Source organism: Kitasatospora sp. NPDC057015 (assembly GCF_042673745.1).
GTDB lineage: Bacteria > Actinomycetota > Actinomycetes > Streptomycetales > Streptomycetaceae > Kitasatospora.
Window position 1 is genome coordinate 13,842 of record NZ_JBHUSG010000017.1, and the last position, 112,672, is coordinate 126,513.

The window sequence follows — 112,672 nt, forward strand, 5'->3', positions numbered from 1 at the left end:
GCCCCGACACCCCCGCCCCGGGCCTGGTGGCCGCGCGGGGCGGCCCCCCCCCCCCCCCCCGCCCGCCCCCCCCCCCCCCCCCGGGGGGGGCGGCGCGGCCGTCGTGCTGTCGGGCGGGAGGCGCGGCGTCCTCACGACCCGTCGAGGAAGGCCAGAACCGCGCTGTCCAGCTCCTTCGCCCGCACGAACGGGATGCCGTGGTGCGTGAGACCGGGCAGCACCGCCGTTGCCACCGTGCGGAGTCGGCTCCGTGCCGCGGCCTCCACCCGCCGGCTGTCGTGCGCCCGACTGTCCGCCGCGAGCAGGACCAGCGTCGGCACGGCCGACTCCCGTAGCAGCCGGCCCGCCGGACGCCGGCCCACCACCACCTTGGCCCGCGGGAGTTCGGCGCCGAGCCCGTACAACTCCAGCCACCGCGGGTCGAGTTCGGCGCCCCCGGTCTCCCAGGCGATGAACCCGCGGGCCCGCCGCGCGGTGGGCCGCAGCAGCAACGGCAGGGCGCGCAGCAGATAGCCCGCCCGGAACCCGGCGAAGCACCCGGTGGGGTCGAGCAGCGCGAGCCGACGCACCCGGCGCGGGGTGCGCAGCGCGTAGGTGAGGGCGATCCAGCCGCCGTAGGAGTGGCCGCAGAGGTCGGTCCGCTCCAGGCCGAGGGCGTCGAGCACGCCGTCCAGCCACTCGTACAGGTCCTCGGCCGAGCGGATCGCCCGCCCGCCGGGCCGACTGCGCCCCGGTTCGCCGATCCGGTCGACGGCGAACACCCGCCGGGTCCGGCTCAGTTCGGCCGCGTTGGCGGACCACACCGCGGCGGTGGCGCCGCCGCCGTGCAGCAGCACCAGCGGTTCGCCGCCCTCGGGGCCGCAGGCGAGGACGCGGGTGGTGCCGAACGCCGAGGGCAGGTCCAGCCGGTCGACGGGCACCGGCCAGGCGTCGACGGCGGCGTCGTAGGCCGCGAGGAATCGGGTCAGGTCGTCGGTCATGGAACGCCCCCAGCACAGTAGGTTCCCCAGCGAGTATCTCGTTCGGCGAGATACTATGCACCTCCAACCCGCCCCCGGAAGCCCGCCACGCATGGGAGACCGCCCGATGGACGAGACCGAGCCCGGCCTGCGGCTGGTGCACCAACTGCGCGCGCTGACCGTGGAACTCCACCTGCTCGGAGGCGAGTTCGCCCGGCACAACGGGCTGCACCCGACCGACCTGCGAGCTCTGATCTGCCTGCTGGACGCCGCCAGGTCCGGCGTCCCCGCCACACCCGGCAGTCTCGGGGCGGAGCTCGGCCTCAACTCCGCCGGCACGACCGCGCTGCTCGACCGGCTGGAGCGGCTCGGGCACGTCCGCCGGGTGCGCGACACCCGCGACCGGCGGCGGGTGCTGCTGGAGGTCGACGACCGGGCGGTGGCCCTCGGCCAGTCGTTCTTCGGCCCGCTGATCTCGGAGGTGGTGGCAGCGAGCCGGACCTTCGACCGGGAGGAGCTGGCGACCGTCCGGCGCTTCCTCGACCAGGTGGCGGAGATCGTCGCCGTCCGGCGCGCGGCCCCGCCGGAGGGATCGGCGCCCGCCCCGCCCGGACGGGACGGCGACCGCTAGCCCGGCAACCGGCGGGGCGGCCACCGGTGGAGCGGGGACGGGCAGGGGCGGCCGTGCCGCCGCGGTGCGTCAGGCGGCCGGGCCGCGCTCCAGCCGGACCAGCGTGTCGATCGCCTCCGCCGGCTCGCCCTCGGCCGTGACGACCGGCCGTCGGACGTGCTCGGCGCGGACCGTCCGCAGCCCGCGGCCGTCCAGGTCGGCCAGGACGTCCTGCGGGCTGTAGAGCACCCGGGCGTCCTGCGGGCCGCCGACACCGCGGGTCAGGTTCTCGGTGGCGTGGCCGACCACCAGCAGGGTCGCGCCGGGGGCGAGGGCGCTCGCCGCGTGGTCGAGCACGATCCGCCGCTGGTCCGCCGGAAGGTGCAGGTAGACCACCATCACGAGGTCGTAGCCGGCCGGCCCGGGCCGGTGGCCGAGGGCGTCCGCGCGGACCCAGGTCAGCCGCTCCGCGACCTCCGGCAGCCCCGCCGCGGCCAGGCGCCGGCCGCGCTCCACCGCGACCTCCGAGTAGTCGACCGCCGTGACCCGCCAGCCGCGCGCGGCGAGCCAGATGCTGTTGCGGCCCTCGCCGGCCGCCAGGTCGAGCGCCCGGCCGGCCGGCAGCCCGGAGGCCTCCCGCACCACCCACCGGTTGGGGTCGGTGCCCCAGACGAGTTCGGTGGCTCCGTACCGCGCGTCCCAGTCGTGACTGTCCATCGGGTCCTCCTCGTCGGGTCGGGTCGGGTCGGGTCGGGTCGGGTCGGGTCGGGCGGCTCCGGTCGGCCAGCGCCGGGACCAACCGACTCCGGGCACCGGGCCCCGAGCCGCAGCCCCGGACGGGCCCCCGCGGCCCCTCAGGCAGGGTAGTCCGGGACGGCACTCCGGCGCGGCACCTCCCCCGCCCCGCCGACGAGCTCGGGCCCGCACCCGGAGGCACCCACACACCCGAGCCGACCGTCACCCGTACGCCCCGGCGTCGGCTGCCGCCCCACCGGCCGTCCGGCCGGGAGAATCCGGAGCAGAGCCCCGATCCCACCGGCGCGCCGGCGCCCGCGCCCGGAAGGCAGCACCCGATGCGACCCCACCCCCGCCGCCGCCCAGGCCCGCCCACCGACGCACCGGTCGCGGCCGTCGGACGCACCGGCGGGCGAGCACGGGCCGCACGGGCGGCCGTGGTCGTCCTCGCCGTCCTGACCGTCCTGGCGACCTCCGGCGGGCTCGGGCCGGCGGCCGCCTCCGACCGGAAGGCCGCGCCACGGGACTCGACCCGCGCGGCCCCACCCTTCGACACCGCGCCCGCGCTCGCCGCCCTGGGCCGGCTGCTGCCCGCGCACGCGGCCCAGTTCAGCCTCACGCCCGTCCCGAAGGACACCGGCGCCGACTCCTATTCGGTGTCCGGCACGGCGGGATCGATCGCCGTCCGCGGCACCTCCCCCGCCGCCCTCCTCACCGGCGTCGGCTGGTACCTCGCGGAGGTGGCCGGCGTCGACATCGGCCTGCCCGGTGACTCCACGGCCGCACTGCCCGCCGTGCTGCCCGCGGTGCCCTCGCCGGTCACCCGCGCCGCCGTCGTCCCGCACCGCTACGCGCTCAACGACACGGACGCCGGATACTCCGGCGCGTACCGGGACTTCGCCGCCCACCAGCGCGAGATCGACGTGCTGGCGCTGCACGGCGTCAACGAGGTCTTCGTGCAGACCGGCGCCGAGTACCCGTACTACCGGGCCCTGCAGGAGTTCGGCTACAGCCCGGCGGAGCTGCGCGACTGGATCCCCGCACCGGCGCACCAGAGTTGGTGGCTGCTGCAGAACATGAGCGGCTTCGGCGGCCCGGTGTCCGAGCAACTCATGCTCGCCAGGGTCGCGTTGGGGCGCCAGATCGCCGACCGGCTGCGCTCGCTGGGCATGACGCCGGTGCTGCCCGGCTACTTCGGCACCGTCCCCGCCGGGTTCGCCGCCCGCAACCGGACGGCCCGGACGGTCCCGCAGGGCGACTGGGTCGGCTTCACCCGGCCGGACTGGCTGGACCCGACCGGGCCCGTCTTCACCCGGCTCGCCGCCTCCTACTACCGGGCCCAGCGCGAGGCGTTCGGCGACAGCACGATGTACAAGATGGACCTGCTGCACGAGGGCGGCACCGCCGGGCCGGTGGACGTCTCCGCCGCCGCGAACGCCGTCCAGCACGCGCTGCTCACCGCCCACCCCGAGGCCACCTGGGCCATCCTCGGCTGGCAGGACAACCCCTCGGGTGCCCTGCTCGCCGGTGTCGACACATCGAGAATGCTGATCCTGGACGGCCTCTCCGACCGCTACGAGGGCCTCGACCGGGACGCCGACTGGCGCGGCACCCCGTACGCCTTCGGCAGCATCGCCAACTTCGGCGGCCACACCACGATCGGCGCCAACGCGGGGGTCTGGGCCGAACGCATCCGACAGTGGCTGGCCCGGCCCGGCAGCGCCCTGCGGGGCATCGCCTACCTCCCGGAGGGCACCGGCACCGATCCGGCTGCCTTCGACCTCCTCACCCGGCTGGCCTGGCAGGGCGCGCCGACCGACCTGGCCGGATGGTCCGCCGGCTACCCGGCCCGGCGCTTCGGCGGCGCCGACCCGCACGCCGCGGCGGCCTGGGACGCCCTGCGCCGGGGGCCGTACGGCATGCCGTCCGACTCCTGGAGCGAGACCCAGGACAGCCTGTTCACCGCGCGCCCGAGCCTGACCGTCACGAGTGCGGCCAGCTGGAGCCCGCCGGCGATCCGCTACGACCCCGCCCTGGTCCGCCGCGCGCTGGACGAACTACTGGCGGTGGCACCGGCGTTGCGGAGCACGGACGCGTACCGCTTCGATCTGGTCAACCTCGCCCGGCAGGCCCTCGCCGACCACGGGCGCGACCTGCTGCCCCGGATCGGGGACGCGTACCGGGACGGTGACCTGTCGTTGTTCCGCCGGCTCACCGCGCAGTGGCGCGACGACCTCGGCCTGCTGGACCGACTGCTCGGCTCGGACCGCAGGTTCATGCTCGGGCCATGGGTGGCCGACGCCCGCGCCCAGGGGGCGACACCGGCCGAGCGGGACCGACTGGAGTACGACGCGCGGTCGATCCTCACCACCTGGGGATCCCGCGGCCCCAGCGACGGCGGCGGGCTGCACGACTACGCCGCCCGGGAGTGGTCCGGTCTGGTCTCGGGCCTCTACGCCGAGCGGTGGGCGCTGTTCTTCGCCTCCCTCGACACCGCGTTGTCGACCGGCCGGGCGCCGGCCCCGATCGACTGGTTCGCCCTGGACGACGGCTGGGCCCGGCGGACCGACCCCCTGCCGACCGCCCCCGCGGTCGACCCGGTGGAGCTGGCACGGGCCGTGGCCACCGCGGCCCGACCCGCCTGACCGGGCGCACTCCCCGACCGGCGGACCGATCCCACCGCCCGACCGGGAAATCGACTGACCGGCCCGGGCCGCGCGCCTACCCTGAGCGAATGGACACCACCGAACGGCTGTTGAACGTCGTGGACGTCGAGGCGACCTGCTGGGACGGCCCGCCACCGCCGGGTGCGGTCAGCGAGATCATCGAGATCGGGCTGACCGTGGTCGACCTCGCCGGCGGTGAGCGGATCGGGCGCCACCGCGTGCTGGTCCGACCGGTGCGGTCCACCGTCAGCGGGTTCTGCACCGAACTGACCGGACTGACCCAGGCCGAGGTCGACACCGGCCTCGGATTCGCCGAGGCCTGCCGGCTGCTGGCCGCCGAGCACCGGGCCGGCGTTCGCCCGTGGGCCAGTTGGGGCGACTACGACCGCCACCAGTTCACCCGCCAGTGCGCGGCCGCCGGGGCGCAGTACCCCTTCGGACGCCTGCACACCAACGCCAAGGCGGCGTTCACCGCGGCTCACGGACTGCGCCGGCGCCCCGGCATGGACCAGGCACTGGAGATCGCCGGGCTGCCGCTGGAGGGCCGCCACCACCGGGGCGAGGACGACGCCTGGAACATCGCCGCACTGGTCCTCGACCTGGCCGCGCGCGGGGCCTGGCCGACGGCGGACCCGGCCCACGGGTAGCCGGGCGGACGGCCCGGCCGGCGGCCCGCCCTGCTGCGGCGCCCTGCTGCGAAGGCCCTGAAGCGGGAGCACCGGCGCCCGCCGGCGGTTTCAGGCGCCGACCGCGCCGTCGATGCCCTCGCGAAGGAAGTCCGCGTGCCCGTTGTGCCGGGCGTACTCGTGCAGCATGTGCAGCATCACCAGGCGCAGCGACACGTCCTCGCCCCAGCGGGCCTGATGGCCCGTCACATCGAGCGACTCGGCGGCGGCCTCGATCCGGCGGGAGTGCTCGACCTCCGCCTCCCAGGCTTCGAAGGCCTCCGCCCGGGTCGACGAACCCGCCTGGTACGCGGCCTGGTAGTCCTGCTCCTCGGACCAGACCAGCGGGACGTCCTCGGCGTTGATCACCCGCCGGAACCAGGCGCGTTCGACCTCGGCCATGTGCCGCACCAGGCCCAGCAGCGAGAGCGTCGAGGGCGGGCTCGACCGTCGGCGCAGCTCCTCGTCGGAGAGGCCCTCGCACTTCATGGCCAGCGTGGCGCGGTGGAAGTCGAGGAAGGCGCGCAGCGTCTCCCGCTCGCCGCCGGTGAGGGGCGGTCCGATTCGTTCGACGGCCACTGCCGATCCCTCCACCCGTGGCGACCCACGGCGCTCCGTGGTGGCCGGCCCACCCGCGCCACGGGCCGGCCGACTTGACGTGGTCAGGCTACCCGGTGCGCCCGCCCGGCGATCAGGCGGCCGTCCGCCCACCCAGGTGGGCGGGCGGGGCCCGCGCCGCGAGTGACCGCGGGAGACCGGGCTCAGGAGGCCGCCCGCAGGTGCCGCCGCGGCTTCGCACCCTTCCGCTCGGTGCCCTCGGCCACCGCCGCGGCCTCCTCCAGGGCGGCCTGGAGCTGGTCGCGGGTCATCGTCGAGCGGTGCGGGATCTCCAATTCCCCTGCTCGCCGGTAGAGTTCGGCCTTCGTCAGCGCGGAGAGATCCTCCGGCACGGCCGCCGGAGCCTTGCCAGCTGCGCTCTTCGCCCCGCCGGCCGGGGCCTTGCCGCCGGCGCTGCTCCGGCCTCCCGCGGCGGCCTTGGAGCGGCTCGCCGCAGCCGGGCGGGTGGGCTCCGCCGACGCGGTGGACCGGGCCGGCGCACCGGACGTGCCGCCCTTGCCCGCCTTCCCGGAGTCCGCGGGTCGACCGGCGCTTTCGAGGCTGCGGCTGAGGATGTCCATCAGGTCGATGACGTTGCTCGGCTTCGGCGCGGCCTCGGGGGCGGCGACGTCCTGCCCCGACTGCTTGGCGGCGATGAGGTCGTGCACCTTCTGCTCGAAGGTGTCGTGGTAGTCGTCCGGGTTCCAGTCGACGGCGAGCATCTCGATCAGCTGCTCGGCCATGCCGAGTTCGCGGTCGCTGACCACGGCGTCGCCGGTCGGCAGGTTGCCGATCTCGCGGTGCGGGTCGCGGACCTCGTCGGCGAAGTGCATGGTGTGGGCGGTGAGGATCCCGTTCTCGGCGCGGACCGCCGTCAGGTACTCCTTGCCGCGCATGGAGAACATCGCGATCCCGGCCCGGTTCGCCTGCTCCAGCGCGCGCTGGAGCAGTGTGTAGACCTTGCCGTACTCCTTGCCCTTGGGGCCCAGGTAGTAGGTCTTGTCGAAGAAGATCGGCTCGACCTGCTCCAGGTCGACGAAGCCGGTGATCTCGATGGTCTTGGACCGGCCCGGGGAGATCTGGTCCAGCTCCTCCGGCTCGACCACCACGTACTCCCCCTCGGCGGTCTCGAAACCCTTCACGATGTCGCCGAAGGCGACCTCCTCGCCGGTGCGCTCGTTGACCCGCAGGTTGCGCACCCGGTCGGAGGTGCCGCGCTGGATCTGCCGGAAGTGCACGGTGTGGTCCTCGGTCGCGGCGTACAGCGACACCGGTACCGACACCAGGCCGAAGCTCAGGATCCCGCTCCAGATCGGTCGGGCCATCACTGGCCTCCTCTCCACACGACCGCCCGGCACGCGGCGAGGCGCGTCACCGTGGTCCTCCATCCATGGGACCACTTTCGGTGCGGGCGGCGCACCTGTCCGTCCGGGCTGGTCCGTCGGTGGCGGCGCCGGCGCCGGGCACCGGGCCCGCACCGGACGGGGCTGGTAGCGGCCGGCACCGGCCGGGCGCCCGCCGACGCCGGGCACCGTCAGTCGCCGCGCAGCCGGACGAACCGGGCGCGCAGCACCCGTCCGGTGTCGATCCGGACCTCGGCGCGCAGCGGGGCGGTCAGCGGGTGCACCGGACCGTGCTCGGGATCGGTCACCGGCTCGCCGAGCCGGCCGGCCGCCGCCTCGGCCACCCGGCGGGCCTGGACCGGGGTGAGCTGCGGGGCGCTCAGGACGCTCCGCCCGTCGTCGAGTGCCAGCAGCAGCGCACGCGGCCGGGTGGCCGTCCCGGTGAGGGCGGTGACGGTGGCGTCCACGGTGTCGTGCGGGCGGTACTTCACCCACACCTGCCCCGCGCCCCTGGCCCGGTAGGTCGAGGCCGCGCTCTTGCAGACCAGGCCCTCCACCCCGGCGTCGGCGAGCCGCTCGACCCAGCCGAGCGCCTCGGCCCGCTCCGTGGTGGCCAGTACCGGCTGGATCGGCGGCGGCACGCCGTCCAGCACCTCGGCGAGCAGCCGGCGCCGCTCGGCCAGCGGCAGCCCGCGGACGTCGCGCCCGCCCGGGAGCGCCAGCACGTCGAAGGCGATCAGCCCGAGGACGATCCGGTCCGCCTCGCGGGCGGCGCGGGTGCGCAGCAGCTCCTCGAACGCGAACCGTCCGTCCCGCCAGGCGACCAGTTCGGCGTCCAGTACGAGCCCGCCGGGCAGCCGGGAGACGGCCTGCGCGACGGGCGGGAAGTCGGCGGAGAGGTCGCGGCCGGAGCGGGACTGCAGGTACGGCGGGCCGTCCCCGCGGGCGAAGGCGAGGCAGCGGAAGCCGTCCAGTTTGAGCTCGTAGAGCACCCCTGAGCCGCCGAGGCCGTCCTCGGGCGGGACGTCGTCGACCGGGGCCGGCCGCATCACGTCGAGGGGCGGCTCCAGCCACCGCGAGGTGTCGCCCGACGTCGTCCGCGTCCGCTCCGGCGCGGCCCGCCCCGACGTGGCCCGCGGTGGAGCGGACGCCCCCGCCGTCTCCCGCCCCGCCCGCACGGTCCGCTCCAACCCTGCGGTCCGCTCCGCCGCGGGCCCGGCCGTCGGGGTCGGCCGCGCCCTGGCGGGCCGCGAGGGCGCGGACGAGGATGCCGACGGGGGCGGCGGCGCGGGCAGCGGGCGGGCTCGGGAGGGCAGCAGCAGGGGCGCCAGCAGATCGCCCTGCGCACGGATCCGGTCGGGGACGTCGGCGATGGTGAACTCCAGGTCCGCGGGCGATCCGGCCGCGTCGAGCTCGTCCCAGCCGATCGGGGTGGACACGGTGGGCCGGGTCCGGGCCCGGACGGTGTAGGGCGCCGCCGTGGTCTTCCTCGCCGCGTTCTGGGACCAGTCGACCAGCACCCGGCCCACCCGACGGGCCTTGGCCATGGTGTGCACCACGAGATCGGGGTGGAGCCGTTCGAGTTCGGCCGCCACGGCCTTGGCGTACGCGGAGACGGCCTCGCCGGGCGTCGGGGTGATCGGCACCAGCAGGTGCAGCCCCTTGGATCCCGAGGTCTTGGCCCAGGTGGTGAGGCCGTCGGCGGCCAGCCGCTCGCGCAGCAGCCGGGCGACCGCGCGGCAGGTCAGGATGTCGGCGCCCTCGCCCGGGTCGAGGTCGAGCACCAGCCGGTCGGCCACCGCCGGTTCGGCGCCGTGCCACTGCGGCACGTGGAACTCGACGCAGCCGAGGTTGGCCGCCCAGACCAGGGTGGCGCCGTCCTCCACCACCACCTGCCGCAGCCCGCCGGCGGTGCTCGGCACGGCCACCGTGCGCACCCAGCCGGGGGTGCCGGCCGGCGGGCTCTTGGCGAAGAACCGCTCGCCCTCGACGCCCTCGGGGCAGCGCAGGAAGGACAGCGGCCGGTCCCGCAGGTGCGGCAGGAACGCCGACTGGACGGTGGCGTAGTAGCCGAGCACCTCGCCCTTCAGCGTCCCGGTCTCCGGGAAGTACACCTTGTCGAGGTGGGACAGGTTGAGCCTGCGCCCCTCCACCACCGCCATCGGCACCGCTGCCGCCTCTCACGCGCGCCGGCCGCCGGCCCGGGGCCGCCCGCCGAGGCGACCGTCCGGCCGGCGGCCCGGTCCACGGGGGGAACCGCCAGCTCGTGGACCGGTGGTCGGCCGAGGGCCGGTCGGCCCGGCGCGGCGGTTGCGGCCGGTCGATGGGTGGACCGGTCACTGGGTGGACCGGTCAGTGGGTGCGGTCCTGGAGGTCGGCCATCGCGACCGCCCAGCGGATGTACTTGTTGCGGCCGAGGTCGCCGACCGTCTTGATCTTCAGCGCGGCGAGCGCCTCGCCGTGGGCGTCGGTGACGCCGGCCAGCGCCGCGACCGGCGCGTCGAGCACCTCCGGCAGGCTCAGGTTCTCGTACTTCTTGTCCAGCACCTTGTCGAGGTCGGCGGTGACGGTCATGAGGGGGCTCCTCGTCGCGTAGGGGTGGTGCCCCCAGGCTCGGGCCGGCCGGGCCCCGCTGCCATCCCCGTCGACCGATCGGGCGACGGGGACGGACTGCCTACCCGCCGGCCGGGCGGCCCCAGCGGACGTTCCAGCGGCCGGCCCGGCCGGTCAACTCCGTGACGGAGAGCGGGGTGACGTCCAGGCGCCAGAACGCCGGCCCGGGTGTGCCCAGGGCGTGCAGCGCGGCGGCGCGGACGACGTCCGGTTCGACCACGGCGTGCACCGGCCCGCGTTCGGCGGGGGCCAGGGCGTCCAGCCAGGCCCCGATCCGGGCGAGGAACTCCAGCAGGCTCTCCCCGCCGTGCGGGGCGGCGGCCGGGTCGGCCAGCCAGCTGGCCACCGCCGGACCCTCCGCGGCCGCCACCTCCTCCAGCGTCCGGCCGGTCCACCGGCCCATCGCGCAGCCGGCGAGGGCGGGCGCCGGCTCGGCCCGCAGGCCGAGGGCCGCGGCCGTGGCGGCGCAGCGCTGCGACGGGGAGGCGTACGCCCGGCCGGCGGTCGCGAACGCGCCGGCCGCCTCCTCGGCCTGCCGAAGGCCCGCGGGCTCCAACGGCCCACCGTCGTCGAAGCGGGCCTGCCGCAGAGCCGTGCTCAACGCGGCTGAGACCAAGGTCACGCGAACGGTCAACGCCTGCTCCATCCTGTCCAACTCCTCGGGCCCGGGGGCGAATCCCCCCGCGTACCGGGCGCTTCGGGGCGGCGCCCCGCCGTCGGTCCGTCAAGAGCGCCGTCCGCACGCCCTTGGCGGACTCGACGCCAGACGGTACCTTCGAGCCCGATACGACGACGGTATGACGGAAGTCCGGTGAGAATCCGGCACGGTCGCGCCACTGTAAGCCCGCAACTCCGGCCCACCTCGGGCCGGTGTCCGCCGGGGAGTCAGACCCGATGCCGTCGTTTCTGCACCATCTAGCGGGACGCGAGTTCCCGAGGAGGTTCCGTCATGGCACAGTCCGCTGCCCCCGCGGCCATCCCCGCCGCCCCTCTCACCCTGCCCGTCAAGGCGATCGCGCCCTGGGCGATCTTCTTCGGCATCCTGATGCTGGCGCTGATCTACTTCGTCGGCGCCGAGCAGGGCGCCACCTCCCTCATCTCCGGCGAGAGCGTGCACGAATGGGTGCACGACGGCCGCCACCTGCTCGGTTTCCCCTGCCACTGAACTCCGGGGGAACCCTCTTCATGAACTCCACAGCTGTCAGAACCCTGCTCGTGCGCGGCATGCTCGCGGGCCTCGCGGCGGGGCTGCTCGCCCTGCTCGTCGCCTACCTGATGGGTGAACCGCACATCGACGCGGCGATCGCGTTCGAGGAGGCGCACGCCCACGAGCACGGCGAGGTCGAACTCGTCAGCCGTGCCATGCAGTCCACCGGCGGTCTCGCCACGGGTGTTCTCGTCTACGGCATCTCGCTGGGCGGTTTCGGCGCGCTCGCGTTCTGCTTCGCGCTCGGCCGGATCGGCCGGATCGGCCCGCGGGCGACCGCCGCCCTGCTCTCCGGGGCGGCGCTGGTCGCGGTCTACGTCGTCCCGTTCCTGAAGTACCCGGCGAACCCGCCGTCGGTCGGCGACCCCGAGACGATCGGCAAGCGGACCACGCTGTACTTCCTGATGATGGCGCTCAGCATCCTGCTGGCCGTCGCCGCCGTGATCGTCGGCCGGCGCCTGGCGCCGCGTCTGGGCAACTGGTACGCCTCCGTGGTGGCGGCGGCCGGCTTCGCCCTGGCCGTCGGCCTCGCGTACGTCTTCCTGCCCGCCGTCAACGAGGTGCCCGAGGACTTCCCCGCCACGCTGCTCTGGCAGTTCCGGCTCTCGGCCCTCGCCATCCAGGTCACCCTGTGGGCGTCCTTCGGTCTGCTCTTCGGCCACCTCGCCGAGCGGGCCCTGAACCCGAAGCCGGTGACCGCCGCCGAGCGGACCGCCGCGCCGGAGGCCACCGCCTCGGCGGCCTGACGTCCGGATCCCACGCGGAAGGGGCCGGTGGAGACGATGCTCGTCGTCTCCACCGGCCCCTTCCGTCGTTACCGCCTCCCCGCCGGGCCGTCGGCGGCACGGCCGTCGGACGGCGCGGGCCGCTCAGGCGAGGGTGAGGAACAGCTTCTCCAGCTCCGCCTCGGACATCGGCGGGGTGTCACCCTCGGCGGTGGCCAGGCACTGGCGCATCCCACTCGCCACGATCTTGAATCCGGCCCGGTCCAGGGCCCTTGAGACGGCCGCGAGTTGGGTGACCACGTCCTTGCAGTCGCGCCCGGCCTCGATCATGGCGATCACACCGTTCAGCTGCCCCTGGGCCCGGCGCAGGCGGTTCAGGACGGCACCGGTGGCTTCCTCGTCGACGGTCACGGACGTCTCCTCCTCGCGATGGTGGATCCATTGTACCCCCTGGGGTATCTGCCGGACCGGGCCGCGGCCCCCGTCACCACGGGCCGGCCCAGCCGGGGCGAGCCGCTCAGTCGTGCGAGAAGCGGATGTCCGGCAGCACCCTGCGCAGCCAGGCCGGCGACCACCAGGCGGCCCGGCCGGTCAGCCGCAGCAGGACCGGCAGCAGCACCAGTCGCACCAGCGCCGCGTCCAGCAGCACCGCCAGGCCGAGGACGATGCCCATCTCCTTGGGCGGCAGCGGACCGGAGAGCGCGAAGGTGAAGAACACCGCGACCATCACGGCGGCCGCGGCGAAGATCACCCGCCCGGAGTGGGCCAGCGCCCCGACGACGGCCAGGCGCGGGTCGCCCGTCCGCTCGTGGTGCTCCTTGGCGGAGGAGAGCAGGAAGACCGTGTAGTCCATCGCGATCGCGAAGATCATGGCGAAGAAGAACACCGGCGCCCAGCCGTCCAGGAAGCCCTGCGGTTCGAATCCGAGCAGTCCGGCGCCGTGGCCGTCCTGGAAGACCAGCCGCGCGGCGCCGAAGGCGGCGGCGGTGGCGAGCAGGTTGGTGACCGTACCGAGCAGGGCGACCAGCGGCGCCTGCAGGGCCAGCAGCAGGAGCACGAACCCCATCGCCAGCACCACGCCGATCACCAGCGGGGTCTTCTCGTCCAGCATGCTCTGCAGATCGAGGTTCTCCACCGCCGCGCCGCCGACGAGTGCCTGCTCCGGCAGTCGCTCGCGCAGGGCGTCGACGGTGGCCGCCAGGCCCGGGTCCGAGGGGTCGACCGCCGGAACGGCCTGCAGCATCGTGAACCCGGAGCCGTCCGCGGCCTGCTGAGCGGGCATCACCGCGGCGATGCCGGCCGAGTCGCGCAGCACGGCGGCGGCCGCCCCGGCCTGCCCGGCGGGCGTCACGATCTGCAGGGTGCCGGGCGCGCCGGGGCCGAAGGCCCGCTGCACGGCGGTGTACCCGGTACGGGCCGCGGAGTCCTCGGGGACGACGGTGATGGAGGGCATCGCCGTCCGCAGCCCGATCACGGGTGCGGCCAGCGCGAGGAGCAGCAGCAGCGCCGGGACGCCGTACCGCAGCGGGTGCGCCCACAGGCGTTCGCCCCACGCGGCGAAGCGGGCCGAGCCCTCGGCCCGGCCGGCGGCCCGGCGGGAGCGGGGCAGCGCGCCGGCGTTCACCCGGTGCCCGAGCCGGCCGAGCACGGCGGGCAGCAGGGTGAGGGTGGCAGCGAGCACGAAGGCGACCGCCAGCATGATGCCGAGCGCCATCGAGCGGAACGCCGGCGCGGGCACCAGCAGGACGGCGGAGAGGCTGACCAGCACGGTGGCCCCCGAGAGGGCGACGGCCTTGCCGGCGGTGTCCATGGTCTCGCCGACCGCGCGGCGGGCGTCGCCGTACCGGGCGAGGGCCAACCGGAAGCGGACCACCAGGAACAACGCGTAGTCGATGCCGAGCGCCAGCGCGAACATCATGGCGAAGTTCATCGCCCAGACCGAGGTCGGGGTGAGGTGGTTGAGCAGGACGAGCGCACCGGCCGAGGCGGCCAGGCCCGCCAGGGTGAGCAGCAGGGGGAGCCCGGCGGCCACCAGCGAGCCGAAGGCGAGGACCAGGATGGCCAGGGTAACCGGCCAGGACAGCATCTCGGACTTCATCATGGCGTCGTGGTTGGCGGCGTTGAAGTCGCTCCACAGCACCGAGGCCCCGGTGGCGCCGACCTGGACTCCGTCACCGGAGAGCGCGGCGAGCGGGCCCTTCAGGTCGTCCGCGGCGCGGACCATGTCGTCGGTGTCCGCCCCGGCTCCGGCCAGCAGGATCGCGGTCCGGCCGTCGGGGCTGACCGTGACGCCCGGTTGCGGCGGGACGACCCGCTCGATCCGCGGGTCGGCCGCCAGCAGGGCTCCGGCGCGCTCGATCACGGACGTCACCGCGGGGTCGGTGATCGGCCGGTCGGCGGCGACCACGACCTGGAGGGCGGAGGAGGCGTTGCCGCCGAAGTGGGCGCCGGCGAGCTCCCGGACCTTGACCGACTCCGAGCCGTTGGCCTGCCAGCCGGCGCCCGCCAGCGAGGAGGTCACCTGCGGCGCGAACGCGCCGAGTCCGGCCACCACGGCGAGCCAGAGCACCACGACGAGTCGCAGCCGCGCGCTCGCCCATCGGCCGAGCCGGCCCAACCGGCCGTAGCGTTCGGGCGGTTCGGGAAGGCCCTGGCCGGGCGGGATGGTCGGCGGGGGCACGCGGGTCTGGTCGGCGGTGGTCATGGAGAGCCTCCTCTTGGATACCCCGGGGGGTACGAATGGAATCGAGCCTAACCGATACCCCCACCGGTATCCCGGGAGGCGTACCTCACCCCCGGGGCGCGGGTCGAACGGACGCGCCGAAAGTACCCTGGGGGGTATAGGCTCACGGTACACCGATACCCACGGGGGTATCGTGGAGCGAACCGGCACCCCGCCGCGGGCACCCCACCCGGCGCCCGGCCCCGACCCGCGGCGGCCCACCCGCCGCCCCACCCACCGCCCCACCCGCAAGGAGCGCACCATGAGCTACGACCGCACCGTCCGCGTGAGCGGCGACTTCGCCGACACCGTCACCCGCGTCCGGGAGGCGCTCGCCGACCAGGGATTCGGCATCCTCACCGAGATCGACGTGGCCGCCACCCTCAAGGCCAAGCTCGACCACAGCATGGAGGACTACCTGATCCTGGGGGCCTGCAACCCGCCGCTGGCCCGCCGCGCGCTGGACGCCGACCGGACCGTCGGGCTCCTGCTGCCCTGCAACGTGGTGGTCCGCCGCGACGGCGACGAGACCCTCGTCCAGGCCCTCGACCCGAACACCATGGTCGCGTTCACCGGACTGCCCGCCCTGGAGCCGGTCGCGGCGGAGGCGACGGCGCGCCTGGACGCCGCCCTCGCGGCCGTCGCCGGCCGGGCCTGACCGGCCGGGGACCGACCCGCGTCGGAGCCGACCCGGGCCGACCCGGACCGACCTGACCCCGACCCGGCCGGGCCGCCCTGCGGCGGCTCAGCGACCGGTCGGGTCGTCCGGCCGGACGGCGATGTGGTCGGCACCCAGCTCGACCGCCACCCGGTGCTCCATACCCAGTGCCGCCAGGAACTTGGCGGGCAGCTGGACCCGCCCGGTACGGTCCAGCATCACGTACTCGCGCTCGCTGACCGACTCCTCGCCGTGCTCGTCGGTGACCGTACGACGCAGCACCTCGCTGCTGGTGCGCCCGTCCCGGACGGCGACCGTACGCCGCACCTCGCCGGCCACCAGCGGGTCGTGGGTGACGATGACCACCGTGGCGCCCAGCTCGCGGTTGACCGCGCGGAAGGCCTCGAAGACGCCGGCGCCGGTCTCGGAGTCGAGTTCGCCGGTGGGCTCGTCGGCGAGCAGCACCGTCGGGTCGTTGGCCATCGCCACCGCGATCGCCGCCCGTTGCTGCTGCCCGCCGGAGAGTTCGGCCGGGCGGCGGGCCGCGAGGTCGCCGATGTCGAGGGCCTCCAGCAGCTCGCCGACCCGGGCGGCACGCGCCGCCTTGCGGGCCCGGCCGCCCCGCTCGCCGCGCAACTGCATCGGCAGGGCGATGTTCTGAGCCACCGTCAGGAACGGCAGGAGGTTGCGGGCGGTCTGCTGCCAGATGAAGCCGACCACGTCCCGGCGGTAGGCCAGCCGCTCCTTCGCGGACATCCCCAGCAGGTCCCGGCCGGCCACCGCGGCGGTGCCGGCGGTCGGCACGTCCAGGCCGGCCAGGATGTTGAGCAGGGTGGACTTGCCGCTGCCGGAGGCGCCGACCAGGGCCACCAGGTCCCCCTGGTCCACCACCAGGTCGAGGCCCTGCAGTGCCTGCACCTCGACACCGTCCGCACTGAAGATCCGGACCAGCCGCTCGCAGACGATCGCCGTACCGGCGCCGTGCGTGCGCGGGGCCGCGGCCGCCAGTGCCCGTTGCCGCAACTCCTGCAGGGTGGGCGGGCGGTGGGCGGGCGCCTGCTCGGTGGCCGGGCCGTGCGACGCGCTGTTCATCGGCTGTCCCCTGCTCTCAACTCGGTGGTGATCTGTCGCCGCCCGGAGACGACGGCCTCGGCCAGCACCCCGGCGGACACCAGCGCGGCCAGGCCCAGGGCCTGGGTGAGCACCGGCAGCGCGGCCGGCCGCAGTCCGGCCGGCACCGCGGCGCCGACCAGCGAGGTCAGGTCGACGGCGGGCCCGAGCAGGGCCACGGCGGCGAGCGCCAGCAGCATCCCGCCGACTGCCGCCACCAGGGTCTGCGGCAGGGTCTCGGCCAGGATCAGCGCCAGCCCCTGTCGCGGTCGCAGTCCCATGGTGCGCAACCTGGCCAGCAGCGCGGCCCGTTCGGGCGCCGAGCGGACGAGGGTCAGCAGCACGGCCAGCAGCGCGAGACCGGCGGCGCCGGCCACCGAGGCCTGGAACAGCCGGCCGGCGGCGTGCTGCAGCGGGTCGGCGCCGAGCTTCGCCGTCATGGCGGCGCTGGTCAGCACCGTCGGGCCGGCCGGCGCACGTCGGGCAGCCGGTGCCGGCCGTGCACCGGCGGGCGGCTCCGGGGGCGCGACCGTGTCGCGGACCAGGGCCCGCAGCGGCGCGTCCTCGACGCTCCCGGTCGCGTACCAGCGGTTCGGGAGGCCCACCGCGGGCACCCTGAGCGCCGTCGGGCCGGTCGGCAGCACGATCAGCGCCTTCGTCGCGTTCGGCCGGGCCGGCGTGCCGTCGACCACCCCGACGACGGTGGCCAGGAACTCGGTCCCGCCCGCCAGCCGCAGGGGGAAGGCGGCCGGGCCGAGCGACCCGGCGAGGTCGGCGCTCACCAGGGCGGGTACCGGCGCGCCCGGCACCGCGCCGGCCAGCAGCGCCGGGTCGAAGCGCCCGTGTCCGACCGTCCGGGCCAGCTCGGCGTACCCGGCCGGGTCCGCGACCACCACGGTGGCCCGGTCGGGGCCGGCGGCGGGCAGCGCGATGTCGTCGTCCGTCCAGAGCGCGGTGGCGGTCCGTACGCCGGGCAGCCCGGCCGCCGCCCGGGTGAAGGCCTCCGGCAGGGTGCCCCGGACGGGCGCGGCGACGGCGGCGTCACCACCGACGGCGAGCCGGGCGACCCGCAGCCGGGAGTGGTCCACCGCGTCGAGCACGGTGGCGCCGAAACCCGCCGTGGTCACGGCGAGCAGCAGGGCGAGCAGCGGCAGCACCGGGGTGCCGGGGCGGGCCCCGGTGCCCCGGGCGGCGCGGGCCAGCCCGAGGAAGCCGATCGCGCCGGGGCCGCGTCCGGCGGCCCGGGCCAGCGCCCCGACCAGCACCGGCTGGAGCCGGGCCAGCAGCAGTGCACCGGTCAGGGCCAGCAACAGCGGGGCGGCGACCAGCAGCGGGTCCAGGCCCTCGCCGGGCGGGGCGACGCCCCGGCGGCGGACTTCGGTCACGGCGGCCACGGTGGCGGCCAGCACGGCGAGTTCGGCGACCACGCGGCGCCGGCCACCGGCCTGCCGGGGGGCGGCGAGCAGCACGGCCGCCCGGACCGGCAGGGCCAGCAGGGCGAGCAGCGTGGTGGCGAGGGCTCCCAGCAGGGCGGCCGTCCAGCGCGGTGCGGGGAGCAGCACGAATGCGAGCAGGGTGGCGGCGGCGGCCGCGGGCAGCACGGTCACCGCGCCCTCGCCGAGCAGCCGGCCGAGGATGCCGACGCGTGATCCGCCGCGGGCCCGGAGCAGCTGCAGCTCCCCGGCGCGGCGGTCGGCCGTGAGTCCGGCCGCCAGGCAGAGCACCACCAGGGCGACCCCGGCCACGCCGGCCGGGCCGACGGCGGTCAGCGGCGCGGCGGCGGACCGGCGGGCCTGTGCCCGGGTGAGGAGGTCCGGCAGGTCGGAGGCGATGCGCAGTTCGCTGCGGCCGGTGGCGGAGGCCAGTTCGGCGGCCCGCGGGCCGGTCACGAAGGAGGCCAGCTCCGCGCCGGTGCCGGCCAACCGGTCGGCCCGCATCCCGGCGGGGTCGAGCGGCAGCCGCCAGAAGACCTCGGCCCGGACGCCCCAGTCGAGCAGCCGATCCACGGATTCCGGCCCGACCAGGCCGGCGGTCGTCCAGAAGGACTCGGCGGGCAGGACGTTGGTCAGGCTGAGGCAGGCCTCGGTGAGGCAGGACAGGCCGGTCCAGTAGTCCTCCGTCGGATCGCCGGCGCGGTAGAGGCCGACCACCTCCGCCCGCAGCGGGATCCCGACCGAGGAGGGGGCCACCAGGACCGTACCGACCCGCGCGCCGAGGGTCTCGGCGGCCTCGGCGGCCAGCGCGACGGGGATGGGGCCGTCGGCCGTGCCACCGGCGGGCCACTGCCCCTCGACCAGCCGGACGTGGTCGCCGGCGGCGGGCAGGAAGTACAGGCCGAGTTGGGGCGGCACCGTTTCGGGGCGGGCGAGTTCGGGGTTGGAGAGGCTGCGCGGGTGCAGCGCGCGAGCGCCGTGCACCGGCCCGCTCGGGTCGAGCCGGAACGCGGATCCGACCCGGCCCCGGAGGGTGGCGAGCGCCGTGTCGAGGCTCGCGGGCGAGTCCTGGCCGGGCCTCGCCGGGGCGCTGACCAGCAGGCTGGTCGCCGCCGGGCCGGCGTCGCGCAGGTAGCCGCGCAGCGCGCTGTCGGCGCCGCGGTCGAGGGCGCGCGGCAGGGCCGCGGCGAGCAGGACCAGGCCGAAGGCGAGGGCCGCGCCGAGCAGGACGGCCGGCGGCGCCGCGCGCAGCCGGGTGCGCACCCAAGGCGCGGGCCGCCGGGCGCGGTCGGCCCGTCCGGCGTGGTCGCGGGTGCTCACATCTCCTCCACGAGTCTCAGCCGGGCGGCCGGACCGCGGCGGTGGCGACCGCCGAGGAGGGCCGACAGCAGGGGGACGGCGGCGATCGTGGCCGCGAGCAGCAGGGACGCGCCGACGGGTGGTCCGGCCAGCACGTCCGGTACGGGCCGGCCGGCGGCCGGGGTGAGCACCACCAGCGGGACGATCAGACGGACCGTCAGGGTGCCCAGGCCGATCCCGACCACCGTGCCGAGGCCCACCAGGACGGCCTGCTCGGCGGCGACCGTGCGGGTCAGCCGGCGCCGTGGCACTCCGAGCGCCAGCAGCACGGCGAACTCCCCCGCCCGTTCGGCCGACGCGGCGGCCGCGGCCGCCGCGAACCCGATCGCGGCGAGCACCGCCGTGGCGACGGCCAGCGCGGCCAGCGCGGTCTGCGGGGCGGCGCTCACCGGGTCCGCCAGCAGCCCGGCGACGATCTCCTCGCGCAGGTGCAGGAGTTGGGTGCCGGGTGCGGAGCGGAGCGCGGCGGCGGCCGCCGCGGGTGCGGGGTCGTGCTCGGCGGCGGCGGGGAGCCACCATTCGTTCGGGACGGGGGTCTCCACCCCGCCGTCGGCCAGCAGCCGCCCGGCGGAGCCGAGGTCGAGGACGAGCGCGGTGCGGCCGGCCACCGGCACCGAGTCCACGGCGGCGGTGATCCGGACCGGCAGGCGGGCCCCGCCGAAGGGCACCCGGACGAGGTCGCCGACGGAGGCCCCGACGGCCGCCAGGTAGTCGTGGGTGGCGAGGCCGGGCAGTTCACCGCCGGCGGACGCCACCGGGTCGCCGCCCGCCGGGACCAGCGGGACCCGGACGCCGCGGAAGTCCGCGGGGCCGCTGCGGTAGCGCAGCCGGAGCAGGGTGCCGGCGACCCGCTGGTCCGCCGGGATGCTCTCCACGGTCGCGGCCGCGGCGGCGCCGCCCGGCGCGGGTGCCGGTGACCAGTCCGGCCCGGCGGGGAGGGGCACCGCCGGGCCGTCCGGGGTGTCGGCCGCCGCGATCCGGCCCACCGTCAGCTCGCCGTCGATCCGTTCGCCGCCCGCCCAGCCGTAGCCGACCACCAGGCCGGTCAGGGTCAGCGGCGCGGCGACGGCGCCGAGCGGGGCGTCCGTCAGCGCGGCCAGGTCGACGGAGACCTTCGCCTCGCCCTCGGCCGGCAGGCCGGGGACGAGGGTGCGGTAGGTGGTGCCGAAGCGGTCGCTCAGCATCAGCCACAGGCCCGGGCGGGCGGGCGCGCCGTCGGACGGCGGCCCGGTCGCGGCCGAGCGTTGCAGCACCCGGACGCCCACCTCCAGGTCGATCCGCGCCGGGTGGCCCGGCAGGGGGATGCCGGCCGCCCGGCCGGACGGTTCGGGGCGTACCAGCGGCGCCAGCAGCTCGCGGGCGCCGCGCCCGTCGAACAGGTCGGGACGGACCCGCAGGTGCTCGGCCGCGCCCGCCGCGTCCAGCGCCAGCAGCCGGCCGGTGCCGCCGCCGGGCAGCGACTGGTCGGCCCGGACGACGGGGATCAGCCGCTCGCCGCCGGGCAGCGCCGCGTAGCGTCCGCCCTGGCCCATCGCGGCCAGGCCGGAGCCGGTGATCCGCAGCCCCCCGGCGGTCGCGAAGTCGGCCTGGTCGCGCTGCGAGGCGGACCACGCGCTGTGCTGGCCGAGCGCCAGGACCCCGGTGGCGACGGCGAGCACCAGGAGCAGGACCGGTCCGGTGGCCCGACCGGGCCGGCGCGCGAACTGCCAGCCCACCAGGGCCGGGCCCAGGCCCCGGCCGCGGGCCGCCAGCCGGCCGCCCAGCCGGGCGGCGAACGGCAGCAGACGCAGGACGAGCAGGGTGCCGGCGCAGAGCGCCAGGGTCGGCGCGGCGACCAGGACGGGATCGACGCCGAGCCGGTCGGCGCTCTCCGCCGCGAGTGTGCCGCCGCTCTGCCGGGCCAGTTGCCGGTAGGCCAGGACGGCGAGGGCGAGCAGGGCGAGGTCGGCGCCGGAGCGGGCCGCGCCGGCCACCACGGCCTGCCGCCGGCCGGCGCGGCGCAGCGCGGCGGCGCCGGCCCCGCGGACCAACCCGGGCAGGGTGGTGAGCAGCACGCAGGCCAGCGCGCAGGCGGCGGCCACGGGCCACAGGATCCACGGCAGGGAGGTGTCCAGCGGGACTCGGGAGAGCGGTCCGAAGCGGCCCAGCAGGTGCAGCAGCGGCGGGGTGAGCAGCGGTGCGAGCACGGCTGCGGGTAGGGCGAGCAGGACGGATTCGGCGGCGGTGAGCAGGCCGATCCGCGCGCGGGAGGCGCCGCGGGCGGCCAGCAGGGCGTTCTCGCCCTCCTGGCGGCCGGTCAGCAGGGAGACGACCAGCAGCAGGGCCGCCGCGCCGAGCACGGCGAGTTGCAGGGCGCCGATCAGTACGGTCGACCGGGCCACCACCGCACCCGATTTCAACTCGCCGAGCAAGTCCGCGAGTTCGGTCTGCACTCGGAGCGCGGCGGTGTGCTGCAGGGCGGCGGCGACGGTGTCGGCCCGCAGCCGCAGGGCCTCCGCCTCCGCGGGCCGGACGGCACCGAAGTCGGCCCGGACCAGCCAGCTCCGGCCGCTCTGGACCAGCCTGCCGGAGGTGAACACGGCGTCGTCCACCAGCATGGGCCCGTAGGTGGTGAAGCTGCTGACCTGCACCTCCGCGCCGCCGAGCGGGTCGAGCCGCCAGAACGGGTCGGTGCGGTCGGTGGCCTGGTAGACGCCGGTGACCAGCACCGTCTGCGGGCTCCCCTGGAGCCGGTCGGCCAGGGTCACCGGGGCGGGCAGGGCCGCGGCCGTCAGGCCCAGGCGGGCCAGCGCGGCCGGCGGAACCGCGGCCTCGACGGCGCCACTCGTACCCGCGGATCCGCCGACCTGGAGCGCCGGTCGGTCGGACGGCTGCGGCCATCGACCGGCCAGCAGGTGCGCCCGGTCGCGGTCGAGGGCCACCAGGACGGTGAGGTCGGGATCCTTGCCGGCGGCGCCCCGCTCGTCGGTGGCCCTGACCGCCTCGGCTCCGGCGGCGGGCAGCCCGTACGAGCGGCTGCGGGCGGCGCTCTCGACCCGGGCCGGGAGCGGGCCGAAGAGGTCGTCGGCGAAGGCCCGGACGGCCGCGTCATCGGCATTGCGGTCCTGCGCGGCGCGCTCTCCGGTGACCAGGACGGTGGTCCGGCTCCGGCCCGGCCCCTGGAGCGCCTGGCGCAGACCGGCCTCGCCCACGGTGCGGTTGAACGCCACGATCGCGGTGAGCATCGCCGTGGTGATCAGCATCGTGACCAGGACGGCCGCGGCGAGCGGGAGTCGCCCGCGCAGGCGGCGAAGGACGAAGCCGAGCATCCCGTTCCTCCCCCAAGGCCGGTTGCTTGGCACCGGATAGCGGACGATCCTGTCAGATTCGATCATCGTATGGAAGGGTCTTGCGCAGTTCGCGCAAAGGATGAGCAAATTCAAACCCTCACGAACATCGCACCGACAACGACCGGCCTGCGGGCCGACCCGGGGGGACTCAGCATGAGCCAGCGAGCGGCGAGCACACCGGCGGCTGCAACGGCGGCGGCTGCGGCGGCGGCTGCCGACCCGGCACCCATGGTGCTGGTGGAGGACCTGCGGCGGAGCTTCGGCAGCGGGCCGCAGGCCGTGCACGCCCTGCGCGGGGTCGGCTTCTCCGCCGCCCGCGGCGAACTCACCGCGCTCAAGGGCCGGTCGGGCTCCGGCAAGACCACCCTGCTCAACCTGGTGGGCGGCCTGGACACCCCGACCGGCGGACGGGTCGAGCTGGAGGGCGTCGACCTGGCCGGGCTCGACGAGGACGGCCGGCTCGCGCTGCGCCGGGACCGGATCGGCTTCGTGTTCCAGTCCTTCGGCCTGATCCCCGTGCTCACCGCCGCCGAAAACGTCGGCGTCCCGATGCGCCTGCGCCGCATGCCCGCCCGGCAGCGCGAGGAGCGGGCCCACACCCTGCTGGCCCTGGTCGGCCTGGCCGACCACGCCGGCCGGCGGCCGGGCGAACTCTCCGGCGGCCAGCAGCAACGCGTGGCCATCGCCCGGGCGTTGGCCAACGAACCCGCCCTGATCATCGCGGACGAGCCGACCGGCCAGCTGGACTCCGAGACCGGCCACTCGGTCATGGAGCTGCTCCGCGCGGTCGTCCGCAGCGAGGGCGTCACCGCCCTGGTCGCCACCCACGACCCCACCCTGATGGAACTCGCCGACCGGGTGGTGGAGCTGCGCGACGGCCTGATCGTCGACCAGGTGTGCTGACCCGTGAGCTTGACCGCCGGCGACCCCGCACGACCGGGGCCCCGGCCGCCGGCGCCGACCGTGACCGGAAGGCGTCGACCGGCAGGCGTCAGCCGGCAGGCGTCGGCCGGCAGTTGTCAGCCGGCAGCGCTGAACGCGACCGCGTCAGTCGAAGACGATGACGGAGCGTCCGCCGCCGCGCCCCGCGGCCATCGCGTCGAGCGCGGCCTGAGCCCCGTCCAGGGCGATCGGTCTGACCGAGGGCAGGATGCCGTGCGCGGCCGAGAAGGCGAGGGTGTCGCGCAGGTCGTGCGGGGAGCCGGACGGCGAGGCCATCACCCGCAGCCGGTTGAGCACCATCGGCTGGGCGGGCAGGACGAGCGGCTCGCTGCCGTAGCCGCAGAGCAACAGGGTGCCGTCCGGGGCCAGCCCGCCCAGTGCGGCCGCGGCGGCGCTGGTGGACGGGGCCGCGTTCAGCACCAGGTCCGCACCGCCGCCCCAGGCCCTGAGGCTCACCGCCGGATCGCTCTCGTCGGTGGCGACGAAGAGCTCGGCACCGAGCTCCCGTGCCAGGTCCGCACCGCGCCGGGACCGGCCGACCACGGCGACCCTGGCCCCCATCGCGACGGCGTACCGGACGGCGAGGGCGCCGATCCCGCCCGCGCCGATCACCGCCACCCGGGAGCCGGCCGTGGCTCCGCCCCTGCGCAGGCCGTTGAAGGCGGTGATGCCCGCGCACATCAGCGGGGCCGCGGCCACCGGGTCGAGGCCGGATGGCAGCGGGGTGACGAACCCGGCCCTGAGGACGGCGTACTCGGCGTAGCCGCCGTCGACGACGACGCCCGTGATCCGCTTCTCCGGGCAGAGGATCTGCCCGCCCCGCACGCACTGGTCACAGTGCCCGCAGGAGTCGTGCAGGAACTGGGCCCCGACCGGGGTGCCGACCTCGGGCCGGTCAACGCCCGGCCCGAGGGCTACGACCGTCCCGGTGATCTCGTGGCCCGGGACGACCGGGAAGCGGGCGAACGGGTAGTGGCCGCGCAGCAGGTTCAGCTCCGAGAAGCACACCCCGCACGCGGTGATCCGCACCAGCACCTCCCCCGGGCCCGGCTCGGGGACGGGGCGCTCGACCTGTGAGAGCGGCGCGTCGGTGGCGGTCGCGATGGCAGCACGCATGATGCGGATCCCTTGCCTCGTCGGTACGTGTCCGGCCGGCGCCCGACCCCGTGGTGGCGGCCCCGGCGGAGGGGTTTCCCGGTTGCGGGCGCGGTCTTCCCCCGTGTGGGGAGCGGTCTTCCCCGTTGCGGGGCGGTCGGACGTGCGGGCGGTCAGCCGGCGGTGGCTCGCGCCCAGCCGTCGACGCCCGGGTCGCCGCCCTCCGCGCGGACGACCAGCCGGTCCAGGTAGTGCACCCAGCCCTCGTGGTGCGGGACGCAGGCCTCCGGCGGCAGGTCCCGGTGGACCAGGCGGAGGTAGGTGCCCTCGCCCTCGGGTTCGAGCGTGATCTCCACCGTGCTGGACCCGGGCGGGACGGCGATGCCACCGCTCTCCCAGCCCCAGGTGAAGACCACCCGCTTGGGCGGGTCCAGCTCCACGAAGTGGCCGGCGGCGTGGTTGTCCGCCGCCACGTCGGTCCGGAAGGCGCCGCCCGGGACGAAGGCGAAGTCGCCCGCCCGGCCCATCCAGGAGAGCCAGCGGTCACGGTCGGTGAAGAAGGAGAACACCGTCTCGGGCCGTGCTGCGATCCGCCGTTCCACGGTCACCACGGGGTCGCTCATGGGTCGGGTCCTTCCGTCGGGCCGGTCCGTCCGGTTCGGTCCACCGCGCGTCACGCCCGGTCGGCCTGATCCCCCTGAGCCGCCCGTTCCGCCTGTTCCGCCTGATCCCCCTGAGCCGCCCGTTCCGCCTGTTCGGCGAGCTCGGCCAGGGCGTCCAGCCGGGTGGCCCACATGGTCTGCAGGTAGGTGGCCAGCGGGCCCATCGCCTCCCGGTCCGCCCGGTAGTAGCGCTTGCGGCCGTCCTGGCGCAGCGTAACCAGCCCGGCATCGCGCAGCACCTTGAGATGCTGCGACACGGCACCGAACGTGACGTCGAACCGTTCGGCTATCTCGCCGGCGGACAGCTCCTCGTCCCAGACCAGCCGCAGGATCTCGCGCCGTCTGGGTTCGGCGACCACGCGCACCGCATCCATATAGACATTTTAGTCATGGCTTCAATTTGCGGAGGGTGGCATGTCGTTTTAGTCTCGACTTAAGCGATTTGTCCATACCCCCGCCACCGGGACCGCCTGACGGCGCCGGCACCCACTCCCCCGCGCTCGGGGCCGCCCGCCCTCCCCCACCAGCACGGATCCAGCACCAAAGGAGCACCCGCCATGCAAGCCGCACTCAGCGAACTCGCCACCCGGTTCGCCGACATCGCCGAACGGATCACCCCCGAGCAGCTCGACCGCCCCACCCCCTGCCCCGACTACACCGTCGGCGCCCTGCTCGCCCACCTCGGCGGCGTCCTGTCCGACTCGGAGCGCGCCGCCCGCAGGGAGCCGCGCCCCGCCGCGCCCGTCGCACCGCCGACCGACCCGGTCGCGGTCGCCCGCGCCGCCGAGCGCGCCTCCGCCGCCTGGCTCGCCCCCGAGGCCCTGGGCGGCACCACCGAGTTCGGCTCCGGCACCCTGCCCGCGGAGGTCGCCGCCGCCATCACCCTGCAGGAGATGGCCCTGCACGGTTGGGACCTCGCCCAGGGCACCGGCCTGGAGTTCCGGATCGGCGAGCAGAGCGCCAAGACCGTCCTCGGCGTCGTCGAACAACTCGCCGAACAGGCCCGCGCCAACGGCTCGTACGGGCCGCCGGTCGACGTGCCGGCCGGCGCCGCACCCTTCGACCGCGCCCTCGGCGCCAGCGGGCGCCGCCCCGACTGGCCGGCCTGACCGCCCGTCCACCCGGTGCCGACGGGCCCTTCCCGAACCCCTCCGCCGGCCGGCACCGGCAACCCGCCCGGGCCCGCACCCGGCGATTCCCGCACGTGAATTCCGCGCGTGAATTCCGGTGAGTGAATTCCGTGAGTGAATCCCTCGCGCGGATGCACCCCGCGGATGCCCGTGCGGACCGGCGGGATAATTCGGTTGCCCGCCCGGCGGCCCTGGTGCAGAGTATGGCCATCGACACCGAACGACTCGGAAGGGAACGCCTCATGAACACCGTCACCAGTGCCCGGTCGTATCAGCGTTCCTCGACCTCCCAGCGCAGTACGGGACTTCCTGAGGCGTAGCGCCGGCCGCCCCCTGCCGAGCCGCCCCGGGGAGACCCGTGAGGGCGGCTTCTTCGTGCGCCCCCGTGCCGGATGGTGCAACTGGTAGCACGCCTGACTCTGACTCAGGAGACTCGGGGTTCGAATCCTCGTCCGGCAGCGTTGGAGAGTTGGCCGAGTGGTAAGGCAGCGGCTTGCTAAGCCGTAGTCGGGTGAAAGCCCGCGCGCGTTCGATCCGCGCACTCTCCGCGCAGTGAAATGCCATCGGCGTGCCATGCGCGTGCCGGGAAACGAAGCACGCAGCCACGCCCCGTTCGTGGCAGACATCCTGACTCCTTCATCGAGGGCGAGCTGGGCACTGGTGAGCCCAAGGGCCTGTAAAGCCCCCGCTTCGGCTGTGACGGTTCGAGTCCGTCCTCGCCCACCCCCGACCGGACGAGCACCCGGCACGGCCACCCGTGACGTGGCGCCGGCACCCGACGGTGCCGTCCTCCTAGCGGGCGGCGCCGTCGTCGTGGCCGGGGGCGCCCGCGTCGTACCCGGTGGTGCCCGCGTCCAGCAGCGGGGCCGGCCGGGGGTCTCGCAGATGGGCCGGGGCCAGCGCCCGCAGTCCGTGGTAGCCGATCACCACGATCAGCGTGCCGAGGGCGATGCCGGAGAGCTCGAAGTCGTGGGTGAAGGTGAGGGTGACGTTCCCGATGCCGATGATCACACCGGCGGCGACCGGGACGAGGTGCAGCGGGTTGGTCAGGTCCACCCGGTTGTGGATCCAGATCTGCGCACCGAGCAGGCCGATCATGCCGTACAGGACGACGGTGATCCCGCCGAGGACACCGCCCGGGATCGCGGCGACGACGGCTCCGAACTTCGGGCAGAGGCCGAAGAGGATCGCGAAGCCGGCCGCGCACCAGTACGCGGCCGTCGAGTAGACCCGGGTCGCCGCCATCACCCCGATGTTCTCCGCGTAGGTGGTGGTGGCCGGGCCGCCGACCGCCGTCGACATCACGGTGGCCGCGCCGTCCGCCATGATCGCCCCGCCGAGCCGGTCGTCCAGCGGATCGCCCGTCATCTCCCCGACCGCCTTCACGTGCCCGGCGTTCTCGGCGATCAGCGCCACCACCACCGGCAGCGCCACCAGGATGGCCGAGGCGGAGAAGCTGGGACCGTGCAGGGTGGGGAATCCGATCCAGTCCGCCCCGGCGACCCCCGACAGGTCCAGCCGCCAGTGGTCCGTCACCTCACCGGCCCCGTTCGCCGAGTGGATCCGGCCGAGGACCCGGTCGAACAGCCAGGACACCGCGTACCCGAAGAGCAGGCCCAGGAAGATCGCGATCCGCGACCAGAAGCCCCGCAGGACGACCAGCGCGAGCGCCGTGAAGCTCATCGTCAGCAGCGCCGTCCACTGGTCCTGCGGCCAGTAGGTGCCGGCCGCCACCGGTGCCAGGTTGAAGCCGATCAGCATGACCACCGCACCCGTCACCACCGGCGGCAGCACCGTGTGGATCACCCGGGCGCCCAGCGCCCTCACCACCGCGCCGCAGGCCGCCAGCACCGCGCCGACCACCAGCAGCGCGCCGGTCAGCGTCGCGGAGTCGCCGCCCTGTGCGCGGATCACCGCCGCCACCCCGACGAAGGAGAGACTGCTGCCCAGGTAGGAGGGGATCCGCCCGCCGGTGGCCAGCAGGAAGAAGATCGTCGCCGCCCCGGAGACCAGCACCGCGAGGTTGGGATCCAGACCCATCAGAATCGGCGCGACGAAGGTGGCCCCGAACATCGCCACCACGTGCTGCGCACCCAGGCCGACCGTCCGCCCCCAGGTGAGCCGCTCGCCCGGTCCGACCACCTGGCCGGGGGCGGGGTTGCGGCCGTCCCCGTGCAGCGTCCACCCGAGTCGCACGATCGGCACTCCTCACACCTGCCCGGCACCCCGCCGTCGGAACGACGCGGACGAGCCGGAGGGACAGACCCCGGAAGGGATCACCGAACAGGATCACTGGAAGGGACCGCTGAGGTGACCGCCGAAGGGACCACGGGAAAGGATCAACAGCCCACCACGCGGGCGGGCCCGCCGCAAGGCGGCGCACCAGCCGTTCGAGCGACGTCTCCGCGCACTCACCCGGCCGTCCCAGCGCAGCCGGGCCCGAGGGCTCCCAAGGCTCCGAGGGGCGGCGCGGGCGGATCACGGGGGCGGCGCGGACGGGCCCCGGTCAGTCCAGCCGGGCCCCGGGCTCGGGCCGGGTCAGGTCCTGCTGCCCCACCACCCCCAGCAACTCCAGCCGCCGGGCGGACTCGCTGCCCGGGCGGGCGGTGTAGACCAGCAGCAACTGGTCGTGCGCGGCCACGCCGAGGACCTCGCACTCCAGTTCGATCCGCCCGACCAGCGGATGCAGCACGGTCTTGCGGCCCTCCCGGCGGACGGCGACGTCGTGCCGCTCCCAGTACCCCGCGAACTCCGTACTGGCCGCCAGCAGCTCGTCGACCAGCGCGGCGGCCTGGCGGTCGGCCGGCCTGGCGGCGCGGATGGCGCGCAGGGCGGCGACATGGGAGCGGGCCATCGCCTCGTGCTCCTCCGGCGGGAACTTCGCGCGCGAGTCCGGGCTGGTGAACCACCGGCGGACCACGTTGCGCTCCCGCGGCGCGTACTCCGAGACGTCGCCCAACAGGGCGGCGGCCATCGGGTTCTGCGCCAGGACGTCCCCGAGGTCGGAGACCACCTGGGCGGGCGTGTCGTGCAGCCGGTCGAGGATGAGCAGCAGGCCCGGCCGCAGGTGGGCAAGGCCCCGGTGCTCGCGCGGCGGCTCGTGCCCGGCCAGGTGGAACAGGTGGTCGCGCTCGACCTCGGTGAGGCGCAGCGCGCGGGCCAGCGCCGCGAGCAGTTGCGGGGACGGTTGCGGGCCGCGCCGCTGCTCGATCCGTGCGTAGTAGTCCACCGAAAGGCCCGCGAGTTGGGCCACCTCCTCCCGACGCAGGCCCGGAGTGCGGCGCCGGGCCCCGGGGGGAAGGCCGACGTCCGCCGGGGTGAGGCGGGCGCGGCGGCGGCTGAGGAAGTCGGCCAGGGCCGGTCGGTCGATCACGCGTCCAGCATGCCCCGCGCGCCGCGGCCCAGCCAGGGATCGCCGATCCCCTGGTAAGCCGGTCCCTCCCGGATCCGCCGCCCCGCGGCCATCGTTGGGGCGCGGCCCCTGGGCGGGGCCGGGAGCGGGAGGCAAGGCGATGACGACGATTCTGGTGACCGGGGCGACCGGGCAGGTGGGCCGGCGGTTCGTACCGCGACTGGCACGGTGGGCCGGCGCGGACTCGGTGCGGGTGCTGGTCCGGGACGAGGCGCGGGCCGCCGCCCTGGCCGCGCTCGGGGTGCGGGTGGTGGTCGGCGACCTGCGGGATCCCGCCGACCGGGCGCGGGCGCTCCGGGGGGCCGAGGCCGTGGTCAACGTGGCCGCCGCCCTGCGCGGGGTGCCGGACGAGGAGGCGTACGCGGTGAACCGGGACGCGGCGGTGGCACTCGGCCGCGACGCCGCCCGGGCCGGCGTGCGGCGGTTCGTGCAGACCAGCACCAACCTGGTGTACGGGGGCGGGGCAGGGCGCCCGGCGGTGGAGTCCGATCCGCTGCGGCCCGCCCCCGAGTGGGGCGCGTACGCGCGCTCCAAGGCGCAGGCGGAGGCCGGGTTGGGCGAACTCGGCGGCGAACTGCCGCTGGTCGTCGTCCGGTTGGCCTTCGTCTACGGGGAGGGTGATCCGCACCTGGCGCAGTCCCTGCGCTGGGCCGCGCACTGGCCCTCGCACCGGCGGCTGCCCGTGGTGCACCATGCGGACGCCGGGCAGGCGCTCTGGCGGGCGCTGAGCACCCCCGGCATCGAGGGCCGGACCTACAACGCGGCCGACGACGCGCCGATCACCGCGTACGACCTGCACGAGATCCACGGTGCCCCGCAGCCGGCGGGCGCGGCGGAGCGCGAGCTCGCCGACCCCTGGGACGGGCAGGTCAGCACCGCCCTGATCCGCCGGGACCTGGGCTGGCGCCCGCTGCACCCCTCGGTGCGGGCCGCCGCCGAGGCCGGGGCGCTCTGAGAGCCGCCGCGCCGCCGTGCCGGCCGGTGTGGGCGGGCGGCGCCTGCCCCACCGCGCCCGGCCGGGGGGAATTCCCTTGCCGGACCCGGGAACAGCGGCGACGATCGCGGGATGGTGGACAACCTCTTCCCGGACGGCCGATTCCGGGACGACGAATTCCGGGACGACCTCCTGCGGGACGACCTCCCGCGGGACGGCCGCGCGGGGATCGACGCGGCACTGGTCGGGCGGCTGGTGCGCGCGCAGTTCCCGCAGTGGGGCGCGCTGCCGGTACGGCCGGTCGCGGTCGACGGATGGGACAACCGCACCTACCGGCTGGGCGACACGATGACGGTGCGCCTGCCGACCGCGGCGGCCTACGACCCCGCGGTGGAGAAGGAGCACCGGTGGTTGCCGGTGCTCGCCGCCGAGCTCCCGGTGGCCGTGCCCCCGGTGCTGGCGCTGGGGGCGCCGGGTGAGGGGTACCCGCACCCCTGGTCGGTCCGCGGCTGGCTGGAGGGCGAGAGCGCGAACCGCCGGCCACTCGACGACCTACCCGGATTCGCGGTCGGAGTGGGCGAGTTCGTGCTCGCCCTGCAACGGGTCGACGCGACCGGCGGCCCCGGGGCGGGGGCGCACAGCTTCCACCGGGGGGCGCCGCCGGCCCACTACGACGGCGAGACCAGGCGGGCGCTCGCCGCCCTGGCCGGCCGGGTCGACACCGTGCGGGCCGAGGCCGTCTGGGAGGCCGCCCTGGCGGCCACCCGGCAGGGCTCGCCGGTCTGGTTCCACGGGGACATCGCCGGCGGGAACCTGCTGGTCAGGGACGGGAAGCTGGCCGCGGTCATCGACTTCGGCACCTCCGGCACGGGTGACCCCGCCTGCGACCTGGTGATCGCCTGGACGATGTTCGCGGACGGCAGCCGACAGGCGTTCCGCGAGACGGTCGGCCAGGACCGCGGCACGTGGGCGCGGGCCCGCGGGTGGGCCCTGTGGAAGTCCCTGATCTGCCTGGCACAGTTCCTCGACGAGGATCCCGCGCAGGCGGCCGAGCACCGCCGGGTGCTGGACGAGGTCCTGGCCGACCACGAGCTCTTCGGGTGACCGCGGGCCCGAGGCCGACCAGACGGCGGGTGGCGGGCGGGGGAGGTCGGACGGCGGGCGGGGGAGGTCGACTCAGTCCGGCAGGAGGAGGTTGACGTCGCCGAACTCGTGCCAGAGGTAACGGTGTTCGAGCGCCTCCGCGTAGCAGCGTTCGAGCAGCGCGTGGCCGGCGACGGCCTCCAGCATCAGCAGGTGCGAGGCCCGGGGCTCGTGCCAGCCGGTGAGCAGACCGTCCACGGCGCGCACGCCCCGCTCCGGCGTGATCACCAACTCCGTCCAGCCGTCGGCCTCCCGGACCACCCCGTCCGGGTCGGCGGCCGACTCCAGGGCCCGGACCACGGTGGTGCCGACCGCGATCACCCGCCCGCCGCTCGCGCGGACGTGCCCGGTGAGTGCCGCGGTGGCCGCGGGCACGGTGAACCGCTCCGGGTACGGGGCCTCGTGGGCCTCGGGCGAGGCGACGCCGGTGTGCAGGGTGACCGGCGCGACCAGGACGCCCCGGCCGGCCAGCCGGGCCACCACCTCGGCCGTGAACGGCCGTGCCGCGCTGGGCATCTCGCTGCTCCCCGGCACGGTGGCGAAGACCGTCTGGTACGCCTCGATGGGCCAGTCCCGGTCCACGTACCCGTAGCGGATCGCCCGGCCGTGGCGGGACAGGTAGGCCGGCAGGGCCGTCGGCACGGTCAGCCGGGCGTGCCGGAGCCGGGCGGTGAACGGCTCGCCCAGGACGGCGGCGGCGCCGCCGGGCAGCCCGATCCGCAGCCCGGTCCGGGCCGGGGTCAGCTCCGGCGGGTAGGGGCCGGCGGCGCCGTGCGGCGTCTCGGGGGCCCGGCGCAGTTCGACCAGGTGCGTCCCGTGCGGGCCCGGCTCGGCGGAGGACAGGTGCAGGGCGACCGGCGTGCCGTCGGGGAGGCGGCCGGGCAGGGCGGCCGGCAGGGTGGCGGAGTTGTTGACCACCAACAGGTCTCCGGCGCGCAGCAGGTGCGGCAGGTCGCCGAAGCGGTGGTGCTCGACCGCGCCGCCGGGCCGGCCGACCAGCATCCGTACGCCGTCCCGGGCGACCCCCCTGGCCTCGGCCGGCGCGCGGGCGGACAGTTCGGGCGGGACGGTGAAGTCGAAGCGGTCCTCGAGGGCGGTGTTCATCGGGGCTCCCCGTCGTCGTCGGGCGCGGCCGTGCCGGTGCCGGGGGGCCGGGCGGCCGCCAGGTCCGCCGCCCGGTAGCGGCCGGACGCGGGGCGTTCGCGCAGCAGGGTCAGGAAGGCGGGGACGACGGTGCGCGGCAGCGGTCGGTCGGAGATGTCCTCGCCGGGAAAGGCCTCCTGGTGCATCCGGGTACGCATGTCGCCGGGGTCGACGGCCCACACCCGCACCGCCTGCTCCTCGGCCGCGAGCACCGCGGAGGCGTGGTCCAGCGCGGCCTTGGACGCGCCGTAGCCGCCCCAGCCGGGATAGGCCTCGACGGCCGCGTCGGAGCTGAGGTTGACGATCGCGCCGGCCCGGGCCCGCAGTTGCGGCAGGAGCAGCTGGGTGAGCGCGATCGGCCCGAGGACGTTGACCTCGAAGGTCTCCAGCAGGCCCGGCAGCGGGAACTCGGCGAGGCCGGGCAGCGCGGCGCCCGCCAGGTCGTAACCGGTGAGCGTGGAGGCGTTGTTGACCAGGAGGTCCGCTCCGCCAAGGTCGGCGGCGGCCCGGGCGAGCCGCTCACGGTGCGCGTCGTCGACCACCGATCCGGCGAGCGCGACGACCTTGGTGAGGTTCGCCAGTTCGGCTTCGGCGGCGGCGAGTTCGTCCCGGTGCCGGGCGGTCAGTACGAGCGGTCGGCCCTCGGCGGCGAGGGCCCGGGCCAGTTCGAGGCCCAGTCCGCGCGAGGCACCGGTGATCAGGGCCACCTGCGGACCGTCGGCGGGCCGGGCCGGGGGCGTCTGCGACGGGAGCGTCTGCGAAGCGTTCATGGCACCACTGTGGCTCCGGAACGGCCCCGCCCGGATCGGCCGTCGGCCGGTCCACGGGGTGGTCCCTTGGCCCTAGGGCCTGTCCGGCGGGGCACGGGCACGGCCTAGGACCGGCCGGGAACTCCCGGGACGCCCTTGTCCCGGACCGGCTTCAGAGCGCCCGGGCCTGCTCCTGGTCCGGCTTCACAGCGCCCGGGCCTGCTCCTGGTCCGCCTCCGGCAGCCAGTCGCGCTCGGGCCGGTACTCCAGCCAGCGCCGCCGCCGGCCGGTCTCGGCGAAGGCGCACAGCAGCGCGTCCACGCCGGGGGCGGGGTGCTGGCGGGCCCGGAGCAGCGACCAGGCGTAGAGCGGGGTCGGCTCGACGAGCGGGACGGCCAGCAGTCCGCAGCCGTCCGGTAGCGGCATCTCGGCAGGGAAGAGCGTGAAGCCTCCCGGGGTCGAGCGGATCCGCGCCAGCAGGTGCTCGAACCCGAGGTTGGCCTCGCCCGGCAGCATCGGAACGGCGAACTCCTCGGCGAACCGCCGTAGGAAGTCCAGCCGTTCGGCCGCGGCGGGCAGGACCAGCCGGCCGGTGGCCAGCTCGGCCGGTCGCAGCGCCTGCCGGTGCGCGAGCGGATGATCGACGGCGAGCACCGCGTCCACCGGCTCCAGCCGGACCAGGCGGTGGGCCAGCGCCTCGTCGCGGTGGTCGCCGAACGGGTGGTACCGGCCGAATCCGGCGTCGCTGTCGCCGCGCAGCAGCCCGGCCGCGACCGCGGCGAGGTCCCGGGCCGGGCCGACCTCCGCGTGCACGCCGCCGGCCGCCGGGCCGTCCAGCACCTCCCGTACGGTGCGCAGCGGGGCGAACAGGTGGCCCCAGACGTCGAGCCGGACGGGACGCCCGCGCTCGCCGACGGCGGCGACGGCGGCCTCGCCCGCGGCGATCAGGGCCCGGGCCGGGCCGAGGAACCGGGCTCCGGCCGGGGTGAGGGCGACGCCGGCCGGGCCGCGGTCGAACAGGACGGCGCCGAGGCCCTCCTCCAGTCTGGCGATCCGCTTGGACAGGGCCTGCTGGGTCAGTGCGAGGTCCTGGGCCGCCCGGCGGAAGTGCAGGTGTTCGGCCGTCAGCACGAAGGCGCGCACCTGGGCGAGATCGAGATCCACGGGCGCCATCCTGGCCGACAACCGACGGTTGTCACCACCGGTATCCGGTTGTTGGACCGCCCGTTGGCCCCGGCGGTTTGCTGGTGACCAGCCGGGGAGCACCGGCGGAACCGACGAGGAGCAGGGCGATGAAGGCATTTGTGGCGACGGGTGACCCCACCCGGGCCGGTTCGGCGTACCGAGGTCGCGGAGCCGGTGCAGCGGCCCGACGAGGCACTGGTGAAGGTGGACGCGTTCTCGGTGAACCGTGGCGAGATCTTCCAGTTGGAGGGCCCGGCGGGTGAGCTGCGGCCGGGCAAGGACCTCGCCGGGCTGGTCGTCCAGGCGGCGCCGGACGGCTCGGGGCCCGCGGTGGGGCAGCGGGTGGTCGGCCACCCGGCGGGCGGGAGCTGGGCCGAGTACGCGGCGGTGCCGACCGGCTCGCTGGCGGTCCTCCCCCGTTCGGTGACCGCGGCGCAGGCGGCCGCGCTGCCGCTGGCGGGTCTGACCGCACTGCGGCTGCTGCGAACGGCCGGATCGGTGGCCGGCCGACGGATCCTGCTCACCGGGGCCTCCGGCGGCGTCGGCCACTACGTGACCGAACTGGCGGCGGCAGCCGGCGCCGAGGTCACGGCGGTCACCGCCTCCGCCGAGCGCGGCGAGCGGCTCACCGCGCTCGGCGCGGCGGCGGTGGTGCGGGAGATCGGGGAAGCGCAGGGCACCTTCGACCTCGTCCTGGAGTCCACCGGTGGGAAGAACCTGCCGCTCGCGCTGTCCCGGCTGGCGCCGCGCGGCGAGCTGGTCTGGTTCGGCCAGGCGAGCCGCGAGCCGGCCGTCCTGGACTTCTTCGAGTTCTTCGCCGGCCCGGTCTCGGCCACGCTGCGGCACTTCAGCTACGCCGACCACGACGGCCCGGACGCCGCCGACCTGGAGACGCTGGTACGGCTGGTCGCGGAGGGCAGGCTGCACCCCGAGATCGGTCTGACCGCCGACTGGCTGCGGACCTCGGACGTCCTCGCCGACCTGCGGGACCGCAAGGTCCGCGGCAACGCCGTCCTGACCGTGTCCTGAGCGGCCCGAAGCCCTGGCCCGAGCGGCCGAAACCCGGGCACGACCTGCGCGAAGCCTGCCGTGCCGGGGCGGCGTACCCGCCCCGGCACGGTACCCACACACACCCCAGGAGTCGTCATGAGCACCAGTGATCCACGCACCGGCGATCCGGAGGCCACCCGTCCGGAGGTCACCGACCCGACGGCGGCGGTCGACCCCCGTGAGGTCGTCGTCCGCTACGTCACCGCCGTGGCCGAGGGCGACCTCGACACGATCCGGGCGAGCTTCGCCGAGGACGTCACCTGGACGTACCCCGGTGATCTGCCGTTGACCGGGGTGTACCGCGGCCGGGACACCGTCGTCGACGAGTTCCTCGGCGGGGCCGGCGTGCTGTTCGCGCCCGGCGGCGCCCCCGCCGTGACGCTCACCGGCGTGATCGCCGACGGCTGCCGGGTGGTCGCGGAGTGGACGTCCAGGGGTCTGTCCGCCACCGGCCGGGTCTACGACAACGCCTGCCTGGGCGTCTTCACCGTCCGGGACGGCGTGATCACCTCCGTCCGCGAGTACACCGACACCCAGCACGTGCAGTGGAGCCTGTTCGGCGGTGGTGAGGACCGGTGAGGACGGGTGAGGACGGGTGAGGCGGCGGCGCCCGCCCGGGCTCCGGAGCGGCCTCGCGGCCGACCCGGGCGGGGTGGCCGGGCTCGCCCTACCGAGCGGGCCCCGGCTCGGGAGCCAGCCTCCGCCGGCTCTCGAAGCGACGCTCCCCGCCCGTCACCGGATCGGTGAACTCCAATACGGCGGAGAGCAGTTGCAGGGGACTTCCGAAGTCGTCCGGAGCCGGCTCGTCGAGCAGCACCGGGTAGATCGGGTCGCCCAGGATCGGGATGCCGAGGCTGTTCATGTGCAGCCGCAGCTGGTGGGTGCGCCCGGTGCGGGGGCGCAGCCGGTAGTGGCCGACCCCGCCGGTCCGGCCGGTCAGCTCGATCAGGCTCTCGCTGTTCGGCGGGCCCGCCACCTCCTGCGCGGCGATCACCCCGCGCTCCTTCACGATCCGACTGCGGACGGTGCGCGGCAGCTCCAGACCGGGCTCGTAGCGCGCCAACGCCCGGTACTCCTTGCGGACCAGCCGGTCGCGGAAGAGGTTCTGGTACGCCGCGCGTTCGTCGGGCCGGACGACGAACATGGCCAGCCCCGCGGTGAGGCGGTCGAGCCGGTGCGCGGGGCTGAGGGCGGGCAGGCCGAGCCCGTGCCGCAGCCGGGAGAGAGCGGTCTGGGTGACGTGCCGGCCACGGGGGGTGGTGGCCAGGAAGTGCGGCTTGTCCGCGACCACCAGGTGCTCGTCCCGGTACAGCACCTCGATCTCGAACGGGACGTGGACCTCCGCGGGCAGGTCCCGGTAGAACCACAGGTGGGCGCCGGGGGCGAAGGGCGCGTCCGGGGCCAACGGCCCGTCCGTACCGAGGATCTCGCGCCCGCACAGCATCGCGTCGATCCTCGCCGGGTCCACCGCGGGCAGCCGGTGCACCAGGTACTCGCGCACGGTGGACCAGGCGCCGGTACCGGGCAGCCGTAGCCGCACCGGGTCGACGCCGTGGCGCTGCGGCAGCGGTGCGGGCGGTATCGCGGTCTTGCGTCTCATCGCTGCTCAGCCTAGACGGCTCCGGTGGTCCGGCCGCCCGGCCTGGCCGCCCGGCCGCGGGCGGTGGACAGTGGACGGTGAAGGCAGCCGGCGGGGCGCGGCCGGCGGCGGACCGAGCCGGTCCCCGCCCCGCGGCCCGCCCGCCCGACCACCCGGCCCGGAGGAGGGAGCCTTGACCAGCGGCGCCCGCAAGGACGTGACGCTGCCGCCCACCGTGCTGCCCCGGCGGGCCCGGCGGCTGCTGGCCGGCGCCTACCTGCTGCTGACGGCCGCGGTCGTCACCGACGCGGTGTCCGGCCCGGGCAGCACGGTGTCCCCCGTCCTGGCGGCGGTGCCGGTACTGGCCGGTGCGACCAGCCGGCTGGCCCGGGTGCCGCTGCTGGCGGGCGTCGCCGCCACCGCCTCGGTCGGGCTGCTCGCTCTCACCAACCGGGGGATCTCGCCCTCGGTGCACCTCACGGCGCTGATCGCGGTGCTGGCGGCGACGCTGGCCAGTGTCGCCAACGTCGTGCTGGTCTCGGCCCGCGAGCGCGAGCTGGTGCAGGTCCGGACCGTCTCCGAGGCGGCCCAGCGCGCCCTGCTGCGCCCGCCGCCGACGCACGTCGGGCGGGTGCGGATCGCCGTACGGTACGCGGCCGCCGCAGCCGAGGCCCGGATCGGCGGCGACCTGTACGACGTGGTGGAGACACCGCTGGGCCTGCGGATCATCCTCGGCGACGTCCAGGGCAGCGGCCTGGGCGTGGTGGAGACGGCGGCCGACGTGCTGGGGGTGTTCCGGGAGGCCGCCCGCACCGAGCCCGACCTGGCCGGGCTGGCCGGACGGCTGGACGCCGCCCTCGCCCGCCGGTCCGCGGACGGCCGGTTCGTCACGGCGGTGCTGGCCGGCATCCCGGACCGGCCGGGGCCGGTCGAACTGGTGAACTGCGGCCACCCGCACCCGATGCTGCGCCGGGCCGGCACGGTGCGCGAACTGGCCCCGCCGGTGCACGCACCGCCGCTGGCCCTGCTGGACCTGGCCGGCGACCGGTACGCGGGCAGCCGCTTCGACCCGCTCCCGGGCGACCTGCTGCTGCTCTACACCGACGGCGTCTCGGAGGCGCGCAACAGCGCCGATCGCTTCTACCCGCTGGCCGAGCGGCTGGCGGCACTGGAGGCCCGCGACCCGGAGGACGTCCTGGACGCCCTGCTGGCGGACGTCCGGTCCTACACGCGGGCGGGGCTGGACGACGACGCGGCGATGCTCGCCGTCCGCTGGGAGGACTGAGCGGGCGTGACCGCGCCGGGACGGCCGAGCCGGCGCGACCCGTGCGGGCTCAGCCGCCGCTGCCCCGGCCGGGCCGTGGCGGCAGCGGGACGAAGCCGCTCGTCCGGGCGGCGTACTCGGCCCAGCCCGGTTTGGTGCCGCTGAGCTGGCGCTCCAGCATCGGCTTTCCGCTGCCGTTGACCAGCAGGTACGTCATGAGCAGCGGGCTGAGCACGGTCGCCAGACCGATCGGCGCGTCCGCGGCCAGCAGGAACAGTCCCCACCAGACGCAGGCGTCACCGAAGTAGTTGGGGTGGCGGGTGTAGCGCCAGAGCCCCCGGTCCAGCACCCGGCCGCGGTTGGCCGGGTCGGCCCTGAAGCGGCCCAGCTGGGCATCGCCGACGGCCTCGAAGAAGAGGCCGACCGCCCAGATCCCGGTGCCGGCCCAGGCGAGCGGGCCGGGCGGGTGCGGCAGCTGCTGGGCCACCTGCACGGGCAGCGAGACGAACCACAGGATGCCCGCCTGGAGCAGGTAGACGATCCGGAACGCGTAGGCCGTCCGCCGGCCGCCGGGGGCCTTGTCGAGCATCCGCTCGTAGCGCGGGTCCTCCGCGGCGCCGCGCGAGCGCCGGCCGATGTGGACGGACAGCCGCAGGCCCCAGATCAGCACCAGCACGGTGGCCAGCAGCCGGCGCTGCGGATCGCCGTGCCCGGCGGAGACGGCGTAACCGGTCAGCGCGACGGCCGCGAAGGCCAGCCCCCAGGCGACGTCCACCCCGCGGTGGCGGCCGGTGCGGACACCGACCGCGAAGGCCACGAGCATCACCGCCAGCGCCGCCCCCAGCGTCGCGGCCAGCGAGGTCAGCAGCGCGCCCGCGTCCACGCCGCTCATCGCGCGGCCGCCGGGTGCACGAGGGCCCTCGTCGGACGGTCCGAGGCCCTCGTCGGGCGGTCCGGGGCCGTCATCGGGCGGTCCGGGGTCGTCATCGGGCCGGCTCCTCGCGGGTGAACAGCAGGTGCTGGACGTCCAGGTAGCCGGCCCGGAAGCCGGCCTCCGAGTACGCGAGGTAGAGCTCCCACATCCGCCGGAAGACGTGGTCGAAACCGAGGCCCGCGACCTCCTCCGCCCGCGCGGTGAACCGCTCGCGCCACAGCCGCAGCGTCTCCGCGTAGTGCGGGCCGAACGCGTGCCAGTGCGTGAGGCGCAGCCCGGAGTGCTCGGCCGCGGCCCGGGCGAGACCCTCGGTGGAGGGGATCTGCCCGCCGGGGAAGATGTACTTGAGGATCCAGGTGTAGGTGTCCGTGCTCGCGAGCATGCGCTCGTGCGGCATGGTGATCGCCTGCAGCACGGCCCGGCCGCCGGGCGCGAGCACCCGGTCCAGGGTGGCGAAGTAGGCGGGCCAGTAGGGGCGGCCGACCGCCTCGATCATCTCGACGCTGACCACCGCGTCGTACCTGCCCTCCGCCGTGCGGTAGTCGCACAGGCGCACCTCCACCTGGCCGGCGTACCCGGCCTCGGCGATCCGGCGCTCGGCCAGCCGTCGCTGCTCCTCGGAGAGGGTCAGCGTGACCACGTCGGCGCCGCGCCCGGCGGCCCGCAGCGCGAGTTCGCCCCAGCCGGTGCCGATCTCCAGCAGCCGGGTGCCCGGCCCCACACCGGCCAGGTCGAGCAGCCGGTCGATCTTGCGGTGCTGGGCCGAAGGCAGCTCCGCCCAGCCGGCCCGGGGCGCCGCCGCACCGGTGGGATCCGCGGGGAAGAGCGCGGCGGAGTACGTCATGGTGGGGTCGAGGAAGAGCGCGAAGAGGTCGTTGGAGAGGTCGTAGTGGCGCTGGATGTTGCGGCGGGTGTTCTCCTCGCTGCCCCGCTCGGCGGCCGGCGGTCGCTGCGCGTGCCAGCGCCGCAGCCCCTGCAGCCGGGGCGGCACCAGGGTGCCCGGCGAGGTGGCGAGCGCGGTGAGCAGGGCGACCAGGTCCGGTGAGTCCCAGTCGCCCGCCTGGTAGGACTCGCCGAAGCCGATCAGGCCGCCGGCCCCGATCCGCCGGTGGAAGTCCCGCGGGCGGTGCAGGCGCAACGTCGGGGCGCCGTCCGGCGCGTCCACCAGGAGCCTGCCGCCCGGCAGTTCGACGCGCAGCCCGAGCCGGCGGGCGACGCCGCGCAGCAGCTGCCCGGCGACGGCCGCCCGCGCCGGGCCGCCGGGCACGCGGGCCACGTCGGGCCAGCGCACCGGGTCCACCGCGGGGCTGTCGAGCGGCGGCTGCTGCGGCCGGCCGGGCGCGGGGGTGGGTCGATAGGTGCTGTAGGTCGTCACGACAGCGGGGCTTCTTCCTTGACGTCGGGGGTGGAACGGTCGTGCGCGGGCGGGCACTTCGGGCGCGGTGCGGGCGCCGGCGGGCCCGCCGCGGGGCGGCCCGGGCGCGGGTGCACGGGCAGGCCCCGCAGCAGCAGCCGGATGCCCTGGTACCGGATGTGCAGGGAGACCGCGAGCGTCGAGAAGGGGTGGCGGGCGGCCTCGCGCAGCAGCCCGAGCACGCCGGCCGGGCGGCGGGTGCCGCGCACGGTGGCGGTGAACGCCCGCTCGCCGCCGCGCCGCAGGTGGACGGAGAGGTCCAGCAGGGCGCCGGGCTCCGGCAGCCGCATCCGGTACTCGCCGTCCACGGGGAAGAACGGCGAGACGTAGAACTCCTTCGCGGCCCGGGCCCGGCCGTCCGGGTCGGTCCGCAGCAGGTAGCGGTGGCGCCCGCCGTAGGTGTTGTGCACCTCGGCCACCGTGCAGAGCGGCGTTCCGTCCGCGCCGTGGCACCAGTAGACGGTGAGCGGGTTGAAGACGTGGCCGAAGGAGCGGGCGTGCGCCAGCATCAGCACCTGGCCGCCCGCCAGGTCCAGGCCGTGGCCGGCCAGGAACTCCTCGATGTCCCGGCGGGGCGGGCGCCGCCCGTCGCCGTGGTCCGCCGGCCGGAACCGGGCCAGCGGGCGCAGCGCGGCGGGAAGCACCGGCAGGTGGTCGAGGTCGACCAGCCACAGGTAGGTGCGGTGGGTGAACGAATGCCGGACGGGACCGGTGCGGACGTGGGCGATCCGGCAGTCGTACAGGGCCGCGCCCCAGGGCCCGGGCAGCTCCACCCGCAGTGCCTCGACGGCGGTCGGCGACGGCGCGGCGGCCACGGCGGCCGAACGGCGCGGGCCGGGCTCCGGAGCGTCGGCCGCGCGGTTCCCGGTCACACCGTTCCCGATCACACCGTCCCCGGCGGCGCTGTTCCCGGTCACGGCGCTGCGACCCCGGCCAGGGCCCGGGCGGCCAGTACGCCCGAGCGGCAGCCGTCCTCGTGGAAGCCCCAGCCGTGGTACGCACCGGCGAACGCGGTGCGTCCGGTGGTGATTTCGGGCAGCCGGCGCTGGGCGGCCAGGCTCTCCGGGGTGTAGACCGGGTGGCGGTAGGTCATCCGGGCCACCACGTGCTCGGGCGGCACCGGCCGGGCGGCGTCCTCGTTGAGGGTGACCAGGTAGTCCTCGTCCGTGTCGAGGCCGAGCAGCCGGTTGAGGTGGTAGCTGACCTCCACCCGGTCGGCACGACCGCCGCAGTCGGCCATCCGGTAGTTCCAGGAGGCGCGGGCCCGGGCGGCCGCGGGCAGCAGGCTCGCGTCCCGGTGCAGGACGGTCGGGTTGAGCGAGTAGCGGAACGCGCCGAGCACCTCGCGTTCGGCCTCCGTGGGGTCGGCCAGCAGGGCCAGCGCCTGGTCGGGGTGGGTGGCGATGACCACGGCGTCGAACCCCGTCCGCTCGCCGCCGCCGGTGACGATCTCCACCCCGTCCGGGTGGCGCCGGACGGCGCGGACCGGGGTGCCCCGATGGACGGCGGTCAGGCGGTCGGCGATCTTCTCGACGTAACCGCGGGAGCCGCCGACCACCGTCCGCCAGGTCGGCGAGCCGGTGACCGCGAGCATCCCGTGGTTGTCGAGGAACGCGAAGAGGTAGCGGGCCGGGTAGTCGCCCGCGACGTCCGGCGCGCAGGACCACACCGCCGACACCACCGGGGTCACGAAGTGGCTGACGAAGTACGACGAGAAGCCCCCTTCGGTGAGGAACCGGCCCAGCGTGAGCGCCTCCGCCCGCGGCCCGGTGTCGGCCAGCAGCCGCCGGGCCCGGCGGTGGAACCGCGGCACCTCGGCGAGCATCCGCAGGTAGTCGGGGTGCAGTGCCCGGGACGGCTGGGCGAAGAGACCGCCCGGGCCCCGGGCGCCGGCGTACTCCAGGCCGCAGCCGCCGCACTGCACCGACATGCTCATCTCGCTGGGCCGGGTGACGACGCCCAACTCACCGAACATCTCCACGAGATGGGGGTAGGTCCGGTCGTTGTGCACCAGGAACGCGGTGTCGAGCGGTACGGTCCGCCCGTCGGCGCCGGTGACGTCCTGGGTGTGGGCGTGGCCGCCGAGCCGGGCGTCGGCCTCGAACAACTCGACGTCGACGCCGGCTCGGTGCAGCTGGTAGGCGGCGGTCAGGCCGGCCACCCCACTCCCCACGACCGCCGTCCCGCGGCCTCCCGCGTGGTGGCGCGCCCGGCGCCGTCCGGTCTCGTCACCCGCGATCACGACCGCTGCGGCATGCTCGGGCACGCTCACGCACGCCCCTCCCGTTCCGTCGGGCCCACCCGTCTCCGGACGGGCCTCCATTCCCCTGGACATCAGGTATTCGGAGCGATGGGCCGAACGGATTGGCGCGTTCCGCCGGTTGGATCCGGCAGATGGATCCAGCGGTTGGATCCACCCGCTGGATCCATCGGTCGGCCCACCGCCGGGATCAGGCGAACGGCATCAGCATGACCGGCGCACCCGTCGGCTGCGGCGAGCCCCCGGCCGGCTCGACCGTGACCCCGATGCCCACGGCGCCGTCGATCGGGCCGCTGAGCAGCATCGAACCGGTGGAGACGGGCATCAGCCCGGCCGGTCGCATGGTGCCGGAGTCGTTGAACCAGAGTTCGTAGACCTTGTCCTTCGGCAGTTGGGGCAGGCTCGCGGCGAGGAAGCCGGCCTGATCCAGGCTCTCGGACCAGACCACGGTGCCGACCCCGGCGCCTGCCTTGGCAGTCCTGGTCCGGGCGTCCGGGGCGGTCAGCAGCGAGCCGAACGCCGCCGCCTGCTGCTGCAGTTGGGCGGACTGCCGCTGGGCCTGCTCGGCCGACCGGTGTTCGCTGACCGCGACACCGCCGAGGCCGACCGCGACGGCGACCGAGGCGGCCAGCGCGAACCTGGGCCAGGTACGGGCCAACCGGCCGCTCCCGCCCGCACCGGACCCGCGCTCGTCCAGCGGTTCGCCGGGCCCGAGTTGGCGCACCGAACCGATGCCGGCCATCACCCGGGCCTTCAGCTCGGGCGGCACCCTCGTCGTCTCGGCGGAGCCGAGCCGGGCCAGCGCGGCCCTGAACTCCTGGACCTCCAGCGCGCAGGCCGGGCACTGCGCCAGATGACGTTCGAACGCGAGGCTCTCCGTCTCCGGCAGCGCGTGCGCCGCGTACGCGCCGGTCAGCGTGTGCAGATCGGCGGCCGTGCTCATGACCCCACCCCCAGGCAGTCGCGCAGCCGGATCAGACCGTCCCGCATGCGTGTCTTGACGGTGCCGAGCGGCACCCCGAGCATCTCGGCGGTCTCCCGGTAGGAACAGCCCCGGTAGTACGCCAGGGTGACCGACTCACGCTGGAGTTCGGTCAGCATCTTCAGGCAGCGCCGGACCTGCTCGCGCTCCAGGCGGCCCTCGACCTGCTCGGCCACCTCGTCGTAGGCAGGGGTGTGCGCCTGGGCGGCGGCCCGGCGGTCGCGGTCCGCGGCGGCCTGGGCACTGCGCACCCGGTCGACGGCGCGGCGGTGGGCGAGGGTCATCACCCAGGCCATCACCTCGCCCCGTTCGGGCTGGTAGCGGGCGGCGGTCCGCCACACCTCCAGCATCACCTCCTGGGTGACCTCCTCGGACTGCGCCGGGTCCCGGAGCACCCGTCGCACCAGGCCCAGCACCGGACCGGCCACCGCGTCGTAGAGCCGGCCGAAGGCCTCCTGGTCCCCGAACGAGACCTTGACCAGCAGCTCCCTCAGGTCCGGTCCCCGTCGCTGCGGGCCGGACAGATGAACCACGGTGTTCACCTCGCCACCCCCCGACAGCCGGCGCCGGGCGCCGTCGGTCGCTGGGACAGGACCGGTGGGCGGTCCTGCGGTGGGGTCGCGGGCATGACTGGCCTCCTGGGAGCGGTCGGGACGTCCGGCCCGGGCACCGAACGCTGCACCGGGCCGGGCACCTGTTGTTCGGACCGGCCGGCCCGCTGGATTGGCCGCCCGACCGGAATTCTTCTCCGCCGTCCGGCCCCGGACCAATCCTCCCGACGGCCCGCACCGAATACCGTGCGGCGAAGCCGCCGGGAGGCCGGGACGGTCGGCCCGCACGGCAGGCCACCACCGACCCGTCCGACCCGTCCGACCCGTCCGACCAGCATGACCGGGACGACCGGGACGACCCGAGGAGCAGCGCACAGTGACGACCACCGGACCGGACCGCCGGCTCTTCGACGTCCGGGAGATCTACGCGGAACCCGCGGCCGCCGCCTCACCGCGCGGGCGCCAGGTGCTCGACCGGTTCCCCGACGCCAAGGTCATCGCGGTGCCCTCGCACTGGCAGATCCCGCACCTGCACGGCAACGAGGGCAACGTGGCCCGGTGGGCCCGGATCAAGAGCGAGGTGGTGGTGCTCGGCGTGAAGAAGTCGCTGGCCACCCGGCCCAACGGCCGCTCGGCGGACTGGATCGCCCCCAGCTCGGCCAACGGCTGCGCGCTGGCCTGCGCGTACTGCTACGTGCCCCGGCGCAAGGGGTACGCCAACCCGATCACCGTCTTCACCAACATCGACAAGGTGATCGCCCACCTCGGCCGGCACGTCGCGAAGCAGGGGCCCAAGCCGGAGCCCAACCAGTGCGACCCGGCCGCCTGGGTGTACGACATCGGGGAGAACAACGACTGCTCGGTCGACGCCCTGGTGTGCGACAACACCGCCGACCTGATCCGGGCCTTCCGGCAGTGGCCGACGGCCAAGGCCTCGTTCGCCACCAAGTGGGTCAACCCGGAGCTGCTGGCGCTCGACCCGCGCGGCCGGACCAGGATCCGCTTCTCGCTGATGCCGCCGGCCGACGCGCGGTTGCTCGACGTCCGCACCACGCCCGTCCCGGAGCGCCTCGCCGCCGCCGGCGACTTCCTGGTCGCGGGGTACGAGGTGCACTTCAACTTCTCCCCGGTCGTCCTGCGCGACGGCTGGGAGCGCGACTGGGCGGATCTGCTCCGCCGGATGGACGACACCCTGCCGGGCGCGGTGAAGGCGCAGGCCGCCGCGGAGATCATCATGCTGACCCACAACCGCGAGCTGCACGACGTCAACCTCGGCTGGCACCCCAGGGCCGAGGAGGTGCTCTGGCGCCCCGGCCTGCAGGAGGCCAAGCGCTCCCAGAGCGGCGGTTGGAACGTCCGCTACCGCACCGGCCTCAAGGGAGCCGCCGTCCGGACCCTGCGGGGCCTGGTCGAGCGGCACGCCCCCTGGCTGCGGATCCGGTACGCGTTCTGACCGCCGCCCGAACCACCGGAGGTACCGATGAGCGAACCCACCGCCGCCGAGCCGCCCGCCCCCGACCGCGCCGCGGACGCCGCGCAGGCCGCACCGGCGTCCGGCGCCCCCCGCCCCCCGGGCCCCGCCGGCGGCGGCGTGCGCGTCCTGGTGACCGGCGCCACCGGCTACATCGGCGGCCGGCTGGTGCCCGAGCTGCTGGCCGCCGGCCACCGGGTGCGCTGCCTCGCCCGGGACCCGGGCCGCCTGCGTGACCTGCCCTGGCGGGCCCGGGTGGAGAGCGCGCGGGGCGACGTGACCCGCCCGGAGACCCTGCCCGCGGCCTTCGAGGGCGTCGACGTCGCCTACTACCTGGTGCACGCGCTGGGCACCGGCCCCTCCTTCGAACAGCGCGACCGGGACGCCGCCCTGGCCTTCGGCCGGGCCGCCGCCGCGGCCGGGGTCCGGCGGATCGTCTACCTGGGCGGCCTGGTCCCGCCCGGCGTCCCCCGCCGGGAGCTCTCCCCGCACCTGCGCTCGCGGGCCGAGGTCGGCCGGATCCTGCGCGACAGCGGCGTGCCCACGGCGGAGCTGCGGGCCGCCGTGATCATCGGCTCCGGGTCCGCCTCCTTCGAGATGCTGCGCCACCTGACCGAGCGGCTGCCCGTGATGGTGACGCCCAGCTGGGTGCGGACCAGGATCCAGCCGATCGCCGTCCGGGACGTGCTGCGCCATCTGGTCGACTGCGTGGGGCTGCCGCCCGAGGTCAACCGCACCTTCGACGTCGGCGGCCCGGACGTGCTCACCTACCGCGAGATGATGCTCCGCTACGCCCGGGTGGCGGGCCTGCCCCGGCGGGTCATCGTGCCCGTCCCGGTGCTGACGCCGAGCCTGTCGAGCCACTGGGTGGGGCTGGTGACACCGGTGCCGAGCGGCCTGGCCCGGCCGCTCGTCGAGTCGCTGCGGCACGAGGTGGTCTGCGGCGAGCACGACATCGCCCGCTACTCCCCCGCCCCGCCGGGCGGGCTGACCGGCTTCGACGAGGCCGTGCGGCTCGCCCTGAAACGGATCCAGGACGCCGACGTGAGCACCCGGTGGTCCTCCGCGTCGCTGCCCGGCGCTCCGAGCGACCCGCTGCCCAGCGACCCCGACTGGGCCGGCGGCAGCCTCTACCAGGACGAACAGGAACTGGCGGTGGACGTCCCCCCGGCCATGCTGTGGAAGGTCGTGGAGGGGATCGGCGGCGAGAACGGCTGGTACTCGTTCCCGCTCGCCTGGGCCCTGCGCGGCTGGCTGGACCGCCTGGTGGGCGGGGTGGGCCTGCGGCGCGGGCGGCGGGACCCGACCCGGCTGCGGGTCGGGGACTCGCTGGACTTCTGGCGGGTGGAGGAGATCGAGCCCGGGCGGCTGCTGCGGCTGCGCGCGGAGATGCGGCTGCCCGGTCCGGCCTGGCTGGAACTGCGGGTGGAACCCGGCGTGAACGGCGGCGCGGTCTACCGCCAGCGCGCGCTCTTCCACCCGCGCGGGCTGGCCGGGCACGCGTACTGGTGGTCCGTCGCGCCGTTCCACACGGTGGTCTTCGGCGGGATGGCCCGGAACATCGCCGCCCGGGCGCAGCAGTTCGCGGCTGCGGCACCGGCCCCCTGACGGACACCCGGTCGGCCCGGCGGTTGCGTCCTGACGGGTGGTCGGCCGTGCCGGCGGTGGGTGTGCCGTGGCCGAGCCGGCGGTGGCCTGCCGGGGCCGTGTCGGCGGTGGCCGGCCGGCGCCCGGCTTCGGCCGGCGCCCGGCGGGCGGCTCAACTCGCAGGTCGGAGGGGGTGATTCACTCCTGAGGGTGAGATCGGGATTCGCACCCATCCGGCCCTGCGGCGGCCCCGAATGGTGGGTGTGAGCAACGAACCCGGCCAGACGCCGGCACCCACCGGCGGATCCCGCCCGCAGCGCCTGCGCGCGCGGGCGGTCCGTACCGCCGGCGCCGCCGTGGTCGGGCTGGCCGCGGCGGCCTCGGCGATCGCCCTGGGCGAGCTGGTCGCGGCCTTCACCGGACCGGCCAGCGCGCCCGCCCTCGCGGTGGGTTCGGCGGCCATCGACCTGACGCCCACTCCGCTCAAGGAGTACGCGATCCGGACCTTCGGCACCAACGACAAGGCGGTACTGCTGGGCGGGATCTACCTGACCCTCACCGCCCTCGCGGTGCTGGCGGGCCTGGTCGCGGTCCGCCGGCCGCGGGCCGGTGCGGCGGTCTTCGCCGTGTTCGGCGGGGTCGGCGCCTGGGCCGCGATGTCGCGCAGCACGGCGGGCGTCTCGTACCTGCTGCCCTCGCTGGCCGCCGGCCTCGGCGGGGCCGCCGTGGTCCTGCTGCTGGCCGGCCGCTACCGCCGCGCCCTCCCACCCACGGCTCCCGGAGCGCACTCGGCTCCCGGGGCGCGGGCGGGCGGGGCCGCGACCGTCGAGGCGGCGGCGCCGGTGGCCGTACGGGCCGACCGGCGGCAGTTCCTGGTCGCCACCGGCGGCACCCTGGTGCTCGCGGCGGCCGTCGGCTACTCCGGTCGCTCGCTGTCGCAGTCCCGCAACGACGTCAGCGCCGCCCGGCTGGCGGTCCGGATACCGCCACCGGTCCGGCCGCTCCGGGCGCTGCCGGCGGCGGTGCACCCCGGGATCCCCGGACTCTCCCCCTTCGTCACCCCGAACTCGGAGTTCTACCGGGTCGACACGGCGCTCACCCTGCCCCGGATCGATCCGGACCAGTGGGCCCTGCGGATCCACGGGCTGGTGGACCGACCGCTGCTGATCAGCTTCGACGAGCTGCTGCGGCGACCGCTGGAGGAGCTGGACCACACCATGTCCTGCGTCTCCAACGAGGTCGGCGGCCCCTACCTGGGCACCACCCGCTGGCTCGGCGCCTCACTGCCCGCGCTGCTGCGGGAGGCGGGCGTACGCGCCGGCGGCGACCAGCTCGTCGGGCGCTCCAAGGACGGCATGACCATCGGCACCCCGCTGGAGGCGGTCCTGGACGGTCGCTCGGCCCTGCTCGCCGTGGCCATGAACGGCGAGGCGCTGCCGGTGGCGCACGGCTTCCCCTGCCGCTCGGTGGTGCCCGGCTTCTACGGGTACACCTCCGCCACCAAGTGGCTGGTCGACCTGGAGGTCACCACCTTCGCCCGGTACGACCCGTACTGGGTGCGGCGCGGCTGGGACCGCACCGGCGCCGTCCGGACGGCCTCCCGGATCGAGGTGCCGGCCGGCTTCGCCCGGATCCCGGCCGGCACCGTCACGGTGGCCGGTACCGCCTGGGCCACCCACCGCGGGATCGCCGCGGTGGAGGTCCGGGTGAACGACGGCCCCTGGGCCCAGGCCACCCTGGCCGCCGACGCCGGGCCGGACCTCTGGCGGCAGTGGAGCTACGAGTGGACGGGCGCCCGACCCGGCACCCACACCCTCCAGGTCCGCGCCACCGACACCACCGGCGCCGTCCAGCCCGAGGCCCGGGCGACGCCCTTCCCGAGCGGCTCCACGGGCTGGCACAGCACCGTGGTGACCGTCACCTGACCACCACCGCACCCCTGACCGATCCACCGACGTACCCGCAGCACCCCAGTACCCGCGGTACCCCACCGTCCGCTCCGCCAGTTCGGCGCAGCGAACCCAGACCGCTGCCCCTGCCGTGGCACCGCCATGCCCGGGGCCGGCCATCCACAGGAAGTGACCTCTCATGTCCGTGACCAGCATCCGCACCACCGCCGCCCTGCTCGCCGCCGGCGCCCTCGCCCTCGGCCTGACCGCCTGCGGCAGCAGCGGCGACTCGTCCTCCTCCTCGGCCAAGAGCGGCTCCTCCGCACCGGCCGCCGCCAGCTCCGCACCCGCCGCCGCGACCCCGGCCGCCGCCATGACCGAGCCGTTCGGCGCCGCCTGCGCCGCCGTGCCGAAGGACGGCGCGGGCAGCTTCAACGGCATGGCCCAGGACCCGGTCGCCACCGCCGCCTCCAACAACCCGCTGCTGTCGACCCTGGTGACGGCGGTCAAGGCGGCCGGCCTGGCCGACACCCTGAACTCGGCGAAGAACGTGACGGTCTTCGCCCCGACCAACGACGCCTTCGCCAAGCTGCCCAAGGAGACCCTGGACAAGGTGCTCGCCGACAAGGCGATGCTCACCAAGATCCTCACCTACCACGTGACGCCCGACAGCCTGGCGCCCGCCTCGCTGGCCGGCAGCCACAAGACCCTGGAGGGCAGCGACCTCTCGGTGGCCGGCTCCGGCCAGGACTTCACGGTCAACGGCAACGCCAAGGTGCTCTGCGGCAACGTCCACACGGCGAACGCCACCGTCTACATCGTCGACACCGTCCTGATGCCGACCTCCTGATCCCGCACCCCGACAGCGCAACGCAGCAGGCCCGGACCGCTCGGCGGTCCGGGCCTGCTCTGTTGCGTCGTGTTGCCCTGCACTGCACTGCACTGCGCCGTGTTGTCCTGCGCCGCACTGCGCTGCGCCGTGTTGTCCTGCGCTGCATTGCACTGCGCCGTGTTGCCCTGCGACCCGCGGTACGGGGCGGTGTCCCCGGCTGCGGGCCCGCCGGGTGCGGTGCCCGCCGGAGCGGGACTACTCGACGACGAGCTCGACCTCGATGTTGCCGCGGGTCGCCTTGGAGTACGGGCAGACCTCGTGGGCCTGCTTGACCAGGAGCTGGCCGGTCTCGCCCGCGAGGGAGTCGGGCAGCTCGACGCGGAGCACCACGGCGAGGCCGAAGCCGGTGTCGTCCTTGCCGATCGAGACCTCGGCGGTGACCGAGACCTCGCTGACGTCGGCCCGGGCCTGGCGGGCGACGAGACCGAGCGCGCTGGCGAAGCAGGCGGCGTAGCCGGCGGCGAAGAGCTGCTCGGGGTTGGTGCCCTGGCCGTTGCCGCCGAGCGCCGGCGGCATCGCCAGCGCGAGGTCCACCTGGCCGTCGGAGCTGACGGTGCGGCCCTCGCGGCCGTTGGCGGTGGCGACGGCGGTGTACAGCGCGTCCATCTGGCTGGTCCCTTCTCTCGTCGGCGACCGGTCCCGGCCGCCCCTCTGCACTCAAGTAGAGCACGCAATTGAATTGCGCACAACTGAACTGTGCGCGGTCCGGCTATCCTGGAGGCATGACCGACCTGTCCCGGGTGCCCGACGAGGAACTGCTCCGACTCGACCACCAGATCTGCTTCTCGCTGCACGCCGCCTCCCGCGCCTTCGGCAGCGTCTACCGCGGCGTGCTCAAGGACCTCGATCTCACCTACCCGCAGTACCTGGTCATGCTCGTGCTCTGGGAGCACGGCGAGCTGCCGGTCAAGCGGATCGGCGAGTACCTGCGGCTGGACTCCGGCACCCTCTCCCCGCTGCTCAAGCGCCTCGAAGCCACCGGCTACGTCCGGCGCGCCCGCAGCAGCGAGGACGAGCGCTCGGTGACGGTGCGGCTCACCGACCGCGGCGCCGCGCTGCGCGAGCAGGCGGTCTGCGTGCCCCGCCGGATCGTCGAGGCCAGCGACCTCTCCCCGGACGAGGCGGCGACCCTGCGCTCGCTGCTGGCCCGGGTCACCGGATCGCTCGACGGCGCCGCGGCGGAACTCTCCGCGCCCACTCCCGCACCCGTCTCCACGCCCGCACCACCCCGGCAGCCGGCCTCCGACGCGCCCTGACGGCCGACCGGCGACCGGCGCCGGCCGGCCGCATCACCGCCGCGCGCGCGGCGCCGCAGCCGGGGCTCAGCCGCGCAGCAGGGAGCAGACGAAGTCCTCCTGGACGCCCCGGAGTCGGGCCAACAGCTCCGGCTTCCCGGTCTCGTTCACCTGGGTGGTGACGGAGAAGGTCAGCGAGCGACTGCCGTCGGGGGTGCCCACCGCCAGCTGCGTGTACCCGGCCGTGTTGCCGGTGTGCCCGTACACCACCCCGCAGCGGGTGGTGTAGCGGAAGATCGCCAGACCCGCCTCGTTGCGCCCCGGCCCGGCGGGCTCCGAGGCGCCGTCGACGAAGGTCAACTGCTGCGCGCGGACGGGCGGCGAGATCAGCCGGCCGCCGGCGTACGCACCGATGAAGGTGCCCAGGTCCCTGGGGGTGGAGACGATCCCGCCCGATGCCCACGCCCCCGAGGCGCCGAACAGCGTGCTCACGTCCTCGGGCGCGTCGGGCGGCTGGACGGCGTAGCCGTGCAGGTAGGGCTCGGGCAGCAGGTAGCCCTGCGGGAGGCTGGTCTCGTGCAGGCCGAGCGGGCGGTACACCGCCGAGCGGAGCAGGTCCTCGTACCGGCGGCCCGACGCGGCCTCGGCCATCAGGGCGACGGCGATGTTGTCGGAGTTCGAGTACCGGTACCGGCTGCCCGGGGTGAACCCGAGCGGCTCGCCGGCCGCGAAGTCCAACAGGCAGCGGGACTCGAAGACGTGGTGCGGGTCGTCCTGAAGGATCCGGCGGAACTCGGCGGAGTCCGAGTAGTCCGGCAACCCGCTGGTGTGGTTCAGCAGTTGACGGAGCGTCACGGCGCCCCAGGCGGCGGGCAGCTGGGGGAGGCGCTCCGCGAGGGTGTCGTCGAGGCCCAACTGGCCGCGGTTCACCAGCGAGAGCGCGACGGCGCCGCTGAACGCCTTGGCGGCGCTGGCGATCCGCATGTGGTCGGTGGGCCGCGGCCGGCGGTCGGTGCCGACCTCGGAGACGCCCGCGCGCAGCACCTCGGTGTGCGGGCCCCGTCGGAGCACCGCGATGACCCCGGGCGGGCCGCCGGGCGCGACGACCAGCTCGTCCAGCTCGCGCTGCAGCCCGTCCCCGCCGTGCGGCGGTGCGGCCTGCGCGAGGGCCGGGGCCGGGCCGGCCAGGGCGGCGGCGGTGAGCAGGACGAGCAGCGGACGCAGTCGTGGACGGGGCAGCGGCACGGGGATCTCCTGGGAGCGAGGGCGGGGCGAAGACAGGCGGGACGCGCCGACCCGGTCGGCGCGCGGGACCGCCCGGCCCACCGCATCACCCGTCCCGCCCGGGCGGGGCGCGACCCGGCCGGTCCCGTCACCCGACCGGAGCACCCGGACGCCCACCGACCGGAGCAGCGCGGGGCAGCGCCACGGGCCCGGCGGGCGCCCCCGCCCCTGGGCATCGACCCCGGCGGCATCGCGAGCGGCGACCCCTGACGGTCGACCAGACCCCGCACCACACCGGTGCCTTGCGGCCTCGCGGGCCCCGACGGGAGCGGCGTCCGCGGTTATCCAAGGATGTACCCGATTCTCATCGGGCATGGGCGGGAACCACCCCGCCGATGGTGAACACTTGCTAACCTTTGCGTCATGCGGATAGGCGTGAATGTTCCGAACTTCGGACCTGGCACCAACCCCGATCAGCTCGCACGGTGGGCAAAAACCGTAGAGGGCCTGGGATTCGATCTGTTGATGGTCTCCGACCACGTCGCCATCACCTCGGATGTCGCCAGACAGTATCCCGCCCCTTTCTACGAGCCCTTCACCACGCTCGCCTGGCTGGCCGGCATCACCACCGAGATAAAACTGGGCACCACGGTTCTGATCGTGCCCTACCGGCATCCCCTGTTGACCGCCCGAATGGCGGCCAACCTTCACCAGATCAGCGGTGGTCGGCTGATTCTCGGTGTCGGCGTCGGCTGGGCCCGGGAGGAGTTCGAGGCCCTCGGCGTACCCTTCGAACGGCGCGGCGCGCTGACCGAGCAGCACCTTCTCACCATGCGCGCGGCCTGGGCGGACGAGGCCGACTACCGGAGCGGGCAGATTCCGCTCTGGATGGGCGGCCACAGCGAGGCCGCGATGCGGCGGGCCGTACGCCTCGGCACGGCCTGGCATCCGCTGCGGTTCACGATGCCCTGGTATCGGGACGCACTGGACCGGCTGAAGGCCATTTCGGCCGAACTCGATCGTCCGGTGCCGGAATTGGTGCCGCGAATCGTGCTCCGGCTTACCGAAAAGCCGATCGACCATCCGGAACGCCGGGCCGGCGAGGGCACCCTCGACCAGATTCTCGACGACATCGAGCAGTTGCGCGTTCTCGGCGCCGACACCGTACTGCTCGACCCGTACAACAGCGATCCGAACGAGACCCTCCGACCCGAGGTCGCGTGGCAGGCACTGGCCACCGTGGCCGCGCACCGGGCATAACGAACACCCCCTCAGAAACGGAGTAGAAGTGGCCCTCAACGACCACGACCTTCCCGGGAGCGCCACCGACGGCGCCGGCCTCGTCACCGAGGCCGATCTCCCCCATCTGCGCCGCTGCGTGGAGCTGGCGGCCGAGGCGGTGGCGGCCGGCGACTGGCCGTTCGGCTCCGTGCTCGTCGGCGAGGACGGCAAGGTCCTCGCCGAGGACCGCAACCGCGAGTCCACCGCCGGTGACCCGACCCGCCACCCCGAGTTCGAGCTCGCCCGCTGGGCCGCGATCAACCTGGGCGCCGAGGAGCGCGCCAGGGCGACCGTCTACACCTCCGGCGAGCACTGCCCGATGTGCGCGGCCGCGCACGGCTGGGCCGGACTGGGCCGGATCGTGTACGTGAGCTCGACCGAGCAGTACCGCGGCTGGCTGGCCGAGTGGGGTGTGCCGATCACCTCGCCGCTGAACCCGCTGGCCATCCGGGACGTCGTCCCCGGCCTCGACGTGGCCGGGCCGGTTCCCGGACTCGCGGACGAGGTCCGTGAGCTGCAGCGCAGCTTCCGCAAGATCGACGCCACCGCCTGAGCCGCGGAACACCGAAGGACCCGGGCCCGGTAGCGGATTCGCTGCCGGGCCCGGGTCCGTCCGGGCGACGTGTGGATCAGACCATGCGCTGGTCGTACTTCGCCATGTGCTCCTGCAGCTCCTCAAGGCTGGGGTTGCGGCCGTTGGCCGTGAGGCGCTCCAGACCGCGGAAGTAGTCCTCCCGGCTGAAGATCGGGTAGAACATGATCAGCAGGGTGGCGTCGGTGTCGCCGTGGTTGGTGAAACCGTGCGGCGCGCCCTTGGGGACGTAGGCGAAGGCACCCGGCTCGCCGATCACCTTCTCGTCGCCGATGGTGAACTCGATCTCACCCTTCACGACGTAGAACATCTCGGTGGACTGGTCGTGGATGTGCGGGGAGGCGCCGTTGGCCTCCGGGGCCATGTGGTGCTCGAAGAAGCCGAACTCACCGTTGGACTGCTCGGTGGTGAGCTTGAAGTAGGTCTTCTTCTTGCCGTCGCGAATGCTGGCGAACTCGCCGCCGCCGGCCGGGACGTACAGGGGAATGGACATGACTCTCCTCAGTGTGTTGACAAGTACCGACCGGCCTGGCCGGTCGGCGTGCTTCAGTGGTTACTTGGCTTCGGCGAGGGTGGCTTCCTGCGGGGCCCGGCCGTCCGCCTGGGCCTGCGCCCAGCGGCCGACGGCCGGTGCGACCAGGCCGCAGGCCGCGAACAGGGCGGCCAGCACGACCCATCCGGTGGTGCCGCTCGTGACGACCAGGCTGACCATGATCGGTGCGGCGATCTGCTGCACCGCCAGGCCGAGCCAGAAGACCGAGAGGTAGACACCCTCCTGGCCGGGAACGGCCAGCAGGTAGGACGCTCCCCAGCCGCCGGCGGACTGCCACAGCTCGCCGCCGGTGAGCGCGACCATGGCCAGCAGCAGCACGCCGATCGCCAGCACGACCGGCAGCTTGGGGGCCGCGGTCAGCAGCAGGCAGCAGACGGCCAGTGAGAAACCGGCCCAGACCAGCGCCTTGGTGGCACCGGCGATGGTGTCGGTGCCCCGACTCGCCCGCACCTGCAGGGCGACGGCGAGCACGGTGTTGACCGCCACCAGCGGGGAGATCACCGCGGACGAGACGTCGGTGTGCTTGGTGATCCAGAGCGGGATGCCGATGCTCAGCAGGGTCATGTGCATCGTCAGCACCGCGTTGAGCCCGGTGAACGACAGGAACGACCCGTCCCGCAGCACCTGCATCGAGAACCGCCGCCGCAGGCTGTTCGCCGGCTTGTTGAGCACCGGCAGCTGCGAGGCCAGCAGGGCGAGCACCGCGAGGGTGGTGGCGTTCAGCAGCAGGATCCCGGTGTACCCCGCCCGGCTGTCCAGCAGCAGCCCGATGCCGCCCAGCAGGGCGCCCAGGGTGAAGCCGACGTTGCGGATGGACCGCAGGATCGCGATCATCTTGACCCGCTCGTCGGGCGACACCGCCTGCCCGACCAGGGCCTGCTCCATCGGCGCGGCGGCCTTGTCGACCAGGCCGAGGACGCACACCACGGTCATGAACTGCCACAGGTTCTGGACGAACGGGTACACCACGAAGCAGGCGCTGCGCCACAGGCTGACCCCGACCAGCACCTTCTTGGGGCCGATCTTGTCGGCGACGATCCCGATCGGGATCGCGGTGCCCAGGGCGATGGTGGCCGACAGCGTCAGGCCGAGCCCGAGGTTGCCCTCGGACAGGCCGACCGACCTGGTGATGAACGGCACCGAGACGGACAGGAAGGCACCCGTGCCGACCGCGTTGATGGTCGCCATCACGGCCAGCCGCCAGCCGACCGAGCCCCCGGGCATGGACCCGCGCAGACCGCGGACGCGCTGCCACAGAACAGACATGTCTTTCCTTACTCGGTTGTGATGCGGATGGCCGCGTCCGCGTCCAGCACGCGCTGGCGCGTGGTGTCCGCGTCCGGGCCGGTCGCGATGACGTGCCCGGCACGGTCCCAGGAGGACGCCCACGGGCGGACCTCCAGGCCCACCTCGGCATCGACCCCGACGGCCCGGACGCCGGACAGCGCCTTCGCCTCGTCCACGCCGGAGATCGCGGTCACGGTGCCCGGCTCGGCGGCCAGGAACCGGATCGCCGAGGTCCGCTGCGGCAGCCGCGGAAGCGTGACCGGGCGGCCCGCCAGCAGATCGATGAGGGTCACCCGGATCCGGGTGTCGTAGGCCAGGTCGAGCAGGTCGACCAGGTAGTCGCCGGGGCAGCGGCCGGCGCACTCGACCAGCGTCGGCCCGGCCTCGGTGAGGATCCACTCGGCGTGCAGGATGCCGGTCTGGAAGCCGAGCGCGGCGACCAGCGCCCGGATGGCCGTCTCGAACGCGAGCTGGGTGTCCTGGTCGAGCGGGGCGGGCAGCAGGTGTCCCAGTTCGACCGGGTACGGGCCGGGGATCACCGTCTTGGCCGTGATGTTCTCGAAGACGATCTCACCCCCGCGCACCAGCGCCTCGACGCTGAACTCGGGGCCCTGCAGGCGCTCCTCGGCCAGGAACCGCCACTGCAGATCCCGGTCGGGCACCTGCTCGTACTCGGCCGCGCCGGAGGTGCGCTCCCAGGCCAGCGCCGCGGATTCGGCGTCGACCGAGTCCAGCAGCTGGACGCCGACGCTCGCCTGACGGTTCGCCGGCTTGACCACGACCGGGCCGTCCCCGGCGAAGTCGAGGATGTCCTCGGGCCCGAACACCTCCCGCCAGCGCGGGTTGCGGACGCCACCGGCGCCGGCGACCTCGCGCAGCCGGACCTTGTCCCGCAGCGCCTGGGCGGCCGGTTCGGTCGCGCCGGGCAGTCCGAGCTTCGCGGCCAGGGCCGCGGCGGCGGGCACCGCGTACTCCAGACCCGGGACGACGGCGGCGATCGGCCGCGCGGCGGCCAGGTCGACCGCCAGCGCCAGGGCCTCGTCCGACTGCTGGTAGCTGGCCGGGACGATCCGGTCCAGGCAGTCGAACCCGGCCGGGGCGTCGTGCAGTTCCCGCTTGCGGATGATGTCGGGTTCCTCGATCACCAGGACGGACCCGCTGGGGACCCGCCCGTCGATCGCGCGCAGGTAGGCCGCGTTGTAGCCGACGAACAGCACCTGTGCGTCCGTGTCGTAGGCGGTCATGCCGACCTTCCTGTCGTTGGTGCGGACCACTGCATGGTCACTGCCTCTCTCCGTGGTGGGGCCTGGCGGCCGACGACGCTCATCCGGACGCCCCGAGCACGCCGGTGCGACCGTCCGCCCGCGCGGGCACGCCGTCGATGACGACCTCGATGGTGGCCAGCACCTCCGCGCAACGGGCCAGCGCCTCCTCGGCGGTGGCGCCGGAGACGATCACGTGGCCGTGCCGGCTCTTGGAGTCGCGGACCTCCGAGGCGGTGTCCCCCGGCTGCAGGCGCAGGCTCAGCTCGTCGACGAAGTCGAGGCGGCGGACGGCCTCCAGGCCGCGGACCTCCTCGACCCGGCCGGGCGGGAAGGTGAAGAACCGGACCGTCGCGGTGGCCGTCGGCGCCGGCGGCTCGACCGGTGCGCCCGCCATGCCGGCGAAGATCGCCTGCTCGATGTCCAGCCCGCCGGCCAGCTCGACGATGCGCGGGATCCGGTCGCCGCCGAGCCGGGACTGCGACTCGACGATGCGCGGGCCGTTCGGCGTCCAGATCAGCTCGGTGTGCGCGGGGCCGAACCGGTAGCCGCAGGCCGTGAGCAGGTCGGTGGTCAACTCCTCGATGGCACGCACCCGTTCCGCCGGAAGCGGCGCCGGGTGGACGTGTCCGACCTCCACGAACAGCGGCGGCGGCCCGAGCAGCTTCTCGGTGATGCCGACCACCCGGTGCCGTCCGTCCGTGCTCAGCGTCTCCACGCTGTACTCGGGACCGCGCAGGTACTCCTCGACCAGGAACGGACCCTGGTAGTCGTACTGGTCGACCAGTGCGGTCCAGGTCGCCAGGTCCTCGGGCTCCTGCCAGAGGAACACGCCCCGGCTGCCGGCGAGCGCGGCCGGCTTGACCACGGCCGGGTAGCCGATCCGCTTCACGGCGTCCGGCACCTCCTGCCGGGTCGCGGCCGCCTCGAAGGCCACCGGCGACAGCCCGCGCTCCGCCAGCAGGGCCCGCATCGCCTGCTTGTCCACGAGGTAGCGGATCGCCGCGGCCGGGTTGAGCCCGACCTTCAGCTCCTCGGCCACCTCGTAGGCGGCGACCATCGTGTCCTCGCGGCCGATGTGGTAGATCAGCGAGGCGCCGTGCTCCTGCGCCACCGTACGGATGGTGCGGCGCAGCAGCTCCTCGTCCTCGAAGTCCGCCGGCACGAAGAGGTCCGCCAGTTCGCGCACCTCGTCGAGGTACTCCGGCGTCTCCAGCCGGGAGTCCCAGATGGCACCGACCCAGAACCCCTGGGCCTGCGCCTTCTGCACGAACTGCCGGTACGGCATCACCATCAGCAGGCGGGGCCGGTCGTCGGCGGCTGCGGGTGCGGTCATCGGGCACCGCCGCCGTCGGCCGCGGTCGGCTCGGCCTCGCGGCCCAGCAGGCTCAGGTAGCGCTCGCCGGTGTCGGGCAGCAGGGTGACGATGCGCTTGCCGCGGTACTCGGGACGACCCGCCACGACACCGGCGGCGTGCACGACCGCACCGGCCGAGACGCCGACCACCACACCGGCGCGCTGCGCGAGCCGGCGGGTGGTGCCCAGCGCGTCGGCGTCGGAGACGGGGATCACCTCGTCGATGAGGTCGCGGTCCGTGGTCGGTGCGATGAAGCCGCCGTTGAACCCGGGGATGCAGTGCGTGCCGGGCTCACCGCCGGACAGCAGCGGCGAGCCCGCCGGCTCCACCGCCACGAGCCGCACCGAGGGGTTGCGCTCGCGCAGGTAGCGGCCGGCGCCGCTGAGGGTGCCGCCGGTGCCGACGCCGCAGACGAACACGTCGACCTGCCCGTCGGTGTCGGCCCAGATCTCCGGACCGGTGGTCTCGTAGTGCGCCCGTACGTTGTCCGGGTTGTCGTGCTGGCAGCAGAACCACGAGCCGGGGGTGCTCCGGTGCAGTTCCTCGGCCTTGTCGACCGCCGCCTGGTAGCCGCCGGTGTGCGGCGTGCGCACCACCTCGGCGCCGAGCGAGCGCAGGATGGCCACCCGCTCAGGAGTCGCGTTGTCCGGCAGCACGATGACGCAGCGGTAGCCGCGGGCCGCCGCCAGCGCGGCGAGCGAGATCCCGGTGTTGCCCGAGGTCGCCTCGATCACGGTGCCGCTGCCGGGGGTGAGCAGTCCGGCCTCCTCGGCGCCGCGCAGCATCGAGAGCGCGGCCCGGTCCTTGCTGCTGGACCACGGGTTGAAGAGTTCCAGCTTGGCCAGCACGGTGGCGTCGGCCGGGACCGAGTCCAGGATCCGGTCCACCGGCAGCCGCAGCAGCGGGGTGCCGCCGATCAGCTCGGCGAGCGAGTCGGCGACCGGACGCCGGCGGTCCGGCTCGGTCCGGATGCTGATCTCGTTCGCGGCCGCCTCCGCGGTGCGCGCCGCGAGCTGGGCGGTCTCGGCCACCACGAGCACGTGTCCGGAGCGGTCGCCGTTGCGGCGCAGCTCCCCGAGGAGGTCGCCGGGCTTCGGCTTGACCACGACCTCCAGCACGCCGGGCAGCGCGGCGGCCCGCTCCGCACCGCCGACGGACACCACCCGGCCGGGCGTCGCGGTCAGGTAGCGGATGGCGGCGCCGCCGACCGGCTTCGCCGGGAGCACCACCTCCGGCAGCGGCTGACCGAGGTACTGCCTGGCCACCAGCTCCAGCGAGCTCAGGCCGAGGGCCTGGTCCACCAGGTAGGTGATCTTGCCGCCGGCGGGCCGCGGGTTGATCTCGATGAGCTTGGGCCCGGTGGCGGTCACCTTGATCTCGACGTGGGCCATGCCCAGGTCGAACCCGACCGCGCGCAGCGCCTCCACGGCCAGGTCGCCGCAGGCGCGGACCACCGCGTCGGGCAGGCTGGACGGGAAGCTGTGGGCCAGTTCGACGAAGTAGCCCTGGCCGACGACCGACTTGTCGGTCACCCCGAAGACCTCGTACCGGTCGCCCTCGGCCAGCACCTCGACGCTGACCTCGGGACCGCTCAGGTACTCCTCCACCATCAGCTCGTGGTAGCGGCTCTGGCCTCGGGTGTTCTCCACTCTGGACCGGATCAGCTCCACGTGCTCGGCGGCCTGCTCGGCGGTCTCCACCAGCCGGACGTCCGCGCTGCTGGTCTCGTCGGCCGGCTTGACCACGCAGGGCAGGCCGATCTCGGCCGCCGCCGCCCGCGCCTCGGCAGCGGTCTGCACGGTACGGAACGCCGGTATGGCGACGCCGAGTTCGGCGCAACGACGGCGCATCAGCGCCTTGTTGCGCGCGACCGTGACCCCGTCGACGCTGACGGTGGGGAGGCCGAGCAGGACCGCCACCTCGGCGGCCACGACCACGTCGTACTCCGCCAGCGTCAGGAACGCGTCGAAGGCGTGCTTGGCGCCGGCCGCGTGCACGTGCGGCAGGAGCTCCTCGAGGATGTTCGTCTCGCAGTGCACGATCTCGTCGACGTAGTTGTCGAAGTAGGCCGGGCCGCCCGGCACTTCCAGGTACCGATCGAGGTCGCGGGTGAAGAAGGTGACGCGGCAGTCGAGTTCCTTGATGATCTGTAGACCTTCGAACCCGGAACCGGAGAGGTTGCTCTCCAGGACACCGACATGAAGCATGGATGCCTCCGATGGCATGCCGACACGTGGTCGGGTGGTGATGCGGGGGACAGGGAGGGGTGCGGCTCTACCAGCACCCGGAGGTGGCCAGGGCGCGCAGCAGTTGAGCCGAATCCTCGCGGTCCTCGGCGGACAGTCGTGGCACGATCTCGGCGGCGGGGGCCATCACCCGGGCGCCGGGCGGCACGTCGGCGAGCACGAGCGAGCCGGCACCGATCAGCGCGTCGTCGCCGACGGTGACCGGGCCGAGCACGATCGCATTGGTGCCGATCACCACCCGGTCACCGACGACCGGGTGACGGCGGGCGCCCGGCTCGCGCCGGTCGTCCCGCCACCAGCCGACCGCACCCAGGGTGACCTGGTGGAAGATCGTGACGTCGTCGCCGATCACGGCGGTCTCCCCGATCACCACGGCGGCTCCGTGGTCGATGAACACGCGCCGCCCGAGGCGCGCGCCCGGGTGGATCTCGATGCCGCCGGTGACGGAACGTGCCAGGTAGGACAGGATCCGCGCGGTCCAACGGTGCCCCCGGGTGTGCAGGACGTGCGCCAGCCGGTAGGTCCACAGCGCGGGCAGCGCGGGATGCAGGAGCGCCTCCCCGCGGGTGCTGATCGACGGGTCTCGGGCGACGATCATGGAGAGATCTTCCTTCGCCCTGGCGATCGCCTTACGCATGCGGTCCTCCGTGTGTCATGGCCTGCTTCCCCGTTGGTCCGTTGAACTCGGCGGCTGGACTCAGTAGTTGGGGACCTTCACCAGCGTGCCGGTGCCCTCGACGATCTCCGGGATGTACACCCGCTCGTTCCAGGCGTCCTGGGCCACCGGTTCGAGGGCTATCGACACGGCGCCCTCGTCGACCGAGAAGGCGGTCTGCACCGCGCTGGTGATCGCGTCGACCAGGGCCGAGATCTGGTCGGCCTCCAGGTTGTTCGGGAAGTGCTTGATGCTGACGTGCGGCACGCCGGTGACCTTTCTGCTCTGCCGTGCGGAGTGGATGGAGGTGACGAGTTCGTCGATGCCGGCCGCCCTGAGCAGGCCGTAGTGGTCGGCCTCCAGCTGGAGGACCTTGGGAGGCCGACTGGCGGGCACCAGGCCGGAGTCGATGAAGGAGCCCTGGTCGCCGTTGGCCCGGAACACCGTGACCGGCGCCGTGATGCTGCGCTCGGCCAGCTCCTCCGGGGCGTACTCGAAGAGGAAGGTCTGCCAGACCACCCCGACGATCCGGCGCACCAACTCGCGGTCCAGGTGCTCGAACCGGCCGCAGACGAAGTCGACGAAGCTGTCCTCGTCCTCCGTCGCGGCGAGGCAGTCCTCGACCGCCGACTGCTCCAGATTGCCGGCGAACACCGAGTACAGGATCGCGACGAAGGTGGCGTCGGTGAAGCTGACCGCCGCGTCGGCGCGCGAGCCGTCCCGGGTCTCCACCGGCGGCTTGCCCGGCGCGATGAGGATCAGCTCCTCGACCTGCTCCCCCGCGCGTTCCAGCTGGTGGGCCACCTCGAACGCGACCCGGGCCCCGAAGGAGTAGCCCCACAGCACGTACGGGCCGACCGGCTGGACCTGCCGGACGAGTTCGATGTCCCGGGCGACCATCTCGTCGAAGGTCGGGTACACGCTCTCGCCGGTGTTGATGCCGTGCGCCTGGACGCCCAGGAACGGCCCGTCCTGCTCCAGCCTGCTCGCCAGCAGCCGCAGGCTCATCGGGTAGCCGCCCAGGCCCGGCCAGCAGAAGGTCGGCCGCCGGCCGTCCTCGCCGCCGCGCAGCCGCACCAGCCGGGACAGCGCCGTCGCGGGTTCGCGGTCCACCCGCCTGCCGAGTTCGGCGATGGTCGGCGACTCGAACAGCACCTGGAACGGCAGCGAGCTGCCCAGCTCCCGGTTGATCCGGCTGACCAGGTTGACCGCGGTCAGCGAGTGGCCCCCCGCTGCGAAGAAGTCGTCCCGGATCGAGACCCGCTCCCGCCGCAGCACCTTGCGCCAGATTCCGGCGATCGCCTCCTCGGTCGGTGTGCGCGGCGCGATCACGGGCGCCTCGCTGTCGTCCACGGTGGCCTTGTCCAGGGCGCGCAGCGCCTGGTGGTCGACCTTGCCGTTGGGCGTGAGCGGGAAGGAGTCCAGCACGGTGACCCGGTTGGGCACCATGTACACGGGCAGCGAGTCGGCCAGGTCGTCCTTGATGATCTCGGCCGGCCCACGCATGTGGACGGAGTCCTCCTTCATCCCCTCGCTCAGCCGCTGCTCGTCGCTGATCCGGCCGCCGACGGCGAAGTACGAGGCCGCCTCCGCACCGAGACCGACGATCTCGCGGATCCGCCGGGCCGACGGCAGGTCGTTGCCGGTCTCCGAGCTGTAGCCGGAGGACATCAGCCCCAGGCCGTCCCGGTTCATCTGCAGGCGCTGCAGCTCCCGGCCGAGGTCGACGTAGCGCTGCCACGGCTCGGCCGCGCGGCCGATCAGGCTGACGCCGAACCCGGCGCGCTCGTAGACCTCCTGGTTGATGGCGATGACGTGCTGCTTGCGCACCAGCTCGTCGGACACCCGCACCAGGTCACCGTCGGTGTAGCGGTACTGGCCGCCGGCCAGGTCCGCGATCCGGCCGGGGTGGGCCTGCACGTACAGGTCGACCGGGCCGGGCGCGGCCGGGGCGGCGGAGGTCTCCACCTCGAACTCGGCCAGGTAGTAGTCCTCGTCCGGGCAGCCCAGCAGGTCCTTGACCGCCGGCACCCCGTCGCGGGCACTGATCCGCAGGCCGTACGCGGGGAGCACGTCGTCGAACAGGCCCACCATGTGACCGGTCTCGAACTGGAGGACCTCCCGGATGTTGTTGCGGTAGACCGGCTCGATGCCGGCCCGGTGTCCGATGAAGTGGACCCGCAGCCTCGACGGACCGGCCGGCGCCGCGCTGATCAACGTCAGCCGGTGGTCGATCGGGTGGTAGTAGTAGTAGCCCGGCTCGATGCCCGCGATGCCGGAAAGCTCCAGGTAGAGCTGGGTGCTGTACAGCGATCCGGGCGAGGCGTAGCCGTACTTGGGCAGCAGTCGCTCGCTGCTGGTGAACTGCCCGAAGTAGCGCAGCAGGGTGCCCAGCTCGGACAGCGTCAGCGACTCGGGGAGCCTGGGTTCGACCGACTGCTCCGGTGCGGGGGCGAGCAGGCCGAGGATGTCGTCCCTGCCGACCTCGCCGCCCTCGAAGAACCGGTACGTCTTGCGGGCGAACACCGTGCGCCGCTGCTCGGCCTCCGAGGACCGGCCGGGCAGCTCGACGAACGGCAGGCCACTGTCCTGACGCACGCCCAGATTGCCCAGCTGCGCCTTGAGTTGCAGCTTGCTCGCCTTCGACTGGTGGTGGGCGCCGTGGTTGCCCTGGTCCATCACCGCGGCCTGGTTGGGGTCGAGCTCGATGAACGCGACGAGGTTCGCGCCGAACCGCGGGTCGTCGCGGACGACGACGGCGGCGCGCTTCACCCAGTCCTGCTTCTCGATGGCGACCTTGATCTCGTCCAGCTCGACGCGGAATCCGCGCAGCTTGACCTGACTGTCGGTGCGACCGAGGAACTGCACGGTGCCGTCGTCGTTCCAGCGCGCCAGGTCGCCGGTGCGGTAGAGGCGGGCGAAGTGGGGATCGTCGGAGAACGGGTTGCTGATGAACCGTTCGGCGGTGAGGTCGGGACGGTTCAGGTAACCGCGGGCGAGCTGGCGGCCCGCGATGTAGAGCTCGCCCGACTCACCCGCCGCGACGGGCCGGCGGGCGGGGTCGAGGATGTGGAAGCTGGTGTCCCCGACCGGTCGCCCGATGGATATGTGCTCCGGACCGTGCTGGACGGTGTTCCGGTCCACGGTGTGGGTCGACGCGTTGATCGTGCACTCGCTCGGACCGTACAGGTTGACCAGCACGCAGTCCGGCAGTGCGTCGAGCAGCTCGATCGCCAGGCTCTTGGTGAGGGCCTCGCCGCCGCTGAACACCTGGGTGAGCGAGGTGCAACGGGACAGTCGTCCGGTGTCGACCAGCGCCTGCAGCAGTGTGGGCACACCCTGGAGGGTGGTGACCCGGTTCGCCACGATCAGGTCGATCAGCCCGTCGGGGTCGCCGTAGACCCCGGCGCCGCTCATCACCACGCTGCTGCCGCAGGCCGGTGCGAGGATCTCCCACTGGGCGGCGTCGAAGCTCAGCGGCGTCTTCTGCAGGACGGTCCTGCGTTCGTCCAGGCTCTGTTCGGCGGCCAGCCAGCGCATCTGGCTGACGATGCTGTGGTGCTCGATGCCGATGCCCTTCGGGTTCCCCGTGCTCCCGGAGGTGTAGATGACGTAGGCGAGGTGGTCGCCCTGCGCGTGCGCCGGGGACGGCGCACCGGTGGCGGCACCGGTCCGCGGCTCGGCCTCCGCGGAGGCCAGGGCCTGGGCAATCGTGACGATCTTCGTTTCCGGTGGCGCCATCGTGGCGAGCCGGGACACCAGGGACTCGTCCGTCAGAATGACCTCGGCCCGCGAGTCCACCACCATGTAGCGCACGCGCTCGTCCGGGTACTCCGGCGAGAGCGGCAGATACGCGGCGCCGGCGTGGAGAACGCCCCAGACGCTCGCCATGAGATCGACGGACGGCTCCATGAAAATGCCGACCGGCTGATCCGGTGTCACCCCGAGTTTCCGCAGATGGTCGGCCAACTTCTCACTGCGTTCATTGAGTTGACTGAAGGTCAGGCGCTCTGCGCCGCATGAGACGGCTGTCCGGTCGGGCTGTACAAGTGTGGCCGTGCGCAGCATGTCCGACAGAGATAACTCTTCGGACACCATCAATTTCGCCATCATCCCTCCAACCTCGAATGGAATTCTTTCGAGCGCGCCGTTGACCAGGCATGCCAATGCCAAAGTGACAAAGACATGCCAAAGATATACCCAAGAAGAACGTGCAGATCCACCATCTGCCGCCACGACAACACACCCCGGAAATACGGGCATGGCGAAACGGACAACACGATGGTATTAAGGCTGTTTCATGGAAGCGGTGGATTTCGCACGACATTCACATGAACGACTTGTGTCCGCAAGGGACTTGTCGCAATCACGCAGTGTCCTGCCGCGCTCAGACCGCCCCAGTACATCGGCAACAAGGGCTGTGGCGCTCCTTCGAGCAGTCTTGCAGACCCATCGTCACGCCTCCCCCCTTTTCGGCCAATCGACTGGCGTCCGGATAGGCGGGCCCGACAACAGCCTAGCCACGAACTATCGGCATCGGCGTAGCGGCTCCCCACCGAGCGTGACTATAGGTCGAGAAGCAACCCGCTGTAAATCCCTCAGGCCCCCGAGGCCATGCCGCGGACCCGCCCTCGGGGGCCCAGCTGGCCGGATGGCCGCTCCGCCCCCGATCGCGACCTGACCTGGCACATCAAGATCACTCCCTCTACCGGGTGTCGTGATTCGATGACTGTCCGTCAGAAAAGGCGATCTTCGGACGCCCGGGGCGATGGCCGCCACTCGGGTCGGACGATGGCCATTTCCGCACCCCCCGGAACCCCGGCCGGGCGGCCGTTCCACCCGCGTAGACCAGCAACTACGCTGCTTTTTGGACATGTTGACAGATCACTGATCACGAGCAGGCAACTCCCCCGCGAACACCGCCGGCCCCGCCATCCTCGCCTGCCCCACCGAAGCCCCCGGCACCACGTCCGAATGTGGCCTCAGAACGTTCTGTCGGATGCAGACTTAACCTGCGATCCAAGGGGCGGGAGCATCGTTCGTGTCCCGCCGATCGCCCGCCGGCGGGAATGGCGCCGCGACCGGGCCCGTCCGACCTCGGAGCAGCTACGCATCCGACCGGTCACCGCACTCGACAGGGGTCGGCACACGGTCCGACCGGCACTCCCGGCGCCGCATTCACCGAACTTCGATGTGCCGGAGCACCCTTGACTGGCCGTCATCGTGATGTCCGACACATCGGCCCGGCGGCGCGGGCCGGCCCCCCGTCCGACCGGCGGACGGCGCCGCCCTCCGGACGCCGACCCGGCGGGCACGCCCGGCAGCCGCACGGGCGCCTCCGGGGCGGTCCGGCGCCCCGATCCGGAGGCCGTCGCCGGGCCCGGCGGTCGCCCGGCGGGTCGCACCGCGGGGGTCCTCGGCGCCGGCGCCGTCGATCCGGCCGCGGCGATCCGGCGCCGGGGTGCCCCCGACCCCGACCTCGGCGACGCCCCGGCCACCGTCTCCATCCGCCCACTCCTGCCATCAAGAAGTAGTTGCAAGTATTGTGCAATAAGGACTTCGAGGCAAGCCCCCCGAATCCGACGCATGATCATGTGGAGCGCGTGCGCGGGGAATTCGGACGACTCCGCTCCACTCGGAACGCCTGTGCGCCCTTCTGGCGGCCTTGAGGCCCCTCCGGGTCCCCACCACCCCGACTGCCGCCCCCGCGGGGCCCAGGGGCACTCCAGGGGCCTTTCAGTGCGGCGTCTCGGCATCCGGCGACCTCCGACCTATCATCGGACGATCTGCCCGGTCCGCCGTGAGAGGACGCCCACCGTGACGATCAGCGCATCCCTGACGGTCGACCAGGCCGTGGACCGCATGCGGGCCTTGAGCGATCTGCTGCCCGCCCGGGACGGTGTCGCCGTCTTCAACCGGATGTACCTGACCGTCACCGAGCTGGTCCGCGAACACCTCACGGACGGGTACTTCGACGACCCTTCGGCCGTCGCCGCCCTGGACGGGCTGTTCGCCGGCCGCTACCTGCAGGCGGTCGACGCGGCGGCCGCCGGCACCCGGCCGCCGGCCTGCTGGCGCCCGCTCTTCGAACTGCGCGGGCACGCCGGCATCCACCCGATCCAGTTCGCGTTGGCCGGGATGAACGCCCACATCGAGCACGACCTGCCGCTGGCGGTGCTCGACACCTGCCGGCTGCTCGGCCGGACACCGGACGACCTCGCCGCCGACTACGGGCGGATCAACGGGCTGCTGGCCGGCGTGGAGGACACCGTCCGGGACTCGCTGCTGCCCGGGCCGGAGGAACTGCAGCTCGCCGACCCGCTGCTGCACGTGATCGGCGTCTGGAGCATCGACCGCGCCCGCGACGCGGCCTGGGCGAGCGTCCTGGCACTCTGGGAGCTGCGACCGGTGCCGTTCGCGTACGCGGCGGTGAGCCGGGCGCTGGGCGGGTCGGTCGGCATGGTCTGCCGCGCGCTGCTCACCCCGCTGAACGGGCACGACGAAGCCGGCCGGCCCCCCTTCGCGGGGAGCCGGCCGGCCGGTTGAGCTGCGAGCCGCCGGGGTCGGGCCCGGCTGCCGGGGTCAGGCCCAGCTGGAGTGCAGCGGCTTGCCCTCGGCGTAGCCGGCCGCGCTCTGGATGCCGACGACGGCCTTCTGGTGGAACTCCTCCAGGCTGTTGGCCCCCGCGTAGGTGCAGGAGCTGCGCACGCCGGCCACGATCGAGTCGATCAGGTCCTCGACGCCCGGACGGGCCGGGTCGAGGAACATCCGCGAGGTGGAGATGCCCTCCTCGAAGAGCGCCTTGCGGGCCCGGTCGTAGGCCGACTCCTCCGAGGTCCGGTTGCGCACGGCGCGCGCGGAGGCCATGCCGAAGCTCTCCTTGTACTGGCGGCCGTCCGCGGTGGTCTGCAGGTCGCCGGGCGACTCGTAGGTACCGGCGAACCAGGAGCCGACCATGACGTTGGAGGCACCGGCGGCCAGCGCCATCGCCACGTCGCGCGGGTGCCGGACGCCGCCGTCGGCCCACACGTGCCTGCCGAGCCGGCGGGCCTCGGCGGCGCACTCCAGGACGGCGGAGAACTGGGGCCGGCCGACACCGGTCATCATCCGGGTGGTGCACATCGCGCCGGGGCCGACCCCGACCTTGAGGATGTCCGCGCCGGCCTCGACCAGGTCGCGGACGCCCGCGGCGGAGACCACGTTGCCGGCCACGATCGGGATCTGCGGGTCCAGACCGCGCACCGCCCGCAGCGCGCTGATCATCGACTCCTGGTGGCCGTGCGCGGTGTCCACGATCAGGACGTCGGCGCCGGCCTCGATCAGCGCCTTGGCCTTGCCGGCCACATCGCCGTTGATGCCGACGGTGGCGGCGATCCGCAGCCGGCCGGCCGCGTCGACCGCCGGGGTGTAGAGGGTGGCGCGCAGGGCGTTCTTGCGCGTCAGGATGCCGACCAGCCGGCCGTCCGCGTCCACCACCGGGGCGAGCTTGCGGTGGCCCTCGTTGAGCTTCTCGAACGCGGCCCGCGGGTCGATGCCGTCCTGGAGCAGCAGCAGGTCGCGGGACATCACCTCGCTCAGGCTGGTGAAGCGGTCCACGCCGTGGCAGTCGGAGTCGGTGACGACGCCGACCGGTCGGCCGTCCTCGACCACGACGAGCGCGTTGTGGGCGCGCTTGGGGAGCAGGGAGAGCGCGTCCGCGACGGTCGCGCCGGGCTCCAGGGTGATCGCGGTGTCGTGCACCAGGTGGCGCTGCTTGACCCAGCCGATGACGTCGGAGATGACCTCGGTCGGGATGTCCTGCGGGATCGCGACCAGACCACCGCGGCGGGCCACCGTCTCGGCCATCCGGCGCCCGGCGATGGCGGTCATGTTGGCGACGACCAGCGGGATGGTGGTGCCGGTGCCGTCGTTGGAGGAGAGGTCGACGCCCTGCCGGGAGCCCACCGCGGAGCGGCTCGGGACCATGAACACGTCGTCGTACGTGAGGTCGTACGGCACCGAGTTACGGTCGTCGTAGCTGCCGGTCTGGGGGTTCAAGAAGCGCATGAAGAAGGCTCTCTGGCTTTGGGAGGGTACACCTCGGGTGCGGTCAGGTCCGGCCGGCCGAGCGCACTCGGGCGCCCCGCACCCAACCGTCAATACTTGCCGATACCCCTGCCGAACGCCAGTTCACACGTCATTCCTGAACATCCGCACAAGCCCGCGTCCGGCACGGCCGATTTACCTTGGAGGAACCTACAAATCGAGCCTCTGGAAAATGGTCGGACGCCAGGTCAGACGCTCTGCTAGGGTCGCCGGGCCGGCCGCGGGACTCCGGCGCGACTTCCGGAATGTGCCTTTTACGCAATAGTTCGCAGTTCGCGCCCCCATTCCCCGGCCGGCCTCCACACCAACCGGGGGGACGGTCATCGATGGCCACCGAGGAATCCTTCGGCGACCTCGTCGCCGCCGACGACGTCCTGCTCTTCGTCAACGCCGCGATCACCGCCACCGGGCAGCGCGAATTCCACTCCGAGGCCGGCGAGCAACGCCTCTCCCTCGACTTCCTCCACTCCTACATCCTCGGCAACTACCGCGAGCTCTACGCGGCGGTGCTCGCCCTCGACGTCAACGACCACAACGCGGCCCTGATCGTGCGGGGCCTGCTGGCGACCGCCGGTGAGGCCACCGCCGCGCAGCGTCGCTCCGAGGGCCGGCTGATCGCGCGCCGCCTCGCCCTGCTCCCGCCGCAGCGGGTCTACCGGCTGATCCGCGAACTGCGCCGGGCCAAGGTCAACAACCGGCGCACCCGGGCGATCCTCCGCGACTGGCTCGCCGCCCGGCCCGACCCCGCCCTGGACGCCGTCAAGTACCGCGCCGGACTCAAGCTCGCCCTGCGGCACACCCACCTCGCCCCGCCCGCCGCGGAACTCGGCGACTTCCTGTTCCGGCCCGCCCGGCAGAGCGCGTTCACGACCCCGCTGCTCGACAGCTGGCGCCGCGCCCACTACCAGCAGTCCGCCCTCTACGAGCTCCCCTACAGCGTCGCCGAGGGCTTCGCCGCCAAGCACGGCATCACCCGCGGCGCCTTCCTGGAGCGGATCGCGCCGCGGATGACCCGGCGGGAGCAGCTGCGCCTGCAGGAGTCCGGCCGGCGACAGGGGGCCGAGGCCGTCCGCGCCGACCTCGGACGGATGCCGCTGACCCGGCTGGCCGGGTACGTCCTCGGCCTGCCGACGGACGACCGGGTGCAGCGCCGGACCGAACTCACCGAGGCCCTGCGCGCCGCCGCCCGGCGGGCCGCCGGCCCCCACCGGGGCAGCTGGGGGCGGGTCGCCGCGGTGCTCGACGACAGCTTCTCCACCACCGGCTCCGGCCAGAAGCGCCGCCGCCCGCTGACGGCCGCGCTGGCCTGCCACTTCCTGCTGGAGGCGCTCGCCGCCGAGTACACCCCGCTGTGGACCTCCGGCCGCACCGACGCCCTGCTCGTCCACCCGCTCGGGCCGACCCCGCTCGGCCTGCGGATCGTGGACGCGCTGGACACCGCGCCGGAGCGGCTGCTGATCGTCTCCGACGGCTGGGACAACGCGCCGCCGGGCCTCGCCGCCGAGGTGCTGCGGATCTGGCGCACCCGGCTCGACCCCGACGGCCGGACCAGCATCGTCCACCTCAACCCGGTCTACGACGCCGAGGACTTCGACGTCCGCCGGCTCGCCCCGACCGTGCCCACCGCCGGCCTGCGCGACGCCGAGGACCTGCCCACCCTGGTCGGGCTCGCCCGCTTCGCCGAGGGGCGCACCGGCCTGCCCGAACTGACGGCCTATCTGGACGAGCGGACCCGCGCCTTCCTCGACCCGCCCGCGCCGGCAGCCCCGCCCGTCCCCGTCCCGGCCCCCACGCCCGAGCCGCTCCCCCGGCCCCTCCCCGAGGACGCCCGATGACGCCCCGGGCGACCACCACGCCGGACCTCACCGGCCTGCGGACCGGGCCCGCCCAACTCTGGGGCGCCGTCCGGCTCGTCCCGCTGCTGCGGGACGAGCCGGTCGCCGGCCTGCGCCTGCACCGGCGCGCGCTGGGCGAGGAGCACGGCGTCGTCCAGGTCGACCGGCGCACCACCTACCACTCCTACCTCCCGCACGCCTTCGTCGCCGACCGGACCGGCGACGGCACCCCGGTGGCCGCGTACGGGACCCACCTCACCGACGACACCCGGGCCGAGCCGCCGCCCGCGGGCATGCCGCTGCGCCTGCACCACCGGCTCGCCAAGCGCGAGGGGCGCGACCGGCTGCGCTTCCTGCCCCAGCACCTCGCCCTGGAGGGCTACCTCAGCCTGCACTTCGGCGGCCCGTCGGTGCTCTGGGAGGAGTGGTCGCAACGGGCCGTCCGGCAGGGCCTCTCGCCCCGCGCCGAGGAGGCCTGGACCGGCGCGCAGGTCCGCGGCCTGGCGGACGCGCTGCGGCTGTTCGAGATCCACCCCGGGCAGTGCGGCCTGCTGCTGTACCTCGGGGACGCCCTGGCCGCCGCCTTCGTCGTCCCGCACCCCGAGGACTACCGGGCCCTGCACCCCACCCTCGTCCAGGACCTCTACGGCGAACAGGTCCACCACTACGCGACCCTGATGCCGGCGCTGCCCGACTTCCGCGCCCGGATCGCGGGCCCCGGCATCCGCTCGGTCGCCGACCTGCGGGCGGCGGCGCGGCGCCAGGAGGAGGAGTGGGCCGGCTTCCACGACTCCACCATGGCGGCCGGCCTGCTCGGCCCGGCCTACGCCTTCCGCACCGTCCGCCGGCTGGGGCCCTTCACGCTCAGCCGCTTCCTGCCCGACTTCCGGCAGCGGGAGGAGAACCACATCGGCGAGACCATCACCGACGAGGCCGGGCGGACGGCCTACCTGAAGACCTTCCGGCTGTCGGAGAAGCAGGTCCGCCGCGGCCACCTGCTCGACCGGCTGGCCGCGCACGACTGGCACCCGGCCCGGACGGCGGCCGCCCTCGGCATCGGCGAGGCCCAACTCGGCCTGCGGCTGGAGTCGGCGGGCTTCGGCGCCCTGCTGCGCCAGGACGTCCTGGACCACTACCGCCGGCAGGCCCGGGGGCCCGGAGCACCCTGACCACCCGGGACGGGCCGGACGGACCCGCCACCTACGATGGCCACTGATCGATCATCAAAGGGGGGATGGCCGTGAAGCACCTGTCATGGGACCAGCTGACGGCCTACCGCGCGCGGGTACGCGGCTGTCTGCTCGGCGGGGCCATCGGGGACGCCCTGGGATTCCCGATCGAGGGACTCGCCATGCCGGGGATCGAGGCGCGGTACGGGGAGAGCGGCATCACCGGGCTCGTCCCGGACCGCGACGGCGTGATCGGCCGGATCAGCGACGACACCCAGCTGACCCTCTTCACCGCCGAGGGCCGGCTGCGCGGCTACGCCCGGGCCGTGTCCCGGGGCATCAGCGGGGCGGAGGTCGTCCTCGTCCAGGAGGCGTACCTGCGCTGGCAGGACACCCAGGACCACGAGGAGCCGCCGCCCCGGTACGACCTGCGGCACCGCAGCGGCCGGCTGCGGGAGGAGCGCTGGCTCTACGCCCGACGCGCGCCCGGCCTGGCCTGCCGCTCCGGCCTGCGCCAGAACCACGTCCCGGACTCGCGGAGCGCGATCGACGGCACCCCGGGCCCGGTGAACCCGGACTCGAAGGGGTGCGGCACCGTGATGCGCTCGGCCCCCTTCGGCTTCGCCGAGGGCAGCCCGCACCTCTCCTTCGAACTCGCCGCCAGATGCGCCCAGATCACCCACGGCCACCCGACCGGCTACTACGCGGCGGGCGCCCTGGCCGCGATGATCAGTCATCTGCTGACGGGAGAGGGCCTGGAGGCGGCCGTCCTCAAGAGCATGGAGCTGCTCGCCCGCTACCCCGGCCACGAGGAGACGACCAACGCCCTGCGCAGGGCCGTCGACCTGGCACACGCCGGGCCGGCCTCCCCGCTGACGGTGGAGAGCCTCGGCGGGGGCTGGATCGCCGAGGAGGCCCTGGCCATCGCCGTGTACGCGGCCCTGGCCCGCACCGACCACTGGCAGAAGCGCACCCCTATCGAGTCCGCGTTCCTGATCGCGGTCAACCACTCCGGCGACAGCGACTCCACCGGCTCGATCTGCGGCAACCTGCTGGGCGCCCGGTACGGCGACGGGCTGCTGCCGGCGCACTGGCTGAAGGAGATCGAGGGCCGGGCCGTGATCGCCGCGCTCGCCGACGACTTCGCCGCCGAGGTCCACCCCGGCGAGCAACGGCCCTGGGAGTACTGACCGGCCGGGCCGACCGCCGCCGGACGGTCCGCTCGACCGGATCGCGCGGCCGCGGGCGGGCCGGGCGCGGCGGCCCCACCAGGGCACTCGTCCGTCGTGTCGTAGAACCGCCACAGTCCGCCCGGCCGCCGACTCCTCCCGTGCGACCGCGACGGGTGATCGAGTACCTTCTCCCTTCGACGGAACAACGGGGGGTCGAGGTCGAGTGTTGAATGCGGGTCTGACACATCAAGTCCGGATGCTGCATGCCGGCGCTGGTGATCCGGCCATCGTGCTGGCCGCGTTCCGGACGAGCGTCGTGTTCGTGCCCCGGGACCCCGACGGCCGGGTGTGGACCGGGGACGAGGGCGGGGTCCGCTGGATCTGGGCGTTCAGCACCGAGGCGGCGATGACCGGGTTCGCCCTGGCCCGGGGTCATCAGGGCACCGAGCTGGACTACCTGACGGTCCGCGGTTCGCGGCTGCTGGACGTGGCGGTGCCCGCGGTGGGCCGGCCGTGCGGGGTGGCACTGGACGTCGGCGGCGCGCAGCCGATGCTCTTCCCGCCGGTGCACGGGATCGTGCCGGACGCCGTCGCGGTCGACGGGGGGCAGGGCTGATGTCGGACTTCCAGGTGGACCCCGAGGCCCTGAAGCTGACGGCGAAGGGCATCAACGACGCGATCGGCGAGCTGAAGGCCATCGGCATGGTCCAGGGCGCCGTGGTGGGCCGGGGCTTCGACGACCTCGAACTGACCGGAGTGCAGATCGGCTCCCCCGGCTGCAAGTCCGCCTTCGACGAGTTCTGCGAGCGCTGGGCGGTGATGGTGCGGGGACTGGTCCAGCAGGGCAACGAGATCGCCGAGAAGCTCGACCTCTCCGCGGGCATCTACCACGAGCACGAGCAGTACGTCTCCGGCGCCCTGAAGGACGTGGTCAGTGCCGGCATGGGGAATCCCGACCTGACGCAGGACCAGGTCGAGGGCCGGTCCTGGAGCCAGACCTGGGCGGACAACCCGTACACCCAGGTCACCAACGCCGACTACTCGGCGAAGTCCTTCGAGGAGTCGGCGAAGCACTCCGCCGCGACCTGGGAGGGCGTCGAGGCCGACTACCTGGAGTCCAACCCGATGCTCAACCAGCTGGGTGACGAGCAGAAGAACAAGGAGCAGGCGGCGAAGCTCCGGGCGGAGTCCGACGCGATCAACAAGCAGTACGAGGCCTACCGCCAGCAGTCGGGCGGCCACTGATGGGCGGCTTCCTCGGGGGCGTCAAGAGCTTCGCCGGCGACTTCGTCAACCTGCACGCGCACGCGGTCGGCGACGCCCTCGACTTCGTCGGGATGCACGACGCCGCCCACACCGTGGACAAGTGGGGCGACGGCGTCGCCGACGACCTCGGCGCGGCCGTGGGCGAACTCAACCTCGGCGAGAGCGACGATCCGAAGGAGCTCGTCCACGGCGACGTCAAGGCCATCGGCGAGACCATCCAGCACCTGCAGAAGTTCAACCTGGCCTTCGAAGAGGTCGCCGCGGGCATGAGCCGGATGGACGCCGCCCACTGGCAGGGCCAGGCCGCCGACGCGTTCCGGGCGAAGTTCTCCACCCAGCCCGTCGCCTGGCGGGTCACCGCGGACGCCTGCGAAGCCGCCGGAAAGGCGCTGGCCGCGCTGGGCGGCACCATCAGCTGGGCCCAGGCACAGGCCCAGCAGGCCATCGACACGTACCGGAAGTCCGAGCAGGCGACCCGGGACGCCCAGAACGCGTACAACCGTCAGGCGGACGACTTCAACCGGGCGGTCAAGGCCTACAACACGGCGGCGCAGGCGGGGCAGAACCCCACGCCCCCGACCAGGCCCGCCGAGTTCCACGACCCCGGCGCGGCCGGGCGCAAGCAGGCCGCGGAACTGCTGCTGGAGGCGCGCAAGCAACGGGTGAGTGCCGCGCAGGCGGCGGAGAAGGCCATCCGGGCGGCAACCGGCGCCGCGCCCAAGGCGCCCGGGCTGATGGACCGGGTGGGCACCGCCCTGCTGGACGCGCCCGACATGATCGGCGCCACCGCCCTGCACATCGAGGGCGGTGTCGTGAAGGGGGGCGCCGACCTGCTGAAGTTCGTCCGCGGGGTGAACCCGATGGACCCCTACAACCTCACCCACCCCGCTCTCTACCTGGACCACCTGAACTCGGTCGCGGGCGGGCTGGCGTACACCGGCAACCACCCCATGGAGCTGGCGAAGTCCCTGGTCGGCTCCGGCTGGGGCTCGGACCCGGGCGAGGCCGGCGGCAAGGCCTTCTTCAACCTGATCTCCGGCCTCGGCACCGGCGGTGGCAGCGAGGCGGCCGCCGTCGCCGAGCGGGTCGCCATCAACGCGGCCGAGCGGGCGGCCCAGCGGACGGCCGTCCACGCGGCGGAGAACGCGGCCGAGCGCGGCGCCGTGGAGGCCGCGGAGAAGTCGGCGCAGAAGGCCGCGGCCGGTGTCGTCGACCACCCGCCGTTCAATCCGTCGAACCCCGCCGGCCTCCCCGACGGCTGGACCATCAAGCCGCCCGAGTCCAGCGCCGAGCAGGCGGCGGGCGCCGCCAAGAGTGTCCCGGAGCCGGTCCACACCCCGGCCCCCGAACCGAAGCCCTTCCACCCCGCCGAGCACGGGAACGGCGACCTCGCCGCGTACGCCCACGGCGGCGACGAGGCCGCAGCGGGCGCGAAGGTCCACGAGCCGGGCGGCGAGGCCCCCGGCGGGCACGGCCACCCCGCGGACGACGGGGCGGCCGGGCACCCGCCCGCGGAGCAACCCGGGGCCGCGGCCCACGAGGCACCGCCCGCGCACGACGGGGCGACCCCCGCGGAGTCCGGGCCCGGGCACGACGCCCCCGGTGACCACACCGCGCCCGACCACACGCCCGCCGACGGGGCCGGCCATTCGCCCGGACCCGACGGGCCGATGTCCCCCGACGACTTCACGAAGCTGCCGCTGGACGAGCAGATGCGTGTCGCCGAGAGTGAGATCTCGGGTGGCGCCCGGACGTTCGCCGACAACGCCGAGGCCAAGCAGTACGGCGCCGACTACTGGAACGACAAGGTCGGTGAGCTGTCCGCGGAGCAGAAGACGGCCCTGCGCGACTACACCTGCGCGAGCAAGTACGAGGCGGACACCGTCTCCTACCAGGAGATCAACGGCGAGCTGCGCGCCAAGGGCCCGCTGTCCGACGAGGTGGCGGCGCACGTGAAGGAGCTCGACAGCGCGTTGGCGGCCCATCCCATCCCCGAGGACATCATCGTCGCTCGTGGAACGGGCCTGGAGCACGTCAAAATGGAACCCCAGGACATGGTCGGCAAGGTCTTCGACGAGGATGCCTACTCCTCCGCGTCGCTCGGGGAGGCGGCGTTCGACAGCAAACCGGCAATCCTGCATCTCCGGGTTCCGGAAGGAACTCCGGCGATCTGGGTGGAGAAGGTGGGCGCCTACGGCGCCGGCGAACGGGAGCTCCTCCTGGGCCGGGACATGCAGTGGCGGGCGACCCGAGCGGTCAAGAGTGGTGGCCAGTGGCACATCTATGGTGAGGTGCTCTGATGAGTGACGAACAGCGTTCGCGCGAGTACGGCTGGGCCAGCGACCGCCTCAACGAGGACGTGCAGTTCAAGGTCGCCGACGGCGGACCGCCCGAGTACGCCCGGACCACGTCCCGGGCCGTCGAGTACGTCGCGGTCGCCAACGGGGAGAAGCTGCTGGGCTACCTCTGGGCCTGCGACGCGGACGACGCGGCGGGCTGGCAGGTCCGGCCCGCCGGCGGCGACGAGGCCTACAACGCGGGCGTCCTGTGGACCCTCCGGCTGAGGGAGGCCAAGGCACGGGGGCTCACTCCCTCGCAGGCGCTGGCCGAGCTGGCCGACCACGACGGCGGCGCCGACGCCGACCGGGTCGTCCCGGGCTCCCGGGCCCTCGCCGGCAGCCGAGCCGCCCTGAAGACGCTCGCCGGCGACGACAAGCCCTCGCAGCCCTCCGCACCACCCGTGCGCGGGGGCCGCTGAGGCCGCGCGGCACCCCGGATCCGAGTCACCGGTGCCGGCGCCGCCGACCTCGCGGGTCGGCGGCACGTGACGGCGGGGAGCCCTACCGCTCGTCGCCCCGCCCGTCCCCCGGCACGAGGTGGTCGACCGGGAAGGCCACCGCCGCCTCGCTGCCCGGGTCGAGCCGCAGGTCCAGCCCGGCGGCCACGGCGGCCAGTTCGCGGCCGGTCATCACGACGGTGCCCGGCCAGTGCCGGGGAACCAGGCCGGCCGACGTGCACGCGTCCACGGCGTCCCGGCCGCTGACGCCCGGGGAGACGAACAGCTCGGTCGAGCCGGCCGTCCGCGCGCACAGCTGCAGTTCCGCGTCCAGGAGCGCCGCCAGCAGGTCCTGCGCGCTGCCCTCCCCCGCCACCAGCCGTCGCAGGGCCCGCTCGGCCGGAGGCCGGGGCGGGCCGGCCGCGTCGCCGGCGGGACGGTGGGCGGGGTTGGCGATGAACCGGGCGACGACGCCCTGGTGATCGATCTGCCAGCCGCCGACGATCCCGTGCGGGGGGACGGAACCGGTCGCGTCGAAGGCGGGGTCCACCGCGAACAGCCACTGACCGGGCCGGCGCCGGGCCTCCTCCCGGACGGCGTCGGGCAGCGCCGGCCCGCCCCGCACGCTCACCACCTCCTCGACGGAGGGCGGCTCGGTGGAGAAGTAGAAGCCGGCGACCGAGGACACGTCGCGCGGCGGGCTGGGGAGGTCGCCGAGGGCCACCCCGATCACACCGTCCGCCAGGACCACCACCACCCGGCCGGCGTCGTCGATCAGCACGGAGCGGACCGGACCGCCGGGGCGCAGGTCGACGACGTCGTCGCCGTCCAGGAGCCGGACCCGGACCAGGCCGTCCGTCCAGGCCGCGGCGACGAGCAGGCCGCGCGGCCCGCGGCCGACGGCGACTGCCGCAACGGGGCAGCTCCGTCGGTCGACCGGCGCGGGCATCGGCGTGGTGCCGGGCCTCCAGGCCCGCACGGTTCCGTCCTGCCCACCGCTGACCAGCAACGGCCGGCCGGACCGGGCCAGCGGGACGCCGTCCAGCGCGGTGACCGGGCCGTCGTGGAGGTGCTCGACCGCGGTGGCGGGCAGGCAGTGCACCCGGCCCGCGCTGTCCCCCACGCTGCCGGCGAGGCCGCCGAGGGCGGTCGGCCGGGCGCCGTCGAGCGCCGCGGGATCCACCGGCTCCGGCAGGGAGGAGCCCGCCAGCAGCCGGGTCCGGCCCGTCGGGTCCAGGGCCACCACCGCGCCGTCCGGCAGCGCGGCCAGCGAGAGCAGCGGGGTGGGAGCCGGGTGCGCCGCCACCTCGGAGAGCTGCCCGGTCGCCGAGGCGACCGCGCGAAGCCGACCGCCCTCGTCGACCGTCAGCACGTACCCGGCGTACGGACCCCGGGTGAGCGCCGCCGCGGCCAGCCGGGGCTCGGACGCGGCCGACCACACGGCCCATTCGGCCCGCCAGGCACCGGATCCGTCCAGGGCGGCCGCGGCAGCGGGGTCGTGTCCCAGCAGCCGGGCACGCAGCACGGCGGCGCGCTCCGCACCGGACGGTGCGCCGACCAGCGCCGGCCCGGCGGCGTTCCAGACGGTCGCGAAGCGGCTGTCCGGGAGCGCGGCGAAGGCTGCGGTGACGGCGACCGGATCGGCGTGCGCGAGGAAGCGCGGGTCGTCCAGGAGCGCGGCGGCGCTGCCGGACCGGACGGCGTGGTCGAGGATCAGACCGAGGTGGCCGGGCTCGGCCGCCGGCAGGTCGGGGCCCCCGTCGGCGGTCCGCGGCACGGTGGCGGCCAGGGCGCGGACCAGGCCGGCCTGGTCCGCGGCCGTCGATCCGGCCGTCACCGCGTCACGGAGCGGGCCGGCCGGCAGCCACCAGGTGTCCTCGGTGGCGGAGTCCGCCGCGAGCACCTCCGCCGCCCGGCCGACCGTCCCGGGCTCCGCGTACCCGGCCCACTCCCGGCGGGTCAGTGGCCGACCCGCTGCCGCGAGTGCCCGCAGCGCGGGGCGCAGGTCCGGCGGCAGCGCCGCCCACCAGGCGGCGGCGACGCCGCCCGAGGTGTCCGTCCCGGCGGGAATCCGCGCGGCGAGGCGGGCCAGGCGCGGGTTCGCAAGGACCGTCTCCGCCTCGAACGGGGAGCGCGCGCCCAACTGGCCGTACCAGCGGGTGAAGCGGGCGCCGTCGGTCCACCCCGGCTGGTCGAGGTCCAGCACCGCCGGGCTCGGGAACGACGCGAAGGCAGCCGCCTCCACCGTGCCCTCGGCCAGCTCGGCCACCATCCGGATCCGCGGCAGGTCCAACAGGCCGGCCAGCAGGTCCGCGACCTCGCGCGGCTCGGCCGCGCGGTTGAGGTCCCGGACCAGCAGCAGGACCGGCCGGTCGTCCCGGCCCGCCTCCGCCCGCAGCTCCGCGGCGGTACGGGCCGCGACTCCCAGGAGCCGGGCGAGCGACCAGACCGCGCCGCGCCCGGTCAGCCCCGCCGTCGACAGGGCGAGGGCGGGAAGGCGGGTGGTCGGTGCGCTCGGCGAGGCGAGAGCCGTCGCCAACCAGCCGACCAGGTACGTCTTGCCGGTACCGGCGCTGCCCGACACCCGGCACAACCGCGGCGCCCGAGGGTCCTCCGCCCAGCTGAGCAAGGCCCGCCCGGCGGGTTGCCGTCCGGCCGGAAGGGTCGGCAGCCAGCTGTCGACGGTCTTCATGCGAATCCCCCCTGTCAAGATCGGCGTCATTCTATGGGCTGCCGCCTGCGGCGAGGACGGCCATCGGCGGCCGACCGGTCCGCGGCACGGACCTCGCCGGCGGGCCCGCCACGGCCGGCCGCACGGGCTCCGGAATGGCTCCGGAATGGCTCCGGACGGGCGGAGCGGCGAGTCGGCCTCGGCCGTGATCCGCGTCACCCGGCGCGCGCGGGCCGCCCGGACCGGCCGGTCGGGCCCCGTGCCGTCGCCCGGGGGCCGGCCCCTGCCGTGCCGTACCGACGAGCTGATGATCGCAACGGTTTCGCCCCGACGTGGCCCGGCCCAGTAGACTCCGCCCGGTAACGGGCGGGGAAAGCGAGCAAGGAAGCAGTGACGGGCATGACGGCGGTCGAGGACATCCAGGACACCGGGACGACCCCGGAGGCGGTCGAGTACGGTCCGGGCATCGACCCCGAACGGCTCGCGCTCTGCCTCGACGTGCTCGCCGAGCTCGACCGACTGGACGTCGACCACCCCGACGCGATCACCGTGCGCCAGGCCGTGGGCGGCGTCTTCCGCACGCTCAAGCAGCGCCGCCGCCAGGAGATGCGGGCCCGCAAGACGGCCAACGACCGCGCCGTGACCGCCGCCACCGCGACCGGCGCACCCGGGCGGATCGACGACGAGACGGCCGGCGCCTTCGGCCTGACCACCGTCACCACCACCGAGATCGCCGGCGTCCTGGAGCGTCCGCGCTCCTGCTACACCTGCAAGCAGCGGTACGTCGAGGTGGACGCGTTCTACCACCAGCTCTGCCAGTCCTGCGCGAAGCTCAACCACAGCCGCCGGGACGCGCACGCGGACCTGAGCGGCAAGCGCGCGCTTCTCACCGGCGGCCGGGCGAAGATCGGGATGTACATCGCGCTGCGGCTGCTGCGCGACGGCGCCCACACCACCATCACCACCCGCTTCCCGAACGACGCGATCCGCCGCTTCAAGGCGATGCCGGACAGCGCGGAGTGGCTGCACCGGCTGAAGATCATCGGGATCGACCTGCGCGACCCGGCCCAGGTGATGGCGCTGGCTGACGAGGTCGCCGCCGACGGTCCGCTGGACATCCTGATCAACAACGCCGCGCAGACCGTGCGCCGGCCCCCGGAGTCCTACCGCGAGCTGGTCAACGCCGAGTCGGCGGCGCTGCCGCTCGGCGAGCTTCCGCAGTCCACCACCATCGGCCGGTTCGGCAGCGGCAGCGTGGACCTGCCCGCCCTGCCCGGGCAGGCCACCGCCGGCAGCGAGCGGCTGAGCGCCGAGGACGTCACCTCCCTCGCCCTGGTCACCGGCTCGGCCTCGCCGGCCCGGATCGAGGCCGGCACGGCGATCGACGCCGGCGGCCTGGTGCCCGACCTGGCGCCCACCAACAGCTGGGTCCAGACCGTCAGCGAGGTGGGCCCGATGGAGCTGCTGGAGGTCCAGCTCTGCAACTCCACCGCGCCGTTCATCCTGATCAGCCGGCTGCGCCCGGCGATGGCCGCCTCGCCGGCCCGCCGCAAGTACGTGGTGAACGTCTCCGCGATGGAGGGCGTCTTCAGCCGCGGCTACAAGGGCGCCGGGCACCCGCACACCAACATGGCCAAGGCCGCGCTGAACATGCTGACCCGCACCAGCGCCAAGGAGATGCTGGAGACCGACGGCATCCTGATGACCGCCGTGGACACCGGCTGGATCACCGACGAGCGCCCGCACCCGGACAAGATGCGGCTCGCCGCCGAGGGCTTCCACGCCCCGCTCGACCTGGTCGACGGCGCCGCCCGGGTCTACGACCCGATCGTCCGCGGCGAGCTGGGCGAGGACCTGTACGGCTGCTTCCTCAAGGACTACGCCCAGTCCACCTGGTGACACCCGGCCCGCAGGCGGCCCGTTCAGCTCGACCGTTCCCGGGAGGGATCCGATGGCAGTGGCACCGGTGCTCGGGGTGGGCGTGATCGTGCCGACCGGAACGGGCGGGGTGCTGCTCGGGCGCCGCATCACGGCGGGCGAGCAGCCGTCCTGGGGCCTGCCCGGCGGCAAGGTGGACCACCCGGGCGAGTCCTTCGAGCAGGCCGCCGCCCGGGAGCTGGCCGAGGAGACCGGCATCGTGCTCCCGGCCGGCGCCATGCGGGTGCTGGCGGTGCTGCTGGACCACCAGCTCGGCCGGCCCCGGCTGACCGCGGCGGTGCTGGCGCCGCCGAGCACCGCCCCCGCGGAGGTCACCGAGCCGCACAGCTGCGCGGGTTGGGAGCGCTTCGCGCTCGACGAACTGCCGAGCCCGCTGTTCCATCCGTCCGCGCTGGTGCTCGGCCGCTGGCTGCCCGGCGGGGCGACCCTCCCGGACGCCACGTACGCCTATCCCGTCACGCCTCTCGTGCCTGTCACGCCCCACGGGCCCGTGACGTCCCCCGGGCCCGCCACGACCCTCCCACCGGCCGCGTCCGCCTCACCCGCCACGCCTGCCACTCGCGAACCACGGGCCTGAACTCCCCACTGCCGCAACGGTGGTGACGACCGAACAGTCAGCCGACCGGCTCACCCGACCACGCCCGGGTGAGCCGTGTTTCGAGGCCGTGAACACTCCGGAGGCGGGGTTGCACAACCCCCCAAGTTAGGGAAACCTTGCCTGGCCGATCTCACTTCTGTCAGGAGCGCATCATGTCTCTCGTCCCGCGTGAAGCCGTCGAGACCGCACGCCCGTACGTTCTCGGCCTCTTCCGGATCGTCGTCGGCTTACTCTTCGCCTGCCACGGCGCGGCCTCACTCTTCGGCATCCTCGGCGGCGCCAAGGGCGGCGGCACCGTGGCCGCCCTGAGCTGGCCCGGCTGGTACGCCGCCGCGATCCAACTCGTCGCCGGCGGGCTGGTGCTGGTCGGGCTCGGCACCAGAACGGCTGCCCTGCTCTGCTCCGGCTCGATGGCCTACGCGTACTTCTCGGTGCACCAGGAGCACGCCCTGTGGCCGCTCCAGAACGGCGGTGAGGCATCGGTGCTGTTCTGCTGGACGTTCCTGCTGATCGCGGCGACCGGCCCGGGCAGCCTGGCCCTGGACGGCGTACTGGGCCGCCGCGGCCGGACCGCCGCCGTCCGCGTGGAGCAGCCGCCCGCCGTGGCCTGACCGCCCGCCCACCCGCCCGCCGTAACCCGCCCGCACACCGTGATCCGACCGCGCGCCGAGTGACCCGCGCGCACCGAGTACCGTCCGGGCGCTCCGGCGGCAGCCGCTGTCGGCCGTCGCCGCCGCGCCCGGACGCTCCGGCCCCGGCGTACCCGTACCGCGTCGGGCCCTACCGATTCAGCCGGCGGCCCGCACCCGGCGGAGGAACTCCTCGATCAGCTCGGGGCTCTTGACCCCGCGCCGGACCTCGACGCCGCTCGACACGTCCACACCCCACGGGCGGGCCAGCGCGACCGCGTCAGCCACGTTCTCCGGTGCCAGGCCGCCGGCCAGCATCCACCGGCCGGCGGGCGGGGCCTCACCCAGGGCCGACCAGTCCCAGCTCTCGCCCGAGCCCGGCACCGGCGAGTCGAGCAGCAGCAGGTCCTCGCCGAAGTCGCCGCAGTCGGCCCCGGCGGCGGAGGCCGCGGAGGTCGCGCGGACCAGCGTCAGCCCGAGGTCCCGCAGGTCGGCGAAGGCCGAGGCGGGGTGGTCGCCGTGCAGCTGGACGGCGCCGACACCGGCCGCCAGCGCGTCCCGCCGGACCTGCTCCAGCGGCTCGTCGCGGAAGACCGCCAGCGTGAGCACCCCCTCGGGCACGGCCTCGACCAGCTCGCGGGCCCGGGCGGTGCTCACCCGGCGCGGGCTCTCGGTGAGGACGAAGCCGACGGCGTCGGCGCCGGCACCCACCGCCGCCCGGACGTCCTCGGCGGTACTCAGGCCACAGATCTTCACGAACACGCCGACCGGTCCTCCTGCACTTTCCGTTCCCGTTGCCGCTCCTACTGTGGCAGGCGGTCCGCGACCGCCGCGACACGCCCCCGGCGGGGCCCCACCCCGAGTCGGGGGACGGACGGTCGCCGGCGGGTCAGCCGAGCCGGCGGACCGGCGAACCCGCCAGGAAGGCCTGGACACCCTCGACGGCCTGCCCGTAGTACGTCCGGTAGTTGGCCTCCGTGACGTAGCCGAGGTGCGGGGTCGCCAGCAGCCGCGGCGCGGTGCGCATCGGGTGGCCGGCCGGGAGCGGCTCGATGTCGAAGACGTCGACGGCCGCCCCGGCGATGGTCCCCGCGTGCAGGGCCGCGAGCAGCGCGTCCTGGTCCACCAGGGCCGCCCGGGAGGTGTTGACCAGGTAGCCGGTGGGCCGCATCAGGGCGAGCTCGGCGGCGCCGACCAGGCCGCGGGTGCGCTCGCTCAGCACCAGGTGGAGCGAGACGAAGTCGCTGGTCGCCAGGAGGTCCTCCTTGGAGGCGGCGAGAGCGGCGCCCGCCGCCCGGGCGCGCTCCTCGGTGAGGTTCTGGCTCCAGGCCACCACCTCCATGCCGAAGGCCGCACCGATCCGGGCCACCTGGCTGCCGATCCTGCCGAGACCGAGCAGCCCGAGGCGGCGCCCGTGCAGGTCCACCCCGAGGGTCGACTGCCAGGGACCGCCCGCCCGCAGGGCGTCGGCCTCGGGCACGATGCCCCGCGCGAGGCCGAGCAGCAGGGCCCAGGTGTGCTCCACCGGGGGGACGGAGGAGCTCTCGGTGCCGCAGACGGTGACACCGTGGCGCTCGGCGGCGGCGAGGTCGATGACGGAGTTGCGCATGCCGGAGGCGATCAGCAGCCGCAGCCGGGGCAGCCGGGCGAACACCCCCGCGGGGAAGGCCACGCGTTCGCGCAGGGTGACCACGATGTCGAAGTCGGCGAGCGCGGCCACGAGTTCGCCCTCCGTGCCGAAGTGTCGGGGAAAGCTCACCACCTCGACCGCACCGGCCAGGGGCGACCAGTCGGCGACGGTGGTCGCGACGGACTGGAAGTCGTCGAGCACGGCGCAGCGAAAGCTCATCTCGGTCTCTCCATGGGTGCCGGGTTCCGCGGTGGCGCCGGCCGCGCGGCCGGTGCGGGCCGTCGGCCCGAAGCGGCGGGCGCCGTCGCCCGGGCCACGCTACCCGGGCGGTCCGGTCCTCGTCCGATCCGGGGGCCAGCCGGCACCCTCACGCCATATGGAACACGTTCAAATTCAGTGGGAACGCTTCGGCTCGGGCGAACCACCCCCGACCGGAGCCGGTCTGACGCCACGGCGGGGCGGCCCGGTCCGTCACCGCCGACATCCGGTCGCAGGTGATGGGCCAGCTGGTCAGCGGCACCGTCACCCCGCGCATCACCCGCTGCCGCGCCGGCCGGGACGACGGACCGTACGAGTACACCTACCGCGACTGGGACGGCCCGGTAGCGCTCGCCGTCCCCCGGGCCGACGCGAGCGTCGAGCTCTCGGCCGTCCTCGGCGACACGGACGACACGGACGACACGGACGACACCGACGACGCGCGCTGGCCGCGAGCGGGAACAGGACCGGCCCCGGCAGCCCGCGGTGGGGCCGGGCCGGGCGGGCCGGCGGTCCACCGCGGGCGGGATCAGGGCAGCAGGTGCGTCGCGAGCTCCTCCCACTGCGCGAGGGGCGGCGTTCGGGGCGCCGCGGTGATCAGGTGGAGGCTGACGTGGTCGGCCCCGGCCTCCAGGTGGTCCCGGACGCGGCCGGCGACGTCCCCGGCACGGCCGTGCGCGACGACCGCGTCCACGAGCCGGTCGCCGAGCGCGTCCGGGTCGCGGTGGCCCAGGTCCGCCAGCAGCGTACGGCGGTTGGGCAGGGCCGCCGCGGCCACCGTTCGGGCCGCTTCCGCCGTCCGGGAGCGGCCGGCGCCCAGCACGCAGAGTTGGGTGACCGCCAGCAGCGCGTCGGGGCCGAGGACGGCCCTGGCGGTGCGGGTGTACTCGACCGGCATGCCCAACACGTTCGCACCCCAGGCGCGTTCGGCCGCGAGCGCGAGCACGGCCGGCTCCAGCGCCGCGAGCACGCGGTGCGGCGCGGCCGTGCCGGTGGGCGGCCCGAAGGGAGCGGCGTCGAGGGCGTCGAGGTAGGAGCGCATCGCCGCCGGTGCGGGGCCGAAGGGGTGGCCGCGGACGTCCCGGGAGAGGCTGGGGTGCCCCTCCCACAGCCCGAGCAGGAACCGCCCGGGGAACGCCTCCTCCAGGGTGCGCTGGGCGGCCGCGGTCGTCACCGCGTCACGGGCGTGGATGTCGGCCATGCCCGCGGCCACGGTGACCCGCCCGGTGGCCGACAGCAGGATCGCGGCCTGCGCCACGGCCTCCCGCCCGGTCGTCTCCGGGTACCACAGGGTGCCGTAGCCGAGGTCCTCGATCGCAGCCGCGGCCGTACGAACGCCGGCCGCGGGAAGGTTGTCGAGGTCGCCGGCCCAGATGCCGATCCGTCCGAGGTCCGGCCTGCCGGCACTCGTACCGGCAGGCCCGCCGGCGCTCATGCGGTCCGCCCTGCGGTGCGCTCTGCGGTCCGCCCTGCGGTGCGGCGGGCCGACCTCGACCCGCCTGTCACCGGCGCCGCCGCACCGCGTCGCGGATCGGTCGACCCGATCGCGAGCACGTCCCCTCCGGTCACGTCCACGAGTGTCGCTTCCACCAGCCCTCCCCCTGTTCGTTCCTGCCGTTCCCGTTCTCACCGTTCCCGTTCCGGCCGGCCGGCCGGGCCGCAGCGCACAAACGGGGTGGCCCTCCGGTTACCGCGGGCTAGCATATGGAGGGCCACCCCGGTTAGCAACCCGTCAGGAGCCCCCGTGCCCAGGGAGACCACCTCCACGCCGCCGATGCGCGCCGACGCACGCCGCAACCGGGAACGGATCTTGGCGGCGGCCGGGAGCGTCGTCGCCGACCAGGGGGCCGAGGCCTCCCTGGAGGAGATCGCCCGCCGGGCCGGGGTCGGCTCGGCCACCCTGCACCGGCACTTCCCCTCCCGGCAGGTGCTCCTGGAGGCCGTCTTCCGGAGCCGGGTGGAAGCCCTCTGCGCCACGGCGCACGACCTGCTCGCCGACCCCGACCCGGGGAACGCACTCACCACCTGGCTCCGCGCCGTCGGCGCGCACGCCGTGGCCAACCGGGGCCTGGGGACGTCCCTCATGGGCGGCGCCCGTGACGGCGACCCGGCCCTCGGACACACCTGCCACGCGATGATCGTCGATGCCGGCGCCGAACTCCTCGCGCGCGCCCGGCAGGCGCACGCCGTACGCCCCGAGGTCACCGTCACACAGCTGCTCAGGCTCGTCGGCGCCATCGCACTCGCCACCGAGCAGGAACCCGGCGGGGCGGCCGAGGCCGACCAGCTCGTCACCCTCGCGATCGAGGGGGTTCGCCCGCGCTGAACGCCGCTCCCGTACCGGCCGGACCGCTACCGATCCGCTACCGGCCGGCCCGCTACATGCCGGCCGCTACCGGCCGGACCTCGGGGTGCGGTCGGTGTCGCCGGCGGGTTCGCCGCGGCGGACGGCGCCGGGGGCGCGGCGGCTGGGGTGGTCGGCGCGGCCGGAGGACGAGAGCTGCCAGGGCACGCTGATGACCATGACGCCGGGGGTGAACAGCAGCCTGCTCTTGAGCCACAGCGCGGACTGGTTGTGCAGCAGTTGCTCCCACCAGTGCCCGACCACGTACTCGGGGATGAACACCGCGACGGCCTCGTGCGGGTGGGCGCGGCGCTGTTCGCGGACGTAGCCGACGACGGGCCTGGTGATCTCCCGGAACGGGGAGTCGAGGACCTTCAACGGCACCGGGATCTCGAAGGCGGCCCAGTCCTCCCGCAGCGCGTCGGTGGCCTCCCTCTCCACGGCGACGCTGAGGGCCTCCAGCGAGTCGGGCCGGAACGCCTGGGCGTAGCCGAGGGCGCGCAGGGTGGGCTTGTGCACCCTGGAGACCAGCACGATGCCGTGCACCCTGGAGGGACGTACCGTCTCGGCGTGCGGGTCCTCGACGGCGAGTTCCTCGGCGACCGCGTCGTAGTGACGGCGGATCGCGCGCATCATCAACCAGAGCAGGGTCGCGGCGACCACGGCGAGCCAGGCGCCCTGGGTGAACTTGGTGAGCAGCACGATGACCAGCACCAGGGCGGTGGTGAGCGCGCCGAAGCCGTTGATGATCCGGGCGCGGTGCGCGGCGCCGCGCACGGCCGGCCGGGTCTCCGCGCGCAGCAGGCCGTTCCAGTGCCGGACCATCCCGATCTGGGAGAGCGTGAAGGAGGTGAAGACGCCCAGGATGTAGAGGTGGATGAGGCTGGTGACGTCGGCGTCGTACAGCCAGAGCAGGGCGGCGGCCACCACCGCGAGCGCGATGATGCCGTTGGAGAACGCCAACCGGTCACCGCGGGTGTGCAGTTGGCGGGGCAGGTAGCGGTGCTCGGCCAGGATCGAGGCGAGCAGCGGGAACCCGTTGAAGGCGGTGTTGGCGGCCAGGATCAGCACCAGCGCCGTCGCGGCCTGGACGAGGTAGAACAGCACGCTGTGGTCGCCGCCGAACACCGAGGCCGCCAACTGCGCGATCACCGTCTGCTGCGGGGCGCTCGCGCAGTCGGGGTAGCCGGTCAGCCGGCAGCCGTCCTCGGTGATGTGCACGTCCGAGACGAGGGCCAGGGCGGTGACGCCGGCGAACATGACGACGGCGATGATCCCCATCGCCGCCATCGTGGTCGCGGCGTTCCTGGACTTCGGTCGCCGGAAGGCGGGCACGCCGTTCGAGATGGCCTCCACACCGGTCAGCGCCGTACAGCCGGAGGCGAAGGCCCGCAGGGCGAGCAGCAGCAGGCCGAGCCCCGCGAGGGAGTCCTTCCCCGGCACCGGAACGATGCCGTACCCGGCGCTGGAGGCCACCGGCGGGTCGCCGAGGGCCACCCGGACCAGGCCGGTGACGATCATCAGCAGCATCGCCCCGATGAAAAGGTACGTCGGCGCGGCGAACGCGTTGCCGGACTCCCGGACACCGCGCAGGTTGATCGCCGCGAGCAGCACCACGAACCCCACCGCCATGCCGACCCGGTAGTCCGCCAGACCGGGCAGCGCCGAGATGACGTTGGCGACGCCCGAGGCCACCGACACCGCCACCGTCATCACGTAGTCGACCAGCAGCGACGCCGCCACCACCAGTCCCGCGTTCGGCCCGAGGTTGCTCGACACCACCTCGTACGAGCCGCCCCCGCTCGGGTAGGCGTACACGACCTGCCGGTACGAGGCCACCACCACGACCATCAGGGCCACCACGCACGCGGCGATCCACGGGGTGAGGTACAGGAAGGCCGTGCCGCCGACGGTGAGCACCAGCAGGATCTCCTGGGTGGCGTACGCCACCGACGAGAGCGGGTCGGACGCGAAGATCGGCAGCGCCAGGCGTTTCGGGAGCAGGGTCTCGCCGAGCTCCTCACTGCGCATCGCCCTGCCGATCACGAGGCGCTTCAGCACCTGGGGCACGTTGAACACACCGGCGAGCGTATGCGGCGGCAGGCCGGGGCCCCGGGCTCCGCCCACCGCCCGGCGCGCCGCCGGACCACCCGCCCGGAGGAGCCCGCCGCCGGCGGCGGATCGTCGACGGACCTCCCGGGGAGGAGATTCACCCGGGACTGACGGGGCATCACCGTGATGCCCCGCACACCTGCCGGGCACCACCGTCCGGGGGGATGCGTCGTGTTCTACTTCTCCGTCCTGCTCCTGATCGCCGCCGTCGTCCTGCTCGTGCTCAAGCGGCGCTCGATCGTCGACTTCCGCTTCGCCACGCTCACCGGCCTGCTCGTCGGCGCCGTGGGACTGCTGCTCACGCTGAGCTCCTTCACCTACATCGTCGAGCCGTACGAGGTGGGGGTGCCCACCTCGCTCGGGTCGGTGGGCGGCACCTGGCAGCCCGGGCTGCACCTCAAGTCGCCGCTGACCGAGGTGACGACCTTCTCCACCCGGCCGTCGGACCTCAACCTCACCGGGGACGACACGGTCGAGGTCCGCTCCTCCGAGGGCGGGGTGCTCTACGTCGACCTCACCGTGAAGTGGGCGATCGACCCGGACCACACCCTCGCGCTGTACAAGCTCTCCGGCAACGCGGCCAACGTCCAGCAGCGGCTGGTCTACCCGGACACCCGGGAGATCGTCCGCAACGTCTTCGCCAAGCACACCAGCGTCGAGGGCTACGCCTCGCAGCGCGAGGCGATCAGCGCGGAGATGGAGCGGCTGATCACCGACCGGCTGTCCCCGCGCGGAATCATCGTGAACAGCGTCAACCTGCGCAACGTCAAGCCGAGCGAGGTACTCCAGAAGGCCATCGACCAGAAGATCCAGCAGGACCAGGCCACCCAGCAGGCCGCCGCGGCGGTGCTGACCGCCAAGGCGGAGGCGGAGAAGCGCCGGATCGAGGCGGAGAGCACGGCCGCGGCCAACACGGTGATCGCCAACTCCCTCACCGACCGGATCCTGCAGAGCCAGTGCTACGACGCCTTCAGGGCCGCCGCCGAGAAGAACCCGGTCTACGCCAGCCCGTGCGGCTCGGGCTCCGGCGGCGCCCCGGTGATCGTGGACGGCACCAAGCGCTGACCCGCCCGGCAGGGCGGCGGCGTCCCGGCGGGGGCGCCGCCGCCACTGCGGCCACCGCCCGACCGCCGCACCACCCCACCGGGCCCGACGTGCCCGGTCCGGCGGTCGGGCCCGGCGTGCCAGGTCGGCGGTCGGGCCCGACGTGCCCGTCTCGGACCGTTGCTAGGCTGCGCCGGTGACTCTTCCCAGCATCCGCAGCGTGCGCGCCCTGCACGAGAGGTACGCCCCCAGCCACGAGGACCTCACCCTGGTGCTCACGCACTGCGAGATCGTGGCGCGGATCGCCGTCTCCCTCGCCGAGCGCGTCGGGCAGCGCCTGGACGTCGAGCTCGTGGAGATCGGCGCCCTGCTCCACGACATCGGCGTCTACCGGGTCGGCGGCGGCGCGTACATCCGCCACGGCGTGCTGGGCCACGAGATCCTCCGCGCCGAGGGCCTGCCCGAGTACCTCTGCCGGTTCGCCTCCTGCCACACCGGTGTCGGGCTGACCCGCCGGGACGTGGAGGACCAGCGGCTGCCCATCCCCGTCGCCGACTACCTGGCCGGGAGCGCCGAGGAGCGCCTGGTGATGTACGCGGACAAGTTCCACTCGAAGAGCACCCCGCCGCGGTTCCTCGACGCGGCGGCGTACGCCGGCCGGGTGGCGCAGTTCGGAGCGGACAAGGTCACGGCCTTCGACGCGCTGGTCACCGAGTTCGGCGAGCCGGACCTGGACGCCCTGGCGGCCGAGTACGGCCACGCCGTCCAGCAGGGCGCGGCACTCCCCCGGTGAGCCGGCCACCGCTCGTGCAATAGGGCGAATGCAAGGCATACCTCCCCGATCTCCTGGCATCTGCGACCTATGCTCGGCGTCGAACAGGCGACCCGGCCCGCGCATGGCACCCCGGCCGGCGCCGGCACCCGGCCGCCGCGCCGGGCATCCGCGACCATCGCAGCGCGCACCGCGTACCGCGCGCGGCAGACAGGGAGACCATCGTGAAGTCCCGTGCCGTCCGCCGCCGCGCCCTGGGCCTGGCAGGCTGCTGCACCGCCGTCCTGCTGGCCCTGAGCGGCTGCTCCTCCGACTCCTCCTCGGGTTCCGCCGGCGCGGGCTCGACCGGCTCGGCCTCCTCCGGGGCCTCCACGTCCTCCGCGTCCTCCGCCTCCTCGACGGTCAGCGGAACGGTGACGGTGTTCGCCGCCGCCTCGCTCAAGGAGGCGTTCACCACGCTCGGCGGCCGGTTCGAGGCGGCACACCCCGGGACCAAGGTGGTCTTCAACTTCGCCGGCAGCGACGCCCTCGCCGCGAGCATCGTCGCGGGCGCCCCGGCCGACGTCTTCGCCGCCGCCAGCCCGACCACCATGAAGACCGTCACGGACCAGGGCGACGCGGGCACCCCGACGACCTTCGTCCGCAACCAGCTGGAGATCGCCACCGTACCGGGCAACCCCCACCACATCGCCTCCCTCCAGGACCTCGCCCAGCCCGGCCTCAAGGTCGTCCTGTGCGCCAAGGAGGTCCCCTGCGGGGCCGCCGCCCAGAAGGCGCTCGCGGCGGGGAACGTCCAGCTCACCCCGGTCAGCTACGAACAGGACGTCAAGGCCGCGCTGACCAAGGTCGAACTCCAGGAGGCGGACGCCTCCCTCGTCTACCAGACCGACGTGAAGTCGGCGGCCGGCAAGGTCGACGGCGTGCCGTTCCCCGAAGCCGCCTCCGCCATCAACGACTACCCGATCGCCACCCTCACCCACGCCCCCAACAGCGCCGGCGCCCAGGCCTTCGTCGCCCTGGTGGAATCCCCCGACGGTCAGAAGGTGCTCACGGACGCCGGCTTCCTGAGCGCCTGAGCGCCCATGCACCGGCGGACCGCGCACCCGCCTCCTCGCGTTCACGAACGGCTCGGTCGCGCCCTCGGCGTCCCCCGGCACGTCGCCGCAGGTCAGCGTGCCCGGCCCCGCGGCTTGAGGGGCACCGGCGGAAGTTCCGGTGCCCGCAGCCGGGCGCCGTCGTAGCCGTGGACCTCGCCGAAGCGGGGGCCCGACGTCCAGTCCTCGCGCGCCCGGGCGATCTCCTCACCGGATCGGCCGATGAAGTTCCACCACATCACGATCTCCTCCTCGAAGGGCTCGCCGCCGAGGAGCAGGACCGCGCTGTCCGTCCGTGCCAGCAAGGGCAGTTCGCGCCGGCCGCAGCCCAGGTAGAGGATCGAGCCGGGTTCGACCCGGACGCCGTCCACGTCGACGCTGCCGCTCATCGCCAGCACCGCGTACTCGAACTCCGGCTCCAGCGGGAGGCGCAGCTCGGCGCCCTCGGTGAGGGCGAGGTCCGCACCGACGAGCGGGGTGTGGGTGGTGCCGGGTGAGGTGGCGCCGTCCAGGGTGCCCATGATCACGGTGCTCCGGAGTCCGGCCGCGGTGATCTCCGGGAGATCGGCGTGGTGTTCGAAGGCGGGGGCGGTGTGCCGGTGGGCGTCGGGCAGGGCGACCCAGAGCTGGGCGCCGTGCAGCAGTCGGGCGTGCTCGCGCGGGGACTCCTCGGAGTGCGAGATGGCCCGGCCGGAGGTCATCAGGCCCAGCTCGTACGGGCGGACGGTCTGCAGGCTGCCCAGGCTGTCGCGGTGCAGCACCTCGCCCTCGTGCAGCCAGCTGACGGTCTGCAGGCCCATGTGCGGGTGCGGGGGCACCTGCATGCCGGGCTCGTCGGCGATGTCGTCCGGGCCGTAGTGGTCGACGAAGCACCAGGCGCCGACCATCCGCCGCCCGAGGTTGGGCAGTAGCCGGCGCACCTCGGTGCTCTCGCCGAGCCGGACCTGGCGGCCGGTCAGCAAGTCCCTGACCGGCCCGCTGCTGGCTTCGCCGCCGCAGCGGGTCGGGGTCGGCCTGAGGTCGAGATTGCTCATGTCGGGTCCACCGTACGGTCGGGGCCGGTGCGTGCCGGCGGTCGTTACGATCATCCGTCAGCCGGAGCGGATCGCGAAGCACCGACCGCCGAGGGGTCGGCGGCGGGGGCGCGGCCGGTCGCCCTGTCGCCCATCGCCGCGCCCGGCGCGCAGCCCCCGTGCGGCGAGCCGGGCGCCCGGCGCTCAGTCGAGGGTGACGACCATCTTGCCGAGGGCTTCGCCGGCCTCCATGGTCCGGTGGGCTTCGACGATCTCGTCGAACCGGAACACCCGGGTGGGACGGGCCCGGAGGGACCCGGCCTCGACCTTGGCGTAGATCTCGTCCAGCGGCACGTCGCCGAGCGGGTAGGCGGGCGTGCCCAGGACGAAGGCGCTGCCGAAGAAGCTCAGCCGGACCCCGCTGGGGAGGTCCGCGATCGGGTCGAAGTCCCGTACCGGCTCGAACCCGCCCAGGAAGCCGAGTTGGCAGACCCGGCCGCGCGACCGGACCAGGGCCAGCGAGTCCCGCAGGACGCTGTTGCCGACGACGTCGAACACCGCGTCGACGCCGATCCCCCGCTCGGAGACCCGGGCGGCGAGGGCGCCGTCGTCGACGAGCACGTCGGCGGCGCCGAGTTCCCGCAGCAGGGCGGCTCGGCGAGGGTCGCGGGTCGTGGCGAGCACGGTCGCGCCGTGGTCGACGGCCAGGTTGACGGCGGCCTGGCCGAGCGAGGAGGTCGCCCCCCGCACCAGGACGGTCTCGTCCGGCCGTAGGTCGAGGTTGCCGAACAGGCCGCTCCACGCCGTGGCGTACACCTCGGGCACCGCCGCGAGATCGGCCCAGTCCAGCGACGAGCGCACCACCACCACATGGCTCGCCGGTACGGTCACCAGCTCCGCGTAGCTTCCGTTGCGGGTTCGCCCCATGCCACCGAGGATGGCCACCACCCTCGTCCCCGAGGGCAGTTGACCGGACGGGTCGGCCTCCACCTCCCCGGCGCACTCGATCCCGGGGACGGCGGCGACCTCCCCCCAGGCGCCACTGCGCATGTACGCCTCGGCGTGGTTGAGGCCGAACGCCCTGACCCGGATCAGCACCTCGCCGTCGGCGGGTGTCGGGTCGGGCAGTTCGGTGTGGGTGAGTACCTCGGGGCCGCCGTGGGCGGAGATGACGATGGCCTTCATGTCCCGACTCCATTCTTGAGCGTACATTCAAGTATTGCTGCGAGGAAAAGGGCCACCGCGTACGGTGGCCCGCGAGGCCCGCTATCCGTGTTGCCCGGTGGCCCTGTTGCCCGGTGGCCGGTCCGACCCGACGGCCCGTCCGGCCCGACGGCGCGCGCGACCGACCGTCAGGCGAGAGCGGCGAAGGCGTTGTCGACGATCGCCCGCAGGAGCGCCCCGTCGGGATTCGCCTTCCCGACGACCATCAGCCCCTGACAGGTCGCGACCAGCAGCTTGGCGCTGCCGGCGCAGTCGAGCGAGTCACGCACCTGACCCCTGCGGGCCGCGTTCTCCAGCGCGTGGGTCATGCACCGTTCGAGGCGGGCCAGGTGGCCGCGGACGACGGCCGCGGCCTCGTCGTCCACGGCGGCGCTCTCGATCGCCGTGTTGACGAGCAGGCAGCCCTGCCGGCCCTCGGGGGTGAGCAGGTCGCGCACCAGCCCGTCGAAGTAGCCGCGGATCTCGGCCACCGAGGCGCCCGGACCCTCCAGCTCGCCCAGCTTCTCGGGGACGACCAGCCGCGAGTAGCGCTCCAGCGACTTCAGGAACAGGGTGTGCTTGCCCCCCGGGAAGGCACTGTAGAGGCTGCCGGGCTTGACCCCGGTCGCCTTCACCAGGTCCTCGACGGACGTCGCCCGGTACCCGCGCTCCCAGAACCGCAGCATGGCCGTGTTCAGGACGGCGTCGGGTTCGAACTCTCGCGGTCTGGGCATGCGGAGAACATACCTGAGCGACCATTCAAGAACAACCGCGAACCGTCCGGCCCCGTGCCGCGGCCACCCGGGGTGTGACCGCGACACCGTGCCGCGGATCAGTGCCGGCAGGCCCAGGCGGCGCCGGCGGTCGCACCGTCGGCCTGCGCGCGCAGCGCCCGGACGGCCTCGGCCGGGTCCTCGGCGCCGTAGACGGCCGAGCCGGCCACGAAGACGTCGGCGCCGGCCTCGGCGCAGCGCTCGATGGTGGTCGCGGCCACACCGCCGTCGACCTGGAGCCAGAGGTCCAGGTCGTACTTGGCGATCAGCTCCCGGGTGCGGCGGATCTTGGGCAGCATGATGTCCAGGAAGGCCTGGCCGCCGAAGCCGGGCTCGACCGTCATGATCAGCACCATGTCGAGCTCGGGCAGCAGGTCCTCGTACGGCTCGATCGGGGTGCCGGGCTTGAGCGCCATGGACGCGCGGGCGCCCTTGGCCCGGATCTCGCGGGCGAGCCGGACGGGCGCCGCCGCCGCCTCCACGTGGAAGGTCACCGAACCGGCGCCGGCCTCGACGTACTGCGGCGCCCAGCGGTCCGGGTCCTCGATCATCAGGTGCAGGTCGAGCGGGATGTCGGTGGCGCGGGCGAGGGACTCGACGACCGGGACACCCAGCGTCAGGTTCGGCACGAAGTGGTTGTCCATCACATCGACGTGCAGCCAGTCCGCGCCCCGGACGGCCTCGGCCTCCTGGGCCAGGCGCGCGAAGTCGGCCGACAGGATGCTGGGGTTGATCTGCGCCATTTCCGATGCCTTCACAGCTGGACCCGGGTGCCGGGAGCGGGCACCTCCGCCACATCATCCCCCGCCCCGACGACCCCCGGCATCCGCCGATACCGGCCCGTGACCCGCATCACACCGGATGCGCGCTATCGTGACCGCCGCCACCCCCCGTCCCCGTCCCTCCGAGGAAGGTCTCCAGATGGCCGAGCTGGTCCATCCCGCCCGCGCGTTGTGGTGGCTCTTCGAGCCCGTGCACGCCGTCACCTACTTCTCCCCCGAGGGGCGGGCCGCCTACGAGGCGGCCGGGCTGCGCGGCGGCTGGCGCGGGTACTTCGCGGGGCGGGCGGCTCCGTTGGGAGCGGTGGACGCCCCGCCGGTGATCGCCGCGTTCTTCGGTTTCGCCCCCAGCATGGTGGAGCGGGCGCTGCCCGACGTCTGGACCAGGGTCACCCCGGAGGCGGCCCTGGCGGCCCGGTCCGCCGGCGCGTCGGCTGCGCTGGAGCGGCTGCTGGAACACATCGAGCCGGCACGGATCGAGCGGGTGGTCGTCCGGCTGGAGCAGGCCGCCGCCGGACTGGACTGCGCGGGCCGGGTGCTGGCCTCCGCCAACGCGGCACTGCCCCGCCCCGAGGGCCTGCTCGCCCGGCTCTGGCAGGCGGCCACGCTGATGCGCGAGCACCGCGGGGACGGCCACGTCGCCGCGTTGGTCGCCGCCGGTCTGGACGGCTGCGAGGCCCTGGTGGTGCGCTGCGCCCTGGACGTCCAGCGGGAGGATCTCCAGCCCTACCGGGGTTGGAACGACGAGGAGTGGGACGCCGCCACCGAGCGGCTGGTCGAACGGGGCTGGCTCACCGCCCGGGGCACCATCACCGAGTGCGGACGGATCCGGCACCAGGCCCTGGAGGCCGCCACCGACCTCGCCGCGGCCCGGGTCTGGGAGGGCTCGCCGCGCTCCGGGCTGGACCGGCTGGTCGACGACCTCAAGCCCATCTCGGCGCTGTGCCGTACGGCGCTGCCGCCCATCAACCCGATCGGACTGCCGGCCAGCGCCGGTTGAGCCGGTGGCCGGGCCCCGCCGACCGGCCGCGCCCGACCACGCCCACCCGCTGACCGGCCGCGCCCGCCCGGCGGCCGTCAGCTGCCGACGGCCGCCCCGGGCGCCCCGAGGACGATGCCCCGGCCCGAGTAGAAGCGGGTCAGGTCGGCCCACGGGACGCGGGCGAAGGCCTGCGACTCGCCGGCGAAGCCGGACGGGTTGTGGATCACCAGCTCGCGCTCCGTCGCGCCGACGGCCAGCACCAGGTGGCCGCCGCGGCGGGCCGGCTCCGGGCCGAGGGTGCGGACGGCCGGATGGACCGAGACCATCACCAGCCGCCCGGCCGCCAGCAGGGCCGGGATCTCCTCCGCCGCCAGCTCCGGCCGGGACTCGGCGGCGAGCCCCCACCGCCGGGCCACGTACCCGGCGAACGGCGCGTGGATCAGCCCGTCCAGCTTCTCGCCGCGGCGCACGTACGCACCGGCGTCCACGCATTCACCCGCAAGGGTGATGGAGGGCGGCGCGAGGCCCCACCAGTGGTCCAGCGCCATCCGTAGGCAGGCCATCCCGCACAGCCGCCAGGACCAGAACTCGTACTCCTCCGGGGTCCCGGCACCGGACTCCCCCCACCGGGGGTCGTCGGCGGCGCTCAGCTGCCCCGCGATGATCTCCCGGACCAGCTCGGGGGACTCCCACTGGGAGTAGTACGGCACCTGGTGGATGATCTCCGCGACGGTCGTCATGGACCGACCCTGCCACAGGGCGGCCCGCCCTTCCCGTCGAGCCCGCGGCCGGCGGGAGGGCGGGCCGGGGGCCGGAGCCGACGACGGGCGCCCGCCCGACCCGGGCCCGGCCGGTCCGGGGCGGACCGTCCACAGGGCACCGGGCCGCGGGCACCGGAACCGGCGACACCGGGCCGGCACCGCTACCAGGCGTAGTCCTCCGGGGCGGGGCGGTGACCGGGGAAGATCTCGTCCAGCCGGTCGAGGGTCTTCCGGTCCAGCGAGACGTCCAGGGCGCGGACGGCCGCCTCCAGTTGGTCGAGCGTGCGGGGGCCGATGATCGGAGCGGTGACCACCGGGCGGGAGAGCAGCCAGGCCAGGGCGACGTCACCGGGCTCGTGCCCGAGCTCGGCGGCGAGGTCCTCGTACGCCCCGATCCGGTCCCGGTTGGCGGCCAGCACCTCGGCCGCGCGGCCCTCGCCGCGGCGCACCCCCTCGCGCTCCTTGCGCAGCACGCCTCCGAGCAGCCCGCCGTGCAGCGGCGACCAGGGGATCAGGCCGAGGCCGTAGTGCCGGGCGGCCGGGACGACCTCCAGCTCCACGCTGCGCTCCAGCAGGTTGTAGAGCGACTGCTCACTGGTCAGGCCGAGGAAGTGCCGGGCCCGCGCGGCCTCCTGGGCCTGGGCGATGTGCCAGCCGGCGAAGTTGCTGGAGCCGACGTAGACGATCTTGCCCTGGGCGACGAGCACCTCCATCGCCTGCCAGATCTCCTCCCAGGGCGTCTCCCGGTCGATGTGGTGCATCTGGTAGAGGTCGATGTGGTCGGTGCGCAGGCGCCGCAGGCTGGCGTCCACCGCGCGGCGGATGTTGAGCGCCGAGAGCTTGCCCTCGTTGGGCCAGGGCCCGGTCTCGCCGTACAGCTTGGTGGCGAGGACGGTCCGCTCCCGGCGCCCGCCGCCCTGGGCGAACCAGGCACCGATGATCTCCTCGGTACGACCCCTGGTCCCGCGCCCGCCGTAGGTGTTGGCGGTGTCGAAGAAGTTGATGCCCTGTTCGTGGGCGGCGTCCATGATCCGGTGGGCGTCGGCCTCCTCGGTGTGGGGCCCGAAGTTCATGGTGCCCAGGCAGAGTCGGGAGACGGACAGGCCGGTACGGCCGAGATGGGTGTACTCCATGACCCCCCAGCCTCATCCGCCCCGGCGGCTTTGTCCAGCACCGAATCCGGCGGCCTCGCTCCGGACCGGGTTCCACCGGACGGCGTCAGCACCCGCGGGCGCCGAACTCCCGCACCGAGGCCGCCCCGTGCACGCTCGTCAACAGCCGCGAGGCTGTCAGCTCCGCACGCAGGCACGGGAGTTCCCCGATCGCCGCATCGGGCCGGCCGACCCGCGCGCGGCGTTCGTGACCAATTGTGACCGGACGGCTCCGGAGGGCGTACGATGCTGCGTGCACGTCGCAGTCCGGCCGGTCGCGTCGGGCCACGGCGTGCGCGGCGCCGGCTCGCGGCCCCGGCTCGGCGCCGGGGGCCGTCGGGTCGCGTCCGGCAGGGCCGGCCCCGACGGGTCGGGCGACCCCGCCGACGACAGCTCACCCGTGCACCGGGCGCGTCGGGATCAGGCCGCGGGAAGGGAACCCATGGACACGGTCATCGTGCAACTGCCCGAGCCCGCGGGCCGACCCGACGATCCGCCGTCGAGGCCCGTCCTGCTGCGGATGGGCCCCGGTGAGAGCGCGGAGTTCGGCCGCGGCTCGCCCGGCAACCCCGCCGCGGTGCCGCTGGACGACCAGGGCGTCTCCCGGCGGGCCGGCGAGATCACCGCCGCCGAGGACTACTGGCGGCTCTCCAACTTCAGCTCCGGCGCCACCTACGTGGTCGAGAACCTCGAAGGCGCGGGCGAGCACCTCAAGGTCGCCCCCGGCCGGCTCGGCGCCCCCGTCCCCTTCGAGTTCGCCCGGGTGGTGCTGCCCTCGCTCCGCGGCGGCAGCCACTTCAAGGTCTTCGCGCCCCAACACGCCTACCTGGACGCCGCGGCGGCCGACCGCGCGGGTGAGCACACCGTGAGCCCGTTCGCCCTGGACCCGACGTCCAAGTACTTCCTGGTCCTGCTGGCCCTGTGCGAGCCGCGCCTGCGGTCCGCGGCCACCGCCGTACCGGGCGCCACCGAGGTGGTGGAGCGGCTGCGCGGCCTGCCCGGCTGCCGCGGACTGACCAGGTCCGCCGTGAACTACCACATCGACTACCTGGCCGGGGCGAAGCTGCGGCTGCGCACCGAGGAGGACGCCGGCCGGGCCGAGGGGTCGGGCCGCAGGGGCGCTCCGGCGGCCGGCCGCACCGGGCGGAAGCGGGAGGAACTCGTCTCCCTGGCCCTGCGGTTCGACCTCGTCCGGGAGGAGCATCTCGCCCTGCTGCCCGCCCGTGAACACCCCCGGAGGGCCCGCGCCTGACGTCCCGGTCGGCCGGGTGGTGGCCGGCGCTCGGATCACCGGGCTGATCGGGTCGGGGAGTTGGGGCAGCGTGTACGCGGCGGAGGAGCTCGCGGACGGCGCACCCGTCGCGGTGAAGCTCCTGCGGCCCGACCTGCTGTCCCCCGGCCAGCGCGCGACGATGGCCGAACTCGTCGAACGCGAGCTGCGGTTCAGCCGCCAGGCCGACCACCCCGGGCTGGTCCGCACCCTGCGCACGGCCACCCTGCACCGGCCCGAGGACGGCCCCCTCCGGGGCGCCGTCGCCCTGGTGATGGAGCGCGCCGAGCGCAGCCTGCAACAACTGCTCGACTCCACCGCCCCGCACGCCCCGGTGCCCGGCGCCGAACGCATCCTCGCCGAGATCTCCGCCGCGCTCGCCCACATGCACGCGCACGGCTGGGTGCACGGGGACCTCAAGGGCGCCAACGTCCTGCTGATGCCCGGCGGTTCCGTCCGGCTCGCGGACTTCGGACTGACCGCCGAGCTGGACGGCACCCACGCGTACGTGCCCCCGCTCGGCTCCCTGGACCACGTGCCGCCGGAGTGGTGGACCCAGCGGTCCGGCAGCCGGGGCGTCCCGCTCCGGCCCGGTGCCGACGTCTGGGCCTTCGGCGTCCTCGCCCACCAGGTGCTGAGCGGCGGACTGCATCCCTTCCCCGGGGCCACCGCCCGGGCGCGGGCGCTCGCGGCGCAGTCGTACGCCCGTGGCACGGCTGCGCTCCGGCTGGACGCGAGCGTGCCCGAGCGCTGGCGCGCCCTGATCAGCGCCTGCCTGACCGCGGACCCGACCTCCGGCGGCCGGCCGGACGCCGCCCGGCTCGCCCTGCTGGTGAGCGAGCCGGCCCGGCCGGCCACCCCGTCGGACCGGCGCCGCCGACCGCGCGCCGGCCTGCGACCGGCGGCCGGTCTCGCCCTGACCCTGGCGACCCTGGCGGTGGCCGGCACCGTTCTCACGACCGCGCCGCCGCCCGGCGAGGGCGCCTCCCCGCCACCGGCCGGCGCCGCTCCGACGGGCGCCTCGGCCACCGGAGTCGGCGCGCCCGGAGTCGCTGGGCGGGGAGTCGGTGGGCAGGGAGTCGGTGGGCAGGGAGCCGGTGCGGCCGGAGTCGGCGCGGCCGGCACCGCGGCCTCCGGGGCCGTTCCGGCGGCCTCCGACGTGCCGGTCGAACTGCGCGAGGTGATCACCAGTACCGCTCGCCGCTGCCCGGAACCGGAGGTGACGCCGGCGCTGCTGGCCGCCATGCTGAAGGCCGAGAGCGGCTTCGACCCGGCCGCCGCCCGGCCGCAGACGAACGAGTACGGGATCGCGATGTGGACACCGGCGGTCTTCAACGCCTGGGCCCAGGACGGCGACAACGACGGCGACCGGGACTACCTGTCGGCGCCGGACGCCATCGTGAGCATGGGCAACTACGTCTGCTGGCTCGACCAGCAGTTCAAGCACCGGGGCCTGACCGCGGACCTGCCAGCCCTGATCGTGGCCGGCTACCGCACCAGCGACAAGACCGTCGCGGACGCCGGCCGGGTGCCGGACAGGGTCCGCCCGCACGTCGACCTGGTGCTGAAGTACCTTGCGGAGTACTCCGGTTGACCGCCGTACCGCCGGCCGGGCACGCCGCCGAACCGCTCCGGGGGGCGACCCGCACACACCGGCGTCCCCGCCTGCCCCGGCCGCGGCTCTCGCGACAGCCTCGGACGACGGGGACGACGGGGGCACCGGTGCTCGACGACGGCAACGACAGCGCTCAACAGCGAGTGCAGAAAGCCTCGTTCAGCACCAGGGGAGCCCGGGGACGGGCTCGTCGTTGCCGCCGCCGGAGAGGTAGATCACGTTCACCCAGACCCCGCGGTTCCCGCTGTCGTCGTCCGTCTTCGCGTACCACTTGTTGTGGTACGCGCCGTCCGACATCTCGGCGCCGACGGCCTGGCAGTAGAAGTAGTTGGTACCGGCGTTGAGCGTGCCGGCCCGGACGTTGCCGCTCCAATACGTGGGGGCGGTCTTCCAGACGTGGCAGTCGTACGTGCCGTTGCCGTTGTCCGAGCAGCCTCCGGCCGCCTCGGCCGAGGTCGCGGTGAGGCCCAGGGCGGTGACCCCGAGCACGGCCGCGGCGCCCGCCAGGGCGAGCTTGCGCACAGCGAACATGACTCTCCTAGGTGCTGACGTCCCGTCGGACGAGGTCCGGACGGGAGGCGGGATGCCTTCACGGGCGCGGACTGTGCGCCCACGACCAGAGAACCAGCCCGCCCACGCCCCCGGTACCTGACACCTGTCAGGGCCGGCGGCCCAGGGCCTGTCCGGCGGATCTCGCCGAGCAGGCCCTGGGCCGTGTCCGACGATTCGCGTCGGATCAGTGCGCGGCGTTGGGCGCCCGGCCGGGCGTGCGCCCGGATCGTCCTCGTACTGGGCCGTACTCGGGCGGTTCGGGCGTGCGTTCAGGTGGGATGCCCGGCGTCGCGCACCCGGCGGGAATCGTCGGACACGGCCTAGCGCAGCGCGTACGGCAGCGTCTGCCCCACGAACTCGGCCGGCCGCACCACGTGCGGCTCCCGGCCGGCGCCCTCGTACAGGTGCCGCTCGGCCTTCGGCAGCGCGAGGTCGATGATGTCCAGCACCGCGGTGGAGACCGGGTCGCCGTCGTCGCCCTGGGTGAGCAGCGCCGCCTCGCCGAAGTTGCCGAGGGCGGCCAGGTCCAGGTCGAAGGCGTCGGGGTCGCGGAGCTCGTCCAGGAAGGTCGGCGCGTTGCGGATGTACGTGTGGCGCAGCGGCGCGGGCAGCCGGGCCCAGGCGCCGGGGCCGAAGGTGACCGTCTCGACGAACAGTTCGGCCGCCGCCGCGGTCTCCCCCCGCTCCAGCAGTGCCCGTACCGGCGCGACCCGGTCGAGGGCGGCGTCGGCGAGCGGGCGCTGGTCCGGGTCCGCGGCCAGCAGACCGACCGCCGGCGGTTCGTGCGCCGCGAGGCCGCGCAGCAGTCCCGGCCGGGCCGCCGCCAGCCGCAGTGCCACCATCGAGCCGTACAGCGTGCCGCAGACGAAGGCCGGTGCCAGGCCGAGGCCCTCGATCAGCGCCGCGAGGTCCGCGGCGTCCTCGTGCACCGACCCCTGGGTCAGCACCTCCTCGCTGCGGCTGTGCCCCCGCCGGTTGTAGGAGACCACCGTGCACCGCTCGGCCAGGCCGGGTGCCACCCGCTCCCAGCAGTCGGCGTCCCCCCATGAGCCGTGGACGAGTACCAGACCCGGCCCGGCGCCCCGCACCTCGTAGTAGAGCGCCACACCGTTCGCCCTGATCACGGCCATCGCAGACCTCCAGACTCGGTCCCGCTCCGCCCCACCCCACCAGCCTGGCACACCCGCCCGTCCGGCGGATCTTCGTGCACCCTGGCCACCCGACCGCTCACCGAACGTGAGCGGCCCGCTCCCGCCCGGCCCGCCCGGGCCCGCGGAGCGATGGCGGTCGGGCCCGCGGAGCGGCGGCGGCCGAGCGCGGCGCGGGCCCGGCGGCGCACCGCGCAGGGGGTGCCTAGAGTGGGATCCATGCCGCAATCCCGTGGCGCGGGCACCGCCCGGACCCCCCGGTTCCCGTACTGGCGTCCACCGCCCGACGTCCGGACCTGGACGTGGTGGCTTCCGGTGCTCCTGGTGGTCCTCTCCGTGGTGCTGGACCTGGCCTTCCGGAGCCGCGAACCGCTGAGCTTCCTGTTGATCGGCGTACCACCGCTGGCGGCTGCCACCCGCGGCCCCCGCCGGGTCGCCGCGATCAGCGCGGCCTGCCTCCTGCTGGAGCTCTGGATGGCCTCCTGGCGCACCGGCCACCTCACCGAGCAGCACCATGTGGCGCTCTACCTGGCCACCGCCCTGATCGGCGTCGCCAGCGTCCTCCTCGCCGGGCAGCGGGTCCGGGCCCGGGAGCACCTGATCCGCGCCCGCTCGGTGGCGGAGGCCGTCCAGCTCACCCTGCTGCGCCCGGTTCCGGAGCGGGTCGGCCCGTTACGGGCGGCGGGATTCTACGAGGCGGGCGAGGGCGGCACGCTGGTCGGCGGCGACCTCTACGACCTGTGCGAGACGCCCTTCGGCGTCCGGGTGATCATCGGCGACGTGCGCGGCAAGGGACTGGACGCCGTGCAGACCGTCTCGGCCGTGCTCGGCAGCTTCCGGGTCTCCGCCCACGAGTGGGTGGACCTGAGCAGGCTGGCGGAGCGGCTGGAGCTGAGCATCCACCGCAACTCACCGCGCGCCGCGGCCGACGCGGAGCTCTTCGTGACCGCCCTGCTGCTGGAGTTCCCCGCCGGCGCCGACGAGGTGCGGATCGTCGACCGCGGCCATCCGCCCCCGGTGCTGGTCGGCGCGAACGGCGCGCGGTGGCTCGAAACCTGCCCCGACCTGCCGCTCGGCCTCGGGTCGCTGGCTCCGGTGGCGTCCGAGGTCACCACCCATCCGCTGCTCCCCGGCGAGGTGCTCGTCCTCTACACCGACGGCGTGAGCGAGGCCCGCGACACGGCGGGCGTCTTCTATCCCGTACGGGACCGGCTGGCGGACCGCTTCGGGGGCCGTCGCCCGCCGGCCCCCGAGGCGGTGGCCGCCTTCGTCCGCGCCGACGCCGACTGCTGGTCGGCCGGCGCCGAGGGCGAGGACGACCGCGCGCTGCTGGCCCTCACCGTGCAGCCCGTCCCGGAGGGCGGGAACCCGCGGGCCGGGGGCGCGGAGCACGAGGAGGCGTGGAGCGAGCGGTGGGACGAGGAGCAGGAGCGGAACGAGACGCCGGCGCCGGAGGGTGACCGGGCCCGGCCCGAGCGGGGGCCGGCCGCGGGCGAGCGGCAGCTCCGCGGCTGAACCGGCCGGCGGGGCGGCTGCCGGGTGCCGGGCCACGGGTCGCCGTACTCCGCGGCGGTGCACACCCGGGAGCGCACCCGGGCGCGCACCCGGGGAACGTGAAAACGCCCGAGGCCGTCCCCTCGTGGTTGGGGGGACGGCCTCGGGCGTACGGCTGCGACACCGCCACCGGGATCACCGGGGCGGCATGGCGGGCTGGGCGACCCCCGCCGCCCGCACGGGTGTGCGCGAGCAGGGGTGGGCGGACGGAGTCGTCCGGGGCTTCGCGGAGGGATCCGGTACGCGGCGTGCGCACCGGATCCCTCCCCTTCGCTCCCGGACGCCCCTGTCCGACGCCGGGGGCGCCGCGGTAGTGGCTGGTGGGGCGGGGCTGCTACTGGTTCGGCTTAGTACCAGTGGTGGGTCTGCCAGAACGACCAGGCGGCGTTCGGGCTGCCGTAACGCTCGTTCATGTAGTTCAGGCCCCACTTGATCTGGGTGGCCGGGTTGGTCTTCCAGTCGGCGCCGGCGGACGCCATCTTCGAGCCGGGCAGCGCCTGGACGAGGCCGTAGGCACCCGAGGAGGCGTTGGTGGCCGTGACGTTCCAGCTGCTCTCGTGCGCCACGATCTGGTTGAAGGACGCCAGCTGGTTGGCCGGGACGATCTGCGCGGCCAGGGCCTTGGCGGAGGAGGCGGGGGTGGTCGCGCCGGCGACGGTGGGCGCCACGACGCTACCCAGGGCGGCGATACCGGCGGCGGAGACGAGCACGGCGGCCGAGGCACGAAGGCGGGTGGAGAAAATGCGCATGGGGAAGCTGATCCTCAATGTGTTGGCTGCGCTCTCGTCCGCGGGTTCCGCAGAGCCGGACAGGGGCTCGTACGTCGGGACGAGGCGCTGGGCGTCCGCACGGGGCGGAGCCTGGCGAAGGAGATCCGCAGCGGGACAGGTGCTGCGGTCTCTGGCGACTCCGCAATTGTTAGCGGGCCCGGTGGCGGCCGCCAAGACCCCCCTGCTACGACTCCCGGTCGTAGTCGACCCCTTGGTCCGAGGGTGGCCCGGCGCCGACGAATACCCCGGCACGACTCCCCCAAACCACCCAATTAGGACAATTGGTTCATTCCACTCCAGGTCTCTGACCTGCACGGATTCCCCGTCGAGCCTTTAAACCCCTGGACCCCGACCTTCTGGCTCGTCAACTCGGTCGATCGACACGGCCACACCGGGAAACACGGGGTGGACGATCAACTATCCGACTCCGTAGTCCCCGGGAGCCTGTGAGGACCCTCACCCCACAGGTGCCCGGTATGTCCGAATTTCCCCCGTCTGGGACGCTCCGGGGACGGTCGAAATCGTCCGCCGAACGCCGCACGGACGTCCGCCCGCTCCCGACTCACCGCTCCCGACCGACCGCGCAGGAGCCCGCAACCGACGGAGCTCAGCGGTCGAAGGTGTCGATACCGGCGATCCGCCACACCCCGCCCTGGCGCACCGCGTCCACCGCGAACATCGCGGCCGCGAAGGTGCCGTCCCCCGCCGCGGCGCTCTGCGCGGTGCTCGTACTGCGCTGGTCCGCGAAGACCAGCACCCGCGCGCGGTCCCCCTCGATCAGCACCACGCCGCCGCCGGTCACCGTGGTGGTGAGGACGAGCTTCTGCTGCGGGCCCCGGGCCCGGACCTCCGCCAGCATCCCCGCGTACTGCTGCACCGCCGCGCCGACCAGCAGCCGCTTCGCGGCGTCCTCGCTCCTGGCCGGATCCGCGTAGGAATAGGAGAAGAGGGCGTTCACCGCCTGCGACACCGCCCCCTTCACCTCGTTGGTGCGCGCGGCGTCGGCGAGCGCGGCGTTGTGCACGCCCGGGCTCGCCCGCAGGGCCGAGGCCTCCCCCCGGGCGACGGCCGCGAACCCGCCCAGCAGGACGGTCAGCAGGGCCAGTACGGCGGGAGCGAGCCACCGCCGCCGGCGCGGCCGGACGGCCACCGACCCGCCGGGGTCCGCCGGCAGGCCGGTGGCCGCCGCGCCCTCCGCGTCCGGCCCCGGCCGCCTTCGCACCAGCCCCGTCAGCAGCGCCGAACGGCGCAGGCCTGCTCCGGCTCCCACCGGCGGGCGTAGGCCGGGCCCGCCGACCGCCACCGCGCCCGGGGCCGCGCCGGCCGGTGCGGGCGGGCCGCCGGCGCGGTCACGGACGGCGTTCACCCGGCGTCGGCGGTTGATGAGGTGGCGGGTCGTCGACATGATCGGCGGTCCTCTCGCGGGCGGTTCAGTGACCCGCGGACTGCTGCGGGACGGACTGGGGGGTGGACTGCGGGACGGCCGAGGACCGGGCCGGGACCGGGGGTGGGGACGACTGCCGGTCGGCGGAGGACGGCACCGAGGACGGGCCCGAGGTGGGCGGCGCGGAGGCGGGTTGGCCGGCCGGGGCGGCGTCCCCCATCGGCGCCTGGCCCAGCGCGCTCAGCTTCCACCCGGCGGGCGTGCGGGTGAGTTCGCCGAGCATCCGACTGTCCTTGCTGGCCGGCGCGGTGTTCGGCACCTGGACGGTGATCCGCAGGGCGATCATCACGGTGGCCCGGCCGGCCCGTTCGTCCAGTTCGGTCACCGCTCCGGACAGCGCCCTGGCGCTGGTCACCGTCTGCGCCTGCCGCACCTGGCCCTCGAACTTCGCCCGGCCCTGCACCAGCTGGTCGTGCAGCTCACCGGTGGTGGAGCCCTCCCACAGGTCGAGTCCCGGGCCGAGGTCCCGATGGTCGAGGGTGTTCATGTTCTGCGCCGCCTGCTCACCGGCCGCCAGCACCTGGTCCCGGACGCGGGCGTACGCCGAGGAGTCGTCGTGCGCCGCCGCGAACCACGACCAGCCGGACCAGACCGCCAGGACGGCCGCCGCCGAGGCCGCCGCACCCGCCAGCACGACCGGTGCGCTCCTGCGCGGGCGCTTGGTGCCTTCGCTCATCGTTCCTCCCCTTGTCGGGCCGAGTTCCCGGACGTGCGCCCGGGCCGGATCACCGGACCGGGTCGGGCCGAACCACCGGGCCGGGCCACCGGGGCGGGTCACCGGGCCGTGAGATCGGTGATCCGCCAGTGGCCGCCGTCCAACCGGGCGGACACCGACAGCTGGGCACCCGCCACGGTCGCCGGCCGGCCCTCGCGCTGAGCCACCTGGTCCAGGAAGACCAGCAGCCGGGCACGGTCGGCGCCGAGATGGACCACCCCGGTGCGCACCACCCGGGTGGTCAGGGTCAGCTTCTGCTCGGCCACCCGCTGCCGGAGCTGGTCCATCAGTGCCAGGTACTGCTCGGCAGCCGTGGCGTCGAGGAGGTCCCGGGCGGCCGCGGCCGAGGCCTCGGTGTCCGTGGGCCGGTACGAGAACACCCGGCCGAGGGCCGTCCCGACGTCACCGGCCACCCGCCCGGCCGCCGCGGGGTCGGTGAGGGCCAGGTCGGTGGTGTCCGCCGACCCGCGCAGCTGCGCCCCGAGGTGGAGGAACACCCCGCCGGCCGCCAGCAGCAGGGCCAGCACGAGCGGGAGCACCGCCCGCCGCCGATGTCGCCGCCGCCGCGGCCGGTGGGCGTCCGGCGGGTCCGACGGGTCCGGCGAGTCCCGCACGTCCTGATCAGATCCATCGACCCCATCAGCCTCCGCAGCCCCTTCTGACCCCTCTGGCCCCTCTGACCCCTCCGGCCCCTCCGGCTCCCGGTCCGCCCGCTTCGCGGACGGGTCGGGCGGCGTCGGCACCGGTGCCGGTGCCGGGATCTCGGCCTCTGCTGTGCTCACGCTCGAACGTCCTCTCGGTCCGGGTCAGCCCTGCGCGCCGGCGGCGGCGACGGGGACGGCGGCGATGGTGCCGATCTTCCAGCCGGTGGCGGTCCGCTCCAGCCCCGCCTCGAAGCGCTTGCGATCGGTGCCGGGCGCACCGGACTTCGGGGTGACCCGGACCTCCACGGTGGCGATCAGCCGGGCTGTGCCGGCCTGCAGGTCCAGGGCGGTGACGGCGGCGTCGGTGACGGTGCCGCGCGCCGAGGCACCGGACTCCGCCAGGGCGCTGCGGTCGCCGTCGGTGGCCCGCCGCAGCTGGTCGTGCAGCGGGCCGGTGGTGGCGTCGAGTCGGGCCCGGAGCCACTCCTCCACCTGGTGCGCGTCGACGGTGTTGAGCGCGGTGATCTCCTGCCGCCCGGCGTCGAGGGCACTGTCCCGGGCCCGGGCCAGGGCGAGCGTGCCGTCGCCGCGGGCCTGCGCGTAGGACCAGGCGGACAGCGCGCAGAACAGGGTGGCGGCCAGGGCGGCGGCGCAGGCGGCGAGGCGTCGTGGCTTCATCGGGTGCCGTCCCCCAGTCCGAGCAGACTCCTCAGGTCGGTCGGAGCACCCGGCGGCAGGGCGGGGAGTCCGAGCGGGCCGGGCAGCACGGTGCGTCCGCCGCCGGCGCCCGCGGTCGCGGACTCGCCGGCGGGGGCTCCGGCGGCGCGAGTCGCGGTGCCCGGCAGGAGGGCGCCCGGCACGGCCGGCTCCGGTACCCCGCCGGTCGGCGCGTTGGCCGAGCCGCGTACGGCGACGCCGGTGTCGGGGGGTGTCGCGCAGCGGGCCGCGGTGTTGAACTCCGCTCCGGCGGAGGTGTCGAGGCCGTTGCGGCGGGCGGTGCCCTGGTACCCGTCGGTGCAGGGCAGCGGGCTGAAGAAGGTCAGCGCCATGCCGACCCGCAGGCCGCCGGCGTCCACCGCGGTGGCGCCGGCCGCGGCCACCGCCGGCAGGCGGACGAGGAGTTCCTCGATCCCGCGCTGGCGGGTGACCGCGAGGTCGGAGGTGGTGAGCAGGTTGGCGAGCAGCACGCTGAGCCCCGGGTCCAGGTCGCTCAGCAGTGAACTCACCTGGCCGGCCGCGGCCGGGCCGGAGGCGATCACCCGGCGCAGGTCGCCGTCGGAGGCGCTGAGCTGCTCGGCCAGCCGGGCGGCGTTCGCGGCGAAGGACCGGATCGCCTCGCCCTCCTCCGCCTGGGTGCCGAGGACCGTCCGGGCGTCCAGCATCAGGGTGGTGTTGCCGGGCAGGGCGGCGTCGGCGGCGGCGATCAGCCGGCCGCCGTCGTCCAGCAGGGCCTGGAGATTGGCGTCCTGGCCGGCGAAGGCCTGGCCGAACTCGTCGACCACGGTGCGCAGCGACTGCAGCGGGACGGAGGCGGTGAGCCGGTCCACGCTGGTGAGCAGGTCGGTGACGGGCGCCGGGGTCCGGGTGTCCTGCTCCGCGACGGTGGACCCGTCCTCCAGGTACGGCCCGTCGTCGGTACTGGGCCGTAGGTCGAGGTACTGCTCGCCGACCGCGGAGAGGTCGGCGACCACGGCCTGCAGGCGGGTGGGGATGCGGGGCGCGGAGTCGTCGATCCGCAGTTCGGCCCGGACGCCGTCGCCGGTCAGCGTGATCGGGCCCACCCGGCCGACCGAGACGCCCCGGTAGGTGACGTTGGCGTGCTCGAACAGGCCGCCGGTCTGCGGGAGTTCGACCTGCACGACGTAGTAGCCGCGCAGCCCCACGTAGCGCCCGAGATCGGCGTAGCGGACGGCGATGAAGCCGAGCACGAGCACGGCCACGAGCAGGAAGGCCAGGTTGCGCAGGCGGATTCCGAGGGTGAGCATCAGCGTGTCCTCCCTGCGGGGGCGGGCGCCCCGACGGAGGGCAGCGGCACCGGCGGCCGGCTGGCCCGGGCTTCGGCGCCCGGATCCGTACCGGGGTCGGTACCGGGCTCGGGGGTGGGCTCCGGGGTAGGCTCGGGTGGCGGCGGGTAGGCGTTGTCCCCGGCGGTGAGGGCCGGGATGATCTGCGTCCCGGGCGCGGCCGTGAGGTCGAGGTACGCGTTGAGGTAGT

At 74.6% G+C, this 112,672-nt stretch carries 95 protein-coding genes, 3 tRNA genes, 3 pseudogenes and 1 riboswitch (1 of these 102 running past the window's edge); of the genes and pseudogenes, 42 read left to right on the forward strand and 59 right to left on the reverse strand.

What is annotated here, in order from left to right:
- Positions 1-131: 131 nt before the first annotated feature.
- Positions 132-980 carry an alpha/beta fold hydrolase gene (locus ACFTWP_RS18100; protein ID WP_380265578.1) on the reverse strand — a complete coding sequence of 283 codons (849 nt, stop codon included), beginning with the start codon at positions 978-980 and terminating at the stop codon, positions 132-134.
- 106 nt (positions 981-1,086) lie between these two features.
- On the opposite strand from ACFTWP_RS18100, the gene ACFTWP_RS18105 reads away from it, so the two are divergent.
- Entirely contained in the window at positions 1,087-1,590 is a 504-nt protein-coding gene (locus ACFTWP_RS18105; RefSeq protein ID WP_380265579.1) for a MarR family transcriptional regulator, read from the forward strand.
- A gap of 69 nt (positions 1,591-1,659) precedes the next feature.
- On the opposite strand, the gene ACFTWP_RS18110 is transcribed toward ACFTWP_RS18105, so the two are convergent.
- Positions 1,660-2,286 (reverse strand): class I SAM-dependent methyltransferase, encoded by a 627-nt coding sequence (locus tag ACFTWP_RS18110; RefSeq protein ID WP_380265581.1) that lies wholly within the window; start codon positions 2,284-2,286, stop codon positions 1,660-1,662.
- A 356-nt stretch (positions 2,287-2,642) separates the two neighbouring features.
- Between ACFTWP_RS18110 and ACFTWP_RS18115 the strand changes: the two genes are divergently transcribed.
- Both ACFTWP_RS18115 and ACFTWP_RS18120 read left to right on the forward strand, forming a co-directional pair.
- Positions 2,643-4,949, forward strand: coding sequence for an alpha-N-acetylglucosaminidase (locus tag ACFTWP_RS18115; RefSeq protein WP_380265582.1), 2,307 nt, complete (start codon positions 2,643-2,645; stop codon positions 4,947-4,949).
- 89 nt (positions 4,950-5,038) lie between these two features.
- On the forward strand, positions 5,039-5,617 hold the full coding sequence (locus ACFTWP_RS18120; protein ID WP_380265583.1) for an exonuclease domain-containing protein: 579 nt from the start codon (positions 5,039-5,041) through the stop codon (positions 5,615-5,617).
- Between the two features lie 90 nt (positions 5,618-5,707).
- Here the strand turns inward: ACFTWP_RS18120 and ACFTWP_RS18125 are convergent, their stop codons facing one another.
- From ACFTWP_RS18125 to ACFTWP_RS18150, 6 genes and pseudogenes are all read right to left on the reverse strand, one after another.
- Positions 5,708-6,214: a DinB family protein gene (locus tag ACFTWP_RS18125; protein WP_380265585.1), complete on the reverse strand. Its 507-nt coding sequence runs from the start codon at positions 6,212-6,214 to the stop codon at positions 5,708-5,710.
- Positions 6,215-6,396: 182 nt separating this feature from the next.
- A complete protein-coding gene (locus ACFTWP_RS18130; protein WP_380265587.1) occupies positions 6,397-7,557 on the reverse strand; it encodes a Ku protein in 1,161 nt (386 codons plus the stop codon).
- Between the two features lie 209 nt (positions 7,558-7,766).
- A complete protein-coding gene (locus ACFTWP_RS18135) occupies positions 7,767-8,624 on the reverse strand; it encodes a DNA ligase (protein WP_380265688.1) in 858 nt (285 codons plus the stop codon).
- A 240-nt stretch (positions 8,625-8,864) separates the two neighbouring features.
- Positions 8,865-9,737, reverse strand: a pseudogene (gene ligD / locus ACFTWP_RS18140) (non-homologous end-joining DNA ligase); the annotation flags it as partial.
- A gap of 190 nt (positions 9,738-9,927) precedes the next feature.
- Positions 9,928-10,149 (reverse strand): hypothetical protein, encoded by a 222-nt coding sequence (locus tag ACFTWP_RS18145; RefSeq protein WP_380265588.1) that lies wholly within the window; start codon positions 10,147-10,149, stop codon positions 9,928-9,930.
- A gap of 100 nt (positions 10,150-10,249) precedes the next feature.
- Positions 10,250-10,822 (reverse strand): histidine phosphatase family protein, encoded by a 573-nt coding sequence (locus ACFTWP_RS18150; RefSeq protein ID WP_380265589.1) that lies wholly within the window; start codon positions 10,820-10,822, stop codon positions 10,250-10,252.
- A 116-nt stretch (positions 10,823-10,938) separates the two neighbouring features.
- A riboswitch (cobalamin riboswitch) is annotated at positions 10,939-11,105 on the forward strand.
- A gap of 32 nt (positions 11,106-11,137) precedes the next feature.
- Here ACFTWP_RS18150 and ACFTWP_RS18155 point away from each other — a divergent pair.
- Positions 11,138-11,353 (forward strand): CbtB domain-containing protein, encoded by a 216-nt coding sequence (locus tag ACFTWP_RS18155; protein WP_380265590.1) that lies wholly within the window; start codon positions 11,138-11,140, stop codon positions 11,351-11,353.
- Positions 11,354-11,373: 20 nt separating this feature from the next.
- Positions 11,374-12,141 carry a CbtA family protein gene (locus ACFTWP_RS18160; RefSeq protein WP_380265591.1) on the forward strand — a complete coding sequence of 256 codons (768 nt, stop codon included), beginning with the start codon at positions 11,374-11,376 and terminating at the stop codon, positions 12,139-12,141.
- A gap of 123 nt (positions 12,142-12,264) precedes the next feature.
- Here ACFTWP_RS18160 and ACFTWP_RS18165 read toward each other — a convergent pair whose 3' ends face one another.
- Entirely contained in the window at positions 12,265-12,531 is a 267-nt protein-coding gene (locus ACFTWP_RS18165) for a metal-sensitive transcriptional regulator (RefSeq protein WP_380265592.1), read from the reverse strand.
- Positions 12,532-12,637: 106 nt separating this feature from the next.
- Positions 12,638-14,824, reverse strand: coding sequence for an MMPL family transporter (locus ACFTWP_RS18170; protein ID WP_380265593.1), 2,187 nt, complete (start codon positions 14,822-14,824; stop codon positions 12,638-12,640).
- 280 nt (positions 14,825-15,104) lie between these two features.
- On the opposite strand from ACFTWP_RS18170, the gene ACFTWP_RS18175 reads away from it, so the two are divergent.
- Positions 15,105-15,500 (forward strand): DUF302 domain-containing protein, encoded by a 396-nt coding sequence (locus ACFTWP_RS18175; protein ID WP_380265595.1) that lies wholly within the window; start codon positions 15,105-15,107, stop codon positions 15,498-15,500.
- Positions 15,501-15,587: 87 nt separating this feature from the next.
- Here ACFTWP_RS18175 and ACFTWP_RS18180 read toward each other — a convergent pair whose 3' ends face one another.
- Genes ACFTWP_RS18180 through ACFTWP_RS18190 form a run of 3 tightly spaced genes read right to left on the reverse strand, consistent with a single transcriptional unit; the run spans position 15,588 to position 22,710 of the window.
- Positions 15,588-16,592: an ABC transporter ATP-binding protein gene (locus ACFTWP_RS18180; protein ID WP_380265596.1), complete on the reverse strand. Its 1,005-nt coding sequence runs from the start codon at positions 16,590-16,592 to the stop codon at positions 15,588-15,590.
- On the reverse strand, positions 16,589-19,363 hold the full coding sequence (locus ACFTWP_RS18185; protein WP_380265599.1) for a hypothetical protein: 2,775 nt from the start codon (positions 19,361-19,363) through the stop codon (positions 16,589-16,591). The genes ACFTWP_RS18180 and ACFTWP_RS18185 overlap by 4 nt, the downstream gene beginning before the upstream one ends.
- A complete protein-coding gene (locus ACFTWP_RS18190) occupies positions 19,360-22,710 on the reverse strand; it encodes an FtsX-like permease family protein (RefSeq protein WP_380265601.1) in 3,351 nt (1,116 codons plus the stop codon). The genes ACFTWP_RS18185 and ACFTWP_RS18190 overlap by 4 nt, the downstream gene beginning before the upstream one ends.
- A 249-nt stretch (positions 22,711-22,959) precedes the next feature.
- On the opposite strand from ACFTWP_RS18190, the gene ACFTWP_RS18195 reads away from it, so the two are divergent.
- Positions 22,960-23,634 carry an ABC transporter ATP-binding protein gene (locus tag ACFTWP_RS18195; protein WP_380265689.1) on the forward strand — a complete coding sequence of 225 codons (675 nt, stop codon included), beginning with the start codon at positions 22,960-22,962 and terminating at the stop codon, positions 23,632-23,634.
- Between the two features lie 144 nt (positions 23,635-23,778).
- Here ACFTWP_RS18195 and ACFTWP_RS18200 read toward each other — a convergent pair whose 3' ends face one another.
- The 3 genes from ACFTWP_RS18200 to ACFTWP_RS18210 all read right to left on the reverse strand — a co-directional run bounded on the left by ACFTWP_RS18200 (position 23,779) and on the right by ACFTWP_RS18210 (position 25,804).
- Positions 23,779-24,789 carry an alcohol dehydrogenase catalytic domain-containing protein gene (locus tag ACFTWP_RS18200; protein WP_380265603.1) on the reverse strand — a complete coding sequence of 337 codons (1,011 nt, stop codon included), beginning with the start codon at positions 24,787-24,789 and terminating at the stop codon, positions 23,779-23,781.
- Positions 24,790-24,941: 152 nt separating this feature from the next.
- A complete protein-coding gene (locus ACFTWP_RS18205; protein ID WP_380265605.1) occupies positions 24,942-25,391 on the reverse strand; it encodes an SRPBCC domain-containing protein in 450 nt (149 codons plus the stop codon).
- A 50-nt stretch (positions 25,392-25,441) separates the two neighbouring features.
- On the reverse strand, positions 25,442-25,804 hold the full coding sequence (locus ACFTWP_RS18210; protein ID WP_380265607.1) for an ArsR/SmtB family transcription factor: 363 nt from the start codon (positions 25,802-25,804) through the stop codon (positions 25,442-25,444).
- Between the two features lie 183 nt (positions 25,805-25,987).
- Between ACFTWP_RS18210 and ACFTWP_RS18215 the strand changes: the two genes are divergently transcribed.
- The 4 genes from ACFTWP_RS18215 to ACFTWP_RS18230 all read left to right on the forward strand — a co-directional run bounded on the left by ACFTWP_RS18215 (position 25,988) and on the right by ACFTWP_RS18230 (position 27,283).
- Positions 25,988-26,539, forward strand: a complete 552-nt coding sequence (locus ACFTWP_RS18215; protein ID WP_380265608.1) for a TIGR03086 family metal-binding protein — start codon at positions 25,988-25,990, stop codon at positions 26,537-26,539.
- Positions 26,540-26,946: 407 nt separating this feature from the next.
- Positions 26,947-27,019, forward strand: a tRNA-Gln gene (locus tag ACFTWP_RS18220).
- A gap of 4 nt (positions 27,020-27,023) precedes the next feature.
- Positions 27,024-27,108 (forward strand) — tRNA-Ser (locus ACFTWP_RS18225).
- A 95-nt stretch (positions 27,109-27,203) separates the two neighbouring features.
- Positions 27,204-27,283, forward strand: a tRNA-Tyr gene (locus tag ACFTWP_RS18230).
- Positions 27,284-27,352: 69 nt separating this feature from the next.
- Here ACFTWP_RS18230 and ACFTWP_RS18235 read toward each other — a convergent pair.
- Both ACFTWP_RS18235 and ACFTWP_RS18240 read right to left on the reverse strand, forming a co-directional pair.
- Complete coding sequence (locus tag ACFTWP_RS18235; RefSeq protein WP_380265690.1) at positions 27,353-28,756, reverse strand: uracil-xanthine permease family protein; 1,404 nt, start codon at positions 28,754-28,756, stop codon at positions 27,353-27,355.
- Positions 28,757-29,066: 310 nt separating this feature from the next.
- Positions 29,067-29,930, reverse strand: coding sequence for a helix-turn-helix transcriptional regulator (locus ACFTWP_RS18240; RefSeq protein WP_380265691.1), 864 nt, complete (start codon positions 29,928-29,930; stop codon positions 29,067-29,069).
- A gap of 142 nt (positions 29,931-30,072) precedes the next feature.
- Between ACFTWP_RS18240 and ACFTWP_RS18245 the strand changes: the two genes are divergently transcribed.
- A complete protein-coding gene (locus ACFTWP_RS18245) occupies positions 30,073-30,927 on the forward strand; it encodes an NAD-dependent epimerase/dehydratase family protein (RefSeq protein WP_380265609.1) in 855 nt (284 codons plus the stop codon).
- 111 nt (positions 30,928-31,038) lie between these two features.
- Entirely contained in the window at positions 31,039-32,010 is a 972-nt protein-coding gene (locus tag ACFTWP_RS18250) for an aminoglycoside phosphotransferase family protein (protein WP_380265610.1), read from the forward strand.
- Positions 32,011-32,082: 72 nt separating this feature from the next.
- Here ACFTWP_RS18250 and ACFTWP_RS18255 read toward each other — a convergent pair whose 3' ends face one another.
- The 3 genes from ACFTWP_RS18255 to ACFTWP_RS18265 all read right to left on the reverse strand — a co-directional run bounded on the left by ACFTWP_RS18255 (position 32,083) and on the right by ACFTWP_RS18265 (position 35,114).
- Positions 32,083-33,153, reverse strand: coding sequence for an S-adenosylmethionine:tRNA ribosyltransferase-isomerase (locus tag ACFTWP_RS18255; protein ID WP_380265611.1), 1,071 nt, complete (start codon positions 33,151-33,153; stop codon positions 32,083-32,085).
- The gene (locus tag ACFTWP_RS18260; protein ID WP_380265613.1) at positions 33,150-33,962 is read right to left on the reverse strand and encodes an SDR family NAD(P)-dependent oxidoreductase; all 813 of its coding nucleotides are present in this window, start codon (positions 33,960-33,962) and stop codon (positions 33,150-33,152) included. Before ACFTWP_RS18260 ends, ACFTWP_RS18255 begins: the two co-directional genes overlap by 4 nt.
- Positions 33,963-34,145: 183 nt before the next feature.
- Complete coding sequence (locus tag ACFTWP_RS18265; protein WP_380265692.1) at positions 34,146-35,114, reverse strand: LysR family transcriptional regulator; 969 nt, start codon at positions 35,112-35,114, stop codon at positions 34,146-34,148.
- Between the two features lie 186 nt (positions 35,115-35,300).
- On the opposite strand from ACFTWP_RS18265, the gene ACFTWP_RS18270 reads away from it, so the two are divergent.
- Both ACFTWP_RS18270 and ACFTWP_RS18275 read left to right on the forward strand, forming a co-directional pair.
- On the forward strand, positions 35,301-36,155 hold the full coding sequence (locus ACFTWP_RS18270; RefSeq protein WP_380265614.1) for a zinc-binding dehydrogenase: 855 nt from the start codon (positions 35,301-35,303) through the stop codon (positions 36,153-36,155).
- 117 nt (positions 36,156-36,272) lie between these two features.
- A complete protein-coding gene (locus tag ACFTWP_RS18275) occupies positions 36,273-36,755 on the forward strand; it encodes a nuclear transport factor 2 family protein (protein WP_380265615.1) in 483 nt (160 codons plus the stop codon).
- Between the two features lie 88 nt (positions 36,756-36,843).
- Here ACFTWP_RS18275 and ACFTWP_RS18280 read toward each other — a convergent pair whose 3' ends face one another.
- Entirely contained in the window at positions 36,844-37,776 is a 933-nt protein-coding gene (locus tag ACFTWP_RS18280) for a pseudouridine synthase (RefSeq protein ID WP_380265616.1), read from the reverse strand.
- Between the two features lie 172 nt (positions 37,777-37,948).
- On the opposite strand from ACFTWP_RS18280, the gene ACFTWP_RS18285 reads away from it, so the two are divergent.
- A complete protein-coding gene (locus tag ACFTWP_RS18285) occupies positions 37,949-39,040 on the forward strand; it encodes a PP2C family protein-serine/threonine phosphatase (protein ID WP_380265617.1) in 1,092 nt (363 codons plus the stop codon).
- A 49-nt stretch (positions 39,041-39,089) separates the two neighbouring features.
- On the opposite strand, the gene ACFTWP_RS18290 is transcribed toward ACFTWP_RS18285, so the two are convergent.
- From ACFTWP_RS18290 to ACFTWP_RS18315, 6 genes are all read right to left on the reverse strand, one after another.
- Positions 39,090-39,911 carry a DUF1295 domain-containing protein gene (locus ACFTWP_RS18290; protein WP_380265618.1) on the reverse strand — a complete coding sequence of 274 codons (822 nt, stop codon included), beginning with the start codon at positions 39,909-39,911 and terminating at the stop codon, positions 39,090-39,092.
- A gap of 91 nt (positions 39,912-40,002) precedes the next feature.
- Entirely contained in the window at positions 40,003-41,328 is a 1,326-nt protein-coding gene (locus tag ACFTWP_RS18295; protein ID WP_380265619.1) for a class I SAM-dependent methyltransferase, read from the reverse strand.
- The gene (locus ACFTWP_RS18300) at positions 41,325-42,134 is read right to left on the reverse strand and encodes a DUF1365 domain-containing protein (RefSeq protein ID WP_380265693.1); all 810 of its coding nucleotides are present in this window, start codon (positions 42,132-42,134) and stop codon (positions 41,325-41,327) included. The genes ACFTWP_RS18295 and ACFTWP_RS18300 overlap by 4 nt, the downstream gene beginning before the upstream one ends.
- A 146-nt stretch (positions 42,135-42,280) precedes the next feature.
- Positions 42,281-43,606 (reverse strand): NAD(P)/FAD-dependent oxidoreductase, encoded by a 1,326-nt coding sequence (locus tag ACFTWP_RS18305; protein ID WP_380265694.1) that lies wholly within the window; start codon positions 43,604-43,606, stop codon positions 42,281-42,283.
- Between the two features lie 211 nt (positions 43,607-43,817).
- Complete coding sequence (locus ACFTWP_RS18310) at positions 43,818-44,570, reverse strand: anti-sigma factor domain-containing protein (RefSeq protein WP_380265620.1); 753 nt, start codon at positions 44,568-44,570, stop codon at positions 43,818-43,820.
- Positions 44,567-45,151: a sigma-70 family RNA polymerase sigma factor gene (locus ACFTWP_RS18315; protein ID WP_380265621.1), complete on the reverse strand. Its 585-nt coding sequence runs from the start codon at positions 45,149-45,151 to the stop codon at positions 44,567-44,569. The genes ACFTWP_RS18310 and ACFTWP_RS18315 overlap by 4 nt, the downstream gene beginning before the upstream one ends.
- Before the next feature lie 385 nt (positions 45,152-45,536).
- Here ACFTWP_RS18315 and ACFTWP_RS18320 point away from each other — a divergent pair, with 385 nt between their 5' ends.
- The 4 genes from ACFTWP_RS18320 (at position 45,537) to ACFTWP_RS18335 (ending at position 50,957) form a co-directional block, all read left to right on the forward strand.
- The gene (locus ACFTWP_RS18320) at positions 45,537-46,613 is read left to right on the forward strand and encodes a spore photoproduct lyase family protein (protein WP_380265622.1); all 1,077 of its coding nucleotides are present in this window, start codon (positions 45,537-45,539) and stop codon (positions 46,611-46,613) included.
- A 27-nt stretch (positions 46,614-46,640) separates the two neighbouring features.
- Entirely contained in the window at positions 46,641-48,239 is a 1,599-nt protein-coding gene (locus ACFTWP_RS18325; protein ID WP_380265623.1) for an SDR family oxidoreductase, read from the forward strand.
- 233 nt (positions 48,240-48,472) lie between these two features.
- Complete coding sequence (locus ACFTWP_RS18330) at positions 48,473-50,143, forward strand: molybdopterin-dependent oxidoreductase (RefSeq protein WP_380265624.1); 1,671 nt, start codon at positions 48,473-48,475, stop codon at positions 50,141-50,143.
- 163 nt (positions 50,144-50,306) lie between these two features.
- A complete protein-coding gene (locus tag ACFTWP_RS18335; protein ID WP_380265625.1) occupies positions 50,307-50,957 on the forward strand; it encodes a fasciclin domain-containing protein in 651 nt (216 codons plus the stop codon).
- A 237-nt stretch (positions 50,958-51,194) separates the two neighbouring features.
- Here the strand turns inward: ACFTWP_RS18335 and ACFTWP_RS18340 are convergent, their stop codons facing one another.
- Positions 51,195-51,605 carry an organic hydroperoxide resistance protein gene (locus ACFTWP_RS18340; RefSeq protein ID WP_380265626.1) on the reverse strand — a complete coding sequence of 137 codons (411 nt, stop codon included), beginning with the start codon at positions 51,603-51,605 and terminating at the stop codon, positions 51,195-51,197.
- A gap of 116 nt (positions 51,606-51,721) precedes the next feature.
- On the opposite strand from ACFTWP_RS18340, the gene ACFTWP_RS18345 reads away from it, so the two are divergent.
- The gene (locus ACFTWP_RS18345) at positions 51,722-52,255 is read left to right on the forward strand and encodes a MarR family winged helix-turn-helix transcriptional regulator (protein ID WP_380265627.1); all 534 of its coding nucleotides are present in this window, start codon (positions 51,722-51,724) and stop codon (positions 52,253-52,255) included.
- A 66-nt stretch (positions 52,256-52,321) separates the two neighbouring features.
- Here ACFTWP_RS18345 and ACFTWP_RS18350 read toward each other — a convergent pair whose 3' ends face one another.
- Positions 52,322-53,485: a serine hydrolase domain-containing protein gene (locus tag ACFTWP_RS18350; protein ID WP_380265695.1), complete on the reverse strand. Its 1,164-nt coding sequence runs from the start codon at positions 53,483-53,485 to the stop codon at positions 52,322-52,324.
- Positions 53,486-53,881: 396 nt separating this feature from the next.
- On the opposite strand from ACFTWP_RS18350, the gene ACFTWP_RS18355 reads away from it, so the two are divergent.
- Positions 53,882-54,718 carry an LLM class flavin-dependent oxidoreductase gene (locus ACFTWP_RS18355; protein WP_380265629.1) on the forward strand — a complete coding sequence of 279 codons (837 nt, stop codon included), beginning with the start codon at positions 53,882-53,884 and terminating at the stop codon, positions 54,716-54,718.
- Between the two features lie 28 nt (positions 54,719-54,746).
- On the forward strand, positions 54,747-55,292 hold the full coding sequence (locus ACFTWP_RS18360) for a nucleoside deaminase (RefSeq protein WP_380265630.1): 546 nt from the start codon (positions 54,747-54,749) through the stop codon (positions 55,290-55,292).
- A 76-nt stretch (positions 55,293-55,368) separates the two neighbouring features.
- On the opposite strand, the gene ACFTWP_RS18365 is transcribed toward ACFTWP_RS18360, so the two are convergent.
- The 8 genes and pseudogenes from ACFTWP_RS18365 to ACFTWP_RS18400 form a co-directional block, all read right to left on the reverse strand.
- Entirely contained in the window at positions 55,369-55,824 is a 456-nt protein-coding gene (locus tag ACFTWP_RS18365; RefSeq protein ID WP_380265631.1) for a cupin domain-containing protein, read from the reverse strand.
- 60 nt (positions 55,825-55,884) lie between these two features.
- Positions 55,885-57,150: an MFS transporter gene (locus tag ACFTWP_RS18370; protein WP_380265632.1), complete on the reverse strand. Its 1,266-nt coding sequence runs from the start codon at positions 57,148-57,150 to the stop codon at positions 55,885-55,887.
- An 8-nt stretch (positions 57,151-57,158) separates the two neighbouring features.
- Positions 57,159-58,415, reverse strand: a complete 1,257-nt coding sequence (locus ACFTWP_RS18375) for an ATP-grasp domain-containing protein (protein WP_380265633.1) — start codon at positions 58,413-58,415, stop codon at positions 57,159-57,161.
- A gap of 79 nt (positions 58,416-58,494) precedes the next feature.
- The gene (locus tag ACFTWP_RS18380; RefSeq protein WP_380265634.1) at positions 58,495-59,769 is read right to left on the reverse strand and encodes an ATP-grasp domain-containing protein; all 1,275 of its coding nucleotides are present in this window, start codon (positions 59,767-59,769) and stop codon (positions 58,495-58,497) included.
- Entirely contained in the window at positions 59,766-61,091 is a 1,326-nt protein-coding gene (locus ACFTWP_RS18385; protein WP_380265696.1) for a pyridoxal-phosphate dependent enzyme, read from the reverse strand. Before ACFTWP_RS18385 ends, ACFTWP_RS18380 begins: the two co-directional genes overlap by 4 nt.
- 21 nt (positions 61,092-61,112) lie before the next feature.
- A pseudogene (locus ACFTWP_RS18390) lies at positions 61,113-62,015 on the reverse strand (acetyl-CoA carboxylase biotin carboxylase subunit family protein); the annotation flags it as partial.
- Between the two features lie 49 nt (positions 62,016-62,064).
- Positions 62,065-62,673, reverse strand: coding sequence for a serine O-acetyltransferase EpsC (epsC, locus tag ACFTWP_RS18395; protein WP_380265635.1), 609 nt, complete (start codon positions 62,671-62,673; stop codon positions 62,065-62,067).
- Positions 62,674-62,733: 60 nt separating this feature from the next.
- Positions 62,734-66,804: an amino acid adenylation domain-containing protein gene (locus tag ACFTWP_RS18400; RefSeq protein WP_380265636.1), complete on the reverse strand. Its 4,071-nt coding sequence runs from the start codon at positions 66,802-66,804 to the stop codon at positions 62,734-62,736.
- 1,704 nt (positions 66,805-68,508) lie between these two features.
- Between ACFTWP_RS18400 and ACFTWP_RS18405 the strand changes: the two genes are divergently transcribed.
- On the forward strand, positions 68,509-69,237 hold the full coding sequence (locus ACFTWP_RS18405) for a DUF5995 family protein (protein WP_380265637.1): 729 nt from the start codon (positions 68,509-68,511) through the stop codon (positions 69,235-69,237).
- Positions 69,238-69,273: 36 nt separating this feature from the next.
- Here the strand turns inward: ACFTWP_RS18405 and ACFTWP_RS18410 are convergent, their stop codons facing one another.
- Positions 69,274-70,737: a GuaB1 family IMP dehydrogenase-related protein gene (locus ACFTWP_RS18410; protein WP_380265638.1), complete on the reverse strand. Its 1,464-nt coding sequence runs from the start codon at positions 70,735-70,737 to the stop codon at positions 69,274-69,276.
- A gap of 365 nt (positions 70,738-71,102) precedes the next feature.
- On the opposite strand from ACFTWP_RS18410, the gene ACFTWP_RS18415 reads away from it, so the two are divergent.
- From ACFTWP_RS18415 to ACFTWP_RS18445, 7 genes are all read left to right on the forward strand, one after another.
- Positions 71,103-72,611, forward strand: coding sequence for a hypothetical protein (locus ACFTWP_RS18415; protein ID WP_380265639.1), 1,509 nt, complete (start codon positions 71,103-71,105; stop codon positions 72,609-72,611).
- Positions 72,608-73,780: a hypothetical protein gene (locus tag ACFTWP_RS18420; protein WP_380265640.1), complete on the forward strand. Its 1,173-nt coding sequence runs from the start codon at positions 72,608-72,610 to the stop codon at positions 73,778-73,780. The genes ACFTWP_RS18415 and ACFTWP_RS18420 overlap by 4 nt, the downstream gene beginning before the upstream one ends.
- Positions 73,781-73,845: 65 nt before the next feature.
- Positions 73,846-74,970 (forward strand): ADP-ribosylglycohydrolase family protein, encoded by a 1,125-nt coding sequence (locus tag ACFTWP_RS18425; RefSeq protein ID WP_380265641.1) that lies wholly within the window; start codon positions 73,846-73,848, stop codon positions 74,968-74,970.
- A gap of 238 nt (positions 74,971-75,208) precedes the next feature.
- A complete protein-coding gene (locus ACFTWP_RS18430) occupies positions 75,209-75,568 on the forward strand; it encodes an SseB family protein (protein WP_380265642.1) in 360 nt (119 codons plus the stop codon).
- Entirely contained in the window at positions 75,568-76,197 is a 630-nt protein-coding gene (locus tag ACFTWP_RS18435; RefSeq protein WP_380265643.1) for a hypothetical protein, read from the forward strand. The genes ACFTWP_RS18430 and ACFTWP_RS18435 overlap by 1 nt, the downstream gene beginning before the upstream one ends.
- Positions 76,197-78,518, forward strand: coding sequence for a putative T7SS-secreted protein (locus tag ACFTWP_RS18440; RefSeq protein ID WP_380265644.1), 2,322 nt, complete (start codon positions 76,197-76,199; stop codon positions 78,516-78,518). The genes ACFTWP_RS18435 and ACFTWP_RS18440 overlap by 1 nt, the downstream gene beginning before the upstream one ends.
- On the forward strand, positions 78,518-78,976 hold the full coding sequence (locus ACFTWP_RS18445) for a hypothetical protein (RefSeq protein WP_380265645.1): 459 nt from the start codon (positions 78,518-78,520) through the stop codon (positions 78,974-78,976). The genes ACFTWP_RS18440 and ACFTWP_RS18445 overlap by 1 nt, the downstream gene beginning before the upstream one ends.
- Before the next feature lie 82 nt (positions 78,977-79,058).
- Here the strand turns inward: ACFTWP_RS18445 and ACFTWP_RS18450 are convergent, their stop codons facing one another.
- Positions 79,059-81,686: a type VII secretion system-associated protein gene (locus tag ACFTWP_RS18450; protein WP_380265646.1), complete on the reverse strand. Its 2,628-nt coding sequence runs from the start codon at positions 81,684-81,686 to the stop codon at positions 79,059-79,061.
- Positions 81,687-82,064: 378 nt separating this feature from the next.
- On the opposite strand from ACFTWP_RS18450, the gene ACFTWP_RS18455 reads away from it, so the two are divergent.
- The 3 genes from ACFTWP_RS18455 (at position 82,065) to ACFTWP_RS18465 (ending at position 84,812) form a co-directional block, all read left to right on the forward strand.
- Positions 82,065-83,564 (forward strand): SDR family NAD(P)-dependent oxidoreductase, encoded by a 1,500-nt coding sequence (locus ACFTWP_RS18455; RefSeq protein WP_380265647.1) that lies wholly within the window; start codon positions 82,065-82,067, stop codon positions 83,562-83,564.
- A 52-nt stretch (positions 83,565-83,616) separates the two neighbouring features.
- Complete coding sequence (locus tag ACFTWP_RS18460) at positions 83,617-84,180, forward strand: NUDIX hydrolase (RefSeq protein ID WP_380265648.1); 564 nt, start codon at positions 83,617-83,619, stop codon at positions 84,178-84,180.
- Positions 84,181-84,353: 173 nt separating this feature from the next.
- Positions 84,354-84,812: a DoxX family protein gene (locus tag ACFTWP_RS18465; protein WP_380265649.1), complete on the forward strand. Its 459-nt coding sequence runs from the start codon at positions 84,354-84,356 to the stop codon at positions 84,810-84,812.
- 177 nt (positions 84,813-84,989) lie between these two features.
- On the opposite strand, the gene ACFTWP_RS18470 is transcribed toward ACFTWP_RS18465, so the two are convergent.
- The 3 genes from ACFTWP_RS18470 to ACFTWP_RS18480 form a co-directional block, all read right to left on the reverse strand.
- A complete protein-coding gene (locus tag ACFTWP_RS18470; RefSeq protein WP_380265650.1) occupies positions 84,990-85,592 on the reverse strand; it encodes a phosphoribosylanthranilate isomerase in 603 nt (200 codons plus the stop codon).
- 127 nt (positions 85,593-85,719) lie between these two features.
- Positions 85,720-86,679: a D-2-hydroxyacid dehydrogenase family protein gene (locus tag ACFTWP_RS18475; protein ID WP_380265651.1), complete on the reverse strand. Its 960-nt coding sequence runs from the start codon at positions 86,677-86,679 to the stop codon at positions 85,720-85,722.
- Between the two features lie 568 nt (positions 86,680-87,247).
- Positions 87,248-88,153 carry an LLM class flavin-dependent oxidoreductase gene (locus tag ACFTWP_RS18480; RefSeq protein WP_380265652.1) on the reverse strand — a complete coding sequence of 302 codons (906 nt, stop codon included), beginning with the start codon at positions 88,151-88,153 and terminating at the stop codon, positions 87,248-87,250.
- Between the two features lie 309 nt (positions 88,154-88,462).
- On the opposite strand from ACFTWP_RS18480, the gene ACFTWP_RS18485 reads away from it, so the two are divergent.
- Positions 88,463-89,044 carry a TetR/AcrR family transcriptional regulator gene (locus ACFTWP_RS18485; protein WP_380265653.1) on the forward strand — a complete coding sequence of 194 codons (582 nt, stop codon included), beginning with the start codon at positions 88,463-88,465 and terminating at the stop codon, positions 89,042-89,044.
- Between the two features lie 66 nt (positions 89,045-89,110).
- Here the strand turns inward: ACFTWP_RS18485 and ACFTWP_RS18490 are convergent, their stop codons facing one another.
- Entirely contained in the window at positions 89,111-91,093 is a 1,983-nt protein-coding gene (locus tag ACFTWP_RS18490) for an APC family permease (protein WP_380265697.1), read from the reverse strand.
- Between the two features lie 252 nt (positions 91,094-91,345).
- Here ACFTWP_RS18490 and ACFTWP_RS18495 point away from each other — a divergent pair, with 252 nt between their 5' ends.
- From ACFTWP_RS18495 to modA, 3 genes are all read left to right on the forward strand, one after another.
- Positions 91,346-92,239, forward strand: a complete 894-nt coding sequence (locus ACFTWP_RS18495; protein ID WP_380265654.1) for a prohibitin family protein — start codon at positions 91,346-91,348, stop codon at positions 92,237-92,239.
- 175 nt (positions 92,240-92,414) lie between these two features.
- A complete protein-coding gene (locus ACFTWP_RS18500; RefSeq protein WP_380265655.1) occupies positions 92,415-93,011 on the forward strand; it encodes an HD domain-containing protein in 597 nt (198 codons plus the stop codon).
- Positions 93,012-93,211: 200 nt separating this feature from the next.
- Entirely contained in the window at positions 93,212-94,066 is an 855-nt protein-coding gene (gene modA / locus ACFTWP_RS18505) for a molybdate ABC transporter substrate-binding protein (protein ID WP_380265698.1), read from the forward strand.
- Positions 94,067-94,158: 92 nt separating this feature from the next.
- Here the strand turns inward: modA and ACFTWP_RS18510 are convergent, their stop codons facing one another.
- From ACFTWP_RS18510 to rpe, 4 genes are all read right to left on the reverse strand, one after another.
- On the reverse strand, positions 94,159-95,118 hold the full coding sequence (locus ACFTWP_RS18510; RefSeq protein ID WP_380265656.1) for a pirin family protein: 960 nt from the start codon (positions 95,116-95,118) through the stop codon (positions 94,159-94,161).
- Between the two features lie 183 nt (positions 95,119-95,301).
- Positions 95,302-96,282 (reverse strand): zinc-binding dehydrogenase, encoded by a 981-nt coding sequence (locus ACFTWP_RS18515; RefSeq protein ID WP_380265657.1) that lies wholly within the window; start codon positions 96,280-96,282, stop codon positions 95,302-95,304.
- Positions 96,283-96,449: 167 nt separating this feature from the next.
- Positions 96,450-97,034, reverse strand: coding sequence for a TetR/AcrR family transcriptional regulator (locus ACFTWP_RS18520; RefSeq protein WP_380265658.1), 585 nt, complete (start codon positions 97,032-97,034; stop codon positions 96,450-96,452).
- Positions 97,035-97,132: 98 nt separating this feature from the next.
- Entirely contained in the window at positions 97,133-97,816 is a 684-nt protein-coding gene (rpe, locus tag ACFTWP_RS18525) for a ribulose-phosphate 3-epimerase (RefSeq protein ID WP_380265659.1), read from the reverse strand.
- Between the two features lie 178 nt (positions 97,817-97,994).
- Here rpe and ACFTWP_RS18530 point away from each other — a divergent pair, with 178 nt between their 5' ends.
- Positions 97,995-98,852: a hypothetical protein gene (locus tag ACFTWP_RS18530; protein WP_380265660.1), complete on the forward strand. Its 858-nt coding sequence runs from the start codon at positions 97,995-97,997 to the stop codon at positions 98,850-98,852.
- A gap of 77 nt (positions 98,853-98,929) precedes the next feature.
- Here the strand turns inward: ACFTWP_RS18530 and ACFTWP_RS18535 are convergent, their stop codons facing one another.
- Both ACFTWP_RS18535 and ACFTWP_RS18540 read right to left on the reverse strand, forming a co-directional pair.
- Entirely contained in the window at positions 98,930-99,574 is a 645-nt protein-coding gene (locus ACFTWP_RS18535) for a C39 family peptidase (protein WP_380265661.1), read from the reverse strand.
- A gap of 182 nt (positions 99,575-99,756) precedes the next feature.
- Positions 99,757-100,728, reverse strand: a complete 972-nt coding sequence (locus tag ACFTWP_RS18540; RefSeq protein ID WP_380265662.1) for an aldo/keto reductase — start codon at positions 100,726-100,728, stop codon at positions 99,757-99,759.
- 460 nt (positions 100,729-101,188) lie between these two features.
- Between ACFTWP_RS18540 and ACFTWP_RS18545 the strand changes: the two genes are divergently transcribed.
- Together ACFTWP_RS18545 and ACFTWP_RS18550 are read left to right on the forward strand one after the other, a co-directional pair.
- Complete coding sequence (locus ACFTWP_RS18545; RefSeq protein ID WP_380265663.1) at positions 101,189-101,998, forward strand: serine/threonine protein kinase; 810 nt, start codon at positions 101,189-101,191, stop codon at positions 101,996-101,998.
- A complete protein-coding gene (locus ACFTWP_RS18550) occupies positions 101,970-103,610 on the forward strand; it encodes a serine/threonine-protein kinase (RefSeq protein ID WP_380265664.1) in 1,641 nt (546 codons plus the stop codon). Before ACFTWP_RS18545 ends, ACFTWP_RS18550 begins: the two co-directional genes overlap by 29 nt.
- Before the next feature lie 180 nt (positions 103,611-103,790).
- Here ACFTWP_RS18550 and ACFTWP_RS18555 read toward each other — a convergent pair whose 3' ends face one another.
- Together ACFTWP_RS18555 and ACFTWP_RS18560 are read right to left on the reverse strand one after the other, a co-directional pair.
- Positions 103,791-104,162: a hypothetical protein gene (locus ACFTWP_RS18555; RefSeq protein ID WP_380265665.1), complete on the reverse strand. Its 372-nt coding sequence runs from the start codon at positions 104,160-104,162 to the stop codon at positions 103,791-103,793.
- Positions 104,163-104,503: 341 nt separating this feature from the next.
- Complete coding sequence (locus ACFTWP_RS18560; RefSeq protein WP_380265666.1) at positions 104,504-105,313, reverse strand: alpha/beta fold hydrolase; 810 nt, start codon at positions 105,311-105,313, stop codon at positions 104,504-104,506.
- A gap of 237 nt (positions 105,314-105,550) precedes the next feature.
- Here ACFTWP_RS18560 and ACFTWP_RS18565 point away from each other — a divergent pair, with 237 nt between their 5' ends.
- Positions 105,551-106,846 carry a PP2C family protein-serine/threonine phosphatase gene (locus ACFTWP_RS18565; protein WP_380265667.1) on the forward strand — a complete coding sequence of 432 codons (1,296 nt, stop codon included), beginning with the start codon at positions 105,551-105,553 and terminating at the stop codon, positions 106,844-106,846.
- Between the two features lie 386 nt (positions 106,847-107,232).
- Here the strand turns inward: ACFTWP_RS18565 and ACFTWP_RS18570 are convergent, their stop codons facing one another.
- The 7 genes and pseudogenes from ACFTWP_RS18570 to ACFTWP_RS18600 form a co-directional block, all read right to left on the reverse strand.
- Positions 107,233-107,634 carry a transglycosylase SLT domain-containing protein gene (locus ACFTWP_RS18570; protein ID WP_380265668.1) on the reverse strand — a complete coding sequence of 134 codons (402 nt, stop codon included), beginning with the start codon at positions 107,632-107,634 and terminating at the stop codon, positions 107,233-107,235.
- Positions 107,635-108,262: 628 nt separating this feature from the next.
- Positions 108,263-109,060, reverse strand: coding sequence for a hypothetical protein (locus ACFTWP_RS18575; RefSeq protein ID WP_380265669.1), 798 nt, complete (start codon positions 109,058-109,060; stop codon positions 108,263-108,265).
- Positions 109,061-109,235: 175 nt separating this feature from the next.
- A pseudogene (locus tag ACFTWP_RS18580) lies at positions 109,236-109,775 on the reverse strand (hypothetical protein); the annotation flags it as partial.
- Between the two features lie 98 nt (positions 109,776-109,873).
- A complete protein-coding gene (locus ACFTWP_RS18585; RefSeq protein ID WP_380265670.1) occupies positions 109,874-110,353 on the reverse strand; it encodes a hypothetical protein in 480 nt (159 codons plus the stop codon).
- 267 nt (positions 110,354-110,620) lie between these two features.
- Complete coding sequence (locus ACFTWP_RS18590; RefSeq protein ID WP_380265671.1) at positions 110,621-111,136, reverse strand: hypothetical protein; 516 nt, start codon at positions 111,134-111,136, stop codon at positions 110,621-110,623.
- The gene (locus ACFTWP_RS18595) at positions 111,133-112,443 is read right to left on the reverse strand and encodes an MCE family protein (RefSeq protein ID WP_380265672.1); all 1,311 of its coding nucleotides are present in this window, start codon (positions 112,441-112,443) and stop codon (positions 111,133-111,135) included. Before ACFTWP_RS18595 ends, ACFTWP_RS18590 begins: the two co-directional genes overlap by 4 nt.
- Positions 112,443-112,672: the end of an MCE family protein gene (locus tag ACFTWP_RS18600; RefSeq protein ID WP_380265673.1), read on the reverse strand. It continues 970 nt past the right edge of the window; the window shows 230 of its 1,200 coding nt (coding positions 971-1,200); the start codon falls outside the window, past its right edge; it ends in the stop codon at positions 112,443-112,445. The genes ACFTWP_RS18595 and ACFTWP_RS18600 overlap by 1 nt, the downstream gene beginning before the upstream one ends.

What these genes read in the sequence shown, in the direction of transcription:
- ACFTWP_RS18210 (WP_380265607.1), bottom strand. Translation starts at nt 25,804, where the DNA reads ATGGATGCGGTGCGCGTGGTCGCCGAACCCAGACGGCGCGAGATCCTG.
- ACFTWP_RS18200 (WP_380265603.1), bottom strand. Translation starts at nt 24,789, where the DNA reads ATGCGTGCTGCCATCGCGACCGCCACCGACGCGCCGCTCTCACAGGTC.
- ACFTWP_RS18355 (WP_380265629.1), top strand. Translation starts at nt 53,882, where the DNA reads ATGCGGATAGGCGTGAATGTTCCGAACTTCGGACCTGGCACCAACCCC.
- ACFTWP_RS18575 (WP_380265669.1), bottom strand. Translation starts at nt 109,060, where the DNA reads ATGTCGACGACCCGCCACCTCATCAACCGCCGACGCCGGGTGAACGCC.
- ACFTWP_RS18345 (WP_380265627.1), top strand. Translation starts at nt 51,722, where the DNA reads ATGACCGACCTGTCCCGGGTGCCCGACGAGGAACTGCTCCGACTCGAC.
- ACFTWP_RS18375 (WP_380265633.1), bottom strand. Translation starts at nt 58,415, where the DNA reads ATGACCGCCTACGACACGGACGCACAGGTGCTGTTCGTCGGCTACAAC.
- ACFTWP_RS18175 (WP_380265595.1), top strand. Translation starts at nt 15,105, where the DNA reads ATGAGCTACGACCGCACCGTCCGCGTGAGCGGCGACTTCGCCGACACC.
- ACFTWP_RS18115 (WP_380265582.1), top strand. Translation starts at nt 2,643, where the DNA reads ATGCGACCCCACCCCCGCCGCCGCCCAGGCCCGCCCACCGACGCACCG.
- ACFTWP_RS18325 (WP_380265623.1), top strand. Translation starts at nt 46,641, where the DNA reads ATGAGCGAACCCACCGCCGCCGAGCCGCCCGCCCCCGACCGCGCCGCG.
- ACFTWP_RS18330 (WP_380265624.1), top strand. Translation starts at nt 48,473, where the DNA reads ATGGTGGGTGTGAGCAACGAACCCGGCCAGACGCCGGCACCCACCGGC.
- ACFTWP_RS18205 (WP_380265605.1), bottom strand. Translation starts at nt 25,391, where the DNA reads ATGAGCGACCCCGTGGTGACCGTGGAACGGCGGATCGCAGCACGGCCC.
- ACFTWP_RS18105 (WP_380265579.1), top strand. Translation starts at nt 1,087, where the DNA reads ATGGACGAGACCGAGCCCGGCCTGCGGCTGGTGCACCAACTGCGCGCG.
- ACFTWP_RS18410 (WP_380265638.1), bottom strand. Translation starts at nt 70,737, where the DNA reads ATGCGCTTCTTGAACCCCCAGACCGGCAGCTACGACGACCGTAACTCG.
- ACFTWP_RS18195 (WP_380265689.1), top strand. Translation starts at nt 22,960, where the DNA reads ATGGTGCTGGTGGAGGACCTGCGGCGGAGCTTCGGCAGCGGGCCGCAG.
- ACFTWP_RS18535 (WP_380265661.1), bottom strand. Translation starts at nt 99,574, where the DNA reads ATGACGACCGTCGCGGAGATCATCCACCAGGTGCCGTACTACTCCCAG.
- ACFTWP_RS18480 (WP_380265652.1), bottom strand. Translation starts at nt 88,153, where the DNA reads ATGAGCGCCGGCGGGCCTGCCGGTACGAGTGCCGGCAGGCCGGACCTC.
- ACFTWP_RS18515 (WP_380265657.1), bottom strand. Translation starts at nt 96,282, where the DNA reads ATGAAGGCCATCGTCATCTCCGCCCACGGCGGCCCCGAGGTACTCACC.
- ACFTWP_RS18155 (WP_380265590.1), top strand. Translation starts at nt 11,138, where the DNA reads ATGGCACAGTCCGCTGCCCCCGCGGCCATCCCCGCCGCCCCTCTCACC.
- ACFTWP_RS18475 (WP_380265651.1), bottom strand. Translation starts at nt 86,679, where the DNA reads ATGAGCTTTCGCTGCGCCGTGCTCGACGACTTCCAGTCCGTCGCGACC.
- ACFTWP_RS18465 (WP_380265649.1), top strand. Translation starts at nt 84,354, where the DNA reads ATGTCTCTCGTCCCGCGTGAAGCCGTCGAGACCGCACGCCCGTACGTT.
- ACFTWP_RS18380 (WP_380265634.1), bottom strand. Translation starts at nt 59,769, where the DNA reads ATGACCGCACCCGCAGCCGCCGACGACCGGCCCCGCCTGCTGATGGTG.
- ACFTWP_RS18215 (WP_380265608.1), top strand. Translation starts at nt 25,988, where the DNA reads ATGCAAGCCGCACTCAGCGAACTCGCCACCCGGTTCGCCGACATCGCC.
- ACFTWP_RS18560 (WP_380265666.1), bottom strand. Translation starts at nt 105,313, where the DNA reads ATGGCCGTGATCAGGGCGAACGGTGTGGCGCTCTACTACGAGGTGCGG.
- ACFTWP_RS18530 (WP_380265660.1), top strand. Translation starts at nt 97,995, where the DNA reads ATGGCCGAGCTGGTCCATCCCGCCCGCGCGTTGTGGTGGCTCTTCGAG.
- ACFTWP_RS18445 (WP_380265645.1), top strand. Translation starts at nt 78,518, where the DNA reads ATGAGTGACGAACAGCGTTCGCGCGAGTACGGCTGGGCCAGCGACCGC.
- ACFTWP_RS18160 (WP_380265591.1), top strand. Translation starts at nt 11,374, where the DNA reads ATGAACTCCACAGCTGTCAGAACCCTGCTCGTGCGCGGCATGCTCGCG.
- ACFTWP_RS18135 (WP_380265688.1), bottom strand. Translation starts at nt 8,624, where the DNA reads ATGCGGCCGGCCCCGGTCGACGACGTCCCGCCCGAGGACGGCCTCGGC.
- ACFTWP_RS18255 (WP_380265611.1), bottom strand. Translation starts at nt 33,153, where the DNA reads ATGAACACCGCCCTCGAGGACCGCTTCGACTTCACCGTCCCGCCCGAA.
- ACFTWP_RS18245 (WP_380265609.1), top strand. Translation starts at nt 30,073, where the DNA reads ATGACGACGATTCTGGTGACCGGGGCGACCGGGCAGGTGGGCCGGCGG.
- ACFTWP_RS18310 (WP_380265620.1), bottom strand. Translation starts at nt 44,570, where the DNA reads ATGAGCACGGCCGCCGATCTGCACACGCTGACCGGCGCGTACGCGGCG.
- ACFTWP_RS18170 (WP_380265593.1), bottom strand. Translation starts at nt 14,824, where the DNA reads ATGACCACCGCCGACCAGACCCGCGTGCCCCCGCCGACCATCCCGCCC.
- ACFTWP_RS18455 (WP_380265647.1), top strand. Translation starts at nt 82,065, where the DNA reads ATGACGGCGGTCGAGGACATCCAGGACACCGGGACGACCCCGGAGGCG.
- ACFTWP_RS18145 (WP_380265588.1), bottom strand. Translation starts at nt 10,149, where the DNA reads ATGACCGTCACCGCCGACCTCGACAAGGTGCTGGACAAGAAGTACGAG.
- ACFTWP_RS18520 (WP_380265658.1), bottom strand. Translation starts at nt 97,034, where the DNA reads ATGCCCAGACCGCGAGAGTTCGAACCCGACGCCGTCCTGAACACGGCC.
- ACFTWP_RS18545 (WP_380265663.1), top strand. Translation starts at nt 101,189, where the DNA reads ATGGACACGGTCATCGTGCAACTGCCCGAGCCCGCGGGCCGACCCGAC.
- ACFTWP_RS18510 (WP_380265656.1), bottom strand. Translation starts at nt 95,118, where the DNA reads ATGAGCAATCTCGACCTCAGGCCGACCCCGACCCGCTGCGGCGGCGAA.
- ACFTWP_RS18280 (WP_380265616.1), bottom strand. Translation starts at nt 37,776, where the DNA reads ATGAGACGCAAGACCGCGATACCGCCCGCACCGCTGCCGCAGCGCCAC.
- ACFTWP_RS18450 (WP_380265646.1), bottom strand. Translation starts at nt 81,686, where the DNA reads ATGAAGACCGTCGACAGCTGGCTGCCGACCCTTCCGGCCGGACGGCAA.
- ACFTWP_RS18190 (WP_380265601.1), bottom strand. Translation starts at nt 22,710, where the DNA reads ATGCTCGGCTTCGTCCTTCGCCGCCTGCGCGGGCGACTCCCGCTCGCC.
- rpe (WP_380265659.1), bottom strand. Translation starts at nt 97,816, where the DNA reads ATGGCGCAGATCAACCCCAGCATCCTGTCGGCCGACTTCGCGCGCCTG.
- ACFTWP_RS18365 (WP_380265631.1), bottom strand. Translation starts at nt 55,824, where the DNA reads ATGTCCATTCCCCTGTACGTCCCGGCCGGCGGCGGCGAGTTCGCCAGC.
- ACFTWP_RS18335 (WP_380265625.1), top strand. Translation starts at nt 50,307, where the DNA reads ATGTCCGTGACCAGCATCCGCACCACCGCCGCCCTGCTCGCCGCCGGC.
- ACFTWP_RS18595 (WP_380265672.1), bottom strand. Translation starts at nt 112,443, where the DNA reads ATGCTCACCCTCGGAATCCGCCTGCGCAACCTGGCCTTCCTGCTCGTG.
- ACFTWP_RS18540 (WP_380265662.1), bottom strand. Translation starts at nt 100,728, where the DNA reads ATGGAGTACACCCATCTCGGCCGTACCGGCCTGTCCGTCTCCCGACTC.
- ACFTWP_RS18265 (WP_380265692.1), bottom strand. Translation starts at nt 35,114, where the DNA reads ATGGCGCCCGTGGATCTCGATCTCGCCCAGGTGCGCGCCTTCGTGCTG.
- ACFTWP_RS18400 (WP_380265636.1), bottom strand. Translation starts at nt 66,804, where the DNA reads ATGATGGCGAAATTGATGGTGTCCGAAGAGTTATCTCTGTCGGACATG.
- epsC (WP_380265635.1), bottom strand. Translation starts at nt 62,673, where the DNA reads ATGCGTAAGGCGATCGCCAGGGCGAAGGAAGATCTCTCCATGATCGTC.
- ACFTWP_RS18570 (WP_380265668.1), bottom strand. Translation starts at nt 107,634, where the DNA reads ATGCGCATTTTCTCCACCCGCCTTCGTGCCTCGGCCGCCGTGCTCGTC.
- ACFTWP_RS18290 (WP_380265618.1), bottom strand. Translation starts at nt 39,911, where the DNA reads ATGAGCGGCGTGGACGCGGGCGCGCTGCTGACCTCGCTGGCCGCGACG.
- ACFTWP_RS18130 (WP_380265587.1), bottom strand. Translation starts at nt 7,557, where the DNA reads ATGGCCCGACCGATCTGGAGCGGGATCCTGAGCTTCGGCCTGGTGTCG.
- ACFTWP_RS18555 (WP_380265665.1), bottom strand. Translation starts at nt 104,162, where the DNA reads ATGTTCGCTGTGCGCAAGCTCGCCCTGGCGGGCGCCGCGGCCGTGCTC.
- ACFTWP_RS18420 (WP_380265640.1), top strand. Translation starts at nt 72,608, where the DNA reads ATGACGCCCCGGGCGACCACCACGCCGGACCTCACCGGCCTGCGGACC.
- ACFTWP_RS18340 (WP_380265626.1), bottom strand. Translation starts at nt 51,605, where the DNA reads ATGGACGCGCTGTACACCGCCGTCGCCACCGCCAACGGCCGCGAGGGC.
- ACFTWP_RS18180 (WP_380265596.1), bottom strand. Translation starts at nt 16,592, where the DNA reads ATGAACAGCGCGTCGCACGGCCCGGCCACCGAGCAGGCGCCCGCCCAC.
- ACFTWP_RS18370 (WP_380265632.1), bottom strand. Translation starts at nt 57,150, where the DNA reads ATGTCTGTTCTGTGGCAGCGCGTCCGCGGTCTGCGCGGGTCCATGCCC.
- ACFTWP_RS18590 (WP_380265671.1), bottom strand. Translation starts at nt 111,136, where the DNA reads ATGAAGCCACGACGCCTCGCCGCCTGCGCCGCCGCCCTGGCCGCCACC.
- ACFTWP_RS18110 (WP_380265581.1), bottom strand. Translation starts at nt 2,286, where the DNA reads ATGGACAGTCACGACTGGGACGCGCGGTACGGAGCCACCGAACTCGTC.
- ACFTWP_RS18490 (WP_380265697.1), bottom strand. Translation starts at nt 91,093, where the DNA reads ATGCGCAGTGAGGAGCTCGGCGAGACCCTGCTCCCGAAACGCCTGGCG.
- ACFTWP_RS18250 (WP_380265610.1), top strand. Translation starts at nt 31,039, where the DNA reads ATGGTGGACAACCTCTTCCCGGACGGCCGATTCCGGGACGACGAATTC.
- ACFTWP_RS18440 (WP_380265644.1), top strand. Translation starts at nt 76,197, where the DNA reads ATGGGCGGCTTCCTCGGGGGCGTCAAGAGCTTCGCCGGCGACTTCGTC.
- ACFTWP_RS18100 (WP_380265578.1), bottom strand. Translation starts at nt 980, where the DNA reads ATGACCGACGACCTGACCCGATTCCTCGCGGCCTACGACGCCGCCGTC.
- ACFTWP_RS18430 (WP_380265642.1), top strand. Translation starts at nt 75,209, where the DNA reads ATGCTGCATGCCGGCGCTGGTGATCCGGCCATCGTGCTGGCCGCGTTC.
- ACFTWP_RS18435 (WP_380265643.1), top strand. Translation starts at nt 75,568, where the DNA reads ATGTCGGACTTCCAGGTGGACCCCGAGGCCCTGAAGCTGACGGCGAAG.
- ACFTWP_RS18275 (WP_380265615.1), top strand. Translation starts at nt 36,273, where the DNA reads ATGAGCACCAGTGATCCACGCACCGGCGATCCGGAGGCCACCCGTCCG.
- ACFTWP_RS18460 (WP_380265648.1), top strand. Translation starts at nt 83,617, where the DNA reads ATGGCAGTGGCACCGGTGCTCGGGGTGGGCGTGATCGTGCCGACCGGA.
- ACFTWP_RS18415 (WP_380265639.1), top strand. Translation starts at nt 71,103, where the DNA reads ATGGCCACCGAGGAATCCTTCGGCGACCTCGTCGCCGCCGACGACGTC.
- ACFTWP_RS18120 (WP_380265583.1), top strand. Translation starts at nt 5,039, where the DNA reads ATGGACACCACCGAACGGCTGTTGAACGTCGTGGACGTCGAGGCGACC.
- ACFTWP_RS18260 (WP_380265613.1), bottom strand. Translation starts at nt 33,962, where the DNA reads ATGAACGCTTCGCAGACGCTCCCGTCGCAGACGCCCCCGGCCCGGCCC.
- ACFTWP_RS18565 (WP_380265667.1), top strand. Translation starts at nt 105,551, where the DNA reads ATGCCGCAATCCCGTGGCGCGGGCACCGCCCGGACCCCCCGGTTCCCG.
- ACFTWP_RS18425 (WP_380265641.1), top strand. Translation starts at nt 73,846, where the DNA reads ATGGCCGTGAAGCACCTGTCATGGGACCAGCTGACGGCCTACCGCGCG.